This window comes from Terriglobus albidus (assembly GCF_025685425.1).
Lineage (GTDB): Bacteria > Acidobacteriota > Terriglobia > Terriglobales > Acidobacteriaceae > Terriglobus > Terriglobus albidus.
This window is the reverse complement of sequence record NZ_JAGTAS010000018.1, coordinates 1-110,547: the sequence shown is the minus strand read 5'-3', so window position 1 is coordinate 110,547 and position 110,547 is coordinate 1. Positions and strand designations below refer to the sequence as shown.

Sequence of the window (110,547 nt, the reverse complement as noted above, 5' to 3'; positions counted from 1 at the left end):
TCAGCAGCGTGTTGCCGGAGACAATGTGGTTCCACGTCGCGGCATAGATCCCGCGATTCCCTGTGTACGTCGTGCTGACGTAACCGGGATCCTGGTTGTCCAACAGATTCGGGTGCAGGGCGATCTTGTCGTTGCCACCGATATACAGACCGAAGACCGTGTCCTTTCCAGTCGGATGCGTATCGACACGTGCCAGTGCTCCGGAGTAGACCGGCGCACCGCCAATGCCGATGTCGTCCGTAAAGTAGTTGATCACGCTGCGGCGATACTGCGTGAGGAATGCAGCTTTCTTCCCCAGCGGATGGCTGAAGATCGCACCCATGCCGGCATAGCCCATATCCATCTGCAGATGCCGTTTCTGCGCAGCCGGCGCAGCGGTGTTCACACTGAGAACGGAGGACAGAGCGCCACTGTACTTTGTGCTGTAGAGCGCCTTATGCAGGCTGACCGACGAGACCGCGTCGGTATCCAGCATCGACACAAAGCCACCCGAGGAATTGCTCGTGCTGAGGTGGTTGATGTTCGCAATTTCAACGCCGTCGACAACATACAGATTCTCGATCGGGTTACCACCATTCACCATGTAGGTGTTTCTGGAGTCAGTATCGAAGGTGACGCCAGGTTCCGTCATCAGGAAGCGAGGGATGTCGTTATAGGTGCCAGGTGCTGCCTGCATCTCGGCGCTTGTTGCCTGCAATGTGATAGCGGTGTCGGTCTGCAGAATCTCGTCTGCGGAGTGGCCTTCCACCGTGATGGAAGCAATCGCTGTGGGGATGATGGCGGCTGCGGGTGCAGCTTTCGTTCCGCTCGATGCGCTTGCGGCAGTTGATGCGATTGCGGAGGTTGATGCAGATGTGGCAGAAGATGCGGTTGCAGCGATTGCTGCTGTTTTGGTTTTCATCGCCAGCGAGGCTGTCTCACCGGTAGGGCGCGGTGGCATTGCGTTCTTCGCGATCTCCAGCGGAGAGGGCGTCTTGTGTTTAGAAGTCTGTCCGACAAAAGACAACGGAAGCATTACAACCAGCACAGCTACAGCATGATTTTTTAATTTGTACGTAGTCATCTCGTCCTCTCCTTCAAAGAAGCGGGCAGACAATGCACAAAGCTGCTATGGCCGTAACAAAGCAATCGCTATGCCACGAAACTGCACTCTGAAGAGGCGCAGGAACCGAAATTCCTCACGCAACCGGAGGTAACGTGCAATCCTTTGCAGACTTTCCCCTACTTGGCGGCACCGTCGGGCTCGCAACGAAATAGCCGGTAAGGGGGGATTCTTTGCAGCATCTTCTTCCCGTCACTTAACTCTTCGGCGCGGGGCAAAGAGACTTTAGAGGTGACTCGTTTCGCTCAACTTTTCCGCAATCAAATCTCCTATCTCATAAGAATCACAGAGACTTCCGGTACAGCGAGCAAAAGAAAATGCGCCCTGTTACAGGCGCATCTCGTTATATCTTCCTAATTCGACTGAAGCGCGGCAATGAGCTACGAGCCCGTTATTTCTAATAATTCTTATAAAGATCCATGTCGCTGTATAAGCCCGAAACTTCAGTTCCGTAACCATTGGAGCGCATGGCTGGTGGATGCGTCTCTGGCCGTTCTTGCGGCGAGCTAACGCCTTATTTCGAGATCCACCTTAGGTCAAATGATGGCCGTTTGCACTATGACTATCGGCCCTCGGAGAGACAATGCTAACCGCTTTTGCCGTAAATAAAATTCCAAATCAAAGGAATAGGAATCGGCGTGATGTCGCTCATTTCCTGTTATAGAGAAGCTGCCTTCGCCTCAGAGCCTGTTGATGCATTTCTGTTATTTTATCTAGTTTCCGAATCGCAGACATAGATCCACCGGGCGGGCTTACCTTAACAAAGGCTTTCGTCGATGCGATTAGATCATTGATCTTCTCGCGTTCAATTCGTTCTTTCTCCTCCTTTGGAGGTGGAACACTCCATGGCTCCAGTTCAGAAGCAATGTCACCGGCCTCACGATTGGCAAACGTTACGAAACTCTCAGCCCAAATCTTTCGCCATTCCTCATTGACCTCTGCACCACGCCCTTCGTATTCCATCTGTTCCAGATAGCCGGCGAAGATCGGATATACCGCGAGACCCAGGCGTCTAAATTTGTACCTCTTAAAAAATGGGGTCTTTGGATCGGCGAGATGATATTCACACATCAATAACAGCATCCGGAGCTCAGCCACCGATCGTGGCGCCCGATCAGGCTTTTTGAATGAGGGAAACGCCACACTGTAAATCCACGCACCCACGAAAATGCACGGCAGAATCGAGACTTCTACCTTCACGTCAATAGGAATTTCCATAGAGCTTTCCAATAATTCTAATCGGTTCCACCATCGCGCGCAGATGGTGTATTCCAGGATTCTTTCGCTCCGCTGCACGGAGAGAGCCCTCATAATTGGATCTGCATATCTTACGACGCAGCCTCAAAGACATCCATTTGCTTGGTCTGACCTTCGAGATTTTTCGGCTCAACGCTAAAGGCTAACCACTTCCCGCCGAAACCGTAAGTACAACCAAAGTGCTCCTTCAAAGCACATGGCGCATCCGGGCTGCCTCCCGTGCGTGCCATTTTCTCCCGCTCAGGGGCTCTCACATTGACCCAAAGCCGCCTCCTACATAAGAGACAGCAGCTCCCTTCAGGTATCCATCGCCGCATAGATAGTAACGTTACCTACTTTTAAATTGCTATCAAGTTCCCCGGATCGTAGCCGATGAGCAGATCAAGGACGCTACCATGATCACCTTTACTGCCATCTATTTTGCTCTGAACGCGGTACTTGCTCTCGGCACACACGTCTCGAGGTCCACCTTTGAACGCCGCAGCGCTCCGGAGCTGCTTGGGTACTTTGTACTGTTTCTGCTCTTTGGTCTGCCCATCACATTTGGTGTAGTGATCTTCTGCCTCGCGCGCCTGAAGCGTACCGAAGCTCGTCCGATTCGGCACACCGCAGTTCCGCAACTGCGGATCGCGCGATAGGGAGACTCGCAAGTCGAATCTGGAAACAACATTGGTAGAAAGCGGCGGATTCTAGCTGCGACGAACCTCTGCCTTTTGCCTATTCTCTCATCTATGCTGTCGCAGATATGTGTGACGCTTACGTGAGTCTCAACGCCACGGAAGGTACCCGAGCCATTTCAACGCACGCTGCCAGAAGTGCTGGCGGCTTGACCAATGGAACGCGGCCCGACAGCCTGACCAAGTGGGGTGTAAGGTTGTCATCTTGAGCCGCAAGACGGTCCGAATCGTTGTCGGATTACATCTCGTCTGTGAATTTCGGAAGAATTCCCGTATGTCCCGATCCAGAGCGGCCTTACAGGAGAGGGTTTCGTCCCGCGGGCACTTTTACAGTGATTGCCTTGGAGAACTAGGAGAACATCGTAGGGCACCGGATGCTCCACGAAGAGCTTCAACGACACATTCTCGTTGGATACCGTAGGCCTTACCAGCCTTTTTTCTGCCAATACTCTTGATCGCAAATCCCGCATCGAGGGTTATACCCAAAGGGCTTCTGACAAGCTGGGCATATGGGCGCCACAAAGACCTGGTAAAACCAAATCAGCATCCGCTCCAATTTTCTTCTGTACTTTCCGAACACCAGGCTCTCCATAATTGAGGTCATCTCATTTTCGCAGATTCGAGCAATCTTAGCGTTTAGGTCCCACCGACATGCGATACATCATCCTTGCCCCCGTGGAGGCCCCCTCGAAAGCTCAGTTCTATCCCAGCCATAACTGGCCGGTATCGGGAATCCCTGCGGAGCCTTGTTGTACACTTTCCGTATCGATTAAGTGCATCACGTGCTGGGGATGGTCGGAAATCTCCGCTCAAGTACACGCAGGATTGACGTAGCCGCCATTGAAACAATAGCGACTACGTCAGTTTTCAGATCCTATAAGGAGGTTGAACACCACTACCCGCCCGATCCGGCATAATTGGCCTCGTCTACTAAATCCTCGAGATAGAAGTTGCCGGATCATGAGCGCAAATAAAGCTATGCCGTTGCACTCAGGATGGACGTCTGATCTCGTGTTTCCTACACAAAGGATCAACTACCACCTTCGCTGCACCTAGTTTCCGGAGGGTCTCTGCTCGCGGAGACCAGAATTGTCTCGATGATTTTATCTCATGTATTAACCGGCCATCTGCAAGCCCTACGAGACCGAGTTGACCATTGCTTGCTATCGAGCGAACACAAAATATTTCCGGGACACATTTACCTTCGGGATGATCACAGGAGCGGTGGATCTCGAGGGCATCCCGATTCATGAGAGAGAATTTGAAAATCCACTGCTCTCCCCCCGTATGTTTTGTCTCAACAACCGGCATCCCGTTCCGGCAACGCTGCATCGCTTCATACAGCGACACCGTAATTCCTTCCCAACGAACTTCACAATCATTTTCGATCTGAGCAAAGATAGCGCAGTGATGGTTATTGGAGAGCGCTACGTTCCTCTGCCGTTCGTCTGTGCCTATTGTGGTCACGTCCAAGGCTTTGCGGATTCGCACGCGCTTGATTGGAATCTCTCGACCACCCCGAGCAATTAGCACAGGCCAGTCTGACGCTCCTTCACACTTGGACAGGTCACCGACGGAATGAGCCTTGTCCGTAACAGCAGAGCGAACAGCCGGATCGACAATAGAATCAATTTCTTTGAGCGTGAGACTCGATATCGGCTTTCGAACATGAACATATTTTTTGTTATCTGACAGATATGGCGGACTATATATGGTGCTCTCATGTAAAGCACCTGACATCTTGTGCTCAGGACGATGAGACACAAAAATGTGGGTGATGTGAGGCCGCACGGAATTCAAGAAATCATTCCACGGCAAATCGGTTCCTGTTAGTCCCTTGTTGGGCGGATGCCCCAAGCCGCTGGAGGTGGTGTGAGTAATCTTCCCAACTACGCCTTGCCACGTCAGCGCAACAACAATGGCATCAATAGCATGGTGCCGATGATCATAGCGGGATTTAGCTTTTTCATTATCCTTTATAGGATTGGCTATTTTGCTAAACATCTCATCCAAGCCCCATGATCGACGAAGCGTTGCCGTTACAGCTCCGCTGGAGACAAACACTTTTTGCTGGCTTCGATCATTGTTTCCATGGATATCGGTGCCATACAAAGTGTTTAAAAGCCTACCGGCGAGCACGCTGGAATGGTGGGTATCGGTTAACCGTTTTTCGGCGAATTTAGCTACATCATCTACCGTCTGGAGCAGAAACCTCTCTAACTTCCGAAAGTTGCCGAAACTACGGACCCGTTCTAATATTGACGCCCACCCTAGCTCATCCGAGCCATAGGCCTCGAAAGGCGTCTTATTTCGCTTATTATGAGTAGGGATATAACAAAGGGTCCTATTTTGGAAGGAATCATCAGGATATAAACATCGCGGGATGATATGCACTGCATCAAATTGACAATCCCTGAAAAGGCTTGAAAAAGGAATCACGCGGCCAGTGTAAGGACAGATTCCATTGCATTCGACGTATAACAGTGCCTTTTCGATATCTTCACGTGTCTGCTTTTCTATCGGGATACCACATTCAGAGAGGATACGAGCTTTAATTCTGTATCGTTCATTCCGGCGTTTGCGGCTGAGTGCCGCCATTCTCATTCTCTCTTGCCGTGGCTGTTTGAGTTCGCGTGCGAGCTCAATGTGAACAGCATCAGGCCTGCCATATTCACGTATTATGGCGTTTACAACTTTACGCATCTCCGTCAAGGCTCTCTCGAGAGCTGGATTTCGCAATGCGGGTAGGTACTGACTAACAATCGGTAGTCGATCTTGCTGGCGTTCTCCCACTAAACGACTGCCATATGCTTCCCCCACTGCGTCGCTGAAAGTTTTACCCTCGAACATGAGGGGCAACAATTTGAGGAGAGCTTTGCGCGAAAAGGAGCAGTATCCTCGTTCAGGATGGCTTGAGCTCCACCTAGAAGCAGCTTCTGAACTCAATCCCCACCGATCTATGCCGCGTTTTAGCAGCCATTCGTCCGACACCCTATTGCGCCACTCTTCAACGATCCCTAGGCGTTCTTTATCCTGAAAAGCCATCCACCGCTCGCCAAAGGCAGCCCACATCGCAGATGCCGTATGATTGCCAGGTAGCGTTCGCCGTCCTTCTTGCTCCAAATTGAAGAAGCAGCCTTTGGCAAGTCGAAGCTGCTTTCTCAAATTGGCAAAGGTCTGATCTCCCCCACGCTCTAGGAGATCGAATACTATCTGATGCTCCCACATAGCCAATTTCCTATTCGACATGCCGGGAGAGACAACCTCGAGACCATTAAGTTCCTGTAGAACTCTGAACCTCTGGGCATCGAGGGTTGCCCAAGCCACGCGACGCTCCTGGGGTTCCAATTCGCATCGGCCAATCAGATGCTTCTGTGCTGCAGTGGGTCGTTGGAAAAATAGTAATGCGCGGACTTCGTCGTGAAGTTCCTCCGCCAAAAGATCTGGATGGTAACCTGCCTGCGTTCGCCAGATCAGTGCGAACTCGTCTTCATACATTCTGCGACTTGTCCACCGGCGGCGTACATTTTGACCCGGTTCATGTGGATTGAGGCGGGCAAAGTATTCTCCCAGAGTTCTCGCACCACTCTTCTCGATTGCAGCCTCAAGCCGGGCAATATCTGCCCTCGCTTTACTTTGCAGTTTTTCTTGCTCTGCATTTTGAGCCACTTCACGGCGGCTTGATCGAAAGCCCCGCCGCTGGCCAAGATGATAGATCACTCGGCCTACCTCAAAAGGTCTGAGCTTTTGATCGAGTGCGACTTGACGTAGATGGTAAAGAGGAAGCTCAAGGAATTCCGGATCATCGGATTCGGTTGACCATCTCTCTTCTATTTCCTTATCAAGGAGATTGAAGAGTTTATGACGTATCTCTGAAGGTGAGAGACCTCGATTCTCGCCTTCGAGCACTGGAAGCAATCCATGACGCTGAAGGAGTCTAAAAAGATCACGTTGACGTGCAGTTCGGCGACGATATTGCCGCCGACGAAGGCGCGCTAAACGGCGGGGAACAGCTTTCGGCAGATCCTTGCCAACAGCAATATCGGATAAGGTCCCTTCGATACCAGGCTGAAATATCCGTACTCCCGTGCGGATCAAATGCGTGGGCTGGCTAGTCTCATTCATCCCTGTCAAAGCCCAACCGAGGGATGCGCAACCTAGGTCTAAACCGAGGACGTATTTCTGCGTCGGGACGCAAGATGCAGTCATACGAATTATCCTTGACGCAAACTTTCCTGAAAAAGTAGTCTATTGGAAGTGTACTTGAGCGGCGATTGCCCGGCTATTCCCAGTAAGCTTTCGTCGTAAGGCTCCGCTCATTGAGCGACCTTTGAGCGCCCCCTGGACGGGGCGCTCACCTATATCGGGGCAGTATTCGCTTTCCTAGGCATTACTCGGGAGCGGTAAACAAAAATATCGTCACCTGGTCCGGTACTTCGAACACAGATTTGCGATTATTCACTTCTCTGATATCACGCTGCATCGTAGCATGAACGATACTGGCGATGCTTCTACTACAGGAGCAAATTTTGGCTACTTGTGATAGGCACTTCCCTACCGCAGGTATCAACGAATCTTATTCTGCACTGAATGCATAGGGAAAGCAATGTCTTCTAATATTGCGAATTTTATTCCGGTAATTCTCGCGGGCGGCAGCGGTACTCGATTTTGGCCTCGGAGCAGAAAGTCGAGAGCCAAACAGGTCTTAGCACTCGATGGCGAACGAACGATGATTCAACAGACCGTGGATAGGCTCGCACTCATCACGGAGCGCAAAAACATCCATGTCATTACTAACCCGATGCTTGCAGAACAGATCCGCACGCAACTACCGGATGTCCCGACACAGCATATTATCTCTGAGCCGGCGGCTCGCAATACGGCGCCAGCTTGTGGCCTTGCCGCGTTCCTAATTGAGCGCGAGGACCCCGAAACGGTAATAGGGATCTTCCCAGCTGATCACGTCGTAAGAGATGCGGATCGTTTTGCTGCTGCCTTGCAAGCAGGTATCGCCGTCGCTTGGGCAGGAGACAACATTGTTGTTATGGGCGTCCCGCCTACTCGGCCGGAGACTGGGTATGGCTACATCGAGCAAGGCGATGTTGCCCTGCCGACTTATGGTCTGCCTTTGCCAGTGCGGCAGGTACAACGTTTCACCGAAAAGCCGGACAAGCGAACAGCTTCCGAATTTGTAGCTACCGGACGCTATGCCTGGAATAGTGGGATCTTTCTTTGGACTGCACGGACGCTGGTGAATTCACTCCGCGAGCATGCACCACAGATCGCGGCGAAACTTACTGAAATCGCAAGCGCTTTCGGATCTCCTCATTTCGAGGAAGTATTTGCGCGGCTGTACCCGGAATGTGAAAACATCTCTATCGACTATGCAGTGCTCGAGCCTCGTTCCGGCAAAGGCGAACGAGCTTCCGGCATCTTCTGCATCCCCGCGGAGTTCGGATGGAATGATCTTGGCTCTTGGGCGGCACTACACGAACACAGACGATCTATTGCAGCACCTGGCTGCGACCTCCATGGCAACGTGGTTGACGGGTCAGGCCTGGTTTCGCTAAACGCTAGAGGAAACTATGTATACGCCAAGGATCTCACTGTCGCACTTGTCGGAGTCGACGGATTGGTCATTGTGCAGACTGATGACGCTCTCCTGGTCACCACACTGGAATGCTCACAGGATGTCGGCAAAGTAGTAAAGGCGCTGCAAGAGCGAGGAAGAAGAGAAATGATCTGAAGCAATCGGTATCAGTTCCCGTGTTCGCCGAATCAGGTAGATAGATGCCTCGGGTCCAGATTCTGAGGCTGGGTCCTATGTATTTTGTAGCTAATACGGTCTCATTATTTATTATGGAGACGAATCATGGATACTACGTCGGAAATACTTCACGCTCTTCGATCAATCATCATTTGCCTTATCGAGGATAAGAATCAGTTGGTAATCGATGCGATTCCTCAGCCCAATAGGCACACTCTTATCGAAGTGCGTGCGACGAAGCGAGACGCTGGGGCAATCATTGGCAAAGATGGGAGAAATGCACGTGCGCTCCGAACGCTCGTTGGCAGCATAGGTCTGAAGGCAGGGCGTGTTTTTACCCTCGATATCACTCCCCTCTAGCGAAATGAGTCTTAGTTACCTGTTACTCGCTCCTTAGGTCAAGATTTTTATCCCAAGCAATCCTTTTGCGGTGGTATTGCTCGTATTCGAACATTGCCATAGTACCGATATGGTAATTTCTGCCATTGAGGCGGGCTATTAATAAACCTTGGATATCGTAAACCAGCAAGGCATTCGAACAGTGATGCTTGCAGGTGGGATCAATATGCGCCCTCCTACCGGGAACCCCGCACATTGTCCCACTCAATTTAGCTATAGAAGGCGAAACTTAGACACCTGCAGAAGCGCTTCGTTTAAAAATGCCAACGCCCTGCAACGCAATCTTGAGAATCTCCTGGGCGCGGTTAGGAGTATCGGCCACTGCATAGACGCGAAATTCATCTGCATTTCCAGATGGTCGCAAATGCAAGATCTCTCCCTTGCCGGACGTCAGGCGTACACCATCTGTCAGATCGGTTCCTATGAGGCTTTCAAATATATCGGGCACGACAAATAGTAGGGAGCCACATTCGTCTACGCCCACCTGCTTTGATTCTAGTTCCATCGAGATCTCGCGGAGCAAGGAAGCTCCGACGGAACGAGGAATCTCTTTAACTAATCCCGCACAGCCAAAGCGGGGAGGTAACCGGTCGGCCAAAGTCCCAACTGAGGCGTTTTCTCTTTTCGCCAGCAGCAGGGTCGCAACGATAGGCAGAAGTGCATCCCGCGTCGGCAGGGGAGCTAAAGTACCAGAATCAAGCGGGAATTCCGTGCCAACAATGAATCCTCCGTTGGGCTCCCAGCCGCAGACCCGGCTACGGCCGGCAGCTTTCGCTCGTTCAATTGCACTGATTACGTATGGAGATCCAATCTTGGTTTTAGGCAAGAGAGCTCCAGCGAGACTACTTTGATCGATAGCATCGTTACAACTGATCGGTACGGCAATCGCGTCAGGATCCAGGTAGCTCGCGGCAAGGACGCCAAGAATGTCTCCCGGGATGAAACGCAGTCGACCATTTTCACAGCTCAGCAGAACTGGTCTATCCGCATCTCCGTCGGCCGAGACGACGACATCTGCATAAAACCCATTCTTTGCAGCTTCGTCTGCGAGATTCTGCAATGACGACAGCATTTCCTGTTGAAGATTCTCTGTATCAACCGGCAAAAACTCTTCGGTCCTCCCGGTCCTGAGTACATGCGCTCCAAGTTCTTCCAGTATCGCCGGATAGAGATCCCGACCGGCTGAAGAGTGTTCGTAAAAGAGGATCTTGGTCCCCTTCAAAAGCAAGCCTCCAAAGGCATCAACAAAACGATCACGATAGAGATTCGGAAATCCCCGCGTTTCCGAATCAATCTGCCTGAGGGAGCGCAGCATACCGCGATCGTCAAAGATGCTTGAGTTCAGAGAACTCTCATAACAAGCTGAGCGGATCCGGTTCACGTGCTCAGAGATCGGCGCCTCATGCTCCTTCAACAACTCGCCCGTTGACGTATTGAGCTTGTAGCCATTCCAATCGAAAGGAATATGACTTCCAGTCACCATGATGCTTGCTGATCGGTTTTTCCAGCCCGTTAGAGCCAAAGCGGGCGTCGGAAGCACGCCGAGATTCGTAGGATGCAAGCCGGAATCCTCTATAGCAGCAACGACAGCCTGTACGATCCCTCCGCGGCCATCATATTTAGGCATCACGAAACATGAGCTAGGGCGAAGGTCGTACCCCACGAAGACATGATCTCCGGAGCGTATGCCACCATCGACTAAGCCGAGTGTCTTAAGGAATTCTAGCTCACCTCGCACATTGACATAGATCTCAAGCTGAGTGAGGTCTAAAACTTTTCCCCTTCGTCCGCTTGTGCCGAATTTCAGTTCTATTGGAGAGTAGTTGAGCGCGTCGCGTAGCTTGATCATCATCCCTTGCCTGTATGAGAACCTTAAATAATTGAAGTCAGCATCATAGATTATTGCGCTACTCGGTGGAATAGTGCATTAGCTAAGTGCGTATCACCAACTTAGAAGACGTGCACTGCATGCACATGCCCGCATCTCACGTCCGCTTGATGCTGTTTCAATAGCACCCCATGTCATGGTAGGTAAACAAACTCAATGCCTTTGTCAAATTTTCACGAACGATCAGCACGTTGCATTGATTTCTTTTAGACTCACCATAGTCGAAAATCCATTTGGGGGAATTTGGTTTGATGTGGACCTGCACGGAGTGTGGCTATCCTGCAAACTTCTACGATCGATTTTGCGGCTATTGCGAAGCAGAAGAGGCATCTCGTATCCCTTGGTGGTACTCATTCCTTGCTGGAATGCTCGGGCTGCTTGTTTTCTGTTATTTTCGATAGGCCCTACGGTGCTGAATTGGTCTCTTGCTCACGGTCGTAAAGCGTGCTAGCATCTCTTGACATAAACGCTTGGCCGCAAGTACGACAACCTTCTCACACTTGCAATCGTGAGCCAATCATGACATCACACCAGCTCGCTGAGATGTTTTCTGTTCAGTTTCGCGATATTACCGATCCACCAGGATACATCGATCTCGACGGCGAATTGTACCTGTACCGTATCGATGCTCTTCCTCGGGCAGGATGTCTTTGGCGGCTACCTCCATCAAAAAGACAAGTTCGGATTTTACATGTCTCGCATTGCGTAGGCGTCGTCAGAGACCCAAGCGAACCAGACGTTATCGTCTTGTACGAGCGGATTGCAGATCATTCATTTGTTTCGAGAATGCTGTGACATAAGGGCCCTTGCAAGCTAAATAATCACTTTAGAGGGAGTCAAAGAGTTGAGCCTATCCCCAGAGACAAAACTTTTCACGCATGAAGCTCCTGTCGGCGCACATTTGAATTGGAGCAAAGCGCAAAAGGGTTATTTCCACGCAAATCTGATATATCCGGACGGGAGAGAGTCGAACCGTGTCTGGTGCGACGAAGCTCACCTCGCGGCGATTGTTGCGTCCCTGAGTCGAACAACGCCCTCCGTCCCTCGCGGCTCGTGTCCTGTTTCCGTCCCGGAACTTCCCGCTATCATCGGAGCTCTCGGGCTATCTTGAGCGGCATCACCTGTCGTTACGGAAGCAAGCAATCAACAAATCGAGCGAGCTCGACGCCCATTGCTCTTATTCCTATTGCGCTATCGCGGTGTCACTGCGATAGAGAGATGGGCGTCGGAACAGCTTTAGTCCTTACAGGTAATGGGCCGTTGGAGCATTGCGATTTAGAGGTTTTCACCGGCATTTCACTTGAACTTGCCATCCATATCGTTGTAGGATGAAAATGGCAAATTTAGCCGCACGACAAGATTGAAATGCAGGTTTCTGTATTCGCTCGCTTGCGCGTGCTTATTTGACTTGCCATTATTCCTACTAGCCTATGGTTACCTCGTTGGAGAACAACTTGAGTTCGAGGAAGAGTGCGCCGGAAAAAGTGGACGTATTGGATGTTCCAATCGCCGTTCTATCGATGCAGGACGCGATCGACTTCGCCAATACTTGGGATGTGCGTCCCGGAAACGCGCATATGGCCGCTTTCACGACAGTGCACATGGTGGTCGAGGCGCGAAAAGATGAACATCTTCGGGCGATTCTTGCTGAAACAGACATGAACTGCCCGGATGGTGCCCCAGTTGCCTGGATTGGTAACCGCCAAGCAAAAGGCGGGCTGTCACGCACGAGCGGCCCTGACTTTATGCCCGCATTTTGTGCTCAGGGTGTCCAACTCGGCTACCGTCACTTCATTTATGGAGGAGGACCAGGAATAGCGGAGCAAGCTGCGCAAAACCTGCAGACTCATTTTCCGGGTCTTCAAATTTCCGGCTATTATTCTCCCCCGTTCCGTCCTCTGACCGAAGAAGAAGATCGTGAAGTGTGCGAAATGATCAACGACAGCAGCACAGATTTTGTGTGGGTTTGCCTCGGATGTCCGAAGCAAGAAAAATGGATGTTTGATCACAAGAGCAAATTGAACGTGAGAGGTATTTTTGCTGTCGGTTTAGCGGTGGATGTGATGGCCGGCGCCCGTACTCGCGCCCCCCGCGCTCTCGGCTTAATGGGTTTCGAATGGTTATTCCGGCTGATGCAGGAACCGGGGCGACTCTGGAAACGCTATACCTTCACCAATGCTCTTTTCCTAGCCTGGGTTCTTAGGGACATGCTGCGGAATCCATTTGCCGATCTTGGTTCAAATTGAATTACGGGCGCGTTCGATTTGAGCGCGCCGGGAAATCATTTTCGGCGAACCGTACGTCTTTTCCCCACTCTCCCCAAAGAGTAGAACCTCATTTGGCAGTCTCTACAGCGAAATGCATATAGCCCAATCAAGCGCGGGATGACGTCGTATGCTCGAAAGGTTGATTTACGAATATCCGCACCGCGACCACATCGCGGACAACGCAATACAAAGAACCACATGAAGGAATCCCCCATACCAGAGCGGTCTAAGTTGCAGCATTCTGCTGTAGCTGCAGAAAAAATTCTGTATTTTTCTCGACGGTATCACAAGCAACCACAATACGAAAGCAGCGCTAGCATGAAATGCAAAAGACTTCGGGTACCTTCTGGTTGAGTTCGAATTCATTCATCACGATGCAATAGTTTTCAATTGAAATTATCGGGTAGCAACATCTAGGATCAAGCTAGAACATTTTGGAGGATTCAGGTTGGAAGCGCACGCACCCCAAAAGCACTATCTTGCGGAACCCTGTAATGACCTTCTTAGGTAAGATCAGCTATTGCACTTATCTCGTTCATCTTGCTTTGATATATAATTTTCATTCCCAATAGCTGTCTCGCTCACACTGCTTATTGCAACTATCTCATGGTATACCTTCGAGAAGCCGATTCTCAGATTGAATGGTTATTTCGGCTCGTGCAGGAACGGGCCGGTTATGGAAACGTTATACCTTCACCAATGCTCTTTTCCTAGCCTGGGTTCTTAGGGACACACTGCGGAATCCATTTGGTGATCTTGGTTCAAATTGAGCCAGAGCACGCTCTAGGCGTATTAGTTTCATTTCGGTGAGTATTACGCTTTCTCGTATCAAACCTCATTTGACAGTCTCTGCAATGAGATGCCCATAACCCAACTACACGACTATCCGGCTCGATCTTCCCTTCATATACTGCACCAGTTTGGCGCAGGGAGCAGTGAACGCAGACCACATGCACATGCTGGTGAGCGTGCCACCGCAGTTAGCGCCCGCACTATCACATCACGACCTTGGCAGATCTGACGCCGAAGATCTCGAATGCGCTCCACCACCACCCGCGGAGTACTTTGTAGGAATACTTCGTCACCCAAAATCAAGTGGTACTTCACATCCCACACCGCGTGGGGACTTTTGACGGTACTTCCGATTCAACCCCCATCGAACTTCCCGGCCGAGCGATCGCGCGCAAGGCAGATGTGATGGCTACGCGCGAGAACGACGATCTGGATCGTGGGTGAGCGTGACCGATATGAGGGTCTCAGCTTCAAGGTTGAGGACGTGCTCGACCGGCAACCACTCGGGGCACAGTCGCGGGCCATCCTCAGCGCAAGATGGATACGGCCGAGATCCAAGGGGATTGTGCTTGAGCGGTACTTGTGGACTTTTTATAGCGCAGTACTATTGGGCCGCAAGGCTTGTGTTTTGAGTGTCGAGCTGATCGTGCGGTTTCCGCATCGCTAGCCTTTCCAAAAGGCGCCTCTCGACAAAAACGTGAAAGAGGCACCCAACTATGCCGACCAGAACTATTTGCGCCACAAACCATACCGGGATGGGTAGGTGAACGTGCTTATCCAGCGAGAAGCATGCTCGCATGGTGATCGAAAGCAAAGGAAAATGTAGGAGGTAGATCGAATAGGAAGCGTCTCCTAAGAATCTTAGCCATGGTGCCACTTTGATCTTGCCGTCTTGCTCAAGGGTTGCCAGACCATAAATCAACAATGCAAAGCCGACGCCGGAAATGCAACTCGCCAAAGGCCCGTGAACATCGTGAAAAAAACTATAGAGTGTAGAACTTATCCCGATGATGCAAGCTGCAAGATAGCCATATCGGATCCCGTGCTTAAGGGCAAATGCGGCGACCATTCCCATTGCAAAGAGAAGGTGCAGGTAGGAGAGATTTGCCTGTGCAATTGCTCCACCGAACGGTTGAATCGCTTGGACTAAGGAGAGTAATAACCAAGCACCCATGACGAGGGACCCAAGCCGGCGACTCAGTAGCAGAAACGAGAACACCGCGTAGAAAAGAACTTCATGGAAGAGCGTCCAACCAACATTCAGAACTGTTTCGGGACTGCATATATGGACAAGCAAGAAGGACGAAACGATCGTCCAGGGGTCACCGTGGCTCGTCCTCGTAGGGTGTGTCAATACGCCGGGAAGAATTCCCAGCAATACGATCCAGTAGATGGGATAGATGCGGTTGAAGCGCTTGCGCACATAAGTCAAGGCCGTTCTTGGCTTCCCGATATCTTTCCAGTGAGCCAAAAGGATCACTGCCCCTGAAAGAACGAAAAAGAACTGAACCCCAAGCGCACCGAAAAAAAAGAGATCCTTATAGATTGGGATGTGCCAAAATCGAGCATCGGCCCCGACATAGTCTCCAGCGTGATGAATTACTACGAGCACTGCCGCAATTCCGCGACCTGCTTGCAGAGTTTCGAACCGTGGTTTTCCGAGTGTGCTCGCCATAATTCTGATGTTTTGCAGAAGAGTATACATAATTAGGTCCACCGGACATAACGAAGAATGTGTTTCGCAGGGCGATCGCATTTGAAACGCACGGAGTGAGCCCGGTTGCTCAATGCAACCCTCACCACGCTGTCGCTTGGCTCGAAGGTCTGCTCAACTATCCCGACGCTTCTCGCTATCCAACGCCGCCTTACCTCACAACCCATGAGGTATAAGGGTGAACGGAGGAGCTATCCCATGGAACTGCAGACGCTCGGCATCGAGCTTGGCAAGACGAGTTTTCACGTGGTCGGACTTGATCTTCATGGCTGCGTAGCGGTGCGGAAAAAAATGTCGCACACCCCAACTCTTGCGCTTCACCGCGAACCTGCGTGTCGAAGTGATAGGCATGGTGGCCTGCGCGGAGGGGCATTTCTGGGTCGGACACTTCAACAGGAAGGCACTCCATTATGTGGAGCCGTTCGCCAAGACGAACAAGAACGACTTCATGGATGCCGAGGCGATCACCGAAGCTGTTACGCGCGATCGACAATGCGTTTCGTTCCGATCAACACAGATGATCAAGAATGTCTGAATCTAGTTGTTTCTTGTTGAGATCACAGTCAGATGCCGGTGGAGAGCGCGCCGCTACCTCTATTCCCTCACCGGTTCGGTCAAAATGAACAGCATCGATCTGGAACTCTATCGCCGCGACGCCCGCCGAAAGACATCCGTCAAATTGAGCAGGAACGCATTCTAGACGCATTTTCAGTGAGTATTAAGGCCTTTTTCGATTCTCCCAAAAGCGTAAAACCTTATTCGACAGCCCGGGCGGCGAAATGCACATAATCCAATTAAGCGAGGAATGGCATCGTACATCGATGCCCTCAAAACTGTGACTCGCAAGTATCGACACCACTGCTACACCGCGGACAACGCAATGCAAAGAACCTCATGGAAGGAATCCCCCCATACCAGAGCGGTCTGAGTTGGCAGAATGCTTGTAGTAATTCGCAAGCTAAATTTTTTAAAATGGCTATTTTATCTACAGAATAACATTCTGGAAATCCATTGGCTATCCGTATCCAGAATGCTAACGGAGCTTCCTTCGAAGAAGGGAATTAGCAGGTGTCCAAAAATGTTGTTGAATTCATATATATAATGCATGGCGCAACAATTCTGACGTGCCTACAGGCTCGTCTTCAATTTAAGGATCTGCAATCCAAAATTCAGCGATGACAGATGCTTGACATAGTAGTGACTGCTATCGTTCTCTGTCCCCAGCAATCCACCTAAGGAAATATCTCACTAGAGTCAACAAAAGCATGGGCAACCCTATGAACAGACCCGCAAAAAAATAAACCAAAACTTCGCCCAATTTAGGCCGATATCGAGATTCCCGCATCGCGCTAAAATGAAGCCAAAGAGCTGAGACGAGATTGATGACAGCCAAGAGAGCTACGCGTACTCCAAACGATAGATGCATCACGTCCCTTTACCAGTTAACTGAATAGTTAAGCCCCACTTCCCATCAAGAATTCGCGAAATCCTTTTCTGCGGCCCTCCGATTGCAATTTATACGAGATAAGCGCGTCGTGGTTTAACCAGTATGGAACGTTCTAGGTAGTACTGCACTCCGATCAGGGATTGCTGGCGAAGGCGGGATCTCTAGAAAATTTTGCACATTTTTCGTTGCCCTGACGTAATCACGGCGTCCTATTGAACGAGCCACCAGGCTCCCATCGCCTGGCGGCTTCAAGGTCTAGGCACTTATAGGAGTCCGGCCCGGTACGAAGAGTGTTTTTGCTGGGTGCTGTAGGTGACGATGATGATTCAAAACGATACACTTATTGTGGTTTTCGTAGGACACTGAGAATGCACGTATCGAGCTCAGGACACAAACCTAGAGATCTTAATGGAGGAATAAATGTTCGAATGCGAAGTTCGCAGGATCGGTAGACTTCTGCTCGCTGCCTGCGCTGTCAGCCTTGGGGTCACCGGGCTGCAAGCGCAGACGGCTCCGGCGGCTCCGTCGGAACCCAACCCGTCGCGCGCTGATATTTTCCTGGGATACTCGTACTTCGGTACGCATAGCCCGATCAAGCCTGCCAACATCCAGTACAGCTCCATCGACCTTGGTGCGATTGGTAGCGGCGCCTACTACTTCAATAAGTATGTTGGCGGCGAGGTCGTTTTCGCCGCCCATCCAGATGGCAAAAATGACGGCCTGTATACCATTTCTGCGGGTCCGATCTTCCGTTATCCCGCGCAGAACTTTACGGTGTTCGCGCATGGCCTGGTTGGTGGAGCGAAGCTCGGTGGTCCCAACAGCCATTCGCCACTGTATTGGAATGACTACAAGTGGGGTACGGCTCTGACAGCGGGCGGCGGCATGGATTACGACACCCCTCTGTTCAACCACAAACTGGGAATTCGCCTCTTCCAGGCGGATTATCAGTACATCCATGACAACTTTGGTCCTGGAGGTAACGGTACCAACGGAGCCCCAGTGGGTGGGCGCGCTAATATCAGCGCTGCCCAGTTGAGCAGCGGTCTCCTCTGGCACATTGGCAGCATCGTTCCTCCGCCGCCGGTGACCTACTCCTGCGTTGCGTCGCCTGCGACCGTTTTCCCGGGGGATCCCGTTACGGTGACTGGTACCGCCGCAAACCTGAACCCCAAGAAGACCGCGACGTATAGCTGGACCTCTGATGCTGGCAATGTTTCCGGTACTTCCAGCACCGCGAACGTTGACACCAAGTCGCTGAACCCTGGCAGCTACACCGTCAAGGGGCACGTGGAAGAGGGCAAGAAGGTTGGCCAGTTTGCTGACTGCTCGGCTCCGTTCACGGTCAAGGCCTTCGAGCCGCCGACCATCAGCTGCTCGGCCAGCCCGTCCAGCGTTCGTCCGGGTGAGTCTGCGACGATCACTGCGAATGGCGTCAGCCCGCAGAACCGTCCTCTGACCTATAGCTACAGCTCGACCTCCGGTTCGGTTTCCGGCAACGGAACCTCCGCGACCCTGAGCACCGCCGGCGCTGCGCCTGGCACCCTTACCGTCACCTGCAACGTGGTTGACGATAAGGGCCAGACCGCTTCGGCTACGACCTCGGTCAGCGTTGTTGCTCCGCCGCCGCCGCCGGCTCCGAAGACCTCGAGCCTCTGCACGGTCAACTTCGAGCGCGATAAGAAGCGTCCGACCCGTGTTGATAACGAGGGCAAGGCTTGCCTCGATGACGTTGCTCTGAACCTGCAGCGCTCGTCCGATGCCAAGGTTGCTCTGGCCGGCTCCGCCGACGCAAAGGAGAAGCACGGTGACACGGTAGCTTCCGAGCGTGCTCTGAACGCCAAGGAGTACCTGGTGAAGGATAAGGGTATCGACGCTTCCCGCGTTGCCACCTACACCTCCACCACCGAGGGCAAGACCGTCACCACCACGCTGATCCCTGCTGGCGCTACCTTCAGCACCAGCGGCCTCACGGAAGTGACTGCGCCGGTCAAGCCTGCGAAGCCTGTTCGCAAGCACGCTGCCAAGAAGAAGTAAAACGAACCTATAAAGGCTAAGGGCCGACTGGCGATATGCCAGTCGGCCCTTTTTTATCGCATTCAGCTACCTAGGGCAGCCCACTACCTGTTTCAGGGCATCATTAAAGGCGTAGTGATTCATCTCCTTGATTAACGCCTGATTAAATGAGCTTTTTCTCAAAAATATATAGACAGCACCGCAGATGTACTTGAGAATGAAACTGGGTAGTACATTAGTTTCGAACTCCGCAACGCCTCTCATTTAAATTGAGAGGCGTCTTTTTGGATAAGGCGGTCAAACGGGAAATATCGACACTATACCAGCCGGATTTTCTATTTGAAGCGGCTCTATTTTGCGTATCTAGTGCCGATCTCCCAGAGAAACTCCGGCGTCAAGAACACGCTGCTGCCAAGCGTTACGTTCCACCGCTTCGGCGGATTGGCTTAGTGCTCCGTTAACCCAGCACGGGTGATCCAGAGAGTTACCACTCACGGAATTAGCTAGCTCGTCGGATACACTCGGGATGTTGAAGTCAGAATCTACTGGCGTCCCACCCTTCGCCACGATTAGGCCGCCGGTGTTCGCCGTTATTTTATTATTATAATATTGGTGCGTTTTATAGTAATTCCACATTCCATACGCTGCCCCCATAAAATTCAACCAGTTACCCTGCCCATCCTGGCCGCATGAAACCACTCTATTATTGTGCACGGTTATATCATGACCGGCCGCGACAGAGATACCGAAACCTGCGCTCCGTACGACGACATTCTTTGCGACATCGATGAATCCATTGGCTAGAGATGGATCATTGGTGTCCCCATCGAACTGGATGCCGCCCCCCGTGTACCAAGTGGAAAGCCCAGGAGCCAAGGCACCTTCGATATAGTTATCATGAACGGAAATCAAATGAGACGAATCCGCACCATGACTCTGGTAAAAGCTTATTACATCCTCGATTGATGAATTCCCAACAGAGTTTATGATCTGATTCCAGGATATCTCGCCACCATTTATGGCGGCATCGCCGTTTAGCATAATAAAATGTCCAAGAACGCGCTTGTCTTTTAGATATCCGCCTTTGCCATCGCTAACTCGATCATCCATGTCGATGGCGATGTTGCGCGAAATCGTAAGGTTTGTAAGCTTCGAGCCTGCGATATAGATCCCGAAGCTCGCGGAGCGCATAGTACAGTTCCTCACAACTACACTATTCATTGCTTCAGCATCGAGAAACTTACCTTTTGCCTTTCCACTTATGCCAGGCTCCAATGCCGTTCCGGTCGTGCTCGTGAGAGTCAAATTTGCTCCCTTTGTACCCCCAAAAACCTTGATTAAGGTACCGCGGCCAGTTACAGTCGAGTTGGTAATCGTTACCGCTTCGTCCGTAACAATCGTGACGGCAGGAGTATCTGGATCATTGCTACTCCAGTCACCTGAATACACACCGCCGTGAGTTATTCGGATGGCGCGTGGATTCTTGGGTGCGGTGACAGTAGCTGTCGCGATAGCTTCCATCTTTGCACAAACAGCAGTTACCGTTGCGGATCCTGGCGTCACACCGCTGAAACTACCCGAGCTTCCTCCCTTGAGGACTGAGTCATCGTTTGATGCCCAATCACATGAACTTGGGCTCAAGGAGTCGTTTGCACCAGTGCTCGGATTGACTTTGACGGGAATGAAACTAACGGTCGCATCTACCGAAGAGGTGGCTGTGACGGGTGACAGTTCGAGATAGCTTAGGCCACTTGAGCCAGCGCCACCGCCGCTCGTAGAACCGCCCCCACTCGAAGTGGATGTTGTTGTCGCAGAAGCGGCCGATGCCAAATATGCTGAAGTCACACCAGAGCCGCACCCAGATATACAAATGGAAGATGGGAGTCCCAGAAGGATCGTCAACAAGAGCATATGGAAAGAGTATCGCAGCGTCGCCATGGAAACTTCATCGGACGCCCATGAATCCGCCTTCTCCCTTGTCCGGAAATCGGACAAAGCCATCGGCGGAAAAGATTGCAATCGAGCAGAGGAGCGTGCTTTCATCACAGAGATCCTGGCCAGCGTGGATCACATAACGCTGGTGGCTCCTGACGGAAGCAATCCGAACACCAGATGTAGCCAGATCAAGATCGCAAGGCGGCCTTTCCACATTGGTAGGCATCTAAACGCAAGATCCTGGCAACAGACAGGAGACCGCTGCGGAATCTTCTGAGGTGCCGGCTTTGGCTAAGAAATCAGCCATTTCCGCACTCACACATTGATGTTCGCGAAGACCCTAAAAGGGTCTCAAAATAGGCGATCTGGACGTCAATAATGAAAAGATGTAATCGAACCGAACTATCGCTCCGCCTATTCATGGGTAAACATCCGTATACGGTTGTCCACTCACTGTTACAGTTGAATTGGTTATGTGTGTGCTACTTCCGTCACTTACTCTGGAGAAAGTATGTGCTTGATTGCACACTGCGGATCAGCCGACCATACGATCATGATTGATCGATTGCTGGAAGCACGGATATGACGTTTTACACCCGTTGCCCAACAGCCCACGAACTTCTAGAAACAGTCGAATGGCCCAACAAAGTGAAATTCAGTAAAGATGAACGCGGACCACAGATTGGCTGCATCTATCGAAAGAGCGGATGGCTTCTGAACGTCGGGAGGCGCAGACTTAGTTGAAACGTTTGGACTTGCCTTTGGAGCAAATTTGCTACCGTACTCATTGTTCTTTTTGCGGTCTCCGTTTCGAAGTCTGCCAAGCGGCTTCGCGTATTCCTTTGCCGCTCCTACAGATTGGGATGGGCGTCGCTCTAGCGGGCTTCCATGTGCACACGCCCCCGGAACTGGAGCTTTTCTGGTGCGTTTTGTCGCTCCCCCGGCTTAGATGGGCGAGTCTTTATCACGCTCGGAGGCGCGTGTATTGAGGACGCCGATCATGCAGAGGCATAGAGGAGTCGTTTCTTTGCCGTCCGATTCCTTCTATGCCACCCGGCGCATGCTTCGCTCTGGCTGGGGTTATCTCCGACCGATCCTGTCGCCATTTCCGGCCTTATGCTGCCGACCCGCCTGCTGCACCTTGTAGAAGGCGGAGGCCTTGATAATGATGCGACAGGACTCGTGTCTGCTCTTCGCGAGAATCGCTGGGTTGACCCGGCCATTTCTCGCCTCCTCATGCCAGGCTCAGCTTCCTAACTGTCGCACTGGAAAATTTGGCGGTTGGTTCGTTTCGCAGCTTCATTCTCACGTCTGCGGAGAGACGGGTTAAGAGAACGATCGGGCCCACTCCGCTGCGCGACCCTGCAAGAAACCTTGAGGTCATTGATTCGAGGCGAAGTCCATTTCTTTGATCGCCCGTCGATGACCTGCTCTCCGATCATAGAGAATCGCTTTCTATAAAGAACGGGCCAGCGAGATATTCATTTGTTGATTTTTTTGTGGAGGCATTTTCGCTTGACGAGGCGCAATGTGTCCGATAAAAAGCCAATGCTGCCTCGCCGAGCCGGGTTGGTAAGTCAACCCAGGAAGATAAACGTCGACGTGTGAACGGAGTTCTACAGGTGACTCGATTGGGGATGTGTCGGACGGTTCTTCCGGAACGGAATGGCAAGTACAAGGCGCCCACGAGCAGTACAAGACAAGACCGGACTTTACGGACAAGGCTGAGGGCTGACGACAAAAACCTCATCCGCTGACCGGCGAAGATGAGCTGCCGCTGGAATTCCCTCTCTGAGGCCAAGGCGGCGGACGCACGCAGTCACTTGTACTGCTGGAGCAACGAAAGCACAAATCGTCATCGCAGGTAAGGCTATGGCAGCCGTCCTCCTCAAAGCTATGGAACCACAGCCGTTATCCCCCTCCAACGGAGGGCTACAAAGAACTGCGATCAAGCCTTTACATGCTCGGAAACCTATCGAACGATGCGTGATAGGCTCAAGTTCAGACGATTCACTACAAGATACTGCAAAATACAAGTCTGTTCGCCGCTACCGCTCACGCCAGGTTGCACGTGGATACACCTTGAGCAATTTAACAGTCCACCCGGTTGGGCACCTCGAGCCCCGCACCGTTGTGCTTGCGCAGACGGACGGCCACCAAGTCGAGGAAGCAGCGCCATACGATACACTGGCTCTGTCCGCACTCATTCATATGAAAAAAGTTCTGCACATCCTCAGCAGCCTACAACGCTCCGGCATGGAGATGATGCTACTTTGCAGCTACCCAGAGTGGATTGAAAATGGCTACAAGTGCGATATTTTGGCAACCGCATCTGATCGCGGCATCTTGGCCGACGACCTTCAATCTGCCGGCTACTCCATTCATCATCTGCCGTTTCGAGGCAGATTGAGATATTTACCAAGTGTAAATTTTATGCTCGGATATTGGAGGCTCTGCCGTTCTGGATACGATATCGTGCACATCCATACGGAAGCCGCGACACCACTCTTCGCCCTCATCGCAAAGCTGGCAGGAGTTGGCCAACTCGCTATTACACCGCATAATACGTTTCGCTTTGCGGGCGTTCTTCGTCTTCGAAAGTATATGGAACGGGCGTTTCTTCGTCGGTTAGGTGCTCACTACGGCATGATCAGTGAAGATGTGTCCAAGTGTGAAGAAGAGCTCTATAACAACAGAGGAACGAGAACTGTAAACTGGTATAACTCGAATCACTTCATTCCAGGTGCTGAGATTGACAGGTCAAAGGCTCGAGAGCTTTTGCAAATCTCGGAGGAAACTGTCGTCATCGTTTCTGTCGGTAACTGCAATAACGCAAAAAATCACGAAGCGCTATTGCGGGCTATTCCTTTGCTGCCGGCAGATATCCCAATCGTCTATTTTCATCTCGGCAAAGAACCGGCCGAAAACCCTGAGCGCGGCTTGGCCGTATCGCTGGGGATAATAGACCGGGTTCAATTTATGGGGACGCAAAAGGACCCCCTGTTCTTCTTCAGAGCTGCAGATATCTTCGTAATGCCCTCACTATGGGAGGGGATGCCAATCTCGGCAATTGAAGCGATTGCAGCGGGAGTACCCTCGGTACTGGCCAATGTAGCAGGACTTAGGGAAGTTGCTTCTTATGCTAAAAATATCTTGCTTGTCACTCCGGAACCTGTTTTTCTCGCACAAGGTATACAAAAGATTGCCACAATGGCCAAAGCTGAGCGACTCTCGAAGGCGCTTGAGGATAGCAACCGTATTCGTACAACTTTTTCCATTCAGAACGGCGTGAAGAGCGTTGTTGTGGGACTCTACAATCGCATATAACAGTTTTAGCTTTCGCAATAGGACCACCGATCGAACTCTCCAGGACGAAACCGTTACCGCCTGGCCCGACGAAAACAGAAGTCGACGAATAGCGTTAGCATAATGATCAATACCTCTTCCAATGGACGGCTCCAGCAGCTAGATGGCATTCGCGGGATCGCGATCATTCTTGTTTTCGCGGTGCATACCTATTTTCTCAGTTGGGGATGGATTGGAGTACAAATCTTCTTCGTGCTTTCTGGTTTCCTCATTACGGGAATTCTGAGACGAGCACGTAATGACGAAGCATTTTGGGCGCCGTTTTATGTGAAGCGTGCTACCAGGATTCTTCCCCCTCTTCTCGTGGCAGTTGCCGCAGCGGCACTCTTTTACCATATTCCATGGCACAGCATTGGAATATATGATCTATTCTTTTTAGCAAATGTCGCTGAGACCCTGCACCGCGGTCAGTCAAAGGGGCTGAGTGTTCTTTGGTCTCTCGCGGTTGAAGAACACTTTTATTTTATCTGGCCATTCGCTGTTCGCTATCTAAAGCGAGGGCGGCTAATCGCAATCCTCGGAACTCTGATCATTTTTGAACCAATTATACGGGCTATCGCGACCCCCCTGGTTCACACTTTTTGGCCCATCTTCTTTCTTACTCCATTTCAACTAGATGGCCTCGCGGTGGGAGCCCTATTGGCGTTGCTTTTAGAGAGCGACCGCATCTCCCATATTCTGCGCCGTTGGTGTAACTTATCACTGCTCTTAAGCATCGCCATTTATATAGCGCTCTCCGCATTTTTACCAAGCTTTCAGCGCGCGGCAAACTCGATTTTGTTCAACTCGCTGGGGTACTCGATCATCTTGTGGATGGCGACGAGTCTGATAGCATATGTTATTTTGCGGCCTACCTCCCAGCTTACGCACATCTTGGCCACCCGCCCTCTCGCGTTCATTGGCCTCATTAGTTATGGGATTTATCTTTACCATCCACTTATAATTGACGGTCTTGTGTGGATCGGCGTTCGTCACGGGGTGAAGCATCTAAGACTTCTAATGCCATTGCAGGCAATACTTGTCATGATTGCGAGTTGGCTGTCGTACACATATTATGAGGCCTCATTTATCGCATGGGGAAGAAACGCAGCGCGAGCAGGAAAGAACCATGCATCTCGAGGACTCAAAGGGGAAGATGCATCAGAAGTAGAGCCCCTGCGGACGGCAAAATCGTCTTAACGCTTCCCTCTCACGTTCTGCTGAGCATACCCCCAAACTGGGCCCGAAAGATAATTCTCTGAAATCTTTTGGGAATGAGGGCCATCAGTTGCGGCGATTTTCTCAAACTAGGCCCGAGAAAGAACGAGCCGAAAAGCATTAAGGCCGTCATCATGACGACGCCAACGCCCAATAGAACCAGCACTAATTTCACAAATTGATTTTCAATATTTAATACAAGCAGGAGCAACTTTGCGGTTCCTGCCGTAACGACCGACATCACAACCGCGGAATACGAACACTCTAGCAAGTCTCTCCAGCGACTTCCGATCTCTCGGTTTACCGCTGAGACTAACAGGAATAGCCTTATTGCATAAACCAGAAGCACCGTCCAACTAAGCGCAAGCACGGAAATCCGAGCGCTCGACACATAGGCGATCACCGCTATGACTACCGCAACGAATTGTGAGCGAAATTCCCTCCCCGGGCGTCCTCGTGCGGCGAGGAGCGGTCCTGAAATGGCCATAACGGCGTTGAGGGCCATGGCAAGAGCGATGGGGCGGACATAACCGATGGCAGGTGCCCATTTCTTTCCGTAAAGACCTATTACGACAACGTCGGCGGATACCGATACCGCGGCTAGTATCGGCAAGAGAGCAAATAAGAGAAGGCCAAATATTGAGGCATACAATGATCGGAGCTTCGTTTCTTCCTGTTGCACACGCGAAAACGCGGGTAACAACACCTGCAATAACCCAAACGTTATATTGTCGGCCATGCTTGCCAAGGTAAAGGCTCTACTATAGAAACCCAGTAGAACAGGACCCGAGGTTCTGCCAACGACTGTGTTATCCAGGTTGACGATTCCCCAACTGCATAGATTTGCCGCTAACACACGAAAGCCAAAGGTCAAGAGGTGCAGTCGCGAAAACTCGAAAAGTGGGCGTAACGAATGACGAGACCTGACATAAGTAAGAATGCTGTTTATAAGTGCCTGAGACAGCCACGCTACTACAAGGCTCCAAATGTCACAATGCAATAGCGCCATGGGAATGCCGATTCCGACATAAGCGATAACATATGAAATGATCGTGTTCGCTTGGATTACGTGCGCGTCTTGCTTCCGATTTAGTAATGCTGTCGACGTTGCGCCAAACGCCTGCAGCACGAATAGAATAGAAAATACTCTGAGAAGGAGGGTGATCTTGGGGTCGTGAAAAAAAACAGCCCATAATGGTGCAGATGCTATCAGTCCGAGCATAAGCAAACTTCCGACGATCATCTGACACGTGAAGCAGAATCTAACATCCGCTTCCTCCAGGTTATCTTTCTGGATCAAAGCAGATGCAAGACCTATACTTGACAGGAGATTACCGAGACCAAAGACAATCATGGCAACAGCCAGCTCTCCAAATGGCCGTGGTCCCAAAAGGCGAACCAACAGAGTGTTAACGCCGAAGGATAAGCCAATCTTGGTAATAATGCCCACGTAATTCCATTTCAATGCTCGGGCAGTCTTCTTTGTGAGATTCTCTTGGCCTGACATATCAAAAATCCGCTAATTACCTATTGACACGGTGAACTTTTTGGGAACAACGCCATAGGACAACAAGTTGAAGGCTTGGTTGGCAGACGCCAGCTTATGCTCCAAAGCATGTACCAATCCTGGCGGCAATTTTCCCGCGAGGCTGATTGGCCAACCCTGGATTATTCCAGAGCCTTCCTTCTCCCAAATGGCTCTACACGCTTCTTGATAGGCAAGCCGTGTCGGCGAGTTATCCATTTGCTGTGAAGTCTCGTGTCCCCATAATGTATATGCTTCGTGTAGAAGCGACAGCTGTGGTTCATACCACGCATAAAGCCCCCCTGAAAGAAAACTCGCTACCAAGCTATAAGACGAAACCGAACATATTCGAAAATCAGCCATCGCCATGAGAGCCAGATCGCTGGTCTCAGATAGCTCAGGTCGCCCCTCCTGGCCGGGGTTGAATCTGGCGACTGCTTCCTGAAACTCGGGGCCTTGTCGGTCCGTGAAGAAATGAAATTGAACTTTATCCTTAAATGTATGACTAAGTGATTCGCAGATGTTTAGATACCACTCCAAGGGAAGCTTCATATTGAAACGTCCTCGGAATTCTGATGTCGCTCCTGGGTCCTGAAAGTCATTCCCCACTCGCATATGCACGGCGACAAATAACTTGCCTGGATCTAACCGAGACGTCACCCTATAGATATTAGATAGGGCATTCTTGCTGCCTAATAGCTTCTGCCAAATGAAAGGACGTGCATCCCGGATCGCCAAATACCCGCCATACATCCCCCCAACGGAGACGATGAAGGAACTACGATGGTCGAGGTGTTTTTCTTGAGACCACTTTTCTATCGCTGCTCCAAAATTTAGTTCGCCACTGGCTCTATAATCAGCCTCCTCAAACCGATACGTGGCGAGTCGATATAAGAGGTCTTCTAGTACAAAGTCGAACCGGGATGTCTGAAAGTTCCGGTAGTAGCGTCGAGCATTGATGCCCCAACCGGGTCCAATCAACTTCGCACCTAGCACTTGACTCGCTATATAGCCTTTACTCCACGCCATGATCTCATTGCCAAGTCCTTCACCACGCCGCCCAGTCCGTCGAGCAACGACAAATCTCATATTTTCCTCCTCGATCTTAGATTAGAACTGGTGACAACTATGGCAACGACGACTAAGCCTAACGTCTGATGAAGAATTCATGGAACAGTTCGGTCGGTTTGCATGGGCCGCCTCGCGATACCCCTTGGGGCGAGACCGCCTAAATCAAATCCTATTTGGAGCAACAACTATTGCCCCACTTAACGCAATCCAAGGAGGGTCTTCACATAAGGCGATATCGCGTATAGCGGGAAACGCCAGCCGAAATGACGCGCCGTGTACAAAACCCATTCTTTGGGAGGCGCACCTTTAGGCGACATCAGTTGACGCCACCGGGCGCGGAGTGGTAGGCGTGGATCCCGCCAAGTATTCGCGCTGCTATTCCCCTCGCACTCTCCTGCAAAACCTGGCATCGCAACAATGTCGAAGCCGAGTTTCTTTGCGCGAAGACCATAGTCAAAATCACCAAGTTGATGCTTGAAGCGGGCATCCAAGTTTCCGACGGTTTGCGCAACACTGCGAGAAATCAAAGTGAAGTTCCCATTCATCGTATCGCAAGGTAATGAATGGTGTGGGTGAGGTTCGACCGAATAGAAATCAAGCCGAAGCCCCTTTGCCCGCTTTATCAAGCCACCATAGGTTAGCTCAACGCTACCGGGTCGCCTCATGCTACCGGCTACAATGACGCCGGGCCGATTGACAATTACTTCTTCCGCGCATTCGATGATTTTCTGAAGGGCACCGGGAAGCAGACGAGAATCGTCGTTAAACCAAATGTACGCATCGTAATCACCATCCATTGCCGCCCGAAAAGCCTTCCGCATGCCGCCATTCCAGTAGAGCGTTCCATCGCCTGAAAGGACGCGGACGCTTGGAAATCTCAGGCCCACAGCCTCGGCTGTGCCATCCGAGCTTCCGTCATCAACCAAATAGACATCTAAGGTTACAGCGCGCGCGACTTGTTGGCTGAGAAGCGACTGAAGCGATTCCAGGGTCAACTCTCTCCGGTTATAGCAGGTGGCGAGTGCGGCGATACGCTGGATCACATCTCCTCCCGAGACGGTTTTAGCTTTCACTAAGGATGGAGCTAGGAGCTCAAAACTAGCTGCCCATGCTCTTCTAAAAATGAGTAATCTGCGTGACGCCAGCCTACTGCAACTGCATTCCCGATTGCCAGTAGGGCATATAGATCGGGTCCAATAGCGTAGGTAATACCATATGCGAATATCGCGACCACAATTACGCACCATATCGCCGGGGAAGAGTCGCCATCATTGCGGATCCTTCTTGAGTAGTTCCAAAGATGAAAGAGAGGGCGCAAGAACATTAAAAGCAAAAACATCGAACCGATGGCACCCACTCTAAGATATTCCTGTACGTATTCACTGTGAGGTGGAAGGGTTGTATAGGTCCCGGTCTCTGGAGAAAATCTCCAGTATCCGCTGCCGACCGGCTTACCGATCAGAATTGGCACGATGCCCTCACTATCATCAGAGACGAGTTCCTCCCAGCTTCTTAGCCGCCACAAGAATGTACCTTCGTCCTGTGTCGCATCCGTAATCCGTTCCGACTGCTCTTGAGATACGTCAGATGGGGCAAAATAGCTAGCAAGTCCACCTAGAAAGCCCAGAACAATCAGCGAAGGTATCACCCTTCGGATCATCTTCCTGTCCACTACAACCATGGTAACTAAAGCTGCGATCAGCATTACCCATACGGTGCGGTGTCGGAGAAAAATCGCAAGACCAAACATGATCGCAGGTGCGAATTTGGAGACCGTTCCTTTATTCCATCTCGAGGGTGCGACACCGAAAATAAATCCGCATGCCACACCGCCGGCGGCGCCTGACGGCAGCAAGCGTCCGTTGATCGCTTCTTCACTCTGTCCGTGCGCCCAAGCCACCGACCCAACCGGCAGACCTGCGAAGGCGGCTACAGATGTCACAAATAGGCCAGCAACGTAGACCAGAAAAAAGCGAACAAACTTTTTTAGCGTTTCTCCATCAGTCGGAATTGTCAAGAAATAGAGAAATCCCGCGAGTGAAGCCACATAGCCACGGGCCTCGTTTGAAGCAGCGGGAAAACCATAGATCATTACCCCTCGGAAATAGTTGAAGAAGAAGATCGACAAGTATCCAAATGCGATTAGTCTTGCTCCGTTATTTTCCTTAAGTCGCGGTAACGTACGCACTGCGCCCGCAAGCAAGAGGCACATTGATACGACATCGGGAAGAGATAGATTGAGACCTCCAACGGCGGATTGACTCGTTCCGAATGTAAAGTCTATCCATTCGGTCAGGAGGAGACTCGCCCATCCAAAGGCGACATTATTGACAAGCTGATTTATATAAAATATGGCGATGGCAATACCGACAATCGCCAGCAAAGCATTTAACATTGCTCCCCCCTCGCTGGCGGGAGACTTCTATGCCGAATGCTATTTGAATACCATTGCTCATACTTGGGAACGACCTGCTCGGCGGTGAATTCCGTAAGGGCTCTTCGGTGCGCGCTTGCAGAAATCTGTTGGAACAATTCCTTGTCAGTTTGAAGCCTCACCATTGCGGAGAAAATTGCATCAGGGCTCCTAACGTTAACAATGAGACCAGCTTGGCCGTCGGCGAGTTGCTCACGAATCCCGGGTGTAGTGTTTCCTGCGATAATTGGATTAGCGAGTGCCATGTTCTCTAGCACGGTCATCGAGAACGCCTCATCTAGCGAGGGCATCAGCAGTACATCGACATCCGCTACAACGCGATCTAGCATCGCTGGGTATTCCAGAGGTCCTACAAAATTCACCCCGCGGGTGAGATTTTGTTTTTGAGCCCAAAGACACGCGCCCCCTCCCTCTTGGTAATCGTGACCGATCATTAATAGGCGACTTTCGGGGTAGGCACGATTAAACTTTGCAAAAGCTCGAAGTGCAGCTCCGGCGTTCTTCCGCGCGGTCCACCCCTGTATCACACAAGCAAATACGAGTGCCCTGTCCGGGTGAAGTCGCGGTCCTTTACTTTTGCCAACAACCAAGTCTGACAAGAAGTTTGGAATAACCTCGACTTCTGCACCAGGACGCAGGTAACGAGAGAAATGACGAGCGGCATCCCGTGAGACCGCAGAGTAGCTTCTCCCCTTCAAACTCACGGCGTACGCCATTAGTAGCCGCACAGTCCGACACCGATCCCGAAAGTACCGAAGTACATTCCAGGGAAGATCATGAATCGTGATGAAAGTGGGCACCCCCGAAAGCAGCGCCCCTAATGCGAACTCATATGTCCAGTGTGCGTGCACAAACGCAGGAGAATCCGCAGAAATGGCTTTTTGAAGAAATTTGATCTCAGGCCAGTAAAAACTCCGGGCCGCGCCAAATTGACGAGAGGATCCGACTACGAGACGAAGATTGCCCCAAGAGACATCGATCGGCTTCTCTAGGGCATAGCTGAGGGTGTATATCACAACCTCATGTCCTCGACGAAGGAATTCAATGACAAGCGGCGTCGTAGCGGTGCTGCCCATTCCCCTTGGGATATCGGTGAAATCAACCCCTTTGAAACGAGCAAGCGCATGAATATCCACAGGGGCACAGATAGCAATAATCATACGTATACTCCACGCCCCCAAGAGGAAGAAGGCGGAGCCTCATCAAGAGACTGCGGGATGTTTAAATCTGTGTATAACCGAAAACTTTAGGTGGAATGCCCTTAGCGAAACTACATGCTTCGATTTTAGCACGTGCGATTGCTTGATTACACTTGGTGGCAGCCCATCGGAAGCAACTCTTCCACCTCTAAGGTTGGGGCACTAGATGCTGATTTTCTCAACCGGACCGACTCTACGAACATGGAGGAATCCGTCGTCAACAGCGCTGCCTGCATAGCTATTTTACATAAGCTATACAGTCCTGGCTTTAATCGCGACGCTATACTACAGAGCGAAACCTCCCGCAAATGACGGCATCCCCGCCACACCTACAGATACGGCCTGCCAGGATTTCAAAATTCTCTCTTTAGGATCAGAGGATACCGCCCCGAGACCGCTGCCACTAATTAGTGATGGCGGCCTCCCGACCGAATTGCTCCAACCCTTATTTGGAATCACGGCTGTAGTAATAGTAGTTAGATGCCTTATATCCCTCATATCCGTAGGCAAAACTCTGTAAACGGCGGTTGAAATCGTTCACAACGAAACCGAGCACCTTGATCGTGGGATTGTCGAGTGAGCTCCACAAGCGACGCAGCGCCGGCTTGGTAGTCTTTCCTGCTCGGACCACAATTACAACAGCGTCTACGATTGTGGATGTCACGACCGGATCGGTGACGAGGAGGACTGGCGGGACATCGACCATGATGTAATCGTACTGCCCCTTGAGGTCTTCAATGAGGCTAGCAAAACGCTTGGAACCGAGCAGCTCAGCAGGATCAGGTGGCGTGGCACCGGCCAAAAGAATGTGAAGGGAAGGAAGATGTGGATGCTGTTGAACTACTTGCGCAAAGGTGCTCGCCCCTGAAAGTACCTCGCTCAATCCGCGTGGCTCCTCGATCTGACTGATCTTCCGAATGCTGGGACGGCGCATATCTGCGTCGATAATAAGGACTCTCGATGATTGCGCCGCAAAAGCAACCGAAAGGTTGTATGCTGTCGTGGATTTTCCATCGCCACTCAGCGGGCTCGTAAACTGAATCACCTTCGGAGGGCTATCGATCGACGCCAAAAGGAGGGAGGTCCGAATTTGGCGATAGGCTTCCGATACCTGCGATTTCGGTAAGCGAAGGATCCAAGCCTTATCATCAATGATAGGTTTATCAGATTCTTTCCCATCGTCATACGGGGTACTACCACCCGATTCAAAACCAGGTATAACTCCCAACATTGGAAAAGGAGAGCGCTCTTCAAAGTCCTCAGGGATATTAAGCGTATTGTCCCTGACTTGCCGGAAGGCTGCAATGAATATTCCACACATAAGGCCAGCAGCCAAGCCAGCCCCGATATCGCTCTTTAAGATCGGAGATGACTTCCGACTTGACGGCCTTGCCGGATCAACGACCGCCATGCCTGACGATCTAACTCCGGCAGCAATATTAGCTTCTTCTAGACGAGTGTAGAGGTCTTGATAGAGACGACGGCTAGTTAATTCTTCTTCCCGCAGGAAGGCCAAGGCCGCCATTTGATTTCCGATTGCCGATACATGCTGACGCTGCTTATCAACTTCCTGCTGAAGCGCATGTTCATTACGGAGGGCTAATTCATAGCTACGTTTAGCACTTTCTTTCACCCGCCCTATCTCTGCTGCTAGTTGCTCTTTGATCGACTGCAGCTGCTTTTGCAATTCGATGATGACTGGATTTCGAGCGCCATACCTAACCTGTTCGGCTGAAATCTTTGTCTCCAGCGAAAGCTGCTGCGCCCGCAAAGAACGTATAAGCTGCATATTTTCGCTATCGAGCGCGAGAGGGTTCTCTTTGCCCAAAATACCGCGAGCTCCAGTATCCTCCAACAGCGCATCCGCTTCGCTCGTTTGAGCTAAACGATAGGCCGTTTCTTGCTGAATGCGTAACAACTCGGCCTGGCTCAGTTCCTGACTTAGCACAAGTAATTGCTGATAGTCAGGATTGAGTGCGACGGATTCTCCTTGACCACCTTGGCTGTTGCCGGAGGTTGGCGAAGAAAGCGTCAGTATGCCGCTCTCCTGCTCGAGCTTTGCTACTTGCTCGTGGGACTTCTCCGCTTGAATCTTTAGATCTTCAAGCTGCTTTGTAAGCCATTCAGACGCCTTTGAGGTGGCTTCGTATCGGGTGCGGGTGTGGTTAGCGAGATACGCCTCCACAACCGTATTAGCAACCTTGGCCGCCCTATCTGGGTCTGTGTCTGTATAGAATACTCGTATCAATCTTGTATTTTTTACCGGCACAGCCTGCAATCTCGTTTTAAAGATGGAAACCATCTTTTCACGGATGCTTGCGTTCTCAACGTAGTTTTTGTTCGATCCCTTATCGGCGATCTTAACAGTACGGAAAGGCTCGGTCTCGTCCAAATGTAAGCGGTCGATGACCGATAAAGCGGTATTGTCACTCATTAAAACCGCCTGCTGTGTAAGCATATCGGTCATGAAGTCTTGGCCGATGCCTAAGGCAGACCCCGCGCCTGAGAGATCCTGCAGACCCAACCCTGAAGTCGCATCGCGATTCATCTCAACGGTTGCAGATGAAGTGTATTGCCGGGGTGCGCGGACATACGCGATACACCCGGCAACCACTCCAAGCAGGGCACATATCGCAATGACGGTGCGCTGGCGGACAAGAAATTTCCATACATCCAATAACTGCAAATCGTGAGTCTGCTGTTGACGAAGTACATGGGGGCTGCTCTTCGAGCCGCTCGTTTCACTTGTAAGCATTTAGAGACTTTCCTGCAGGAATTGGGGTTGTCAGCATGTGCCGCTGGAAACTGATCGTAGTATACCCGAAGCGACTCTTCAGCCACGTCAGAATACCCCTACAGTACCAATATCTCGCGATTACCTTCGGCACCTTTTCATCAAAGCTGATGCCACGACCGTGGATTGATGGTTCCGTGTAACGACCTCAACCTGAAATGCCAGAATCTAAACAAGCGTCCCGGAGGCGGCCCTATCGTACGGTATAAATCGTCGCTGAAACCGCAGAACTCAATATGGTTGAAGAGTTCACAAGAGCGGATTTGATCTTACTGCTGGGAATGAAGACCATATCCCCCTCAGCCAACGCAAACGGCGCTTCGCGTCCGCGCTCCATATCCTTCAGGGGTACGTCGATACGACGGATACTTTCTCCTTCTTTCCGCACCACGATAGCGTGCTTCGTTGAAGCTACCACGGTAGTCCCGCCAGCAAGACTAACTACTTCAGAAAGAGCTAGTTTGCCTCCGTTCACCATGAGATACCCGCCGGGCTTTGCAACCGCTCCCAAGACATAGATAACGCCGGCACGCCTCACAAATACAGTGTCCCCGGGATACACCAAGGCCGTACGAGCCTCATCTGGATCCCTTCCGTTTGCATATGGCAGCCGGCGGACCTCGGCGGGGAAACCATCTTTTAGATGGTGTATCTCAATTTCTCCGCCAGCCGCCGTCGTCACGCCTCCCGCCGATGCAATTAAATCCAAAACCGGGCGGGGCGCCAAAATCTGCACCTTGCCAGGCGTTTGGACCTCACCTGCGACCAAAACAGGTTGCTGCGGAAACGCACTGATCACGAGAGAAACATGTGGCTTGACGAGCATTTGCTGGGAATCGAGCTCAGCTTCTATCTTTTTCTCAGCTTGGTGAAGGGTGAGACCCACCACACGGACATCCCCGATTAAGGGAATTGAAACCGCCCCCCCGTCATCGACGCTAAGGTCTTGGGACATTTCTGGCACAGAAAAAACCGACATTTGCAATTTGAAACCCGGCCCAAGGCGCAACTGCGAGAAGTCCTCCGGCAGAGCCACTGGCCCGGCTGCAGGCCCTCTGGAGCCGAAAGAACCGCGAGAGGTAATCGACGATGTCTGGTCTACGCTCGCAGGCACGTTGATGCTTGCTTGAGCATGGCCTCGCTCACAAAAAAATAGCGAACACGCCAATGTCACGATCCCTGCAGAGATCTTCATACCGCGCCGCTTTGCAACAAATGGAGGAATCGGAGCCGCTTTCAATCCGCAGGACATTTGATAAACTACGCCTCCTGAAATGGGGGACCAACTTAAACTCGACGCTCAGGATATGTAAGCGAAGGTTCTCGTCCCATGCTATCACCGTCCCAGCCAAAAGCTGCTCTCTAACCGCGTCAGAAAACATCGGGTCAAGACACTGGGTCATATCATTGGCCCGCCTCCATCGCCTCTGAAACATTTCGTAAAAATGCACCACAGCCCCTGAAACATTTCGTAAAAATGCACCACCGAATTCACCGCAGGCTTTGGGACCTCACCTCCCTACGCTCTCGCAGCTCGGCGCGATTCAAGAGTCTAGCGAGCAGATATTGCAGTAGCGACACCTACAACCTCATAGCCAATAGCTCCTTCTGCGACCCACGAACACCCGATAACGAGCGCGCAGCTTCCGTGAATGAATCCCAATGATTCAAAGCGCGAACGCGCCCTTCCGCCGACTGAAGAATTTAGCGATAGCACTGAAGCAGTAATCGGCACAGATGGAGCTCTAGCGAGGACCGACAACGAAGCGAGCAACGATGAACTTGAAATCCCTTGAGGGTACACTGCAATGAATTTGCTATAATGCCGACATAGGCGCTCCATACCATCCCCAAAATTGACACGAGGTTTTCGTGAAGAAGGCATTGATCACTGGCATCACTGGTCAGGACGGCGCGTATTTGGCCGAACTGCTTCTGTCCAAAGGCTATGAAGTACATGGAATTAAGCGAAGGTCATCACTATTCAATACGGCTCGAATCGATCACCTCTATGAAGATCCGCACAGTAATCATCCCCGTTTAATTCTTCATTACGGAGATATGACGGATTCCTCAAGTCTAATACATATCGTGGAAAAGGTTCAGCCGGATGAGATTTACAACCTTGCGGCCCAATCGCATGTGCAAGTAAGTTTCGAAGAGCCGGAGTACACCGCTAACGCCGATGCAATTGGCGTTTTACGCCTGCTCGAGGCAATTCGCACACTCCGCCTTGAGAACAAGACGCGCTTTTATCAAGCTTCAACATCAGAACTCTATGGTCTCGTCCAAGAGATACCTCAACGGGAAACAACTCCTTTCTATCCGCGCTCCCCGTATGCAGTAGCGAAGATGTATGGTTACTGGATTGTGGTGAACTACCGTGAAGCTTATGGCATTTACGCCTGCAATGGCATCTTGTTCAACCACGAGAGTCCTCTGAGGGGCGAAACGTTCGTCACTCGTAAGATCTCTCGCGGTTTGGCCCGGATCAAAATGGGCCTACAGGACAAACTCTTTATGGGTAATCTTAGCGCTCAGCGCGACTGGGGCCATGCACGTGACTACGTAGAAATGCAGTGGCGGATGCTCCAGCAAGATCGTCCGCAGGATTTCGTGATAGCCACAGGCGTTCAGTATTCGGTACGCGAATTTATCAAGCGTTGCGCTGAAAGACTTGGAATGGACCTTACGTTTCAGGGCGAGGGTGTTGATGAAGTCGGAATCAACGAAAAGGGGGACATCGTCGTAGCTGTCGACCCGCGGTATTTCCGTCCTACTGAAGTTGAGACGCTCCTCGGCGATGCAACGAAGGCTAAACAAGTGTTGGGCTGGGTGCCGACCACTAGCTTCGACCAGCTGGTTGCTGAAATGGTTGACGCTGATCTTGAGGCTGCCGAACGCGATGCATTGGTCAGCAAGCATGGCTATACCCCTTACAGTGTCCGGGAGAGCTGACCCCATGAACACTGACGCTCGGATCTACGTCGCTGGCCACCGAGGTTTGGTTGGTTCAGCCATTTGTCGTGAACTTGCGAAATCGGGTTTCCGTAACGTCCTTACGAAAACACATGCCGAATTAGATCTCACAGATGGCGATGCCGTCCGTGATTTTTTTGAGAAATCTAACCCCGAGTATGTCTTCCTAGCTGCCGCCAAAGTCGGCGGCATCCTGGCAAACAACAGCTACCCCGCCGACTTCATTCGTGACAATCTTGCGATTCAAAGCAACGTCATTGGCGCCGCGCATGCAAGCAAGGTAAAACGTCTTCTCTTTCTTGGGAGCTCGTGCATCTACCCAAAGTTCGCCCCACAACCTATCCGTGAAGAATCACTGCTTACGGGGCCACTTGAACCGACCAACAGACCGTATGCACTAGCCAAAATAGCCGGTATAGAGATGTGCTGGTCTTATAATCGGCAGTTTGGTACTCGGTTCTTGGCAGCTATGCCAACAAATATGTATGGTCCAGGGGACAACTACGACCTACAGAATTCACATGTACTGCCTGCTTTGCTTCGAAAGGCCGCACACGCCAAGAAGAACGGGGATGCGGAAATGGAAGTTTGGGGGTCAGGCACACCTCGCCGCGAACTGCTTCACTCCGATGATCTCGCTAAAGGTTGCTTATTCCTCATGAATCTTCCAGATGAGATATTTAGCACTTTGTTCACGGAGGACGTTGCACCACTGATCAATATCGGGACAGGGGTCGACGTCACGATAAAGGAACTCGCCGAAATGGTCGCTCGCACCGTAGGCTTTGAGGGCAGGTTAGTTTTTGACACCTCTAAACCTGATGGTACTCCGCGCAAGTTGATGGACTCCAGCAAAATCCACCAACTAGGGTGGCACCATGAAATAGAACTCGAGGACGGTATCCGACGTACGTGGAATGAAGTTCGCTCGCTCTTCTGACGGTATCTTGGGCATCTGTAATGTTGCCGATTCCATGAGTTGAGACAAACCTCCTGAATCCATTGCTCCTCACTCGCCTATCTAAATGTATCTGGATAGGCGATTAATTCTCTGGCGGCACATATGAAGATCCTGTTAGCACATAACCGGTATCAGGAAAGAGGCGGCGAAGACCGCGTCGTCGAAGAAGAGGGCGCCATGCTTTCGAGGCATGGGCATCAGGTCGAATTTTTCCTTCAAGATAACGATAATATTCAGAGCCCCGTTGATCAGTTGTTTGCGGGCCTCAGATCGTTCTATTCCTCACGCTCGGCCCGCCAACTTGACAAGATAGTCCGATCCTTTCGCCCCGACGTTCTGCACGTACACAATTTCATGCCCAATCTCTCTCCGTCAGTGTTCTTCCTTGCTGAACGGAGACAGCTCCCAGTGGTGCAAACATTGCACAATTACCGGATGATCTGCGCGAATGCTCTTCTCTTTCGCGACGGTAAGCTTTGTGAAGAGTGTAGCGAGACGGGGTCATTCTTGCCGGCGGTGCAGCATGCTTGCTATCGCGACAGCCATCTTGGTAGTGCAGTGATTGGCGGAAACGTCGCGCTACACCGTTTCCTGGGGACTTGGGATTCCCGTGTCGATCGATATATCGCGCTAACCCGATTCACTGCTGATAAGATGGCTTCTTCCTGCATCCCCAAAGATCGGATTCGCATTAAGCCGAATTTTGTTGCGGACACCCCAATCGGGGATGGACGCGGCGACTTTGCCTTATTTGCTGGACGCCTCTCTCCTGAAAAAGGGATCGCCACCCTACTCGAAGCTGATAACGCGGGACTCCTCCCTCTGACGGTGAAGGTTGCTGGCGATGGTCCGCTACTATCGGATATGCGCCAAGCCTCCGCACGGCCTGGGAGTCGCTTGCAAGTACTAGGGCCCGTTCAGCGTGAGGCATTGCAACAGCTAATGCGCGATGCCCGAGTACTCATTGTTCCATCGTTGTGGTACGAGCCTTGTCCTATGGTCATAATTGAAGCCCTGGCTTCTGGATTACCAGTTATCTGTTCTCGACTGGGCGGTCTGCCAGAGCTCGTTGGCGAAGAGCACGGGGAACTCTTCTTCACTCCAGGAGATCCATCTGCACTGGCAATTGCACTGCATCGATTCACCGCTGCTGATACTGAACTTGCGCCGCTAAGGCGCGCAGCTCGACAGCGTTTCGAAACCCACTTCAGCGAGGCAGAGAATTACACGCAACTACTCGGCGTATACAGCGAGCTTCTCCCTCGCAACAACACTTCGCTGAACTCCTTCCCCCAGCAACAAACGAGCGATCGAATTGTTTAGCTCAGCGTAGCCCGACTTCCTTCGCATTACGCCCGACGAGAAGAACCGCGCGATCCTATATGTCATTGGCCTAGCTTAGAACCGGAGTTTGCTATGGCCCAACAATCAACTGCTCGTCTCCATAATCGAGTCGTAGATGCGCTTTGCCACATTCTCTGGAGTAAGCTCTTGTACGCTTCTCTGACAAAATTCTGCCATCGCCTTGATGTCTGCGGGGGACTTGGTCAGCGCCCGATCGAGCGCATCCAAAACGCTCTCTCTCTCAGTTGGGTCGAAAGTCCATCCGTTTTTTCCTTCGTCTATCAGCTCCATGACGGCCTGGCTGTATTTGCTCCCCATCACAGGTACTCCGGCACTAAGTGCCTCGTTCACTACGACGCCCCACTCATCTGCATAGGTCGGGAAAACAAGGATCGAAGCCTGACAATACTCCTGCACTAAGCTGTCTAACGTCAGATGACCAAGAAAATCAATTGGCACCAAGCTCGACCGTCCAAGTTCTTGCAACCTAGAAAGTAGCGGTCCGGATCCAGCCAATCGTACTCGCAGTCGCATGCCAGGGTGGGCTGCACACCAAACCTGCAAAATCTCACAGAATTCTAAGATCCCTTTTCGCTCGATGAGTTGACCGACATGAAACAGCGCAATGACATCGGAATCCGCTTTTAATTCTCTAACCGACGAAAAGGCTCTAGTATCGACTACATATGGGATATGGTCGACCGTCCCCAAAAATCCCATACTGCGGATATATTCTTCGCCGTCTCTTCCATTAACAAAGACTCGATCAACATTTTGCAATATAAAACGTCGAACAAACCTCCGTACGAAATTACGAGCCGCTTCGGTACGCTGAGAAAGCGTCGCCCAAAGAATTACCTTGCTCTCTGGATGAAATAGACGATAAAGCACCGCCGATATACTGCGAAGGCCGAACTCGCTAGTAATAATCACCTGCGGCCGATATAGCGACAATTGCCAATATGCCCCGAGCGGAAGATGAATATAACTCTCATCTTTATATCCATGAATAGTCGAGCGCGATCTCCATGAGATCGAACGATGCACGTAGACATCCAGCCCCCCCCAATCGATTGGCCCTTTTCTATTGGATTCGTTTCGGGCCGAAAGGAAGATGCGGAGCTCAGGTACTAGCTTATTAAGGTGCTTCAGCAAGGCGACGCGATAGTTCGGAAGTATATTCGTCATCAACGCTACCCGCGGGATCGGCTTAGAATTGATCTTTGTATATTTGAACTTTGGGAGCATAGGTGATCAAAGATTTCTGGATCTTTAGATGCGATCTTACCCCGTCATGGCACGCGGTGATTCACTATGCAGCGACCGCAATGGGGAATTTATAGGTACCTTAAACAAGCATCGTATACACGATACCGTGGCAACCAGTACCTGCATATGTTTTTTTGGAAAGAGAGGGCGACGGTGACCGAAAGATAGGAATTTATGAAAGATATTTCCGCCACAACGAAGATGTTTCTGTCGCCCAAGAAACATAACCCGGATTGCTCGACACATCGGTAACCACCCGGACAGGCGAAAGTGTTACCAATGGATCGAGGAGGGTTCGCGTAAACCGACAAGACTTGGATCAAAACGCGAAGCTGGCGCATCGCTTCTTCGAAGCTGGATAGTCTAGGCACCCATGAGTACGTCGAATTGACCTCTATCGTGCCTAACCTTGTCTCTCTAGATCGGTTTTAGCGGAACAGGTCTTCCAGCCTCTAGAGAAGCCACAATAGCAGCACCAACCTCATCACAGGTTCGAAGCCTACGTGGATCAGAGGGCGTCACCTGTCCAAGGACAGCGCGGCGGACCGCATTATCAATGCTCAGAGGATCGAGTGGATCAAAAACATTCTCCGGATCGATCAATTCAGTTGCGCAACCTGCATTCGCTGAACAAACAACAGGAAGGCGGCATAAAATTGCCTCATTGACCACAAGTCCCCAAATGTCTTCTAACGTCGGAAAAACAAAAACATCGGCAGCATAATAGATCATTCTCAATGTCGCTTGCGACTTATTTGGGATGATCTCAAAGTTCTTCAGCGAGTGCCGCAGTGCTAGCTGCTCAAGCTCCGCTTTTTGGGGGCCGTCCCCTACAATTACGAGGCTAAACTCATAACCTTCCTTTTGAACTCGCGCGGCCGACTCGATAAGGTTATTTAGGCCCTTTCGGGTAGTGAGCTGGCCAACCGTAAGTAATACAGGTCCAGCTTTATCTTTAAACCATTCATTCTCGATCGGTTCGAACTTGAAACTTCCTTCTGGGACGCAGTTTTGAATCTGCAAAACTTTCTCGCGACTTACACCAAGGTGTCGCAGATATTCCGTAGCCTCCGTTCCATACGAAATCCACCGCGGAGCAAGCTTAGCCAATAACTTTCGTGTAACACGTTTCAGTGGGCCGATATTTCGTTCTGAATGCATCGTAGCTCCGGACCATATCCATACCGGACGATTCATCGCCAAGCCAAAGAGAATGGCAATCCAACTGCGCATGCCCATTTCGTTAGAAATGATGATGTCTGGCTTAAGTTTCGGGATCCAGAACAACAGACCTAAATTCAAGTGCACATAGCTGCCATCTTGAATGCCCTTAACCCCGAGCTTCCTTTTCTTCTCGAGTTGCCATGTCATTACTTTTTGAACTTTCATGCTTGCCGGCAACGACATTTGCCATGATCGATTGCGTTCGGTCCCGCCATGCAGGATCGTCAAGTTAAAAGCGGACGATATCGACTCGTAGACGGGAAGTCGATACGGTGCAATGACGTTCACAAGAAGAGCCACGCTCTGGCGCTCATATGATTCCGGAGTTCTCATAGTTCACTCAAGGCTTCGATCGGGGGGATCGGGCGGTACTCGATCTTCCGTTAGTTGAACAGACAAATATCTTCAATAATTTACGTTCAGGACGTGCCAAATATAGAGACGCGTAATTGAACATCTCAGTTTCGCCTAAAACCATATCGAAGATGGACGGGCAAAGGCGTATAGAGGTTGACAATCGTAAACGTCTAGTTGAGCGAGCCCTGCCAGTAGAGTGACCAAGCCAATACCGCGATTTGTTGGCGCTACGAATATGGCCCTCTATGTCTTCAACCCGACTTTACCGCACTCTGGTGCCCATAATACCCCATCGTGGCCTCTTTTTTTCAACACTTTCGAAAGGGGAAATGTCACGGCAGATATGGCGCTACACTTCGTTGCCAGATGGCTTACGGAGAGGGGACTTCAGATCCCGATCAGATGGTCAGGTCGCATACTGCTCAACCTACCGGAGACTGCGGGAGTGCTATGACAGGTTATTGCGTTGCCGTCCTTTGCTTCAAGTATCGCGGACTGACACGCACACCATTCCCGGCGTCGTTACCCACCCGTAATTCGTTCAATTGTTCGAGGTATCTCATTGGCTCCGCTAGAACGTCGAGAAACCAAATGTACACAGTTCGTATTGCGGGCTACGTAGACAATCAAGCGTGCCAGCCGTTGCACCGTCACTGCATTGCGCCCGAGCCACGCACAGTCCCATTTAGATGGGACTGTGCGTATTGATCATTCAGGAAGGCAGAAATATTATTGCCCACCAATATTCTTTTGTGTCCACTGGAGAGAGAGCGCCACATTTCTTTTCGTATCCGCTGTAATCGCCGGAATCTTATACTGCTCGACCTGAAGACGCACATCCAATACGCCATGAGAGGCGTTCGAGACTTTCGCCAAGGACATTCCCCACGTATGCTGAGTCCCACCTCCCGGGAAATAGGCAGTATCTAACTTTGACATGCGCCAGTCCAAGGTCACCTTGTCCCGTGGGTTTTTCCAAAATCCCAACCATGCTTGATAACCAGTGCTATCTGGACCGATCCAATCTCCCAGAAGGCGCTGCTTGTTTGTATATCCATCTCTATAGTTGAGGTTGCGATAGTTCATGCCAGGTGTAGGGTACGTTTGGTTCTCTGCCATGTTCGTATACGGTGCTTCGAACCTAAAATCAAACTGTTTGGCATAAGGCAATACTGGGACATATAGCCCGGGCCGCCAAGCCGATCTTTTCAGATTCGCGAGAGGCAGCGGATCATCATCCGAAAAACCGTCGGCGTAAGCCGTAATATGAGGAAACGCGTAGCGAAAATCGAAAGCGGCCCGACGATCTCCCGGATCAAACTGTGTTTTTCCAGAACGGATCTGGTCGTCAATGCTAGCGAAAGCTTTCCAGAAAGAATGAAATGTCAATCCGCCGTTCCCTTTTCCGCCGAATACGACCGTACGGGCGAAACCAACCTCCAAGCGCTTTGTCGGATGAAAAGTGAACTTTTGTCCTTGGACCCATGGCTTGTTAGGCGTTGTGTGCCCTTTCAAGTCTCCCAGGAATAGATCCCATTGAACCGGTCCCAATACGGATGACAGGATCGGTATCCTGAGAGGGCTGTCCCGCTTGATCCTGAATTCGTAAATGGGCTCTGCATTGTTCGACCAGAGCATTGCGCCACCTGTTCCAGGCCCCCACCACCGATCAAACTTTCCGACACCAATGTGCGAATTTTTTAGAATTACTGATACTGAAGCATTCAGGATTACAAATCTATCGTCTGAAGAATTTCTTATTTTTGGCAATGTCGGCAGCATGTTTATGGTGCGCTCGTAATTTGCCACGGAATCCGATAAACTCCCCTGGCCCGGCAAATGCTGGTATTCTCCTCTGAAATTGATAAACAAAATACCGAGCTGTCCGTGTGTGCTTGCACCTAGAATCCCTTGAAATCCGCGACCGATCGGACGCCCGTAGTCGTTTACTATGGTTTCGCCGTAATAGAAATCTTGGACCAATGGCGGCCCTGCGATCTGCTGGCCGCGTACATATAAGGAATCTATCGAGCCCGCCGCTGTTTGGGAGATTTTCTTGTCATAGGTGGCCCCCACTTGTACGCCATCCATGACTGCCGTGTAGAGGCTCACTACCTCATCATCTGAAGCGTTCTTTATGGCATCCGTGTCTTCCTCTAGAGAGGTCTTCACTACATCGTAGGTCCAAGGGCGTTGGTCCCAAGCAAGACCATGCACATATCCTAGAGACGATAGGCGCTGAATGGCCGGATAGAGCCAACTGTCTAGCGGAATGTAATTGTCTCGCGCGGATTGCGAAAAAGCCTTTTCGGCACAGAGGCCGGCCACTCCTAGAAACAGAAGCGTAGTGATCAGAGGCCGGCGCCATTTTCGAAATCTGGAAAAGATAGATAGGGGCCTCGATGCTTTTTTCCCAGCCGGGCTCGCGGTTGAGTTCGCAGGCCGACATAATAAACATCCGCGTGCCTCTGAGTATGGCTCCTGAAAAGGAGATCGCGTTTCAATCATGATGTTGGGTCCAGAATTTGATACTTAAAGGTTATCGGATCGTGTATACAAGTCCGATGCTTCCAGATACCGGTGAATACGATAGCTGGGGAGATCCGGAAAAAGCGATCCACTGCTGCATAAACTCCCCGCGCAGTGCAAATTTTGGCCTAACGGTCACATCGATTCCTCCACCAATCATTGAGCCTGGGCCGGAATCGCTGTAGGACTTAATTGTCATTTTCCCCAACCCGTATCCCGCCGTGACGTATGGCCGAATGCGGCGAAATGGAAACCGCCATTCCACTCCGCCGCCAAAAAAACTCTGGTTGACAACTGGCCCGGCCCCATACGCATAACGAGCTGAAAGCCCTGGGCTTCCCAGCCGTCGGAAGTTCAGGAAGTATCCTCCCCCTGCGGTGAAACCATTTAATTTGGGCTCACCATAGTCCGGCGCTGTGACCGTATACGCCCCAAAGACATCTACTTGAGCTTTTTTCTCTACTGTTGAAAGAGCTTGCGACTGGCAGAAAACACTGCCTAGCCAAAAAATAGCTGCGACAGCCAAAAATCGCGTCATTGATTGGGACATGTCAACCCCTATTCAACCATTGAATTGAAATAGCGCACAGGATAAGCTAGAGGCGACGGACACCCGCTGCAGATGGGGGAAGGTATCGAAAGCGCCACTTTATGCATCCTACCATACTGCCCGCAAGCAGGATTATGCGCTGAGGTGCCACGGACTCTCGGAAGGTTTACCTCCGATTTATTCACAAGTCTTTATTCTACAAGACATAGCGAGGGGTATGAGCACGAACGTTCAAGACATGCACGTCGCCGTAGAGATCATCTCGGACGATACTTTGCGAAGTGCGTGGTCAACCTATCATCGGACAGACTGTATTGTTCACTATAAAGACGGCACTCGACTCGAGCATGGACGGGAGTTTATTCGACGTGACGATGCCGCCGCGGTATTGGCTTACACTGCAGCGCCCACGAAAGTTCTGCTCACGAAACAGTTTAGGCTCCCAGTCTTCATGAATCGACCGACAGATGCGTCGATGATTGAGGTCTGCGGTGGAATGCTCGCTTCACATGAACCCGAGATAGCGGCACAAAGAGAAGCAGAAGAAGAATTAGGGTACAGACTTTCTAATCTGGAATTTGTTTTCAGTGGCTATCCAAGCCCTGGAAGCGTAACGGAGAAGATCTACTGCTATATTGCCGAGTACGATACTACTGGAAAGATTTCGAGAGGCGGAGGAGTCGCCGAAGAAGGCGAAAAAGTTGAGATCTTAGAGTATCCCCTAAACGACGCCATCGGGTTAATTCAAGCCGGCGCTATCCGTGATCTTCGGACGATCGCATTACTCTACTTCCTCAAGAGCCAGGTTCGAGAATAGATATAGGTCCCCAATCGTTCGTCCGCAGAGCCCGATAAGATATTATTTACAAAGATCTGTTTTGACGCATACGAATCCATGCAGAAAGAATTCCGCTCTCGACATTCTTAGCAACTTGAGTCCCGTATCATAACTCCCTAATTAAACTATCCGAAGGAGTAGCGTATGCCACTTGTGAAGCTCAGTGATGGAAGCGGCCTCAATAGCGACGTAATTTTTAGGATTCTCCCCCATGGAAATCATTCCAAAATCGAGTTCGCCAATGGATTGGTTGTCGAATACAAAACGGACAGCAAATCTCTGACGGAAGAGTTCATTAAAGCTCAAACTGATCCGAATCATCAAGTCCAGATCGAGCCTTAATCGGACTAACTTTCGTAAAGAGACACCGAGGTCAACGACATCGCAGGCTCCTTCGAGTCCCAAAAGAAAATGGGAGTATTCCGTTGATTGGAGTGGGACTGAGATGAATGAACGATCAATAGGAACAAGGTGTCAAAGCAGAGCGGCGTCGCACTCGGATTCGAATACAAGATCCTTAGTGGCTAGGAGCTAACGTTGATGCCAGAAACGCACCGATGCATTGGCGCCAAGCATCTGTCCAGAGCAAGCCATCTTGTTCTCCATCAAGCGGCTTGCATTCTGGCCTCACCAAGCCTTCCCGAGATTTGCGACTACAGCTAGCAAATTCTCTTTCCCAGGCACCACTTCCATATACCCGCTACATAAAACTGCTCCGGTCGCCATGGCCAATTCCAGGTAAAGGTCACCGCTTGGTCTCCGCAAGCCTCGGCAGTGTTTCTATCGAGGAACGCGCATCGCACGCCATTCCGATTTGTTCGGTAGGCGACAATTGTTCCACGCAAGCCAAATCCATTCTTATATCTTGAGGTTTGGAACATCTCCGTTCATCGAAGAGCGGTCCAATGTTCGCGTTTGCACATTGTGTGCAACCAAGAACCAAAAAACGTCTGAGCTTACAACCATATCCCCGAGAATTCGTGTCTAACGTTAATCAGAGCCATCACCATGCATCATTCACTTGAAAAGGAGAATGGGGTGAATGTCGCTTTGAACATCCACCGAGCCAGCCAGAACGATAATGCACCCATTTGGCATATGGAAGAGGAATTGCATGGTTGAGTGGTAGAGCTCACATCGGCTCAAGCTCTCTGCATCTGTCTCGCACGGATTCCCTCGGGCGGGTGCCACTGCTGCTTGTGCCCGAAAAAGTACAAGATGGAGCAAAAAAGTGAACGACAGCATGACTTCTCTCAGGGAACTTCATCAAATTGTGGCTGGCTGGCAAGCAAAGGTCGAGGCTCTAAATCAAGAGATCGCTCGGCTCGAAGAAATCTGCCACAAATTGGGATTGAACGAACAAAATACAGAGCTACTCATCGGTCTCCACGAAGCCGACCGCGACGTGTGGAGGTCCGTTATCAGGGATGTCGAACCACTGCTAGCTCGTAAGCTACCTGCGGCTTAGGTAGATGGAGCGACTAGCGGCTGCATACGCCGTGGTGACACGGGCAGCGAGTGCTGCACAAAAGTAACGGTACAGGCCGAAGTAGTAATCGCAATACCAACAGACATTTGATTGAATAGCTTCAGCTTTCAAAGAATGAGGCGTTCCCATTCTTATGCTAGTGCTTCTAGGTGAAAAAGTGCTAACAGAAAGCTATCTTTGGTTTGAAATGGCGAGTCCGCATGAGCGATAAATTGAAATTTTGCGCAAGTATTGCAGTTGCAATTTTGGGAGCCGGTTTAGGAATTGCCAGTGTATCTCTATTCCAGTGATCTATGGGAACAACCGGAGAAATCCCGGAGGTCACTTCGGTTTTTTATTTTGCAGATCTCTTAATATTAGTTGGATCCTTGTTGTTCTCAATAAGGGCGAAGCGAATCCTACTAGCACCTCCTCAATAAAAGGTAGGCAAGCCGGTTAGACGCTCTCCAATCACCGGGTACACTTAACGGTTTGTAGACTGCGGTATCCCTTAAAAAACTCTATCGATTCACTTGGCTTGTTGGAATATACCGCCACAATTCATTTAGAACCCCACCCGTTATCGATGTTTTCGCCGGTTGCAAGCAGCGACAACATCCGGCTTAGCTGCCGGCATGCGGTAGCACTACGATACCAACATGCAAGTACTTATCAAAGTCCATGTTTCAATCCACGCTATCTAAGGGGTAGCGAACCTTTCCTATCTATCTCGCGTAGACAGGTTTCACCCACACTGGCTGGCCAAGCTGGGCAACATAATCGCGCACATCTTGAACCACCAAGTGGGCCATTTCATACTCAACACCTTGTGTGCTGGAGCATTGTCCAGTTAGTTTTTGGTTCTCAAAGAGCTAAATCCAATACTCAAAGAGCCGCTGAACGAACATTGTTTCAATCCACGCTCGCGAAGAGCGAAAGCACGCGAGAAGACAAATCTCATATGCCATCTCCGAAGTATATCGGAAACTCCAAGACGAGAATCCTTGACACTCGCTCAAATCCGCTATACATAACGCCAAGCGGTCACACCTGGAAAAACTTCTGTTCCGTCTTGAGGCTCCACGATACCTGTTTCGTACTCAGCAAAGCTCCGTGCTCCAGGAACGGAAGGGACTCGGACAGTTTCTAGCACCCTGTGCGCTGGAGCATTTCCCAATTCGTCTTTATGCTCAAAGAGCCATAGCCGTTGAACAGACATTTCTCCACGGTTCGCGGAGCGGTCGTGGTCAAACAAATTAGTCAACGCGTTCAGTAGAGTCGCCATGTCCCGCCGCGTAAATAAGGTCTCTTTGGCCAAAAAGGGAGACACGAAACCATGCATGCGGTATAGAGCATAGGCAACGCCGAATTTCCGTCCCATCTGTCCGCTTGCAGCCTTCTCTTCTCCATGCTCGTCTACGACAATCTCGCCTCCTGCATCACCAGGGTTTGTCAATGCTACACGAGTTATCGTATGTGCGATGCTGGTGATGGGATCGATTGAGGTGGCGAAACCGAACTGGACTGGACCACGGACTTGTCCACAGTTCCAAAGCTTTGTCTGGCCTCTAGTCTTTTTCCCACTGTTGATCGCGGCATCGCTTTCCATCTCTGCCTTGCCGGTGGTCATTACGGCGCCAAAAGTGCGGATATCGAAATAATGTTTGCACATCCAAGCCCGGGCAATATCCACGGATTTCCCATCCGGTTCAATGCCAAGAGCCCTATACGCGGATCGTTGTTCATTGGCAAGGATGCCACGTTCTTTCACATAGATGTTGTTCGGCGGTTCAAACCCTCGCGTCAAGCCCACATAATTGCGGATCTTGCGTTTGATGGCAACGTCAGTTACGAGTCCAACTCCTGTTTCCGGATCGATTCTTGGAGCATTCTCGGCATCTGGATCTCCATTCGGATTACCGTGATGAACATCGAAGAGCAGAAGCATCTCATAACGTTTATCGAGAACTGTGGGCTTCGAAAAATTAGGGCGGCTCATGCCATAGTCTCCCCGGAGGAATCATTTGCAGTTTCTATAGAAGCTTTTCCCATATCTCCGTTCCGGTCAAAAAACACTTGTCGTTGGTGATAGTACCCAAGGGCAAAACGGCCCTGTTGTTCAAGGTTGAAGACAGGCGAAAGCCCATTTGCAGGGATTCCATTGAGCACTTCCCCTATCAACCTATTCAGGTTCGCAGCACGGGCTGGTACCTTGCGGCTTGCTCTAGCTAGCTGCTGCTGGGACGCCTGAAGCAAACTGGGGAAAACTTGTCCAGGCCGTGTAGAAGCTAGTCGAAATGTACGGGCCACAAGAATGCGCCCGAGATTTGTACCCTGTGCAGCACTCTGCAGGTTTTCCATGATCGCCAGAAGGCGGCCGAATAGATATGGCAGATCCGTCGATTCGCAATCGAGACTCATGGAATGCTTCTCCGTGCAGGAATGTAGATCAGAAATTCCGACATCTGTTGATTTAGCATCACCACTGGCAAAGTACAAATGAAGCAAAGCCGCGCGCTCCTCTGGAACTGTATGTTCCGCCTGATTGCGCGCCACCAGCGCATTCAAGAACCCATAAGGCAACTTATCTCCAAAGACGGTATGGACCCAAAGTTCGATGCCGATCTCCGACGGGAGGCGATCGCGTTCTCCATTCGGTGCCATTCTTGTCAAGAGCCGGAAGAAGGTGAGAGGAACGTTTCGGTCCCTCCGGTCAATATCGATCGTACAAAAATACCGACGCAGGTTCGCTATAACTTCTCCTACTGTGCCAATGCGGAAGTAGCGGATAGATGCCCTACCTTGCGCGCCGGAGAGGATTAGACAGTAGAAACGTGACGAACTCTCATCAAAGGAGCCATTAACCGCATCCTTCACACTTTTGGGGTCACTATCCATTGCGGTCAAAAGTTGAGGCAAAGCGCTTTGGCATTCACACCAATAAACTACTGTAGTGTTTCCGTTCAGTAGAATCCTTTGCGCCTGCAGCTTCTTCCCGGACGCAGTTTCATATTGCGGGCGTGTCAGACGGCGCAATGCCTCTGTGTAGGCAGTCATGCAAACCCTACAAACAGGAGCATTTTCGTTGCCTCTCAAACCATACTTCTCAAAAGAGGCGACATTGAAGCTTATAAGTGGCGCACCACTAGCGGATGCCCCTCGAATCTGAATGCTATTGTGCAGACGCGCGGGCTGCCGATATTTGCCACAAACAAGGCACTGTATCGGTTCGAGTTCCTCTTTTGCTTGATCGGCATGCGATCCCCACCAGTTCCTCAATCTATCCAGATCGGATAAAGCAATACCATCTACTTCGAAACCAAAAAGATCCTTATTCGCAAAGGAGCCCTTGCTCGCCAAGCAGACGGCACACGCATTGAGTTCCTCCTCGTTCGCAAGAAAGGCTAATAATGACTGTAGTTGAGGAACGTCCTGTGGCGCTTCGCGCAACAGACTAACAAAAGCGGCGTGACACAGTCGGTGGCGTGGATCGTCCTTCTCTTCCGGGGTGGCAGAAAAGCCCAAGGCATATTTCCCATTATCGACGAGAAAATTGGCCCGTATCCCCGATGATCTTTCTTGCCGCCGAGGGATAAGCGTGAGCTCAGGATGCCAGCGCCACTTCGTTCTATTCGTAGATGGCAAGCTCTCTGGCGCGCTGGTATCGCGCACGTCTACAAACCTACCAGAGGCATCCAGCACCACAATCCAACGCACGGCTTTTTTTTCGAAGGCCGGATCACCCACCAATTGTTCTCGTTCGGCCAATTCACAAAGCGACTGAAGGATCACTGATGGCTGGTCTCCGGGATCGTCGGTTTAACTTCTTCCCACGCCGGAACTTCCAGGACTCCGCAGCGCAGTTCGGCAACAAAAAAGCGTGGTTGATTTACAGGTTCCGTTTTGCCGTCCACACCAAAAACGAGATCGTGCAACATCCAACCAAGCATGCGAGACTCGCTTTCGAGTACGCCACCGCCGTCCCATGGCTCTACGCTGGCAGGAAACTCACGGCAACCAAGATAGGGTTGATAGCATTGTTGCCCCTTTTGCAATCTCCTCTCAAACATCTCTTCGAACTTTCGAATGTTGTCGCGAGGCCCAGCTCTCCGAGTCATCCGAAAACGCGCCGCTATGCCATATGCCACATCTCGCAACGCTACCGTATTTCGTTGAGTACGGTCTTCATCTGCATAAAAATCAGGCATTGCTTTATCGCCAACAGCGGCAGAGAGCGCTTTCGCAGTGGAAAGACGTGAACTCACCTCATTCCGACAGATACGAATATATCGGATAGGCCGCAACAGAGAAATTCGCTGTATCTCCCAACAAATGGCGGGCTTCCAAAGCACAGCCTCGAGAATTCCCCGAGCCGCCGAGGGCGTAATAAGATCGTAGGTGACCCTTTCGGCAGAGAACTCTGGACGAGTGAAACATGCGAATGGACCTTGGATTCGTATAAAGAAATTCCTTGAAAACATACATCCGCCCTGACTGTTTTATACATGAGTGGAGCATTGGCGAGCGCTCTCAATTAAGAGCCCGTAAGCGATAAAAGTGCGTTACCAGGCAGATCTCGATCGTGGACATCGCAAGTTTATCCAAAGGATGTCTATCTTTGTTGAAGATCAGTCACCATTCAGGATCTTCCACTTTGAACCGATCGAGGGCCCCGAATCGATATACCTGCACTTTGAGATAGCAAGAAGCGGTGGGCTGCATGGCCCCCTAGCTTAGGGTAGGGCGTCCATCATTCAGATACAGCCATAATAAAACCTTCACCTAAGGAGCTACTTTCGAGTACGCTTTTGAAATGAATCTCGAACTAATTCTTTCTGCCATTGATGACCAGATCCGTAAACTTCAACAGGCACGTGCCATGCTTACCGAAGTGGAGACGTCGGCTGGCAAACGCAGTGTAGGACGGCCCAAAGGGACACTCCGAAAAACGAAGAAAGGTCGCGTGCTGAGCGCAGAGGCGCGTGCGAGGATTGCAGAGGCTCAGAAGAAGCGGTGGGCCGCTGCGAAAAAGGCCAAATAGCCGTTATAGGCCGGCGAACGGCGACAATCCGCATAGTAGCGTACGCGGATTGCTCGCCATAACATTAGTCTAAAAAGTGTTTTCACTTTTACTGTCCAAGATCCTGCTTCTAATGGCCAGCTCGTGTCGAACGTCAGTTGCTCGGGCCTCGCTAAAAGCGATTGCTCCCCGGTCCGCGGTCCGATTGGCAATCTCAATCTACGGCACGATCTGAATTCCATTAATCGGTGCTCGCGGAGTGGTATCGGGAGACGGTAAAGCTACTTGCGGTCTGGTTCGGAAAGATGATGTAGTTCCCCGCCGAGTTGTTTGCCTGGACAAACGTCCCAGAGAAATTTGTATTCGCAGAATCGGTTGCCGTAACCGTGGTGCCGCCAAGTGTATACCTTCCAGTTCTCTTCGCGGTATTGCTGTCGTCATCGCAATACACGTAAACCGTATAGGAGGATGGAAGGCCAGAGACCGTAACGCTTCTTATGGAAGTGTTGCTGGTATCGAGATACCCTTTCATCATCCTATTATTGCCAGCGGCATCGGTAATTGGCATGGCCTAGGTATTGTTGGCCGATTCCGGAGATAGTCACCCAGCTATGGAGCAGCCAAAATACTAAGTTATTGGTCGGAAAAGGAGTTACAAGTCGGCAAAACCGGCAAAATCGGCCAAATTGGCGATATTTGCGACAAGAATGCGACAAGCTTTTTTGCTACAAACTTTCACCAAGCGCGTTGTCTTCTAAACAACGCTGAACCATGGCCAAATTCACGTAGACGTTGTGGCCACATTCTTAACTCCAATGAGATGAACAGGCTCGGCGCGATTGAGCCGGTTGTAAACGCATTTCCGCGCCCAATGAATATCTGACGGTCTTCTCAACTGGGCGATTCGGTTGTACTCTCGCATCAAGAACGTACGTTGATGAACCTGTTTCAAGCCAATTGCACATACGCCGAGCATCTCTGAGAAGCTCTAAGCACCTCAGCGATGCGACAAGGTCAGTTGCGCTCGTTTGCTGCTCCTATATTGAGAATATTCGAGGAGAGGGCTCTGCCGTGTACCATCCAGTGCCTCGTCATCAGATTGCTGATGCGGTCCACCATCTCAGAAACCTATTCCGGCAGCAGCGTCCGGAGGATGAGAGAGCCGTACGCGCACAAGAACGGCGAGAGCTCTTAGTACGAAATTTCCTCTCGAATCTATCACGCACGCAGAAGCATCCGACCCTCAATACGCTGCTTGAGCTTTCGGATGCATTCTCTCTGACTCTTGACGGGGTACATCAACTCTTCGGATATAGAACCACTCAGATCCGGGACCTCGACTACGAACTCAACGGCTCCTATACTCGCATCATCGAATCTTATCCGTTCGAACGTAACAGCCAGGTCGAGATTCCCGCTCGAATCCGAACCGACGAACTCAAGCAGGATGCCTTCGTGAAGGACCTCATTGAGGACTGGAGAAGTGCGGTTCCGATCGCCTCTCTTGAAGGCCCCGCGTGGAAGCAGAAGGGTGCTTTCTATATTCAGGTCGGAACCGAAGATAGTCTTGGCTCAAGTCTGCCTCCCGGCGCGATTGCACTCGTTGAGCCGATTCCCGATGGCGAGCGCAAGCGGCCTAATCCAGGCGTGATCTACTTCCTGCAGTTTGGGAACGGGTATCGCTGCAGCCGGTGCGTTGTTACGAACAACAGACTCATTCTGCTTAGCGCCGGAAAAAGATCCGACGGCCCTAAAGACTTTGCCTTTCCCACCCAAGCGCGCGTCGTTGGACGCGTACGGATGTTCGCCGTGGGCCTCCCGCTCGCGGGCCGCCCTTTCATCCGCGACCTTCGGCGTCCCAATCGGCACGCGCCGCTGATCCTGCCTTGGGAACATGGCTCTTTAAACACTCTATTTGCAGCGGAGCATGCACGTTTCCAGCGTAATTACGAGGAGCGCTCTCGTACTCGCGAGTTTCTTCGTGCAATCTTCGGAAATGATTTCTCGTCACGAACAGAACGCCGGTATCGGTATCCATCAGGCTCCCTGCCCCACGTGGACACTCTCATACAGCTCTCTCTAACCCATGTGGCTCGCTACACCGACGCACTTCGGGCGAACGGAACGCTTCGATCGGACCGCAATCGATATTCTCTCCAGACTCTCCTGGAAGCCGAGCATCTTTCAGACCTCAAAGGCCAGGAAGCTTACGCTCCTCCTCCGGACCCGGCAGAACAATGGGAGGAACATCGGCGTGAGTACGGAGAGTGGCCGTCCCTTTTATCACTCAAATTCCCAAATCTGAGTTCCATTGGCGGCAAGGTAGTGCGTCTGGCTCGAGGAGTCTCGATAGCCGGTCTTGAGCCTTCCATCCGCCCAGGTTCGTTTGTAGCTGTCGAGAAGGTGGAAAGACTGCCGAACCCCGAGGACAATAGCGCTAAGCACGGTTGGTGGCGCCCCCTTTATCTCCTTCAGAGAGGCGCTGAGTTTGCCTGCGGCCCACTTGAAGGAAGCGGCGACGAACGTACCTTGGCAGCAGCAGCGCCGGAGAGAACCGAGACAATCCGCATCTCTGGCACTGACACGCAATATCTACACCGCGTGATCGGAGTGGCAGTCCCTGTATGACGGCATGCCAATAACTTTGGCCGCACAGAGCCTTTTTTCATCCGCGGGATCAATTGCACGTTACGCTCACTTTGCGATTGGCTGCATTCGCAGAGTCATTGATCATGCAGAACCATAGACCCTATCCAACAGTGGCGAATTCAGATGGAGCAGTGATCCTCGATGCCCATGGGGGACATCTCATCACGCTCAATCAAACGGCGGCCCGTATCTGGCAGGCGATTCAGCGGGGACAACCCACAGAAGAGATCGCCTCGCAACTGGCCGAAGAGACGGGAATGCCCGTACACGCAATTGAAGACGACATGCGGCAACTTCTGGCAGATCTAAAAGCACTTGGATTGTCGATACAAACGGAGCACAAAGAGCAATGATCCGGAACGCACAAGTTGAGACTCGGACTTACCGCATCGTCTTGATCGATCCGGGGAGCCAAAGGCTGGTGAGCCGAGCAGGACAATCCGACATCGTGCTATTGAACATCGATGTTCGGCTTTATAGCCGCCATGCTGCCGAAATCCAATCGGAGACTTACCGAAAGACCTCCTTGTCAGTCTTAGCTCTCGATCTCTACCGGGATTCATCGGGCATTTGGTTTGCAATCTGTGAGCTCCTTACGGTGTCCGTCGGCTATAGCTATCAACTCGTATCGCCCAGTGCTGCCGTGGATGGCTCATATTCGGCCTCATTTGCGGCACGTCTACGGCTGATCATTAACGGATGGACCCGTTCGCCCTTCTCGCGTTTGGGATGGATCAACGACGCCATCAATTGGGCCGAAACTTCAATCAAGGAGCTTCTCGCGCAGAAGGCTGAAATACGGCAACTAAATGTGAGCGACCACTTCGTATTGCTGAGCTTTAGAACCATTAGAGGGAAGAAGTATTGGCTGAAGGCAACGGGCGCTCCGAATGCGCATGAGTGCTCGATCACGCGACGACTCTATGAACTAGCGCGAGGTTCTTGCCCGGGCGCCTGTCCCATCCCGACGGTGACGGCAGTTCGAGAAGATTGGAATGCGTGGCTGCAATCGGGAGACGGATCGCCCGCGTGTGAAGACGGGGCCTCTGGCTCTGGGACCTGGCTCATCCATGCGGCAACCGCACTCGCGCGTCTGCAAGTTGCAACCATGGGATATGAACAAGAATTGCTGGCTGGAGGTGGTGTCGATCAGCGGCCGGAATCGACCAGGCGGGCACTCCCCGAGATCCTGGAGATGCTTTGCGAGGCGATGGATCGCCAAAGATCAACCAAAGTGCCACGCATATCCCAAACGCGTTTGACGGTTCTTTCCGAAACAATCGCAAGAGTACTGGAGCAAATCAGTCAACTTGGGGTACCGACAACCATCCTCCACGGTGACCTGAATGCAGGGAACATACTGTCAGAAGGCGACCGAATTATCAGATTCATTGATTGGAGTGAAGCTTACATTGGCCCTTGCATCGTTTCGTTGCGTCATCTCCTGTTGTTGAACAAGCTTCAGGATGAGCCTTTGAGAGCAAGCATTGAGCGAGAGACCACCGAGGCGTACCTCGATGTCTGGCGTGGCGTATGCGATATCGACAACCTGAGGAAGAGTCTTGCTTACGCAGATCTCGTTGCCGCCTTTTCTACGATCTATGGACGAGGTGTTCCCGCTAAGGAAGCAGGAGGCACGATTGATTCCTTCTACTCTTTCGTTCGCCCGATAGCGCGGCACATGGATCGCGCGGCACAGCAACTCAAGAGGGCTGGTAGATGAGTCCATCGATCCCAAAAGAGGCGCAGAAACCGGAAGAAGGCAAGGACTCCCCCACAGTTTGGCCTGTGCTGCAAGCTTTCTTCCTCTTGCTGTCTTTAGAACCCGCGATGGAGCGCAGCGCGTTCTTCGAAATTTATACGAGGGTTCGCAGAAAGACTCCTTCGAAGCAAAAGGAGCCGCGACTCGGTCACCGAGTTCTCAGCGATGCGGTGGATTTGGCCTGCGCACTCTACTTCAAACCCGTGCTTTGCCTCCAGCGCTCTGCTGCGGCGACTCTCTTGATGCGCCGCTACGGCTTGCCAGCCGAGATGGTGATCGGAGTTCAGATCCAACCGTCTAAGTCGCACGCTTGGGTTGAGCTTTCCGGCGAAGTGGTCAACGACAAACCGTATATGCATGAGATCTATCAAGAGCTCGAACGTTGCTAAACCTGAGACCTGCGATGAACATCTTCTTCGGAATTGTCGATTTCGCGAGACGCCCGGTTGACCGGATTGAATTCTCGCGCTTCGCCGAGGCTACACGGCGATGGAGTAAAGGTCCCGAATGCCTCAGCGTATCGGGACACCTCGCCATGGGATTCCAGGCGGAAGACAGAAACGCACATCCAGAAAGGCAAAAGCCGCCGCTTGCGAGCAGCCGAGGCAATCTAATAGTGTTCGATGGCCGACTGGACAACCGCACGGAACTGCTCTCCGAACTCCATATCGCCGAACCGGAATGCCCAGATGAACGAATCATCCTTGCTGCCTTTGAGTTGTGGGGTAGCACCATGTTTTCTCGTCTGGTCGGCGATTGGGCGTTAGCACTGTGGGTACCAGGTGACGACGCCATCTACCTTGCGCGCGATCACGCGGGTACGCGGACGCTCTACTTCGAATTCGTAAATGATTGCGCACGCTGGTCAACCTACCTAGAGAGCTGGGGCGTTGCCGCCGGCACTAGTCGGAGTTTGGACTGCGACTATGCCGTGTCTTATTTGATAGGTAGCTTGGACTTCCATCGCACACCGATTGAAGGCATCAATGCCGTCGCACCGGGAGAGTTTGTCTGTATCAAGAAAAACGGATTCGAGAGAACTCGCCATTGGGAACCGTTTGTCCGGCAGAAACTCAATTATCGGTCACATGACGAATTTGACGAGCACTTTCTGCATGTGTTCGAACACTCCATCGCCCGCCGCACACCGCTGAAGGACAGAATCCTAGCCCACCTGAGCGGTGGAGTCGACTCCAGCTCGATAGTTTGCGTCTCTGATCGCATCCGGCGGAGGACCAATAGGCCCCCGGCCCTGCTCGATACCGTCTCGTTCTTCGATGATGCCGAACCAAATTGGAATGAGAGACCTTATTTCCAGGAAGTCGCTGAGGCTCGGGGAAAACCCACGCTTAGCTTTGACGTATCGCAATCCGGTCACACCTTCCTGCCTGCGTCAATTCCCGCCGGGACCTTCGTTTTGCCGGGTTATGACTCGGGCTCGCTAGAGCACGAGTTGAGATTTCAGCAGGCGATCTCTACGCACGGCTACGACGTCATCCTCTCCGGCCTCGGGGGAGATGAGTTGCTAGGTGGTGTACCCTCCCCGATGCCGGAGCTAGCTGATTTGCTGGTTACAGGTCAGCCAGTGCACCTCTTGAGAAGAGCATTTGCCTGGAGTACGACACTGCATACACCGATCTGGCACCTTCTCCGTCAGGCATTCCAGGTCGCGAGCAATGTTCACCAGACGAAGATGGAGGTCCCGCCATGGATTACAAAGAATCTGTTGCGACGGCACACACCCTCTTTTGGAGGCGCTTCACCTTTTGTGTGTCGAGACCGTGCTCCAAGCAGTGTCCTATCCGCGAGAAGCTGGTTAACCCTGCTTGCGACCCTACCTAATCCCCATAACTTTGCGCTGCAACGAATGGAGCATCGCTTCCCTTTCCTGGATCGCCAAGTGGTCGAGTTTGCTCTTTCCCTGCCGAATGAGCAATTGGTTCAGCCGGGCCGACGGCGTTATATGATGCGCCGGGCATTGAAAAGCATCGTTCCGTCCAAAGTGCTTGAACGTCGTCGGAAAGCCTACATCGAGCGAGCACCCGCTGCTTTGCTGATGGATTCTTACGAACGGATGCGCAGTCTCATCCGCTCTTCCCTTCTTCTTGAAATCGGATTTGTAAATCGAGAGGAGTTCGAGCTCGCCTTGGAAAACGCCGCAGTTCGAGGCAGATCCGAATGGCGAACGGCTCTGATGAAGACTTGCCTCTTCGAGCTTTGGCTCCGTTCGGGCGTCGTCTCACCTATCTCTGCATGACCAAAGATCGCCTTGCAGTACCGGGCAATAAGTTCCGTGTGGCCCACCATCCGGAAAATCCAACAAGGAGCACCACTATGCGTTACATCAAACCAGCAATTCTCTCCGTTGTTACCGCCAGCGAAGCCATCATGGGGATGGACAAATCCATTGCTCGTCCCGACAGCAGCGGTGGCGATCCTTCTTTCCTCTCGACCGCCGCAGCCTATGAGGCGGACGAGTAGCCCATCCCTCCAACAGAACGAATCGGGGCCGGAAGACCGCGCCCCCGATTCGAGTCTTACCGCGCCGTTACATTTGTTCCCACCCCATGAGTGGCGGGGTCTTCGCCAGCTTGCATCGCGCGCCAGCGAGAATAACGATCCGGATCAGTCGGGTCAGTTCGCTCCTCCCCTTTCAGCCAAAAGAGATACCAAGCAAGATTGCGTTCGAGAGAGCCCAGACGCGCCAACGGATGATCCGGCTGATGCATCTCGAGGGGGTAATAGTAGAGCTCGGTTGGCTTATGCAAACGGCTCAGTCCAGAGAATACCTCCCATTTCAATGCCAAACTGAGAGGCGGCGCACTTCCGTCCGTGTAACGTGTCCCATATCCCATCACCTCCATAAGAAGCGGCGTATGAATCTTCGGGAGGTTGAACGAGATTGAATGCCCTCGCCAATTGTTGGCGGCCTCACTGTATGGAGATCCTCCATACATCGCATCCCAGCCGCGCTGCAACTGCGGGGTATGACTCAGCCAGTACTCGCCCATGCTGTATTCGACGTTGTCCACGACCGTCGCTGCAGCATAGCGGGTGCGACCATGCGTGAGTGCGAATTCCGTATACCAGCCCGAACGGCTGAATCCTATGATCCCGACTTTTGCCGGATCAACGAGACCTCTCGCCGTGAGGGCTTCCACAGCTTTGTCCCATATATCCGTCTGGAACGCCGCCTCCCCAAGATTCCCAGGAAAACCAGGAGGATAGTGCGACTGCTCGGCATCGGTCTTTCGGCTTCCGCTGTGAATACGTATCAGATAGAGCATCCCAGCATTCGCAATAGGTTGAGGTGCAAAGGCGGGATAGTGACTTGCGCCGCTATCGCAGAAGAACCCCGGTGTTGCGGCATAGGTATGAATCACCAGGGGGTATCGCCGGCTTGGGTCATAATTCGGTGGAAAGAATAAGAGACCTTTGGCTTCAAATCCCTGGGCGGTTGTCCACGAGACCTCCCGAGTGGGCGCCAGGGTCAGATGGTCAAATTGAGGATCGAGATTTGCAAGGAGACGAGGTCCTCTCCAACCGATACGAAAGAGAAAGAGGCTAGGGGGAACATCGGGCGACTCAGCGTCGGCGATCATCGCGTCTTGAGAAGCTGCCAACTGATTCACCGAGCCTCGCAACGGTACCCGTCGCGACGACACCTCTTTCCAAACGTCGCTGTCTTCCCGCATGGAAACAATGGAATCTGGCTGATCCTGGACCAGCAGCTCTCCGGATGATTCCCACTTAAGCGGACCTCGTAACATCCCATGGAGATCCTCTCGAATGAGGCGTACTTTCCCTGTTGGAACATGCACCTCAAAGAGATGGAAGTTATCCGGCAGAGGCCCGTGCTTTTGCACGTCATCTCGTTCCCATGAGCTATTGACCGGTGATTCTGCTACTGCGGCAAAAGACTGGCTGTCAGGAGACCAAAGCGGAATGCTCTGGGACCATGGAGACGGAAATGGCAGAAGCGTAGCTTCATCCTGCAGCCGTAGTACAGCTGTCACCATCCCGACGCCAATACCGTTGTTCATCATTCCCCCCACGACAGGGCTATGAAGCCAATCCGGTGGAAGCATAGCGGCAGAAGCAAGATAGTTGAACGCCAGGTATTTGCCATCCGGCGAAACACTCAGCATCAGGCTTAGGTTGTACGGAAACGAATCGGTCGCGCTTCGCACTCCCGGAAGCCGTACCGCAAGCCTCTTTGGCTTCGTCCAGCCTGAACCGCGTTTTCGGACGAAGAACAGATCCCGCGTGTAGAAGTTTGGCTTCGTCGGCTCCTGAAACGGAATCCGGTATCCTGCAGCAGTCTCGGCATCACTCGCCTGGCTACCCGGACGGTGGTACGTATGTCGTTCAATTGCGTACACCAACGTCTTTCCTAGCCCGTCCATGCTGTATTCGGCAATATTCTGCGCCAGCCCAAAGAGAGTGCTAACGCGACTGGTTCGGAGATCGATTTCAAGCAACTCGACACGTCCCTGCCGGTCTGCCAGCATGGAAAGAGTTTGACCGTTTGCAAGCCAGTGAAGACCGGACATCCTCCGCGCTACGAGGAGACGCTTGGGCGCATGTGTTCCGTCCATGGCAGCAACGTAGAGCTCGACGTCGTTATTGTTGGTAGCGAGATTGGGCGAGTTCACAAGATAAGCGACACGCTGACCGCTTGGGTCAATCTGCAAACCTGAACGAAAACTGTCGCTTACTAAGCGGCGGACGGTAACACAGTCGGAAGGACTGATTGCACGTTTGGCCTCAGCGCGGAGGCAATCGCCACTCCAGAGAGGGGCTAAGATGACAAGGTACAGAATGATGCAGACGCAATAATCCCAACGAATCTTCATCTTCGCCCCCTAAAACTGCAACTTGAGTGCGAATTGAAGCGACCTAGGACCACCCTGCTGATACTGGCTACTCATGGTAGCCAAGCTTTGATTGAGCGTTTGCGTCGCCTGGCCAAAGAGAGCATCGCTCAGGGTGGGATCCACGAGACCGAACACCGGATGGTTCAAGAGATTGAAGGCTTCCGCTCGAAAGACCAATCTCATCTCCTGACGAAGATCAAAGGATCTTCGGACTGCAAGATTTATCTGATTCGCATCGAAGCCACGGATGAAATTACGGGGAGCGTTCCCAGGATCCCCCGCAACAGGTAACCGGAAGGCAGCTCGGTTAACCAGACGGCCTCCCGGATACTGGCTTCCATAGAGGTAGAACGGCTGACCAGAAACGATACTGACGTTTCCGTAGTAGGTCTCACCGGTCGACTTGTTGCTCTGAAGACTGCCGCGGAGGGTAATGGGAAACGCCGTTCGGGCAACGAGACGCCCATCGAGCGCCCATCCACTCCGCATATAGTTGAGAATCCCCGTACGCCCTCCGCCAGGAAGGTCCCAAGAAACGCCGGCCTGCAGGTTGTTTCTCACGTCAAAGTCGGCATTGCCTCGGATCGCCGGCAGCGCCGAATTGTTGGAACCGAGGTCGAGAGCATGGGACCAGGTGTAGGAAGCGAGCGCCTGCAGGCCATGGGAGACAGACCGCTGGAACTGCAGTTGCAATGCCTGGTAGTTCGAGGTGGTTCCGGTGGTGACCACATTCACATTCGCGAAGTTCGGATTCACTGACCCCAGCGAGAATTGCTGCATACGCAATAACCGCCGCCCCTCCGAACCGATATACGACATCGTGATGGTCTGCATCTTCCCCAATGCCTGCTGAACACTGACGTTCCACTGCAACGTGTACGGAAGTTGCAGATGAGACGGAAAAGCAATCACTGTCGTAGAGGTATATGGAGCCGCGGTCGAGGGAGCAAAGGCTAACTGTGCCGGGGTGATCGGAAAAGCCAGCTTAGACTTCACCTGGATGGCCGAAAAGCCAAGATATTGATATCCGGTGGCTGCAACCTGGTTGCCTGTGTCGAAGAAAACTCCGCCTCCGGTACGCAAGACCGTCTCCCAGTTTGAACGGCTATTGAGCGTCCACGCGACGCCAAGGCGAGGCGCAAAGTTGTACCAGCTTGTCCTCCAGAGAGGCGTCCCTCGCGGAGCGACAGAAAGTGAGCTGGGATCCGCAAGACTTCCGGCCAGTGTAAACGCATCGTTCCCATGCTGCTCTCTAGGTGGTGGATTCACCTCCCAACGAAGCCCGGCGGACAAAGACAGCTTCGATGAAAGCCGCCACTCGTCTTGTGCGAAGAGCGCCGTCTCCTGGAAGATCGGTGTCGCCGGAAGCACCTTCGAGAGGATTGCCGTATCGGCCGTGTTGTTGAGAACGGATGCCTGGTTGGAGTAAATGCCCGACACATAAGGTGATTGGGGATGTAACGGAGACTTGATGCGACGATAGTCGGCTCCGAATTTCCACTGGTGCCTTCCTCGACTCACACTCAGGGTGTCCACAAGATTCCATTGCCTACCTTGATTGATATTGGCGCTCTGCTGCAAATCAGCTTCGCCTGTTCCCGTAAATGGCAGTTGGAAGGCAGTGCCGGAAGTTGTCGAGAGATCGTTGCCCATTGCCTGGGCAAGGTCGATGGGAGCTGCGCCCCCAAATGAATCGAGCGAAATCCGCGTAGATGCGTTGCTACGCGCATAGCCGAGTCGCAGCTCATTGGTTAGGCTGGTCGAAATCTGGCTTGTCGCCCCAAATGTATAGGTCTGAGTGGAAAATTTCCGAGCTGTTCGTACAGAAAGGTTTCGAGCATTTGTGGCGCTGGGACTATCACTCACTCGGAAAAACAGAGCAAGATGAGACGAGACGATCTGATCGATACGAACACTCGTCGCGTCGACGCTACTCGGCAACGAGTAGGGCTCGATGAATTGCGATAATCCGGAAGCATACGTACTGCCGTTCGGGACTGGGAAGGCATTCAAAATAGGTCGTAGGGAGACCGGCGCCGATTGCCGCAGCGCCAAGCTCGGGACAAACTGAATGGACGCGGCTTGAGGTTGTGTCAGACGGAGCCCTTCATACGACACGAAGAAATACCCGGGATGGGAGCCACTGAGAGGAACCGGTCCGCCAACTGTGCCACCGAAGTCGTTCTGCCGCAGGGGCGTAATGGCGCGGCCGTAGTGGTTGTTGAACCAGTTGTTGGCGTCGAAGAAGTCGTTTCGGAGATAGTCGAAGACGCTTCCGTGAATCACCTTAGTTCCGGAGCGGGTAACAAGCGAGAATTGGCCACCTGGACTACGACCATACTCCGCGGAATAGCTGGAGCTGGAAACACGGAACTCCTGCAACGCATCGACGGAAACCAGGCTCTGCGTGGTACCCAAAGCCGTACTCGCCCCAAGCGATCCGCTCGTAGCGGCCTGCGGACCACCGTTTGGGGCTCCTGCCCCAACGTTTCCACTCACACCATCGACGGTGTAGTAGTTGCTCTCGGTACGCTGGCCGTTGACGCTCACATCTCCGTTGAAACCCGGGGTTTGCGAGGTCTGTGGACTCTGGCTAACCACACCGGGAGTCATGGAGATGAGATCCTGGAAACTCCTGCCGTTCAGAGGTATGGATTCCACAAATTTTCTGTCCACGACCGTGCTAACAGAGCCGTTGGTCGTATTCATCAGAGAGGATGTGCCCTCTACCGTGACACTCTCGGCCGTTGAACCAAGCGGCAAAGCGAAATTCAAAGCAAGTGCACTCTGCACGTTCAGAATGACATCAGGCTTGATGATCGTCTTGAATCCTTGTTTGGCAACTTGAACGCGATATCTGCCAGGCGGGAGAGGCGGGGCGAAATAAATTCCCGATTCGTTTGTCCGCGTTGCATACAGAACGCCTGTAGCGTCATTTGCGATCGTGACCTCTGCCCCTGCGATGTACCGTCCCGACGAGTCCGTCACGCCACCGCTCAGGGATGCGTTCATGGATTGCGACAAGAGGGGCAACGACCCAAGACACAGCAGAACAGCCAGGATGCAAAAGATACACTTCATACGACGGTGCTCCGGGAACAGTAGGATGATTTGGCTTCATCCTGTCTACGGTTGAGCGCCGATTTTTGTATCAGCTCCGCAAAAACTTTACGGGTGGTTGGGTTGCATCTGCAGATAAGCCATCAGAAGGGGCTTGCCTGTCGGCCTCGGACTTCCCCCCTGAGGCTCCGCCGTCACAAACACTTTGTTCAGATGGGCCAAGGTCTTTGTGTCATTGAACCGTAACACCCACCGTTTTTTGGAATCATCCTGGTAAAACAGACCGAGGCTGATGTTCCGCTGATCACCGTCGCTACCCCACGCCTGAAAGGCGACGGATTGTTTGAGGCCAGGTTGTTTGTCCAAGTCATATCCATAAAAAACCAATGACTTGTCCTTGGTATAGAAGATGCGCCCGAAAGATTTTGACGTCTTGCCGTTCTGTGCAACGTCCTGGATATCCGCGATGTAAAGATCACGCGCGGCAATCAGCTCCCGTATATCGCGATCGTGTGCGAGCAGTTCCTTATCGAGCGTTAAGGATCGATCCTTATCTTCGACTGTTCCCGAGAGATCCCGAACGCGAGACTCAAGCGCGGCAATGCGGACGAGGTACTGCTTGGAAGTGTCTGCCGTTAAAGCTGTTTTCTCTTGCAAGTATTGCAGTTCCCCACGAGTGAGGGCGAGTTGGCTGGTCAGGATGTCTTTCTCTTTGGCGACATCTTCACGTTCCTTCTGCTCCTTTGCAAATTGCTCGCGAAGCGCAATCAGGCGGACATCCGCTTGATTCCGTTCTTCCCTAACGCGGTCGAGTTGGGTCCGCAGATCGATGATCTCTCCGCGAGCCGATCGCAACTCACTTTCAAGATTCGCTTCGTTCTTCGCCGCCGGCGTGGATGGGAGGTTCCGAGGCTGCAGAGCAATAGTTTGTGCGGACCATGCTGGCTCCTTCGGAGTCCGTAAATGGAGTCCAAACCATCCAATGCCAATCAGACCTGCGGCAACAGCCAGAACTGCTAATACCTTATTCGAACGCGGGAGGGTGTTCTCATTCGTAGAGGAGGAAGCCCGGTCCAGGGCTGCCATTAGCCTTTCTTCCGCTAGATCGAGGGATTCAGAGGGAGGTTCATCCTCTTCTGCATTCGCAGCCGCCATGCCCGGAATAATCTCATTAGCAATCTGCTGGTATTCAGCAAACAATCTCTGGCAGGATTCGCAATAGACGAGGTGCACCTGCAAGAGAGCCCACTCTTCCTCGGTCAGTTCACCGGATGGATAGAGGGCGCAGAGTGTAACAAACTCGTCATGCCAATGAGCATTCACCAGCTCAGCTCTCCGATGGGGCTATTGTGCATCATTCTCTCACTTTGCAGGTGGGTTTCCTTGAAATACGTGATTCCTAAACCGCTGAATTCCGCGGTAGTAATGATTCCTCACGTTGCCGTAATTTTGGCCAGTCTTCTCCGCAATTTCTTGCAACGAATAGCCTTCGAAGAAATGCAGTTCGATCACGCGTACCTGTTCGGCAGTCAATTCATCGCGAAGTCTGCCCAACAAACTACGGCCATCAATGGCTTCGCCAAGGTTCGTGCCGTGTATGGCAGCGGAGCGGTCTTCGATGAATGCCTGGTGATCGTAGTGTTGGCGCGATTGCAAGTAACGGCGCCTGTCGATGGCACGATGGTATGCCATCTGAATGATCCAAGACGCCGCAGTTCCCTTGCTAGGGTCGAACCGTGAGGCTTTCTGAAAGATGTAAAGAAATAGATCCTGACGCAAGTCCTCGGCCTCGGACTCGTCTTTTAGAATACGAAACGCGACGTTATAGACAGCTCGACCGTGTCGACGCAGCAATGTCGCAAGCGCATCTCTGCTTCCATCTGCAACGTCCTTGAGCAAGCTCTCTTCCGTGGATGTAGCAGATTCTTCTTCTAGTTGATTAGATAACCAGCTCTGTGTGCTTTCTTGCTCATGACTTCGGGTTCCCTTTGCCGAAGCGATGGGATGGGCATCATCAAGATATGCTGTGAATTCAGAGCTCACATGCTTCCTCTTCGGTTGTCATCTGATGCCGAGATGCATGCACTATAGTGCCATATACAAAGGCACTATAGTGCCTTCATAAATGCTCGTCAATCTCAACCATTGAGATGTGACCTCGTCTCCCAAACGTGATCGGCTCACGCTTGAAAAGGCGTTTGGTCGCGTGCTCGCGGATCTTCGAGAAAACAAGGGCTTGAAACAAATCGACGTATCCGTCGGAACAGGATATGTCGAGCGCACGGTCGGCATTATTGAACGTGGCGAAAAGAGCCCAACGTTGAGAACGATGGAAAACTTCGCGTCGTTTTACGGGGTCCCGCTGGAAGACCTTATTGCACGTGCAAAGCAGCTTCTGCGGTACGAACGTGAAGGTGACGACAACCCGTGAAGGAATGAGGCACTTTAGTGCCTTTCACGGATTTCTAGCTCCGACACCATTGCCTAGGTGAAGAGCTCGGAACACAGTACGCAATCGCTTGCTTCTGCATTCGGCGCTATCCTCGCGGCGCGACGCAAGAAACGGGGATTCTCGCAAATGGATCTGGCTGTCACTTCCGGATACAGTCTCCGATATATTGGCGATATTGAGCGCGGCACTAAGAGCCCCACCTTACGTACGATGCAAGATCTCGCAACCCTGCTCGGCGTTCGACTGAGTCAGATTGTTCTCGAAGCTGAACGAATGAGCGAGGATAACTCCCGACCCAATAGACGGTAATTTGTGACTAGGCTACGCGGCCCAGGCATTCAGCGGCATATAGGCGTCGATCGATGAAGGCTCTAGAGACCGGGCAACCCTCTCTCCCCAGATGGCCCCTCTCTTGCCGAAGATGGTCACAATGTTGCGCGCTGCACTGGCTCGAGTCGAGGACCATGCAGGTTTAGCATCTGACGATCCTGCCCTGCTTCAACTCAGACGCTCGGTCGTGCGGACGGTCGCCTTACTCGAAGTCGCGCAATCAAAGGATCTCGTCCTCCCCTAGGGGCCAGCAAAGGCTGAGTCGGGCAATTCTCAGTCCGATAGTGCCGCGTAAGCTCCAGTATTTGGCGCTATGCGACGAGCAGGAGGCTGAGGATCACTACAGATTGACGAGCCCCCATAGAAGAAGAGGGTCTGAGGAGAGACTTCGGTCATCGTCCGTGACCGGGGAGAAAACTCTGGCTCAAGCGCGGTACTGTTTCCAATCGGTAGTAATCTGACGAGCCATGCGACGACCGGCCTCTGGAAGCCACTTCGCTTTTCTTTTCTTGAGATCTTTCAACAGGATATCGGGCTGACGTTTTTTCCCGAGGTGAACATTCGCCACCTCGTTGCCCATAGCGTGAAGAAGAATGGTTTCATCGCGCATGCAGGACAACTCCTCCATACTGATCGGATTCGAATCCGGAGAAAGCCGTCGAATCAGCCAACCATTTCGGACTTTTTGAAATGGATCGGGCGAACGCACGGCTGTGCGAATCGCATCCTCATAGTGGGGCTGATGATTGCCGGTACGACCGGTCAGCCAAACGCTGGCTGACGGCACGACTCGTTTGGCTTCCCGTGCGATATAGCCGCCGCTGCAGTATGCAATCGCCACAAAGCGTTGCTGGCCGAGACTTCCCAAGCCAGCTTCTCTCCGAACGATCCGGAAGGCCAGATCTTTCGCCGGCAAGGCTCTTGCCAAGCATTGGCGAACACCATCAGGAAGTGATCGACCGACGGATGGATGCTCATTGAGTTTTCTCCAGAAATCTTTTGGCGTCTTGAGTGCCTCAATTCCCAGTTTTTCGAGCGCCGTTTCCGATTCTGCCAGGACCAGCGGACAACCGCCGTTCCTGAGAGTTTGGATATAAGCATCGAGGACGATCTCGCAAGCATCCTTCGTTTTTATGTTGAGCAAACCTAATGAACGGGCGACTTTGACACTCGCAGCCAAACGGACGAGATCGTTCGTATACGGCAATGGGAAAGCCTCATCAAAGTCGTCGACGCCCCAGCATAATCGCCCCTCGGTATCGCGCCAAGTTCCGAAACTGTCGACGTGAAGATCACCAACGCTGAGGACTCGCGGCGCATTGGCGCACTCCGCACATACCTCGAACCAGATTTGCGCCCACCGGTAATACGAGCCTCTGAAAAACTGAAACGGATCCTGCCTCATCTTCTCGTGTTTATGTTGAAGATGGCTTTCTATAACCGGACCACAACGGCGCATCCAGCCTTCATAGCTCCGAGTTGCGGCATGAATGTCCACTTCTTTCTGTGACATCCGATGCGTTTGCAGCCTTTGATGGATGCTCGCGCGGAGGTGAAGGCGCTATGGAGAATGACGCGGGCTTGAGACGAATTCGGTCGAAGGCGCCGAGTGATATTCGATGGGCCGAACCGCACATTCTCGAAAGACCATCGGCCAAATGCACACTGGCCTCTCACAACTTTCGACTGCTTCCATGCACGCCATGGCCGATGGCGGCAGGGCGTATGGAATCACGGCCACCGCGATTACACCCATACGTTCCCAGTGTTCTGGGGCCTGCCGCATCACGCTCGCGAAACTATCATTTCGCTGGGGTGAGACGTTCCGTCGGGAAGTGGAACCAGGTAAGGTTAGTGTCTTCCATCGAAAGGTTTGCGAAGCGACCATCTTCGGAGATCCAATCGATGCAATATACGCCCTTGGTGCCGTCTCTATGAACGCGATCGCCGCGCTGAAACTTGGGCTGTGGTTTGGGTTCCGGATTCTTCTGAGATTTCGCCATGGCCACGTTACCTACCGGGCGGCCAGAGTGTCTGTGTGTACTTTGAGCAGCGCGATCTTTATGCAGTCGCCGCTTAGGTAAGAGAGACTGGATTCCGTATCAAGATGTCGAAACGACTATAGCCCCTCGATCCCATCCCAGAAAATCGGCTTGAGTTGATCTTTAGTCACTCGAACAAGTGAGCTTAGAACGTTACCGTAGTTCTCCGCGAATATTGGGTCACGTCTTTTAGAGTGTTTGGAATCCAGGGCGCCCGAGAGTGTCGCGCCGGGGCGCTTATTTTCTAATGGAGCTTCTAGTCCAACGTCTGAGCAGACCGAACATCGCCGGAACTGCGCCGTAACAGGTAGTCTGCTGATTGTGGAGGACATATCCGTCGCGTGGACAATTCTCACGCAACCTTTTTCCCGAGCGCCCTCCGGATAGAGTCCGCAGACACACCATGCTGCTTGACGAGTTCCCGCAGACGTTGCTCGGAAACGCCAAGTTCCTTGGTCCAATAGCGGAGTTCCCACTCCTCATTAACATTGATGCGAGTACGGTCCTGGGGGCCACGGTCTTTCAGATTGTCAGGCATAAAGCACCTCTATCTTGTGGGATGGATGGCTCGCTTCGAGAGTTGGCCACAGACCATCTTTGGCAAATGTTAGGGGAAGTGCTAAATGGCTTTGATGCAGCATTCTGACTGAAGCTGCTGCTTTGTTTTGCCGATCTCCACCATTCTGGCAGCTCGCGAGTCCTGATCTTGCAGGAGAGGTGAGAAGGATCGCCACGTCAATTCACCTTGGACAACGCAGATCCGGAGGGGAAACCTCCTGGCGATGTGCGGATGGATTCGCTAAGAGCTCGAGTTGGAGAGCATGTCTCTCAATTGATCAAGCAACTTTCCCAGTGATCGATCGACCCGAAAGTTCGGCCGCGATTTTCTGACAAAGGATGCATGACCGCTTATGCTCTCGAATCGCCTCTTTCAGAGCGACCACGGCAGGATTAAGCGCTGCAGCTACGCCCTCGATCGACATGAAATCGCCGCCGCTCGATAGTCGATACGTGTCGATTAGCCGATTTGAAAGAAGGTCCAATTGTGGACAACGAGGATATGGCATAACCCGAAGTATCTAGATCACCTTGGTAGAAGAAACGGCTGCGCCGAACCGACTGAGAACAACCTCCGTCAGTTCCCCTGTCGGGGCTAAGTGAGATGCGGAGGGTCGGCAAAGGTTGCTTCGACTGGGATATAACTGCAGAGTCGGGCAGATCGGAGAATCCGATGGACTTCCCTGCGGCATTCAATGCCACAAACGCAGCCGGTATCGAGTTCCTAAAAACCGAGATGGGCCTGGCAAACACGTTTTTGAATGTCGCGGAGACGACCAGGCGGCCCGAGCAACGAATCCAGAGCCATCACGATGCGCAAATGGCATACCGCGAAGTCGCGCATTACCTGCCAAGGCTCCAGCTCACGGCTATCGAAAAACTCGATTTCGATCAACGACTCGCGGCCCTCAAAGGACGACTCATGCTGGCAGGCATCGAGCCATAGTTTTGTATGCCTTAGCGCATCCTATGCTCATGGCGAATCGGACAGATGACCATGTTCAGATGTTTATCGGGACCTCCGGCTATTCGTATCCGGACTGGAAAGGCGTGGTTTATCCGAAATCGGTGAAACGGGAGGTGGGCGCTTCGCGGACACCAGAACTGACCTACGTCTCGCGTTATTTCAACACCTGCGAGATCAACGCGACGTTCTACCGGAATTTTGAGCCGGCGATAGCAACGAAATGGTGCGACGCAATTGAAAGTCCCGACTTCGAGTTCGCCATCAAAGCGAACCAGGTCTTCACCCATGCTGCCGGGACAAAGCCGAGCGAGCGCAAAGCGCCTACCTCGGTGGAGAGTTTGAAGTACACGCAGACCGATCTGGATGAGACGCGTCGTTTCCTTGATGTCATGGCCCAACGGAACCGTCTGCTGGTTGTCCTGTTCCAGTTTCCGGTCTCCTTCAAGTTCACGACGAAGGACAAGCAGGGTGAACCCGTACGCCTGGAGGGCAACTGGGATCATGTGGCTGATGTTCTCAATGCTCTGAAGGAATATCCGAAGGCAATCGAATTTCGGCATGAAAGCTGGGACGATCCGTGGGTCCTGAGCGCGCTGCGGGAGCATGAGACAGCCTGGGTCAACATCGACGAGCCGAGGCTCGGCGCCTCATTGCACGGGACGGATTATGTGACCGCGCCGATCGCATACCTCAGGCTCCACGGTCGGAACTACAAGAAGTGGTTCAACTCGGAAAGCCGGGACGAGCGGTATGACTATCTCTATACGCCGGAAGAACTGGAACCGATTGCCAAGTCACTGAAGAGTATGGCTAGGAAGGTTGAAAAAGAGCCAAGCCGCAGGCAGAGAAAGAAAATCCTGGCGGCGACCAACAACCACTACAAAGGCCAAGCAGCCGTAAACGCGATTGATCTCAAAAGGCTTTTGGGAATCAAGAATAATCCGGTTCCACCGCCTCTGGCGGACGCCTATCCGGAACTCGCCGAGTAGTCCGGCTGTTACCGGTCAGTATCGCCAATATGAACGGAAAGGAAGCCACTCCTTCGCCAGATAAAAATTTGGACCGCCGGAGTCGAAGAGACGGTTGGTAGAGGTGGGATATCAAACATTCCAAAGGAGCTAGATCTAGAGAGACAGCACAAGCTCTCCAGTGGCTAGGGTGGCGTTCTGTACTGTTCCAAACGGTAACCAAAGAACTTGGAGGTGTGGATTAAATTCGCCTTTTATTCGCCTATACTCTCCTCATGAAGGTGGGCGGCCACAACCGGCAAGTCGATTTCGAGCGACTCGGCCCTTCTCTGGTTATTGCTGCCAGTTTGGTGCTCGCCATCCGAACAGCCAAGAAGGCCGTTCCCGACGCACAATGCTCAAGTTCCAATTGGGATAAGGACGTTGAGAGTTCGGTCCAAATCGCCCACATGATCCTCACCCAGGCTATTCAGAGGTATCCGGGTTTGTTTCAGCACAAGAATGTGCCCTGGTACATACCGAACGATGAGGATGTGCCTGAATGACGGAGGTCGAATATCCAGCGGCTGGCGTGGGCAGATGAGGTAGACGGGTTCACTTCGGCAGATTCTTTTTGGATCGCCTACACCCGCCATGTCAACGAGTGTCCCCACCTGGAACGAACTATAGGTGCAGGGATAGTTAGCTGCGAGCAGATCACGTGGACCGCCGGGTCACGCTTTTGTGGTCGAGAACATAAGGAAATATTGATCGCTGGAGCTATGTCACATTTCGATCTTCTATTCCGTCCCACTTTTGAAGACAAGGGGTGGGGAAATTTATGAAACGGACCTTAGCTATTATCATTGGGAGCCTGGTTGCAGTGGCACTGTTCGCAGTGCTTGTGCATGCCGTGCTGATCGTCGCGCATATTCCCAATACAGCTACTACCACTGTCTCAGGTATAACTCCCCGGCGTCTCTGGGCCACCACGCCGGTTGCACTGGGACTTGCAGGGGTCATCATAGGTTCGATGGCCCTGGTTCGCTCAGCTCGCCAAATTGGAAATCGTGGGAGAAACGGTGCAACCTTGGCTTTGATGGCCGGGGTCATTGCCATGGTCAATGGCGTCCTAAATTTGGCTATTGCGACTGGCGGACCTGGAACTGGCAATGGAGTAGTTGGTGGCGCGGCTGCATTCGTACTTGGACTGACTGGCACGACCTTGGGCGCGTTGGTCCTGTCCCGTAGCCGCCGTACTGTTCTACCGTCAGGACAAACGACGTGAGTTCCACGACCGCGATGCCGAATCCATCCGACGACTTCGAGCTTTACCGCCGGCGCCTGCTCGGTCTTGCGTACCGCATGCTCGGCTCGATGGCTGACGCTGAGGATGCGGTGCAAGAGACGTACTTGCGATGGCATTCGACCGAACGCGACAGAGTATTAGAGCCGAGGGCATTTCTCATGACTACGACGACGCGGATTTGTCTCGATATGTTGACCTCGGCACGTGCTCGGCGTGAAGAATACGTCGGATCGTGGCTGCCCGAACCAATTCTCGACACAGCAGCACTGGCACCCGATACCCGCACGGAACTGGCTGAGGATCTCTCCATCGCGCTGCTCTTAACGCTCGATCGGTTGTCGCCGCTTGAGCGCGCGGCCTTTCTGCTGCACGACATCTTCGATTTCTCGTTCAGCGAAGTGGCTACAGCGTTGGGGCGGAGCGAGGTGGCATGTCGCAAGCTCGCCGCCCGGGCACGGGCAAATGTATGCGCAGCCCGCCCACGCGGTGTGACCGCGTCACCAAATTCTTCGGGCGGAGTCGATGCGAAACATGCGCAACTCTTGTCCGCATTCTCAGCGGCGACCGAGTCGGGAGACCTCAATGCGATAACACAACTACTCGCGAGCGACGTGCGGGTTGTAACCGATGGTGGCGGAAAAGTACGCTCCGCATTGAACGCAGTTGAGGGTGCAGATCGCGTGGCTCAGTTCTTGGTGGACGTCACCCGTAAACGCCCAGACGCATGGTGGCGTGAAGATTTCACGATTCGCTTTGCGCTGATTAACGGCCTGCCTGGCATCGTCGTGGATTCACGCGAGGGACCAGTGCAGACGGCAGCGTTCGAGATTGAGGAGGGCGTCATACGAGCGCTGTACGTGGTGCGCAATCCAAACAAATTACTCCATTTAGCACCCGCGCGGCACAGGAGGAATTTCGGGAGCGAGCCCTGATCTACCCTTCGGAATATACGCACGAACAACCTCGCCATCGCCTGAGACCAAGCATGCGCATTTTTGTGGCTACATGGGCACCTCTGCGCACCGAGAATCCATCCAACGGTGTCTGGAGATGAATATGGCGGACCGCATGCAATACAGCGAAGATGATCCTCGGCATCACACGGAAAAATTGAAAAGCATGTTGACCGAAATTGCCCAGCATGCTCGGTCAGATATCGGGAAGGTCCAAGACCCGAAAGCTCAGGCCCTATTCGAGGTTGTCGCGGAGGTGCTTCTCGGACTTCGAAAGGCGTGCGAGGACTTCGAGAACAGAAACGAACCTGCATGGCAAAAAGCGAGTTAGCGCTGGAACGATCTAAGGACGAGGTCAGGTATTCGCAATCATATTGACCGGAGTCACAGGCAGAACCATTGAGAACAGGGATCCGCCGTTCGCGGGCGAACTTACGCTCACAATACCTCCATGCGCCTCCACCGCCCAGTTTGTGATTGCGAGTCCCAAACCGACCCCCTGAACTTCGCTATTGCGCGACTCGTCGAGTCGATAAAAGCGATTGAAGACACGCTCCCTAGCGTCTTCCGGGATGCCCGGTCCCTGATCGGCAACTGAAATCCTTACCATGGAGCTATCACCGACAGCACTGGCTTGCACAATCTCTACCAGAATCCGGATCTCGCTTTTCTCCGGGGAATATTTCACTGCGTTGTCGATCAGATTAACGAGCGCCATGCGCATGAACGGGCGGTCGGCGCTTAGGTCAACCTCATCTTTGACCGAAAGCAAGATGGCTTGACCTTTGTCTTCGGCAAGCACGCGCACAATGGAGACCGCCTCCTGCACCAATTCGTTAACGGAAAACTCAGATCGATTGAGTGCGAGTACGCCTGATTCGGCGTGGGCGATCGTGAGAAGGGTATCGATCATACCGGTGAGTCGGGACACCTCTTCCAGCATGCTTCCAATGATGTCGCGATACTTTTTTGCTTCATAGTCGGCCTGCGCGCCCACTTCGCCGATGCTGCGAATCGATGCAAGCGGCGTTCGAAGCTCGTGGGATACGTCCGACGTGAAATCCCGTAGTTGCTGAAAAGATTTTTCAAGCCGTTCCAAAAGATCGTTGAGAACGAGCGCCATGTGCCCCAGTTCGTCATCTGCATTGCTGACAGGGATGCGTTCGTTCAGCCTGTGAGCAGTGATGTGCTGTGTTAGTTGTGCCATCTGGCTCAAAGGGTCGAGTGCTTTGTTCGCCACCTTTGAGCCAGCAAAGCCGGCGGCGAGCAAGGCAAATGGCATTACGAGTATGAGAAGCCCGAAGAGCTGGATCGATTGCTTTCGAATGGGTTCGGTGCTGTAGCCGACCCGAATGAGGACTGTTCTGCCTTCAACAGGTCGAATATGAGAGAGCACGAGAACATGTGTGCCGCTGGCCAGCCGGAGACTGTGGCGAAAGAAGTCGGCGCTTCCTTCGCTAGCCGTGCGCGCCCCTCCCAGGCTGTCATTCCCCAGCTTGGAATTTCGAAAAAGGACATTCCCATCCATGCTCAGGACCTCTAATAGCCGGTCCAGGAGCAACCTGTGTTCCTCCCTGATGAAATAGTCTTGCCGCAAGGACAGACGACCATCGGGTTCAAAATAAAGAAGACCTTCGACCGTTTCCATGTCTTGGATTTCTGCATGGTAAAGCTGGTCCTGAAGATGCAGGTAGTGCAACGCAGAGGCAACACAGACGAAGCCAAACAGAATCAGGCCGAAGATGCCAACGTACCATAGCGTGAGCCGGTTCCGTATCTTTGAGATCCACGCAGACACGCTATTCCTCTCCTGATCGCATGACAAATCCAACACCGCGTACGGTGTGGAGGAGCTTTCTCTCGAACGAATCATCTAGCTTACGGCGAATCCGAGCAATGTGTACGTCGAAGACATTATCCAAGGATGTATAGCGAACCTCACTCTTCCACACATCTCTCGCGACCATCTCTCGGGAGACAACCGTCCCCTTATTGAGCATCAGGTACTCCAGCAGGTCGAACTCGCGTTCTGTTAACTCGAGAATTCGCCCGCCTCGCTCGACCATGCGGCCGCTCAGATCAACGCTTAAGTCATCGAGTGAAATGCGGGTCGGAGCGGAAGGTATAACTCGACGATGTAGTGCGCGGATACGTGCGAGAAGTTCCGGAAACGCAAACGGCTTGACGAGATAATCGTCGGCTCCGGCATCAAGTCCTCTCACGCGGTCGTCAACGAGTCCCTTCGACGTCAACATGAGCACAGGCATTTTGAAGCCCCTCTTCCGCATCTCCCTAAGGGTTTCGAGGCCACTCATTTTCGGCAGCATAACGTCAAGGAGAACGACATCCACGTGCTTTTCTGAAAGAACCTTGAGAGCGCCCTCTCCCGTAAAAGCGACGGTGACTCGATAGCCTCCCTGGCAGAGCCCCTCGGAGATTGCACTCGCAAGCTTTCGCTCGTCCTCGATCACGAGAATGTGGATCGACTCGGTAGAACGGGATGAACTTTCGGATTCCACTGCTTAAACTCTAGCGTGCCGGGTATATAGCGAGCCATCGATTGGCGCTGATCCTCGGAAAAACTTCAGAATCCCTTAAGGCAGAAGGATGTTTTCATAGCTTTTGGGAAGAATCGCCCTAAAAACGAAATTTGAATGGGGAGTTACTCGGCGATGGCTACATCTCGGCGAAGCTTCTTGCACAAATCGGGAATACTGGCGGCAGCCTCGTTTGTTGGGCAGCCTTCATTGCTTGCCCAAATCAAGGGTGAGCACGCCGCGCTTTCTGCTTCATTCGACAGTCCAAAGGCTGATTACACCCTGCGAATCGGTGTGGCGCCTATAGAAGTTGCTCATGGCAAATTTCTCTCCCTCACGACTTATAACGGGCAGTTTCCCGGACCACTTCTGCGATTCAAAGAGGGCGAGCGCACAGTGGTCGATGTGCACAACGAGACCGACGTTCCCGAGGTAGTTCACTGGCACGGGCAGATGATCCCTTCTGAAGTGGATGGTGCTGCGGAAGAGGGAACCCCCTTCATCCCGCCCCACTCGAGTCGTAGGATTGAGTTCATACCTGGTCCTAGTGGCTTGCGCTTCTATCACACGCATGTACGTGCCGGAGCAAATCTGGCGCTTGGTCAATATAGCGGCCTGGTTGGACCTGTCTACATCGAGCCCCGTCATAATCCAGGCGCGTACGACCGCGAGGTCTTCCTCACGCTGAAGGAATTCGCGCCGACATTCAGCCAAGGTGGGGATATGGATATGCATTTCCTCGCTCCATCCGCTCCTGTGGCATCGCTAAAGCAGCAAGGTGAGGCAGCGATGAAGGCTTCCATCGCAAAAGGAAGTCCTAAGGGTTTTGAAGTGGGATATGACGCCTTCACGATTAATGGAAAGCAGCTCGGACACGGAGAACCCATTCGAGTGAAGCGCGGGGAGCGTGTGCTGTTCCATGTCATCAATGGCAGTGCTGGTGAGATTCGCAGCCTTGCTTTGCCGGGGCACCAGTTCACTATTATCGCGATGGACGGCAATCCGCTGCCGTCCCCTGTGACGGTGCCGGTTCTGTGGCTTGGTACGGCTGAGCGAATTTCGGCTCTGGTCGAGATGGTTCACCCTGGTGTGTGGGTCATGGGCGACCTGATGGACGATGACCGCCGTCACGGTATGGGTATCGTTATCGAATATGCGGGCATGAAGGGTAAGCCGCAGTGGATTGCCCCCAAGCCGTACCGCTGGAACTATGCCCATTTTGGCCGTTTAACCGGCCAAGTCCCGGAACCTGACGAGATTTTCGATCTTCTTTTTGAAAAAGACAACGCCGCGCTTCAGGGATTCAATCGCTGGAAGATCAATGGCACCTCTTATCCGGAAGAGCAGATGATGGCGTCTCCCATGTTCCACCTGAAGCGAGGCAAACGCTATCGGCTTCGCATGAGAAACGCCAGCGACGATATTCACCCGATTCACCTTCATCGCCACAGCTTTGAATTGACTCGCGTTGCCGGCCAGACGACATCCGGAGTGATGAAGGATGTGGTGATGGTCGGCGGCTATCAGGAAATGGAAGTCGACTTCGTGGCCAACAATCCGGGCCTCACTCTCTTTCATTGCCACCAGCAACTCCACATGGATTTCGGTTTCATGGCTCTCTTCGATTACATCGCTTGAGGCGCACAACCTCCGCACACAAAGGGTTCTAAGGACGCTCGCTTGCACCATCGACGCCGCTTACTCACTCTCTCCTGCACGCCTCTGATTCTTTACGCGGCGATTGCAACAGCACAGAACTCCGCGAATGGCGGCACAACACTTTCGATAGTCGTAAGCGAGGCTGAGAAAAACTATCCCTCCATACGGGTAAGCCAGGAAGACCTCAATGCCTCCGCCGCGCGTCTGAGTCTTGCGCGGACAGCCTATCTGCCTCGACTGGATGGTCTGGCACAGTTCAATCGTGGAACCCGGAACAACGTATTTGGGCAGCTGCTGCCGCAAGCGGTGCTGCCCTCAATGTCAGGCCCGGTGATCGGCACTAATAATGGTGGCTCTGTTTGGGGCAGTGCTACCGGACTGCTCGTAAACTGGCAGCCCTTCGATTTCGGCCTGCGGCACGCGAACGTGACCGCTGCGACCGCAGCGCGGGATAAAGCGCGCGCCACAGGACAGCGAACGGTGCTGGAGGTTGCAGCGGGTTCGGCAGACGCGTACCTGACTGAGCTCGCATCCATGAGCACCAAAACCGCCGCGTCAGCGGCAGTTCAAAACTGGGAGACCCTGAAAACCAGCATTCACGCTCTCGTGGCTGCGCAGCTTCGCCCAGGAGCTGATGAGTCACGTGTTGATGCCGAACGTGCAGCTGCGGTCACTCAACTGGCGCTCGCGGAAGAAGCCATCGAAACGAGCCGGGCAACGATGCTCAAGTTCGCTCCTCAGTCGGGCATTAACACCCCAACCCCGGGACGATTGCAGGCAGAGCTGCCAGACCTTTCCGCTGCGGATGCTTCCTTTGCTCCTTCGCAGAACCCTGTAGTTGCCGAGCAGGAAGCGACGGTGAAACAGAATGCCGCACAGTTCCATGCCATCGAGCGCAGTTGGGTTCCACAGTTCAATCTGGAAGCCGCCGGATATGCTCGCGGCACCGGAGCGGAGACGAATGGTCAACGGCTCACAGGAACGAATGGCCTCGCCCCTAATGTCGGCAACTATGTAGCGGGCGTAAATATCAGCTTTCCTTTTCTCGATTTCGTCAGTATTCATGCTCGCGAGTCGGAACAGGCTGCGAACCTTCGCGCAGCGAAGGCCACAGAGGACCTGGCCGTTCGGACATTGCAGGAGCAGTTCTCACAGGCGCTTGCGGGAGTGAAGGCAGCGAAGACCATCGCAGAAAACACTCCCATCGAAGTGAAGTCTGCTCAAACCGCTCTCGACCAGGCGACCGCCCGTTACAAGGCTGGTTTGGCGCCGATTGACGATGTGGCGCAAGCCCAGAGGTTGCTCGTGCAGGCCCAGATTGACGATTCGGTTGCTCGTCTTAACGTCTGGCGGGCTTTTCTGCGCCTTCAATTTGTTCGTGGTGATCTGCAGCCTTTCCTGGATCAGGCTGGACGTTAGCAAAGGATTCGATCAGAATGCGTCTCGTACTCGCAGCTCTCAGCCGCCCTCTCACCGTGATCGTAGCTTTGATCGCGATCATGGCTGGCTTCTTCATGGCGATCAACCGGATGAGGATGGATATCTTCCCTCAAGTTGGCAATCCCGTGATCTATGTCGCCCAACCGTATGGCGGCATGAATCCGGCGCAGATGGAAGGTTTCCTTACCTACTACTACGAGTACCACTTCCTCTACATCACGGGCATTCAGTCTGTTGACAGCAAGAGCGTGCAAGGTGCCGCTCTGATGAAGCTGACATTCCGTGAAGGAACGGATATGCAGCAGGCGATGGGCGAAACAGTAGGATATGTGAACCGCGCTCGCGCATTCATGCCTCCCGGTACAGTGCCGCCATTCATTACGCGATTCGACCCTGGCAGCGTTGCTGTCGGTCTTCTGCTCTTCAGCAGTGAGAACCACACTCAGGGCGAGCTTCAGAACATTGCACTGAATCAAGTGCGCCCCTTGTTCGCCACCTTGCCGGGCGTGTCCGCGCCACCGCCGTTCGGCGGCAATCAGAGGACGATCGTGGTCAATCTCGATCCCGACAAGCTGAAACAGTATGGCGTCTCGCCGGAGCAGGCGATCTCGGCCGTCAGTACCGGTAGTGTCGTAGCCCCGGCAGGCAATCTCTATGATGGCAATCTCAATCGCCTCGTTCGTACCAACGCAACACTCGGGCCCGATCTTGCGGAGCTGATGGACACCCCGATTCATCCGAAGTCCGGATCTAATATCTACCTCCGCGACATCGGTAGCATTGAGAACGGTACGGACATCGTTACAGCCTACGCACATGTGGATGGCCGCCGTACTGTTTACATTCCAGTCACTAAGCGATCTGATGCGTCAACGCTTGCAGTCATCAAAGCCGTGAAAGAAGCCATACCCGGCTTCAAAAAGGTCATCCCCGATGACGTTGCTGTACAGCTTGCGTTCGATCAGTCTGGTTATGTCTCAAATGCAATCAGTGGGCTTGTTCGCGAAGCAGCCCTCGGAGCTGTACTCACCGGACTTGTCGTTCTTCTCTTCCTGCGCGACTGGCGCGGCGCGTTGATCGTTGTTGCCAATATCCCTTTCGCCCTGTTCACGGCAGTTCTTTTCCTGTGGGCGACCGGGCAGACGATCAATGTTATGACGCTTGGGGGTCTGGCACTAGCCGTGGGTGTTCTGGTGGACGAGGCAACCGTCGAAATCGAGAACATTCACACACAAATGCTGCCGGGCGTCTCTCGCGCCAAAGCGGTTCTCGAGGCTTGCAAGCGCACCGTCATCGCCCGTCTCCTCTCTATGCTGTGCGTTCTGGCCGTGTTTGTTCCGTCATTCTTTATGAATGGTGTCGGTCGACAACTCTTCGTGCCGCTCTCGCTCGCCGTGGGCTTTGCGATGATCGCCTCCTACTTCTTGTCGAGCAGTCTCGTGCCCGTCTTCTCAACATGGTTTATGAAAGAGACTCACCGCGGGGAGGAGAGCGAAGGACGATTTGGGCGATTGCATAAGTGGTACGAGGGGTATGTGGATCGCGTACTCCAGAGACGAAAAGCGGTCATCATCGGCTACTTCGCTGTCACCATCCTGGCCCTTATGATCCTAGCTCCACGCCTGGGGACTGAAATCTTCCCAGACGTGAACGGTCCAGTTTTACGGCTTCGGGTAAAGGCCCCCGTCGGAACACGTATTGAAGAGTCGGAACCCAAGGTGCTACAAGCACTCGACCTGATCAAAAAGACAATCGGGGCCGATAAAGTTGAGATCACCTCCGACTACATGGGCGTCCAGCCCTCCAGCTACCCGGTGAACCTGATCCATCTGTTCACTAGCGGCCCGGAAGAAGCAATCGTTCAGGTGCAACTCAAGCCGGGCCATCCAAACGACGAATCACTCCGTGAGTCACTGCGAGCGGCGTTCCAGAAGCAGATGCCCGATCTGAGGGTCTCCTTTGAAGCCGGCGATATTGTCTCGCAGGTGATGAGCTTCGGCGCCCCCACCCCAGTACAGGTGGACGTACAGGGTGTCGATCTCGATCAAGACTATGCCTACATTGCAAAGGTGGAGAGCGAGTTACGTAAACTCGACTTCCTGAGAGATGTATCGATCGCGCAGACACAGCAGTATCCGACGGCCGAAATCAACATCAATCGCGACTACGCCGGACAGTTTGGCCTGACGATGGCGGATGTCACAAACTCACTCGTCCCAGCTACAGGGTCTTCCCGCTTCATCGCACCGAACTACTGGCGCGATCCGAGGACGGGAAATGCCTTTCAAATACAGGTGCAGATCCCTTCCAATCGGGCACAGGGCTTTGGCGCGTTGTCATCGCTGCCTCTTGGCAACAATGGCCAGACGCAACCGCAACTCGACCAGGTAGCCACCCTCCGTAGCGGGACTATGCCAGAGACAATTGAACGCTTTAGTGGTCAGCGCATCGTCAGTGTCACGGCGAACATTCATGGCATGGCACTTGGGGATGCCCAATCGAAGATCAACGAAGTCCTCAAGAAAATCGGGGCGCCACCGAAAGGAAGCACCGTCGTTGTTCGAGGACAGATACCGGCACTCCAGGAAACGATCTCCGGCCTGCGGATTGGTCTTCTGCTGGCGATAGCGGCGATCTTCTTACTGCTCATGGCCAACTTCCAGTCGGTGAGATTGCCACTGGCAATTCTCTCAACCATTCCTGGTGTGCTCGTCGGTGTGGTCCTGATGCTTCTGCTGACAGGGACAACGCTCAATATCCAGTCGTTTATGGGCGCCATTATGGCTGTGGGCATCTCGGTCGCAAACTCAATCCTGCTGGTCAGCTTTGCGGAGCATGCGCGCCACGAATCGAACGATGTGCTCCGTGCCTCGCATTACGGTGCGACAAGCCGCTTACGGGCCATCTTGATGACTGCCAGCGCGATGATCTGCGGAATGATTCCGATGGCCATCGGCTTCGGTGAAAGCGGCGCGCAGGCTGCACCGCTCGGTCGAGCGGTCGTCGGTGGTCTCATCTTCTCCACACTCACGACGCTCAGTGTTCTGCCTAGCATCTACACCAGCCTGCAGGGCGGTGCCTCCACCAAGTCCAATTCTTTGAATCCGGAAGATCCTTCGAGCCGATACTATGCAAATTCCTAAGTATTGTGTTGTTCTCCTGTCTCTATCCATCGTTCCGTTTGTCCACGGACAGGCCGCATTGCATGTCGAAATGGCCAAGGTGGAAAGCCGCGCCATGGCCCGCACCGTGCCGCTCACCGCAGAATTGGCCCCGTTTCTTCAAACGGATATAGAAGCCCGTGTTCCGGGTTACGTGGAGCGGGTGCTGGTGGACCGTGGCAGCGTCGTCCGCCGTGGACAACTGCTGGTGCAGCTCAGCGCTCCTGAAATGGGGTCACAGACGAGCGCGGCCGAAGCCACCCTTCATCAGGCAGAAGGTGATTTGAGCCAGGCGCAGGCTCAGGCTGCAGCGACTGCGAGCACATACGACAAACTGGTCGAAGCCGCAAAGACTCCGGGAGCCGTGGCAGGTAACGAGCTAATCCAGGCGCAGAAACAGAAGGAAGCCGCAGACGCGCTTGTCGCAAGCCGCAAGGCTGCGGTAAAGACTGCGGAAGACCGCCTGAAAGCAACCGGCGAAATGCAGGGCTATTTGCGCGTCGTAGCACCCTTTGACGGCATCGTCACGGATCGACTGGTTCACCCCGGAACAATGGTGAGTGCCGGTGGTCAATCGCCGCTGTTGAAGCTCCAGCAGGTTTCTCATCTTCGCCTTGTCGTACCTGTTCCAGAAAGCTATGTTGGGTCAGTCTCTCGCGGAAAGCCTGTGACTTTTCACGTCCCGGCCCGCCCCGGTAAGAGCTTTACGGGTATCATCGCGCGCATTCCCCAAGCACTCGATCCGCAAAGTCGCAGCATGATGGTGGAGCTGGACGTATCAAATCCTGACGGAGCTCTTGCTCCGGGCATGTATCCAACCGTGGATTGGCCGGTCGCCTCTGGAGGCGATCTTCTCTTCGTTCCGACGACCAGCGTTGTCACGACGACAGAGCGAACTTTTGTCATTACGTCTCTGAACGGCCACGCCCATTGGGTCGACGTAAAGAAGGGCCCTACCTCTGGAGAGCAGATTTCTGTGCGAGGAGAGCTCCACGCGGGACAGTTGGTCGTGAAGAGAGCCACGGACGAGGTGCACGAAGGTCAACCTCTCCGCTAATATCGGCAGTTGAAGGTCCACGTGTGAGGAGCATATATGAGACGAGAAGCAACCGGTATCTTACTTCTACGATGCATGGTCGGCTGGGTCTTCCTTTCAGAAGGTATCCAGAAGTTCCTATATCCTGCCACGCTGGGCGCCGGACGCTTCGTGAAGATTGGCATCCCCTTGCCCGGATTCTTTGGACCATTTGTTGGCGTAGTGGAGATCGTGTGCGGAACGCTGCTGATTGTTGGCCTTCTGACCCGCTTGTCGGTAGTGCCGCTATTGATTGACATCGGCGTTGCGATTGCGACGACCAAAATTCCCACGCTAAGCAAGCAGGGATTCTGGGCGACCATGCACGACGGCCGGACTGATTTCTGTATGCTGCTTGGGTTGCTCGCCATTCTCGCCCTGGGAGCAGGGGATATTTCTCTGGATGCCCGTGTTCTCAAATCCAAGGACTGAATGGACGAGAAACCAGCTGCCCTGACCGTTCACTCTGTAGCTGAAGTATTCCTCGTCTTTCTGCGGCTTGGCTGCACGTCTTTCGGCGGGCCCATCGCGCATCTCGGATATTTTCAGGAAGAGTTTGTGCAGCGAAGGCGCTGGCTCAGCGCTGATAGCTTCAGTGAACTGGTAGCGATCGCACAGATGCTACCGGGACCGGCCAGCAGCCAGATCGGGTACAGTATCGGCTTACTGCGCGCTGGAATTCCCGGCGGCATTGCCGCGTGGCTCGGCTTCACGCTTCCTTCGATGCTTCTGATGTTCCTGTTTGCTTTCGGACATTCAATCTTCACCGGCAAGATAGGTTCAGGCTTCTTACACGGCCTGCAACTCGTCGCTGTTGCAGTCGTTGCACAGGCTGTCCTCACAATGCAACGCAACCTCGCACCGGATCGCGCGAGATTTGGGATTGCCCTGGTCGCCGTAGCGATTCTTTTCTTCCTTCCGTCGGGAGGAGCCACGTTGCTCGCAATCGTCTTCGGGGCTGTCGCGGGACAACTGCTTCATCGCAAGAGACTCGATGAATTCCTGGACGGGGGCCTGCTATCTCATTCGGTTTCGAAGTCTGCCGGATACCTGTCCCTTGCTCTTGTTGTGCTGCTCCTTACTGGCAGCCTCCTGATCAATTCGCCACTCCTCACAGCCCGCTCACTGTTCGTAGGCTTCTTTCGTTCTGGCTCATTGGTGTTCGGGGGCGGGCACGTCGTGTTGCCCTTACTGGAAAACGTGACCGTAGCTCGTGGTTGGATTTCACAGGAACGCTTCTTGGCCGGATACGGGGCGGCCCAAGCGCTGCCAGGGCCGCTCTTCGCGTACAGCGCCTATCTCGGAGCTTCCGTCCAGCCAACAGCGCACCCTATTTTGTTTGGCTGCATAGCTGTCCTGGCGATTTTTCTGCCCGGACTATTGTTGATGACGGGTGTCCTGCCATTCTGGAGGTCACTGCGTGCAGATGATCGATTTCGCAAATCTCTGCAGGGCGTGAATGCGGCGGTGGTCGGAATTCTGATCGCAGCGCTCTACAGCCCAATCTGGACAAGTGGGATTCACTCCTCCTACGATTTCTTTTTGGCTTTGTGTGCGTGTGCGCTACTGGTGCAGTGGCGCACTCCACCGTGGATCGTTGTCCTCATCGCAGGTGGCATCACAGCCATGAGATAGTGGGTTAGAGCTCGAAGGAACGGAACCGTGATCTTCCCATTGTTCGGGGAACATTGCACCAGCGCTGACTGCGATCATGCCAAACGGCACCGATGAGATTGCAGTTCGGTGGCGGCCACCGATTTCAGCTTGGCGACAGGAGAACCAGCTCGTGCCTGGAATGTGATCGAAGAGTGGTGACGCCGAAAGGCGGCTCTTAACGGATTCCCGCCTGTCCGCTCAACCTGCGGTCAGAACTCAATGCCCCGCTGGAACAGAATTGATTCGGCCGCATGAACATATTCTGTCCAAGGTTCGGAGCAGGATTCAGCCGATCGAACAGCATATTCCCGAAGCACCAACGCGGTGTGCACGTTGGCCTCCCAGAGCATCTCCTTCCATTTGGCTACGCCCGGAGGAATGGAGATACTTCCAAAATAGAGTTGAGAGCTGACGACTGCCTCCATGGGACTTCGCGGTGCCATTTCTCGTGATGGGTCTCAAGCGTTCGAGATGATGTCTTGCTCACGACGCTGGCTCGACGAACAACTTGCACGGCTCCAATTCGGGTTTATCGCGTCCATCATCCCCGAATTGGTTCGAACAGTTCAATTGGATTGCCATCCGGATCTTCAATTTGAATCTGCCTCCCACCCGGCCCAGCTTCCAATTCATTTCTGAAATGCAGGCCTGCCTGTTTCAGTTCAGCAATTCGCGCAGGCAAGTCCTGCACCTGAAGAAGGACACGGTTCCATCCGCCCGGCTCTTGTTGACGCCCATCGGGCATTGCTCGGGACCCAGAGGCCCCGGGACCGCTTAGGATCAACTTGAGTCCGTCAATGGAAACCTGGCCGAATGCAGGCAGGTGCTGCATATCTAAGTTAAAGCCAAGCGTCTGCGTGTAAAACGTGAGAGCCCGTTGAACGTCCTTGACCTGATAGCGCACTCCCCAAAACCCGACTACCAATTGTTCTTTAGGATTAGATGATTCCGATTGTTGCTTTTCTTCATGATGTATTGAAGTCATAGTTGAGCTCCAGATTTGGTTTGTTCGGCTTCATAGTCCTACCTATCCGACATCGCTTCCACGTCGGGCAGCGGGAACTGGAATAACTAGAATTCGTTCAGCCGGAGTTCCTCCCATGTCGGGCCACGGCCAAGCGCCGTAAGTTGTCCGGATTGTGCGAACTACATTCAATGCCCGAACGACCTCTCCCTCAATCTCGAAGGCCGTAATCTGCACGGGGCCGCCCCTCGGATGATTCAGGTGCAGGTGGCAAAACGGATGCGAAAAACGCGGGACCAGTTGCAGAATCCAATGAAATCTCGAAAAGTGCGTAAAATTCCCGAACAAAGTGGCACCGAAAGCGGCACCAACCTAAACAGGCCCCTACTTCCCGTGATCGTAGCGTAGACCCTCCTAGAAAACGAACGCACTTGCCTCACGAGCAGTGGTGTATCGCATTTCCGCCTGTCCGCTGCACCCCTCGTCTTGCCAGGGCTCAATCAGCCTGATATCGGGCAGGCTGCAGTTGTAGATTGAACGGTTTGTGACCTTCTAGCGATATAGAAAGACGCATCCTTGAGCTGCGTTTCACCGAAGGTGATCCGAACTCCATTGCCGTCCGATAACAATGAACTGGCATTATTGAGCCTCAGTCGTAGGTCTATCTCTTCTCCTGCGCCGATTTCGGTTGCCGAGTTGAGCTCTTCGGCCGACGAATAGAGTGCAATAATCCCCCTAGAGCTTCTGATTTCTCCCTTTGGGTCAACGAATCGCGCCTCAACGTCCATCATTCTGCGGTTGTGAGTTCCAACTCGATGAGTCGTTCTCTGGTCTACTGAGATCGGAAAGCCATAGGCTCTATCGCTATGGTTGACCAATGACAACTCGACAATTGCATCGCCTCCGGCTTGCACCCTGCACGACTTGTTGATGACTTCGAATGGCAGTTTGTAGTCGGTGGACGGAGTAGACGATCCCATGGTCCCCCCCGGAACGCCAAGACTGCTGTGCCCGACAACGGGCTTGGTGAGGTCTATCTCTCTCCTCTCCTTTGCTTGGCCTGCCAACAGAAGCGCCACACTCACAGCAAAAAGAAATTTCATAACAACGTTTGACCCCAGCGAAAGCATAGATTCTGCGAAGAGATGTGTCGACCCGTATCCGATGCCGAAGGCAGCACTCTCAGGGATGACGGACACATAGTGCACGCAAGCTGCCTCTATAACCGATGGGATCTAAGCGCCAGCGCTCCCCGTGGGCAAAGTCGTATTGCCAAGCGATCCCTGTACGGTGGCCGCGATCATCGAGCACCCGAGAGTTGCTCCACTCCCGAGCGCCTGTCAGAAGCAGGCCTCCCTTTGCCTTCCCCGCAAGTGCCAGCGTTGAGCCCTTCGAGTGCGGCGCGGTAAAACCGCTGCCATCGTAAATTTTCTCCAACTCTTCAATCGTCGGTAGCCTCCAGTCGGAGTACCCGGCCAATCTCAGGTCCTGGCAGTATTTCACTGCATTGCCCCACGTTATGTCGTTGCCGTTGTCCTTTGCGGTCCACGTGAGCCCGGTAGCAGGATCAATCCAATACCCGCGTGCCAACGTCTCCTCTGCTGAGTTTTTTCCCTGCATCGAAGAGTGAGCTTTAGCGACAACAGTAATGACGAAAAACAGAATAAGGACAGTTCGTTTCATGATGTACTCCAAAACGATAAGGGCATTTAAAGGAGACTGTGCTGCAACAACTACTATGACAACCTCACCAAAGGCACGGGACATGCCCTGGTGTTGAACACAGAATCTGGGAACGTCTCAATTATCAACCTGCAGTATGGTCTTGTTTCGGCAACGATTCAAGTTGGATCGCAGCCTACTGCTGCTGATCTTTCCGCAGATCAGGCTTTCGCTTACGCAGTCGCTTCTGAAGCGGGTTCTGGGAACGAAGTTGACCGCCCTCGCCGTAACGGCCGGTAACATTACCAAAATTTTTTGTGTTTTATAACGACCAAGCGAGGTTCTGCGCCATTCAGCGGCGTTCCGTCTTTGGTGAATTTTACTTCGACCACATATTTCTTCCCGGCTTCACCCGCAAAGCTGCCAACTAACTTCCATATCCGATCTTTCGCGATTGAGCTGCCACCGGAAGGCGCGTTCGATCCGTGAGCAACCACACGTCCTTCATTCGATACAGTCCACTCCGTTTGAAGCAAGGGGTCAGCGCTCGTGCAATTCTTTGATTCGAACGGATTTGAGGTAGCGCCCATCATGCATATCATCTGACCAATCGGAAGAGTCCTTTGCACCTGGATGAGGATGTCATAGGCTTCAACGACGACAGGAAACTCCGGTGTTCGAACCGTACCGGCAGCGAGTGATACAGGTATATAGACGTCGGCGTATTTCTCAGGAAAATCCTTATGGGTCCGAGCTGAAACAGGCGGCGCCATGAGAAACATTCCGAGAGTCCAGGCGATGGTCCCAAACCGCTTCCTTCTAAACATCCTATCCATGCGTCACCTTCGCCTTCTTGCTTCGCCCACAGTCATAGTTTAGGGTCATCGGATCATCGCCAACTGTTCGCGTACCACAGCGCGCCGAACAAGATCGGAGGGCCAAAAATCTCACCGTGAGGTATACCCCTCACTCCTCCGGCGTGGAGAACGCTTTCGACGAATTGAGCGCAGTTATTGAAAAACAGATTGTAATGGCCCGGATCGGCTGTTCTTGCAGCCATAGCCGCTTGCATTGCCGCGGCCTGGTCTGCCGAAATTGGGATGTGGAGATAGGAATGCGGTGCGACATCGCCATTCTTGGTATGTTGGGCAATATCGTCCTCTGTTCTCGCCGCCGGAGCTCCAAACAAGCGCTGCCACCAGTGAAGTGTCGGGTCCTGGGTTGAGAAGCCTTGCGTGTCATCGCTATCTACTTGTATTCCGATGTGCCCGAAACCTCCGGCTCCCGTTGGCCAGAATGAAACGCTAGCAAAGTGAGTTAGATCCCGCCCGCTCGTTCCACTCGTTGTCGTGACTTGCTGCTGGGCGGTATAGATTCCATTCTCGTAGCTTACCGTGACACTGCCGAACCCGCTCGCGGCCCAAGCACCGGATGAGACTTCGTGTTGAATGTTCCACTGAGCCATCATCTGGCATCCAATTCCATTCACATTGTCGCCAGTGCAATCCAACGGCGTATGACCGTCAGGATCGACCCCCGTAAGTGGGTTATTTCCGAGGTAAGCATAAAGATTTAGGGTCTGCGGGTTGGCCAGTGAGGAGTACGGCACCGCTTCCGGACGGCTAGCCCAATCCGGGGATATAAAGCGGCCCATGGTACTCCCAAAATAGCGAGCGCCAAAGTAGTCGAGTCCTGATTCCGGGTCCCGTTCCTTGCCGGTGAAGTGGTAGCCGGCGGAACTCGCGGAGCAGGTTAGTCCATCCCCGAAGGGGAAGTTGGAGCAACTCTCGGTTTGAGTGCCGTTGGAACTGCTCTGCGCTCTGACAGAGCCCAAGTGATCAACATGAATGAAATATGTGTCGTTCCCCTTGTACTCCGCGAGGAATTGCCCATTGACCCGTACATTCATTTGCAGCCAGTTGCCCGACCCGTCCATTTCGGAGACGGGGTTGCCATCGATGTCGTACAGGTAAATGCGTTGGAGTTGGCCTCCGTAATACTTGGCGACACGGCGTCCATAGGCGTCGACCGTATAGCTCGTCGAATTGGTGGAATTATAGTTTCCGGACAGGAGGTTGCCGTACCCATCGTAGATAAATTGATGGTGAGATCCGGCCGGCGGGCATCCCATCGTGTCCAGCAACCGACCGGCGCCGTCGTAACAATATCCGTCGATTTGGTTGTTGCCAGCAGAGAAGCTAAAGGTGGGCGAGAAGCAACTCCCTTGATAGGGCGCTTCTTGTTTTCGATTGCCGAAAGAGTCATATCCGAACTGACACCCGACGCCAATGTTCGACGCTACCGCAGTAGAAAGGCGGTTCAGATTGTCGTACTGATAGGTCCAATTACCGTTGATGGAGTCACTCGCCGTCTGAGGATTTCCGTTGTGATAATAGCTCAGCCCTTCGCTGTAGAGAGACTGGTTTGACTGATTTGCTGCCGTGTTTGATTGAAGCCATGTTCGATTTGTATACTGCCGGGACGTGACGATGCCATTGCCGAGCGTAGCTTGCGTGATTCCGATGGGGCTGTAACTGTTAGCCGTCCACAGAGTGGATGGATGAGTCGCATTGACTAGACTGCTCGTGACAGAAGATATCCGTCCTCCACTGTCGTAATTTTGCGTGATGGTGGTTCCGAAGCCATCACTGTAACTAGTGAGGTCACCTGCGAGGTCATAGGAGTAGGTCTGATCGTACCACCCACTGCTCGCATTGTTCGTACTGCTGCAGGTCAGGGGGGTGCATGTTTTTGTCGCGAGCACTCTTCCAAGAGCATCGTGATTCCAGTAAAAGACTCCGTAGCTGTTGATCAAGGGAGGTCCCTGCCAGAACGTTCCGACGTAGACCAAGCGCCCCTTTGGGTTGATCGAGGTTGCGACACCCGGGATTGACGCCAGATCATAGACAAACGAGTGAGCATAAGAATGCGTCGTGAACGGGTCGTTGACGGATTCGAATGTCTTGCGATTGAGCGCATCGTATTGATAGTTAACCGTGAAGCCTGTTCCGTCGGTCAAGGCAAGCAGGTTCCCGTTTCCGTCATATCCGTTGACGCAGTTACCTCCAGACCACGTGCCGTAACAAGTAGTTCCTGTCTCTGCATTCGTACCAGTAATCAAGCGCGATAGCGAATCGTATACGAACGATCGAGTCCGTGCTGCTTCGCCAGTCACACCATATTGCGTCACATTGGTAAGATCCCCCAGGCCACTGTAGGAATAGCTGGTCTGAAGATTTCCGGGCTCGACAACGCCCGCGACATGCCCGAAGGCATCCATCGTGCGCTGCCAAGAATTATTTTGTTCGTCCCGCTCGGTCACCGTGTTGCTTGAATATGACCACTGCTTATAGGAATTGCCTGCCACGCACGGAACAATGGTTCCACTTCCGTTGTCAGGCTGACATTGCATGGTCATTCGGTTCAATGCGTCATACGAATAGCCGGTGACGCCATAGCTGGGATCGCTTAGGCTGAAATACGGATTCGTTACCGAGCTGACCCGACCGAGGGAGTCATAGGTCGTCAGAACCGTGGCACCGTCTTTGCTTACGGCGGAAGACGTTCGGCCATACGGATCAAGGGTAGTGATCGATATCTGATCAGGGTTCGGGGTTGCTTTCACCGTTGTTGTGATTGTCTCCGGCAACGTACCACCACTTAGATCTACGGTCGTGCTCGCAACCGTGTTCCCACCACTCTTAGCGGTGGTAGATCTAAGACGCAACATTGAATCATACCCATACGTTGTGATAGTCCCGTTGGGATCGGTGCTCGATGTAACAAGGTTTGTATTGGCATCACATCCTTGAGTAAAGGATTGGGGAACCCCGCTTGAGGGCGTTGGCAGAGTGGTGCTGTTCAGGCAACTATCTGTGCCGGGATCATAGGAAAAATTCGTGGTATTGCCACGTCCGTCCGTGGATGAAACGACCTGACCGGCATCATCGTAGTGGTAGTACGTATCAATCGTAGTGCCTGTTGTATTCACCCAACGATGTACCGTGGTCCGGTTTCCTCGATCTCCGCTGACAGCTTGACGGCCTAGCAGTCCAGGGCTTGTCGAAGCTAAGGAATAGCGGTCATATTCATAAGTTGTTTGACTGATCTGACTACCAGCGCCGTCCTGCACCGTCACGCTTGATTGCCTGTCCAGAATATTGTTGCCAAGGGCGGCGTAATTGATGATCGTATGCCTTGTCGGATTTGATGCACCGTAATCATATTCAACTAAATCTGTAGGCAAACCATTTGCGTTGTATGTCTGTATAGTGCGCGACGGGCTTCCTCCATTGAGGGATGTCTGCAAGTCGATGCTCGTGATGGGCATGCTTATTGTCGATACTGCGGTACAGTCACCGGTTGTGCCGTTATAGCATCGGTTAATTGTCGAGAGCGGAGTTCCAGTGGCTGCCCCTGAATATACTCGTCGCCTTGTTTCGTAATACTGGGTGAAACCAAAGTTGGAGTCAACGATCGTTTCATTTCCTTGCTGGTCGTGTATCAAGGTGCTCGCGACAGTATAGGGATTCGGTGCCTGCCACGGGCTGCCGCTAAACGCCGTACGTGTATAAGTAGTTGCCCCATCGCTCGTGGTTCTAATCAATCCAGCCGTCGTCTGTGTGCCAAGCGCATCGTCGATGTAGCCATAGTTCCCCGCGCCACCAAAGTAGGTATATGAGATCAGCCCGCCAGTGGGAAGTCTGACCGATGCTAGCCGGCCTGTCACATATCCTGGGTGATTGGGAGTAGGCTCATACGTGAATGCGTAGTAGGTCCCGTCCGGATATGTAATCTTAACCGGAACACTCGTTGCCCAAGGCCCGGCGATTGGATTGCCGCCATTATGAGTAGTCGGATTGTATGCCAGGATCGTGACCTGCTGGTACGTGGTCTGGACCGACTGCGAGTTCCCATTTGAATCTGTGTAGCCGAATGTTTCAGATGAAGTGGAAGCATTCGGAAAGTAGCTGGCCTGGTAGGTCAGGACTGCTCCCGTGTTATCGGTACTGGAGGATGGGGCGACCGGAGCAAACGATAGGATGTTTCCGTTTGTATCGATAGGAGGACCTCCGTTCAAAGTGGTCATCCCCGATGGGTCAACTGACGATACGAGAAGACCTTGCGCAACTGTTATCGTGTAGGCCCCATCCGGCGAGCTTCCCGTCGCCGAAGTGGCGGTACCACCGCAGTCACGAGAGTCCGTCGTCGTAAGGTTATTGAAGGAATGATATGTGTTGTTGGTATCGATAAGAATATAATCCGAGTAGGTGAAGGAGTATCCCTCATAGGGATACGGACAAGGATCGGCGCTCGATGAGTACAGAAGAGTACCTGGGCTTCTCTGATTTTGCTGCTGTAGATGCCACCCGGGTTGGTTCCAGGACCCTAGGCCAGGAGTGGGATACGCATTGCTGTCATACGTCAAATGCCAGCCTACCTCAGCCACCGTCCCGCGCTGATTTTTGCGAAAGATCGGAAGATCAAGGTGAATATTTAGAGTGGCGAGATCAACGTTATCAATTTGTTGCTGCTGGATAGGCGCAAACTTCGGAAGACCAACACCGGGCTGCGCGACACAATGAGTGGTCAATAACGCGTTGAAGAGACCTAACAACAGCAAATTTGCGCAGATCCGCGAATGCAGTCTCAACGTTTTCAAGACATTCATGGTTTCGCCCTCTCACATTAGCGAACAGATACGTTTTCAACTGTGAAGCTGCTCTGGACTTGATCCTGTAGCAGTTTGTCGATCCGGAAAGGAATGTTGTAACCGGAGACATTACGATAGTCGCTATATCTGATCTCGACGCTCGGTGGCGAATAGGTAGCCGCGACAGGGCCGACGGGCGCTAGCTCATAACGAAGCGATGACGGCAACTGGGAGACTCGATCTATCGTTAGCTGACGTGCCGTGTAGCGCTTCAGTGGGTCATTCGATATTGATTTGTCCGATGAATTGCCAATCCAAAGAGTGATCATCAACGATGGTTTCTTGTCGTCTGTGCCTATTTGCCTAGCGGACTTGAGGTGCACGGTCCGATCGCTCGACTGCAGAGTTGCTTCTGGTAGGACCCATGAGACCGGCGATGAGCATCGAAATGCTGATCGTGTCGATTGATCCTGTCTATCCATGGAACTTGAACAGCTGCCCAACGATCCGACAGTCGAATATCGCTCCCAATAGTCTCCCGCGTTGGTCTTTATTCGCATCTCTGTCGTCCCGTCGCTTTGGACAGTGATGACAAAGGGTGCTGGACTTGTGTCCAGGTTGAACGGCCGGCTGACTTCTCCAGACAATTCAATGACCTTGAAGGATGTATTCAACGAAAATGCCGCGCCAAGCGCGCGCAGATCAGCTGGTGGACCTGCGAATTTGCTGTCGTCTGAAAGATGCGACGCGGAGGAGGAGGTCGATGTCGCCTGACCAGCCACGCTCGAGACCGGGGTGCAAATTAATATAGCCAGGATCCAGCTCGTAATCTTTCGAGAACAGAAGAGAAAAGGCAGGGGAGGGCAAATAAACAACGGTGTCGCACGCTTCATGAAACTCTCCAAGGCACGAACTAATACGACATTTGTGAAATGCGATCTGCAGAACGAACGAGAGCTATTTTCCGCTCGACTAAGTCGATGTGGGTTTAGGGGAGGTTGCTCAGTTCAATGGCGTTCGAATCGAACCGTTCTCAATGGCGATAAAACAGTTGCCTCTATCAAGGGCTTGCGCCAAGAAATTCAATCGGTAGTTCTTGTGAAGCTATCTCCGTTAGGTCTGCAATCGTGCCGGTTGGCCCCTCGCGCCGTCAAGGCCAGACTTGTCACCAAAATGTAAATTGTTCGTTGTTCGATCGCGCTCTTCCCGACAGTGAATGCGTTCATAAGGGGCATCGGGCGCCAAAGAGATGAGACCAATTATTCATTTGAGCTCAACAGGATCGATCTCCCCGGCCGACCGGGCAGCGCGGAGAGAACGCCCCGACTGCGGATAGTGACGACTGAACCGCCCAATGTCCCCAACCCTGGCGGGTTTGCGACAACCCAAATGCTCCTCTGTTAGGGAAAGGTGCAGGAGGAGGAACTTGACTCCTGCGGCCCGGGCGGCGACCGCCGACTGTCAGCCGGATGAGGGTTGCAGGGAGAAACCAGCAGGGGTTCTCCCTGCGCCATGGACATGAAAGAAGAAGGGCGGCAGGTTCGCCGCCCTTCTTCCTCATGCCGCTTTGACAACTTTTGAATTGGCCTTAGCTTCCTTCTTCGCTTTCATCTTGGCAGCGAACTCAGCTTTCACCTTCTGCGTGATGGCATCGGTATCCACCTTATAGAGAGTTGCGGCATCGCGAAGGACGGTCGCCGGATTGGTGCGAGAAGCGGCGATCAGGATGGTGCTCGCCACAAGCAGTTTGGACAACGTGCTTTCATCTGCACGACGAATGAAGGCGACAAAGGTCTTGCCAATGCCCCCATTGTCCCGCTTCTGGCGGAGGCCATGTTGCCGCGCCAGCATCTCCAGACGCCGTTCATCCGTAAGGCTAACTAGCCGCTCAAGGATGAACAGGAGGTCGCGCTTCATTAGCCGTACCGGAACCGCAGCACCAATAGCCGCAAGAATGCGCAAGCCGGTGGCATTGGCGATGGCTTGCTCCCGCCGCTGCTTCTCCTGTTCGGCTTTCCACTTCTCATCCTCGCGGCTGGCTTGCTGCTTCGGATGATGTACCGGGCAGGAAGGATTGGAACACACCTTGTGGACGGTGCCGACATCGTTGCCTTCCGTGATGATGGCATCGGTGGCGAACTTGCAGACCTTGAACTCGGGACGTTTCGCCTCTTCCTTGGACTTCGGCTTCTCATCCCGAATTGCCGTGTACTGGTTGCGCGGTAGTACTTTACTTCCTTCCGGCTGCTTGCCGTAGGCGGTGCTGATCTGCACCAACTGCGGCTTGGCTTCAATCTGCTTGGCAATATGCGCTGAGACTTTGGCTTGGAAGCAGTTTGGGTCGGTGCAGGCGTCCTGTTTGCCGAGGTCGGAGAAGAGGAGTTTGTTGTGGCCTGTCCGCTTCGGGCAATCAACGCAGCTTCCGGCAATGGCGACGAGATGAGCCTCGCGCTTGTCGAAGGGAGCGTCTTTGAGGAAGAGCAGGACGTTCGTCTCAATCCAGAACTGAAGATTGCGGACGGGCAGAAGAATGCGTCGAGACTTCTGCCCGCCCGCGCTCCAATCTTCTTTGAAACAAGCCGAGAGCGCCTGCTCCTGCTGGTCGGCAGGAAGTTCCTATCCATCCGGCTCCCCAACCGAGAACTCCGGCGCCAAACAACGCGCCGAAAAGGCCAGGAATAGCGTCCTGAAACCTTCCCGACATCATGCGGATGCCGGCGAAGATCAGGCCGCCGAAACAGATGACAGCACCTGCATAGATCGCGAAAGTTTTGAAGGTTGACATCAGTGTCGTTGCCCCGGAGAAATCCATCGTTCCCTGAGCATGGGCAACAGCCGCTGGGAGAAGCGCGATGACTGCAGGTAAAAGCGAGCGGGTTAGGAAGGTCAGCGTTCTTATGACTCCGAGTCGAGATGATCGCTTGGTGCATTCGATCTCAGTCGGCAGGACGATACGGCTTCTGCAATACATCGGCACCTCCATCGGCGGGTCTCAGCCGCGAATATGCGTCATGATTGAGCGAAACTTCGGTCCCGTCTAATACGTTCTATTTATCGGGTGATAATTCCGGAGTATCACGCGCATTGGTCTCACCTGGAATCACGGGAATTTTCCTGAAGCAACACCAACTGCATTGGTCGATTCGTCGCACTCTGGGGCGGACGCTTCGAGATAGGCCTCAAGCTGCACGATGCAACAGAAACATGATTCGTTCGGAGGTCGTGGCCGTCGCCATTCATCTGTCTTCTTAGCTTTTTTATGAGGAGGGGGACGGTCTTCGGATAGTGCCGCTTGTGGTAGATAATCGCGGTGTCGACCGTCCAATTCACTCCCATGATGGGACGTGTTGTGAGGTCTTCATCCAGCAACGTTCCTTCCCGGATGAGGGCCAGGCCATGCCCCTCCTTCACCAGCATCTGCATTTCTGTCGGATGGGAAGCGTGGGAATACTCCTCCACTCTGACGCCAGCTTCGGCTAAGAGTTCGAGCAGCCTCACGTGAGCATGGGGATGCCTTTGCGGGTGATAAAGAACGGCGAGATTGTGCTGCAGATCACTCGGCAGCAAGGCCAGTTTTATCGCTAATGGATTGTCTTTTCTGAGGCAGACTACGAGCCGATCTTTACGTATCTCTTCGATGCATAGATCCGGATGCTCCAGTGGCAACGTAACGATCGCGCTATCGACACTGCCTGCCAGCACCTCTTCGGCAAGCTGAGCGGTATCACCGTGGGTAGGACGAATCGAACAAGTCGGCAATAGCTCTTTGTGAGCAGAGCAGAAATTGCGGAACAGCGCTTGATCCACCAGCGGTGTGCATCCGAAACGTACGGAGGCGATCTCGCCCTTCTCGATCGCCATCAGAGCATTGATGACTTCATCGCGGGTCTCCAGCAATAGCCGTGCCAGCGCAATGAATGCGATGCCCGTCTCTGTGGGCCGGATACGACCGTTCTTCATTCGGCGAAAGAGGCGGACGGAAGCGTTCTCTTGAAACTGCCGGGCCTGCACGCTCAGATTAGGCTGCGACGTATGCAGTTCGTCGGCTGCCGCCCGTAATCCCTGCTTTTCCAGGATGACGAGGAGATACCGGAAGTGGCGAAGTTCAGCCCAATCGTACATAGCTCCCTACTCGACGAAGAAAGAGCGTTCGATGCGATAGGCGGAGCCGAACGGGGTGCTATTCCGCGCCGCTCCCTGTGGATATCCTGCCTAGTAAGACACCGATGAGCAACAGAAAGGGTGCAGTTGGCCAAATTTACTCTCAGCACCGAATCTCGCTCTGAATCAACGATTCAGTGCGTGGCCGATAGCTACGATTTATCACCCGATAAATGAAACGTATTGGACAGAGGCTCCATCGCGCGACAGCCTGAAGACGTGTCGTAGCTTGCGACGCGGAAGCATCCCGCTTTGGAGATAACCGTATGTCCTTGGCCGCTATCGTTCCGCAGATGCCTGCAATGGAGCCCCTTCTCACTGCAGAAGATGTCGCCGGGCTTCTCAACGTGAGCCTCGATTGGGTGTGGGATCACTCGTCGCGCAAGAAGCCCTACCTTCCTGTCATTCGTCTGAGCGACGGCGCCCTGCGCTATCGCCCGCGTGAGATCGAAGAGTTCGTCAACGAGCGCGAACGCGCCTCCGTTTTACGCAGAAAACAACGTTAAAATGGAGAGGCCCGCTTGTCTTCCCCCACAGAACTGAGGAACACATGGGCAAGTCGCACCAGAGGGGTTGGGTTTCGGAGCGAGGCAAGAAATGGTACGGCTACTTCCGCCGCACCATTCTCGATCCGGAGACCGACCAACCCAGGATGGCCTCGACTCCGATCCTGCTCGGTCTGAAGTCAGAGATGACTAAGAGAGAAGCGCGGGAGAAGTTGGAGCGCGAGATCGTCCGGCTTACTGGGCAGACCATCGAAGATGGAACGGTCAAAAACGGAACCGTCACCTTCGGCTGGTTTGTCCGCAACCGTTATCTGCCACTGAAAGAGGCGGACTGGCGAGAAGAGACGGCCAAGACCAAGAAGTATTTGATTCAGGCCTTTCTCTTGGACGAGTTCGAAGAGATCCGGCTGGAGAACTTCGACAAGTTCGTTCTTCAGAACCACCTTAATCAGCTGGCCAAAACCCGCTCCAAGGACACGGTCTTGCAGATCCGTTCTTACGTGCGAGCTATCTTTGCCGAGGCAGTCGATCAGGACTTCCTTCAAAAAGATCCTGCGCGCATGGTTAAGGTGCCGGCGAACCTACGTGAAGTTGATCGAACGACCTTGACGTGGGATCAGCTTCGCGCAGCTCTGGCGAAGCTCGGTGAACTCGGATTGCGTGACTGGATTCTGATGAAGCTCGACATGTCCAACGCACTTCGTCCGAGCGAGCTGTTTCCTCTGCGGTGGCGCTGCTTCCTTGAAGAGACCAACGTCCTGGACATCCAAGAGACTCTCTACAAGGGGAAGATCCGGCCTTACGGCAAAACCAAAGGAAGCATCACGCGGGTTCCGATCGCCGACGTACTCGGGGATGAGATCACGCAGTATCGGGAGGAGTGCCGCAAGAGCGGCGAGGATGTTTCTCCAGGCGCCTTCATGTTTCCCGGGCGCTTCGGAGGACCGATGGACCCAAGCAATTACCGCAAGCGGGTGCTGCACAAACTCGCACGGGAGTTGGAGCTGCCGAAGCTGAACTTTCAAGTAATTCGGCGGACCATCGCAACCTTGGGCAAGTCCAAGGGCCACGTCAAAGACATTCAGGGCATCATGCGCCACTCGAAGGCCTCGACGACGACCGATATCTATATGCAGTCTTTGGAGCCGGAGGTACGCATGGCGGTCAACCTGATCTTCGACGAGCTTCAGGGCAATCGCCCCTCGGGTCCCGAAGCGGCGAGGCCATCCGGCGTACAGCCGGAGCCGAACCGGCCATCGGGGCAGACGGAAAAAGAGACGCCGCAATTCAGTGCGGCGGACGATATTCTTCTTCGCGGTCTGGGGGTGCGCTGGGACTCCGAAGCCGACGAGGGAAACCAATGAGCTGGCGGAAATATGGAAGCAGTCGTCGCTTTATGGAAGAGGTCGTGGAGTTTGCGACAAACTTGCGACAAAGTCGCGGAAGGGAGAAGCGCTCAGCTTCCGGCATCTATTTGATTTGTAAAGGGTTATTTGGTGGACCTGATCGGGATCGAACCGATGACCTCTTCCATGCCATGGAAGCGCGCTCCCAGCTGCGCCACAGGCCCACTCTCGGGAAGGACTTCTTTATTTTCTCCTGCTTTGCGGGGCAAGTCAAACCCGGGCACGGTAAGGCAAACGAGCTGAAGGGCGAGGAACGCCCTTCAGCTCGCGGTGACCTTATCTCCAGTGACCGTCGATCCAAAACCAGCCGTCACGGCGACGGACCCAATGGCCTGGAACCCAGCGTGCATAAGGCCGTGGCGGAGCGACATACGCTCCTGGAACCCAGACGTAGCGGGCTCCGTCCCAGCGATGATAGCCAGGCTGCCAGACCCAGTTCGGATGGCCGACGGGCCGGACGGGAACGACCTCACGCACAGGAGGGGGAGGTCCAATGCGGACATAGACCTGCGCCTCTGCCGCGGCCGCCGACACGGCGAGAGCGGCACCAAGGATTGCGAGGATAAGTTTTTTGTTCATCGATATCTCCTCCGGGCTCTTGTATGGCCCGATAAGGGTTTAAATGGCGGTTTCGGGGAAAAGTCGTGGGCATCGACTCACCCAAATTCGCTGATACGCCTAATAAGTGGCACGGCAAGCACAAAAATAGTTGCAGTTACGGGAACATTTCAGGCAACCTCTGGTGTCTATCTCTCTAGAGTGAGCGAGCACTCGGCCGCCGGCGGCGCAGTTTTTGCTCATTCTCCGGGATGGGGCGATTTGCTTTGGAAATCCCGGACGTCGTACCTTAGAGGACACCCCCGATGCAGGCTGGAACGGCTATGGGAAACCTGGTAAGTGCGATCGGAATTCGTGCGGAGGATGCCGCTTTGGTGGCTGAGCTGAAGGCTGGCTCGGAAGAAGCCTTCGCGCAGCTGATTGGGCAGTATTCACAGCCCATCTATTCTCTGATTGCCCGCAGCCTGCAGGATCCGGCTGACGCCGCCGACATCACCCAGGACGTCTTTATTAAAGTCTTCCGCAATATTGGAAGCTTTCATGGAGACTCTTCGCTGAGAACCTGGATCTACCGGATTGCGCTGCATGAAGCAAGCAATCAGCGCCGCTGGTGGAAGCGACATAAGAAGCAGGAGATCACCATCGACGGGGAGTTCGAATCGGACGAGCCCGGAGAGAGTTTTTACCTGCGGGACACGCTGGCATCGCAGGATGGGTCGCCCTTCGATATGGCCATCCGCAGCGAGATGCGCGCCCGGGTGGAGGCAGCACTGCATGAGGTGCCGGAGTCGTTCCGGACGGTGCTGATCCTGCGCGAGATTGAAGGATTCGCCTATGACGAGATCGCAGAGATTCTCGATATCAACATGGGCACGGTAAAGAGCCGTTTGATGCGCGGACGCGCAGCAATGCGGCAGGCACTGGAAGTGCGCGAAGCTCTCGAATCCGAACAGAGAGCCGCCGCATCCAAACGAGCAACGGAGAAGTGGCTGGAGGCTGCACGATGAATACAAACTGTGAACATGTGCGCGCCCTCTTCTCGGACTATCTCGACGGGGCTCTTACCGGCCACGAGATGATGGACGTAAGCTCGCATCTGGAAAGCTGCAAAGCCTGCAAGGCGGAGTTCGCCGGCTGGCGCACCATGCAGCACAGCCTGGCAATGATCGGCACGGCAAAAGCGCCGGAGAATCTTGGCTTGAAGCTGCGGCTGGCCATCTCGCACGAAAAAGTTAAGAGCAATACGACCTGGAAGGATCGTCTGGAGCTGGCCTGGGCCAATACCCTGCGCCCGTTTGCGCTGCGCACGGCTGCCGGGCTCGCCTCTGCCACCATCATCGTGGGCGGCATGCTGGGCATGCTGACTGCGGTGACACCGACGGCTCAGTCGGTCATGGCCGATGACGATCTGGGCGCCTACAGCCAGCCGCATTACAAATATTCGGCGGCAAATATGGATGGCGTTGTGGTCGATGCAGACAATCCTGTCGTGGTCGAGGCCCTGTTGAACGCCCGTGGGCAGATCTACGACTACAACATCGTCTCCGGAACGCTTTCGGCCGACGCCCGCCATAACCTGGAGCAGCGGCTGCTGGTGAGCGTCTACGAACCGGCCAAGGTCTTCGGAACCCCGGTACGGAGCCGCATCATCCTTACCTTCTCAGGTATTTCGGTTCGGGGCTAGGCCTCTCCTACCCCCTCTCTTCAGTGCATGGTCGGCTGACGTAGACTATTCCGGTACGTCAGACTGATCAGCCGTGTATTTAAACCGCATCATTTCGCTTGGATTGCTCTTCGCCCTGCCCCTGACGGCAGCCGCACAACAGTCGTCTTCCAGCTCGTCTTCGTCTCAGGCTCCGCCGGATTCCACCTCGCAACCGGCCCAGCCCGGCCCTTTGCGGCTGGGCGGCGTGGAAAGAGCCGGCTCCGGCATCCAACTGGAACCGAGCGAGTCGCTCTTCGATATTGGAGCGGCGATGAACGCCTGCGGCTATGACGCGGACCTCGCGAACTCTTCCCCAGTACGCCAGAAGGTCCGCGACGACCTTAATTCCGTCCTGCAGGACAGCGCCGAAGCGCGCGATGCCCGAGACAAAGTCTGCGCCTACATCGCTGCCCACGACCTGGGCGATTCGACGCGAAATCTCTCGCAGTTTGTGTCACTTGGCATCTACCTCAATCCGCCGCCGGCTTTGACACCGATCACTGATCTGACCGAGCTGCCGCCGGACGCCGCGCAGGTGGTCGAAATCCTGCCCCTGCTGCGCACCTTTGCCGAGACGACGCAACTCCACTTGATCTGGGTGCGCCACCGTCCGGAGTACGAAGAACTGATTGCCCGCATCCACGATCCGCTGACCAAAGCTATCTTGGATTCAAACATCTATCTGCACCAACCGGTCTCGAGCTACGACGGCCGTCGCTTCCTGGTCTTCATGGAGCCGATGTTCGCTCCGGCAGCAGTGAATGCGCGCGTCTATGGCCTCGATTATGTTGTGGCGTTCTCTCCCACGCAGGGCGCGGAGGTACGGCTGGATGATGTCCGCCACATGTACCTGCACTACCTGGTAGAGCCGATGATCTATGCCCGGCCGCAGTCAATCGATCGGCTGACTCCGCTGCTGAAGACGGTGCAGGACGCTCCCCTGGAGTTCATCTATAAGAACGACATGGTGGCGCTCACCACCGAGTGCATGATCAAGGCCATTGAGGCGCGTGTGATGGATGTCGGCTTCCCGAAGCCGAAGAAGCCATCGCAGGTCAAGCAGCGCAGCGAGATGGAAAAGTACGAAGCAGACCTTGCCGACTATGAGCGCCGCGCAGAGATCGTGCGCCAACGCCTGGTAGATCGCGATATGCGTCTCGGCTACGTGTTGACCGATTATCTATACGGCAAGCTGGCTCAACTGGAGCACACGAACGAAGCTCTGAAGGACAGCATTGGCGAGATCGTCTACGGCATGGACGTGCAGCACCAGGTGAGTGTGGCCAAGAACATTCAGTTCTTTCCCGAAGGCACGCGTGAGTTTGTAGGCCGTACTCCGGTGCGTCAGCCGAAGGGTCTCGATCTCGCAGAGATCAAGCTCATGAAAGGTGATCGCGCAGGCGCCGACGAGATGGCGCAGAAAGCGCTGGCAGTGAATCCGAACGACCCGCAGGCGCACTATCTGAAGGCACGCATCGCAGTGCTTGACGGCAATCCGGATGATGCCCTCGACGAGTTCAACCAGGTGCTGAAACTCTCGAAGGATCCACGTACGCTTGCATGGACCCATATCTACCTGGGACGGATGTATGACACGCAGCGCGAACCGGATCGCGCTCGCGCTATCAATGAATACAAGGCCGCACTTGCGGTGCGTGATGCTCGCCCGGACACGAAGCTTGCTGCCGAAGCTGGACTAAAGAAACCATTCACGGCGCCGAAGCGGGAGCACGCCACCAGCGACGATGAAGATAACGAACCGATTGATCCTACCGGCAGGAAGGAAAAAGAGGCCTACCGGCCCAAGCAATAGCGGCGGATACCACTAGCGAACGAGACTGGCGGCGAACGAGATTAGGTCCTTGAATGCGAGCGAAAAAACAAAACGGCCCGATGGAGCTCGATTCCCTGCTATTGGCGCTTGGCTATAAGTTCCATCGTCCGGACCTGCTGGAGACTGCGCTGACACACAGCTCTCTTGCCGCCGAAAGCGCCAACGGTGCAACCGTCGGTAAGGACAATGAGCAGCTTGAGTTTGTGGGAGACGCTGTACTGGGTCTGCTGGTCGCCGAAGCTCTCTATACGCGTTTTCCCAAGCTGACAGAAGGCGAGCTGACGCGCATGCGTGCTCTGCTGGTAAGCCGTTCGCATCTAGGGGAAGTGGCCGAAGCCTTGACTCTCGGCAATTATCTTCGCCTGGGACGAGGAGAAGAGCAGAGCGGCGGCCGCCAGAAACGTGCGCTGCTCTCAAATGCGCTTGAAGCAGTGATTGCCGCGATGTATCTGGATGGTGGATTGTCACCGGCGCGAACATTCGTCGAGCAACATGTCATTGCTCCGAAGATCGAAGAGCTGAGTCTCGCCGTCACCGAGGGTGCGCGGTTCGGCGGAGCGATTGGAGATTACAAGAGCGCCTTACAGGAGTTTCTGCAGGCGCGAGGTAAGGGCCAGCCAAAGTACACGGTTGTAGAAGAGAGCGGCCCCGATCATAAAAAGCGTTTCCGTGTACAGGTGCAGCTGCGGGAACAGGTCGAAGCCGCTGCCGAGGCTGAAGGACGCACGAAAAAGGAAGCACAGCAGGCTGCCGCACGCGTAGCCTATGAAAGATTACTAGCCGCTGATGTCTGACCAGAAGGATGAGATCGTCGAAGCCGCTGCCGAAGTCGTCGTCGTACAGACGCCGGGCGAGACAGTTGTGCGGAAGACGTTCGTCGTCACCCGGCGAGAGCTGCCGGCGAATGGTCCACTTGAGGTCTTCACCAGCCTGCTGCCGATTATTACGGTAGCGATCTTTATCATCACCTTTCTAGCGCAGCCATATCGTATTCCTTCCGGCTCGATGGAAAACACGCTGCTGGTCGGCGACTTTCTGTTGGTCAATAAGCAGATCTACGCGCCCGGTGGTGCCTGGCGTTGGCTGATGCCCTATCGCGATCCTCGGCGGGGCGACATCATTGTCTTCCATAATCCGCTGGATGCGAACGATCACCTGGTGAAACGAACCATTGCGCAACCAGGAGAACGCATTCGTTTGCGGGGCGGACGTGTGTTGATCAACAGCCAACCGATCGAAGAGCCATACGCGATCTACATCCCGTCACGGCCTGACCACTTCCGCGATAACTTCCCGACGCTGCACGATGCCGACCCGGAGATCGATGCACAGTGGTGGATGCAGATGCGCACGCTGATCGACAACGGCGATCTTATTCTTCCCGCAGGCAATTACTTCATGATGGGCGACAACCGTAACAACAGCCGCGACAGCCGTTACTGGGGATTCATGCCGCGGGAGTTCGCCGAGGGCATGCCGATGCTGGTGTATTTCTCAGTGCCAGCACCGGAGGAACAGCAGCGGGGTATCCATGGACTGGCCCGCTGGAGCCGCATGTTTACCATCCCACGTTAACTGAGCGATAACACCCAAACGGTTGACTAGCCGGTAAAGTCACGCTTTACTTGGAATTGCACGATTCTCTTTTTCTCAGGACAATTTATGAACCGCTTCGCTGCCGTTGGTTGCACCGCAGTATGCCTTGCGTTTTCTGTAGGTCTCTCGGCCCAGACCGCCGGGCGATACACGCTCAAACTTACCGAAACTCCGGAGTCACAGGACGCGCATACACTAACTGCAAAATTTACCTCTGCGGTTCTTGCCGCCGCTCCGACGGGCAATGTCTCATTCGTCAATCTCACAGCGAATAACAACACTCTCGCAACCGCCACATTCGGTTCTCCTGTTCCCGTCTTGAATTATGATCAGACAGCCATTGCGGAGGCCTACAACACGACCTCCCTCTATGCCGCTGACTTCGACAATGACGGAAAGGCTGACCTTATCTATCCGGAAAGTGGGCCCGGGATAGCCTTTCTCCACGGAAACGGCGACGGAACATTCTCGGGAACTGAGACTACCAGCGGAGGCGGACCGGCTGCCGTCGCAGACTTCAATAATGACGGTAAGCTGGATGTTGTCCAGCCCCACTCTTCTTCCGGCGGCATGTATCTGCAACGAGGCAATGGAGATGGTACCTTCACGTCTCTGGCCACTATCCCCGACGGCACCCTGGCGGCCGTTCCTCTCGCGGGTGATTTCAATGGCGATGGGAAACAGGACATCTACAACATCACCACGAAGAACATCTTCTTCGGGAATGGCGATGGCACCTTCCAGAGCGCGACTGCCACCACGATCACTGCACAACTGGCTGGTGACTTTAACCAGGATGGACGAACAGATCTGTTCACTACGGGTGGCGTATATCTGGGGCAGGCGAATGGAACGTTCGTCGCTGTTCCTGCCGCATCCGCCTATTCCAAGGGGGTCCTCGTCTCCGACTTCAATCACGACGGAAAGCTGGATGTCTTTACGGCAGACAAGACGCTCCTGCTGGGCAATGGAGATGGTAGCTTCCAAACAGCGATAACGGTTGACATGACGTTGGGATTTGAGAACGGGACACTGTCCGACGTCAAGTACTTTACCGGAGACTTCAATGGAGATGGAAAAGCCGACGTCGGCCTGTTAGCGACGTATTCAAGCTCTCCCACCTATAATGGGAGCTCCTTCGAGGTTGCGGTTGCCTTCGGCGACGGTACAGGCGCGTTCCCCACCAAGACTGGTTACATCACGATTACACCCATACTGGAGACTATTCCGTCATATCTGCCAGACTTCAACGGAGATGCTGCCTCTGATATCGCCGTGTACAGTCAACGATTCGATGCAAGCAACTGGCTTTCAGTATTTACTACGCCAACGGTGTATACCGCCGAAGTGACGGGCGTTACGCTGCTTGCACCACCAACAAATAATTCCATTCAAGCGCAGTATCCGGGAGATGTTAATTACCCGGACGCGACTTCGAATACTGTCAGCGTGCTTGCGCGAACTCCAACCACATTGACACTTGCCGTCAACCCTAGTTCGGCAAACGCTGGTCAATCGGTAATGTTTACAGCGACATTGTCTCCGTCCAGCGACAGTAATCACAACACGCATGGTGAGAACATCGACCTCTATGAGGGATCAACTTTCTTGGCCTCCGCCCCTTTGGGCGTTGGATCAGTGGACATCCCGAGCTTATTGTTCTTTCTCTCTGCCGGGTCGCATAGCATCACGGCGAAGTTCGCCGGAGACTCAGAGTTCACACCTGCCACCAGCGCACCGATCTCCGTGCATATCAACTATCTCCCTGTAAACATTAGCTGGACCACACCTGCGGCGATTACGTACGGCACGGCTCTTTCTTCAGCACAGTTGAATGCAAGCACGACAGTTGCAGGCAGCCTTGCCTACTCACCCGCAGCGGGAACTGTACTGAACGCTGGGTCGCAGACGTTATCGACAACCTTCACGCCAACCAATAGGTTGTGGTACGACAATGCGACCGTAACCACGACACTGGTTGTCGATAAGGCAACGCCTTTCATCTCCATCGCGCAAACCTCACCTGCGACAACAGGCACACATGTTGGAACGGCCACAACACTACGTATTACCCTCTCGGCCATCTATGGAACGCCCACTGGAACTGTGACCTTCTACGATGGCTCGACTGCGATTGGATCAGCACCGGTTAGTGGTATAGCGGCAACCCTGACTACAACCTTCTCGTCTGAAGGCTCGCACGTCATTACCGCAATTTATAGCGGAGACAACAACTTCAACACTGTCACATTGGCTCCCTACAATGAAGTAGTGTCAAAGACTACCCCTTTGATTACCTGGACGACGCCCGCGGCTATCACCTACGGGGTGGCGCTGTCGGCAACCCAGTTGAATGCAACGAGCTCGGTGGCAGGAACCTTTGTCTATTCGCCCGCCGCAGGTACCGTCCTGGGGGTTGGCTCCCAGACGCTCTCTGCAACCTTTACTCCTACCGACACGACGACGTACAACAGCACCACAGCCACAACGACTTTGGTGGTGAACAAAGCAACGCCTTCGGTCACCTGGGCGGCTCCGGCAGCCATCACCTATGGAACAGCACTGTCGACAACGCAGTTGAATGCAACCAGCTCAGTGGCCGGCGCCTTTGCCTACTCACCTGCAGCAGGTGCAGTCCTGGGAGTTGGGTCACAGACGCTCTCGACCACTTTCACTCCGACCGACGCCGTAGACTACAACAGCGCCACAGCCTCGACAACGCTGGTCGTCAACAAGGCGACACCCTCGATCACCGTGACCCAGACTTCACCGATTACGATCGGTGTTGGAACCGGAGTAGCAACGACCTTCCGTGCCGCCCTTGCCGCATCCTACGGAACGCCAACGGGCACCGTGGGCTTCTATGAAGGCACCACTCTACTGGGCAGTGCGCCTCTAATCAGCGGAATGGGCAGCGTCACAACCACCTTCTCCACCACCGGAGTTCATACCATCGCCGCACTTTACACCGGCGACGCGAACTTCAACACTGTCATCTCCGCTGCGTTCAATGAGACCGTCGTGCTCTTCGGAATCGGCCTTGCAGCCAATCCGACCACGTTGACTATCAAACAGGGACAGAGTGGTACAGCGACGATCACCGCGACACCGACCGGCAACTACACCGGCACGTTAACCTTCTCCTGCGGCAACCTGCCCGCCAGCGTCTCCTGCAGCTTCGCGCCGGCAACACTGACCTTCAACGGCGACAACCAACCGCAAACCACAACCATTACGGTGAGTACACGCACGAGCTCCGCCGCTCTTACGAGCGCTTCGAACGTGCCCCTGGCTGCGATCCTCGCGTTGCCGTTGCTCGCCTTCGGCTTACGTCGACGCCGCATGCTACAGCGCGGATTGCTGGTGCTGTTCGCCGCAATGCTCTTATTGCCAACAAGCGGATGTGGTGGTAGCCCAAAGACTACCTCGAACTCAGCAGCGACAGGGCAGCAGACCGTTACGATCAATGCTCAGACAACCGCTAATGGAGGATCGACGCAGTCCTTCAACTTCTCCATCGTCATTGAGCCATAGATAAGCGCTTACATTTCAAGTGGCTATTGATTCCTGCTTAAATAATGTCCTATACTATTATCCGAGCAGTCGAGGAGGCATGATGCGTCCAGTCGGCAGTGCGGAGGAGCTGGAGCGGAAACGTCAACGCGCGATCACACTCATCGAA

Annotated in this window: 80 protein-coding genes, 1 tRNA gene and 1 pseudogene; 40 read left to right on the top strand and 42 right to left on the bottom strand. The window is 53.2% G+C overall.

All coding sequences use genetic code 11. The features are described from left to right. Positions 1-1,063: TonB-dependent receptor plug domain-containing protein (locus OHL21_RS00510; RefSeq protein ID WP_263415292.1), on the bottom strand; the 1,063-nt coding region annotated here is incomplete at its 3' end. 687 nt (positions 1,064-1,750) lie between these two features. Next, entirely contained in the window at positions 1,751-2,320 is a 570-nt protein-coding gene (locus tag OHL21_RS00505; protein ID WP_263415291.1) for a hypothetical protein, read from the bottom strand. A gap of 434 nt (positions 2,321-2,754) precedes the next feature. Between OHL21_RS00505 and OHL21_RS00500 the strand changes: the two genes are divergently transcribed. Further along, a complete protein-coding gene (locus OHL21_RS00500; protein ID WP_263415290.1) occupies positions 2,755-2,997 on the top strand; it encodes a hypothetical protein in 243 nt (80 codons plus the stop codon). 1,029 nt (positions 2,998-4,026) lie between these two features. Here the strand turns inward: OHL21_RS00500 and cas9 are convergent. Then, positions 4,027-7,245: a type II CRISPR RNA-guided endonuclease Cas9 gene (gene cas9, locus OHL21_RS00495; RefSeq protein WP_263415289.1), complete on the bottom strand. Its 3,219-nt coding sequence runs from the start codon at positions 7,243-7,245 to the stop codon at positions 4,027-4,029. Between the two features lie 397 nt (positions 7,246-7,642). Between cas9 and OHL21_RS00490 the strand changes: the two genes are divergently transcribed. Beyond that, positions 7,643-8,782 carry a mannose-1-phosphate guanylyltransferase gene (locus OHL21_RS00490; RefSeq protein WP_263415288.1) on the top strand — a complete coding sequence of 380 codons (1,140 nt, stop codon included), beginning with the start codon at positions 7,643-7,645 and terminating at the stop codon, positions 8,780-8,782. A gap of 126 nt (positions 8,783-8,908) precedes the next feature. After that, on the top strand, positions 8,909-9,163 hold the full coding sequence (locus OHL21_RS24420) for a KH domain-containing protein (RefSeq protein WP_399256793.1): 255 nt from the start codon (positions 8,909-8,911) through the stop codon (positions 9,161-9,163). Between the two features lie 268 nt (positions 9,164-9,431). Here OHL21_RS24420 and OHL21_RS00485 read toward each other — a convergent pair whose 3' ends face one another. After that, positions 9,432-11,054: a phosphohexomutase domain-containing protein gene (locus tag OHL21_RS00485; RefSeq protein ID WP_263415287.1), complete on the bottom strand. Its 1,623-nt coding sequence runs from the start codon at positions 11,052-11,054 to the stop codon at positions 9,432-9,434. A gap of 1,490 nt (positions 11,055-12,544) precedes the next feature. Between OHL21_RS00485 and OHL21_RS00480 the strand changes: the two genes are divergently transcribed. Beyond that, positions 12,545-13,336, top strand: a complete 792-nt coding sequence (locus OHL21_RS00480) for a WecB/TagA/CpsF family glycosyltransferase (protein ID WP_263415286.1) — start codon at positions 12,545-12,547, stop codon at positions 13,334-13,336. A gap of 1,417 nt (positions 13,337-14,753) precedes the next feature. Here OHL21_RS00480 and OHL21_RS00475 read toward each other — a convergent pair. Beyond that, positions 14,754-15,854: an acyltransferase family protein gene (locus OHL21_RS00475; RefSeq protein WP_263415285.1), complete on the bottom strand. Its 1,101-nt coding sequence runs from the start codon at positions 15,852-15,854 to the stop codon at positions 14,754-14,756. Positions 15,855-16,019: 165 nt separating this feature from the next. Beyond that, positions 16,020-16,163, bottom strand: a complete 144-nt coding sequence (locus tag OHL21_RS00470; protein ID WP_263415284.1) for a hypothetical protein — start codon at positions 16,161-16,163, stop codon at positions 16,020-16,022. Between the two features lie 10 nt (positions 16,164-16,173). Between OHL21_RS00470 and OHL21_RS00465 the strand changes: the two genes are divergently transcribed. Then, positions 16,174-16,398 carry a hypothetical protein gene (locus OHL21_RS00465; protein WP_263415283.1) on the top strand — a complete coding sequence of 75 codons (225 nt, stop codon included), beginning with the start codon at positions 16,174-16,176 and terminating at the stop codon, positions 16,396-16,398. A 1,332-nt stretch (positions 16,399-17,730) separates the two neighbouring features. Then, positions 17,731-19,347, top strand: coding sequence for a hypothetical protein (locus tag OHL21_RS00460; protein ID WP_263415282.1), 1,617 nt, complete (start codon positions 17,731-17,733; stop codon positions 19,345-19,347). A 342-nt stretch (positions 19,348-19,689) separates the two neighbouring features. Here the strand turns inward: OHL21_RS00460 and OHL21_RS00455 are convergent, their stop codons facing one another. Beyond that, positions 19,690-21,369, bottom strand: coding sequence for a right-handed parallel beta-helix repeat-containing protein (locus tag OHL21_RS00455; RefSeq protein ID WP_263415281.1), 1,680 nt, complete (start codon positions 21,367-21,369; stop codon positions 19,690-19,692). A gap of 1,764 nt (positions 21,370-23,133) precedes the next feature. Here OHL21_RS00455 and OHL21_RS00450 point away from each other — a divergent pair. Together OHL21_RS00450 and OHL21_RS00445 are read left to right on the top strand one after the other, a co-directional pair. Beyond that, positions 23,134-24,588, top strand: a complete 1,455-nt coding sequence (locus OHL21_RS00450; RefSeq protein ID WP_263415280.1) for a glycosyltransferase — start codon at positions 23,134-23,136, stop codon at positions 24,586-24,588. Between the two features lie 102 nt (positions 24,589-24,690). After that, positions 24,691-25,806 (top strand): acyltransferase family protein, encoded by a 1,116-nt coding sequence (locus OHL21_RS00445; RefSeq protein ID WP_263415279.1) that lies wholly within the window; start codon positions 24,691-24,693, stop codon positions 25,804-25,806. A 10-nt stretch (positions 25,807-25,816) separates the two neighbouring features. On the opposite strand, the gene OHL21_RS00440 is transcribed toward OHL21_RS00445, so the two are convergent. The 7 genes from OHL21_RS00440 to OHL21_RS00410 form a co-directional block, all read right to left on the bottom strand. Further along, on the bottom strand, positions 25,817-27,331 hold the full coding sequence (locus tag OHL21_RS00440) for a lipopolysaccharide biosynthesis protein (protein ID WP_263415278.1): 1,515 nt from the start codon (positions 27,329-27,331) through the stop codon (positions 25,817-25,819). 12 nt (positions 27,332-27,343) lie between these two features. Further along, complete coding sequence (locus tag OHL21_RS00435) at positions 27,344-28,438, bottom strand: O-fucosyltransferase family protein (RefSeq protein ID WP_263415277.1); 1,095 nt, start codon at positions 28,436-28,438, stop codon at positions 27,344-27,346. A gap of 179 nt (positions 28,439-28,617) precedes the next feature. Further along, positions 28,618-29,463 (bottom strand): glycosyltransferase family 2 protein, encoded by an 846-nt coding sequence (locus OHL21_RS00430; protein WP_263415276.1) that lies wholly within the window; start codon positions 29,461-29,463, stop codon positions 28,618-28,620. A gap of 41 nt (positions 29,464-29,504) precedes the next feature. Then, positions 29,505-30,815: an O-antigen ligase family protein gene (locus OHL21_RS00425; RefSeq protein WP_263415275.1), complete on the bottom strand. Its 1,311-nt coding sequence runs from the start codon at positions 30,813-30,815 to the stop codon at positions 29,505-29,507. Further along, positions 30,809-32,014, bottom strand: coding sequence for a glycosyltransferase family 4 protein (locus tag OHL21_RS00420; protein ID WP_263415274.1), 1,206 nt, complete (start codon positions 32,012-32,014; stop codon positions 30,809-30,811). Before OHL21_RS00420 ends, OHL21_RS00425 begins: the two co-directional genes overlap by 7 nt. Positions 32,015-32,498: 484 nt before the next feature. Then, positions 32,499-34,808 (bottom strand): GumC family protein, encoded by a 2,310-nt coding sequence (locus OHL21_RS00415; protein WP_263415273.1) that lies wholly within the window; start codon positions 34,806-34,808, stop codon positions 32,499-32,501. Between the two features lie 232 nt (positions 34,809-35,040). Further along, the gene (locus OHL21_RS00410; RefSeq protein ID WP_263415272.1) at positions 35,041-35,883 is read right to left on the bottom strand and encodes a polysaccharide biosynthesis/export family protein; all 843 of its coding nucleotides are present in this window, start codon (positions 35,881-35,883) and stop codon (positions 35,041-35,043) included. Positions 35,884-36,719: 836 nt separating this feature from the next. Between OHL21_RS00410 and gmd the strand changes: the two genes are divergently transcribed. The 3 genes from gmd to OHL21_RS00395 all read left to right on the top strand — a co-directional run bounded on the left by gmd (position 36,720) and on the right by OHL21_RS00395 (position 40,110). After that, the gene (gene gmd / locus OHL21_RS00405; protein WP_263415271.1) at positions 36,720-37,805 is read left to right on the top strand and encodes a GDP-mannose 4,6-dehydratase; all 1,086 of its coding nucleotides are present in this window, start codon (positions 36,720-36,722) and stop codon (positions 37,803-37,805) included. A gap of 4 nt (positions 37,806-37,809) precedes the next feature. Further along, positions 37,810-38,766 carry a GDP-L-fucose synthase family protein gene (locus OHL21_RS00400; RefSeq protein WP_263415270.1) on the top strand — a complete coding sequence of 319 codons (957 nt, stop codon included), beginning with the start codon at positions 37,810-37,812 and terminating at the stop codon, positions 38,764-38,766. 123 nt (positions 38,767-38,889) lie between these two features. Further along, a complete protein-coding gene (locus OHL21_RS00395; protein WP_263415269.1) occupies positions 38,890-40,110 on the top strand; it encodes a glycosyltransferase family 4 protein in 1,221 nt (406 codons plus the stop codon). A gap of 105 nt (positions 40,111-40,215) precedes the next feature. On the opposite strand, the gene OHL21_RS00390 is transcribed toward OHL21_RS00395, so the two are convergent. The 4 genes from OHL21_RS00390 to OHL21_RS00375 all read right to left on the bottom strand — a co-directional run bounded on the left by OHL21_RS00390 (position 40,216) and on the right by OHL21_RS00375 (position 46,060). Continuing rightward, on the bottom strand, positions 40,216-41,178 hold the full coding sequence (locus OHL21_RS00390; RefSeq protein ID WP_263415268.1) for a glycosyltransferase family 4 protein: 963 nt from the start codon (positions 41,176-41,178) through the stop codon (positions 40,216-40,218). 639 nt (positions 41,179-41,817) lie between these two features. After that, the gene (locus OHL21_RS00385) at positions 41,818-42,924 is read right to left on the bottom strand and encodes a glycosyltransferase family 4 protein (protein ID WP_263415267.1); all 1,107 of its coding nucleotides are present in this window, start codon (positions 42,922-42,924) and stop codon (positions 41,818-41,820) included. Between the two features lie 786 nt (positions 42,925-43,710). After that, on the bottom strand, positions 43,711-45,153 hold the full coding sequence (locus OHL21_RS00380) for a capsule assembly Wzi family protein (RefSeq protein WP_263415266.1): 1,443 nt from the start codon (positions 45,151-45,153) through the stop codon (positions 43,711-43,713). A gap of 367 nt (positions 45,154-45,520) precedes the next feature. Further along, positions 45,521-46,060, bottom strand: coding sequence for a porin family protein (locus OHL21_RS00375; protein ID WP_263415265.1), 540 nt, complete (start codon positions 46,058-46,060; stop codon positions 45,521-45,523). 217 nt (positions 46,061-46,277) lie between these two features. Between OHL21_RS00375 and OHL21_RS00370 the strand changes: the two genes are divergently transcribed. Both OHL21_RS00370 and OHL21_RS00365 read left to right on the top strand, forming a co-directional pair. Beyond that, a complete protein-coding gene (locus OHL21_RS00370) occupies positions 46,278-46,877 on the top strand; it encodes an NUDIX domain-containing protein (RefSeq protein ID WP_263415264.1) in 600 nt (199 codons plus the stop codon). Positions 46,878-47,042: 165 nt separating this feature from the next. Beyond that, complete coding sequence (locus OHL21_RS00365; RefSeq protein WP_263415263.1) at positions 47,043-47,240, top strand: hypothetical protein; 198 nt, start codon at positions 47,043-47,045, stop codon at positions 47,238-47,240. Positions 47,241-49,390: 2,150 nt separating this feature from the next. On the opposite strand, the gene cas7c is transcribed toward OHL21_RS00365, so the two are convergent. The 4 genes from cas7c to OHL21_RS00345 form a co-directional block, all read right to left on the bottom strand. Continuing rightward, positions 49,391-50,365, bottom strand: coding sequence for a type I-C CRISPR-associated protein Cas7/Csd2 (gene cas7c, locus OHL21_RS00360; protein ID WP_263415262.1), 975 nt, complete (start codon positions 50,363-50,365; stop codon positions 49,391-49,393). Beyond that, positions 50,362-52,158 (bottom strand): type I-C CRISPR-associated protein Cas8c/Csd1, encoded by a 1,797-nt coding sequence (cas8c, locus tag OHL21_RS00355; protein WP_263415261.1) that lies wholly within the window; start codon positions 52,156-52,158, stop codon positions 50,362-50,364. Before cas8c ends, cas7c begins: the two co-directional genes overlap by 4 nt. Then, positions 52,155-52,847: a type I-C CRISPR-associated protein Cas5c gene (gene cas5c / locus OHL21_RS00350; protein ID WP_263415260.1), complete on the bottom strand. Its 693-nt coding sequence runs from the start codon at positions 52,845-52,847 to the stop codon at positions 52,155-52,157. The genes cas8c and cas5c overlap by 4 nt, the downstream gene beginning before the upstream one ends. Before the next feature lie 780 nt (positions 52,848-53,627). Then, a complete protein-coding gene (locus OHL21_RS00345; RefSeq protein ID WP_263415259.1) occupies positions 53,628-53,921 on the bottom strand; it encodes a hypothetical protein in 294 nt (97 codons plus the stop codon). Positions 53,922-54,457: 536 nt separating this feature from the next. Here OHL21_RS00345 and OHL21_RS00340 point away from each other — a divergent pair. The 6 genes from OHL21_RS00340 (at position 54,458) to OHL21_RS00315 (ending at position 60,278) form a co-directional block, all read left to right on the top strand. Then, the gene (locus OHL21_RS00340; RefSeq protein ID WP_263415258.1) at positions 54,458-56,014 is read left to right on the top strand and encodes a hypothetical protein; all 1,557 of its coding nucleotides are present in this window, start codon (positions 54,458-54,460) and stop codon (positions 56,012-56,014) included. Positions 56,015-56,118: 104 nt separating this feature from the next. Beyond that, entirely contained in the window at positions 56,119-56,388 is a 270-nt protein-coding gene (locus OHL21_RS00335; protein ID WP_263415257.1) for a PqqD family protein, read from the top strand. Then, positions 56,385-57,758, top strand: a complete 1,374-nt coding sequence (locus OHL21_RS00330) for a phosphotransferase family protein (RefSeq protein WP_263415256.1) — start codon at positions 56,385-56,387, stop codon at positions 57,756-57,758. The genes OHL21_RS00335 and OHL21_RS00330 overlap by 4 nt, the downstream gene beginning before the upstream one ends. Beyond that, entirely contained in the window at positions 57,755-58,186 is a 432-nt protein-coding gene (locus tag OHL21_RS00325) for a lasso peptide biosynthesis B2 protein (RefSeq protein WP_263415255.1), read from the top strand. The genes OHL21_RS00330 and OHL21_RS00325 overlap by 4 nt, the downstream gene beginning before the upstream one ends. A gap of 14 nt (positions 58,187-58,200) precedes the next feature. Continuing rightward, positions 58,201-60,054, top strand: coding sequence for an asparagine synthase-related protein (locus OHL21_RS00320; protein WP_263415254.1), 1,854 nt, complete (start codon positions 58,201-58,203; stop codon positions 60,052-60,054). A 77-nt stretch (positions 60,055-60,131) separates the two neighbouring features. Beyond that, positions 60,132-60,278 (top strand): hypothetical protein, encoded by a 147-nt coding sequence (locus tag OHL21_RS00315; RefSeq protein ID WP_263415253.1) that lies wholly within the window; start codon positions 60,132-60,134, stop codon positions 60,276-60,278. A gap of 56 nt (positions 60,279-60,334) precedes the next feature. Here the strand turns inward: OHL21_RS00315 and OHL21_RS00310 are convergent, their stop codons facing one another. The 4 genes from OHL21_RS00310 to OHL21_RS00295 form a co-directional block, all read right to left on the bottom strand. Next, the gene (locus tag OHL21_RS00310) at positions 60,335-62,653 is read right to left on the bottom strand and encodes an alpha/beta hydrolase family protein (RefSeq protein WP_263415252.1); all 2,319 of its coding nucleotides are present in this window, start codon (positions 62,651-62,653) and stop codon (positions 60,335-60,337) included. A gap of 9 nt (positions 62,654-62,662) precedes the next feature. Then, positions 62,663-65,755 (bottom strand): TonB-dependent receptor, encoded by a 3,093-nt coding sequence (locus OHL21_RS00305; RefSeq protein WP_263415251.1) that lies wholly within the window; start codon positions 65,753-65,755, stop codon positions 62,663-62,665. Positions 65,756-65,842: 87 nt separating this feature from the next. Next, positions 65,843-67,057 carry an anti-sigma factor domain-containing protein gene (locus OHL21_RS00300; RefSeq protein ID WP_263415250.1) on the bottom strand — a complete coding sequence of 405 codons (1,215 nt, stop codon included), beginning with the start codon at positions 67,055-67,057 and terminating at the stop codon, positions 65,843-65,845. Between the two features lie 39 nt (positions 67,058-67,096). Continuing rightward, complete coding sequence (locus OHL21_RS00295) at positions 67,097-67,777, bottom strand: RNA polymerase sigma factor (protein WP_263415249.1); 681 nt, start codon at positions 67,775-67,777, stop codon at positions 67,097-67,099. Between the two features lie 109 nt (positions 67,778-67,886). On the opposite strand from OHL21_RS00295, the gene OHL21_RS00290 reads away from it, so the two are divergent. Next, complete coding sequence (locus tag OHL21_RS00290) at positions 67,887-68,165, top strand: helix-turn-helix domain-containing protein (RefSeq protein WP_263415248.1); 279 nt, start codon at positions 67,887-67,889, stop codon at positions 68,163-68,165. 57 nt (positions 68,166-68,222) lie between these two features. Continuing rightward, positions 68,223-68,495, top strand: a complete 273-nt coding sequence (locus OHL21_RS24415; RefSeq protein WP_399256765.1) for a helix-turn-helix domain-containing protein — start codon at positions 68,223-68,225, stop codon at positions 68,493-68,495. Positions 68,496-68,940: 445 nt separating this feature from the next. Here OHL21_RS24415 and OHL21_RS00285 read toward each other — a convergent pair whose 3' ends face one another. From OHL21_RS00285 to OHL21_RS00275, 3 genes are all read right to left on the bottom strand, one after another. After that, positions 68,941-70,029: a DUF2252 domain-containing protein gene (locus OHL21_RS00285; protein WP_263415247.1), complete on the bottom strand. Its 1,089-nt coding sequence runs from the start codon at positions 70,027-70,029 to the stop codon at positions 68,941-68,943. A gap of 289 nt (positions 70,030-70,318) precedes the next feature. Further along, entirely contained in the window at positions 70,319-70,519 is a 201-nt protein-coding gene (locus OHL21_RS00280; RefSeq protein WP_263415246.1) for a hypothetical protein, read from the bottom strand. A gap of 391 nt (positions 70,520-70,910) precedes the next feature. Beyond that, positions 70,911-71,096, bottom strand: coding sequence for a DUF3606 domain-containing protein (locus OHL21_RS00275; RefSeq protein ID WP_263415245.1), 186 nt, complete (start codon positions 71,094-71,096; stop codon positions 70,911-70,913). 693 nt (positions 71,097-71,789) lie between these two features. On the opposite strand from OHL21_RS00275, the gene OHL21_RS00270 reads away from it, so the two are divergent. The 4 genes from OHL21_RS00270 (at position 71,790) to OHL21_RS00255 (ending at position 75,271) form a co-directional block, all read left to right on the top strand. Continuing rightward, positions 71,790-72,062, top strand: a complete 273-nt coding sequence (locus tag OHL21_RS00270) for a hypothetical protein (RefSeq protein WP_263415244.1) — start codon at positions 71,790-71,792, stop codon at positions 72,060-72,062. Between the two features lie 29 nt (positions 72,063-72,091). Further along, positions 72,092-73,072 (top strand): DUF72 domain-containing protein, encoded by a 981-nt coding sequence (locus OHL21_RS00265; protein WP_263415243.1) that lies wholly within the window; start codon positions 72,092-72,094, stop codon positions 73,070-73,072. Between the two features lie 841 nt (positions 73,073-73,913). Continuing rightward, positions 73,914-74,318, top strand: coding sequence for a DUF6223 family protein (locus tag OHL21_RS00260; RefSeq protein ID WP_263415242.1), 405 nt, complete (start codon positions 73,914-73,916; stop codon positions 74,316-74,318). A 14-nt stretch (positions 74,319-74,332) separates the two neighbouring features. Beyond that, the gene (locus tag OHL21_RS00255; RefSeq protein ID WP_263415241.1) at positions 74,333-75,271 is read left to right on the top strand and encodes a sigma-70 family RNA polymerase sigma factor; all 939 of its coding nucleotides are present in this window, start codon (positions 74,333-74,335) and stop codon (positions 75,269-75,271) included. 376 nt (positions 75,272-75,647) lie between these two features. Here the strand turns inward: OHL21_RS00255 and OHL21_RS00250 are convergent, their stop codons facing one another. Both OHL21_RS00250 and OHL21_RS00245 read right to left on the bottom strand, forming a co-directional pair. After that, positions 75,648-77,090 (bottom strand): sensor histidine kinase, encoded by a 1,443-nt coding sequence (locus OHL21_RS00250; protein WP_263415240.1) that lies wholly within the window; start codon positions 77,088-77,090, stop codon positions 75,648-75,650. Between the two features lies 1 nt (position 77,091). Continuing rightward, positions 77,092-77,763 (bottom strand): response regulator transcription factor, encoded by a 672-nt coding sequence (locus OHL21_RS00245; protein WP_263415239.1) that lies wholly within the window; start codon positions 77,761-77,763, stop codon positions 77,092-77,094. A 201-nt stretch (positions 77,764-77,964) separates the two neighbouring features. Between OHL21_RS00245 and OHL21_RS00240 the strand changes: the two genes are divergently transcribed. Genes OHL21_RS00240 through chrA form a run of 6 tightly spaced genes read left to right on the top strand, consistent with a single transcriptional unit; the run spans position 77,965 to position 86,799 of the window. Further along, positions 77,965-79,467 (top strand): multicopper oxidase family protein, encoded by a 1,503-nt coding sequence (locus OHL21_RS00240; protein ID WP_263415238.1) that lies wholly within the window; start codon positions 77,965-77,967, stop codon positions 79,465-79,467. Positions 79,468-79,509: 42 nt separating this feature from the next. Beyond that, positions 79,510-80,907 (top strand): TolC family protein, encoded by a 1,398-nt coding sequence (locus OHL21_RS00235; protein WP_263415237.1) that lies wholly within the window; start codon positions 79,510-79,512, stop codon positions 80,905-80,907. 17 nt (positions 80,908-80,924) lie between these two features. Next, entirely contained in the window at positions 80,925-84,071 is a 3,147-nt protein-coding gene (locus OHL21_RS00230) for an efflux RND transporter permease subunit (RefSeq protein WP_263415236.1), read from the top strand. Next, the gene (locus tag OHL21_RS00225) at positions 84,058-85,146 is read left to right on the top strand and encodes an efflux RND transporter periplasmic adaptor subunit (protein WP_263415235.1); all 1,089 of its coding nucleotides are present in this window, start codon (positions 84,058-84,060) and stop codon (positions 85,144-85,146) included. The genes OHL21_RS00230 and OHL21_RS00225 overlap by 14 nt, the downstream gene beginning before the upstream one ends. Positions 85,147-85,182: 36 nt before the next feature. Beyond that, complete coding sequence (locus OHL21_RS00220) at positions 85,183-85,596, top strand: DoxX family protein (RefSeq protein WP_263415234.1); 414 nt, start codon at positions 85,183-85,185, stop codon at positions 85,594-85,596. Further along, positions 85,597-86,799: a chromate efflux transporter gene (gene chrA, locus OHL21_RS00215; protein WP_263415233.1), complete on the top strand. Its 1,203-nt coding sequence runs from the start codon at positions 85,597-85,599 to the stop codon at positions 86,797-86,799. It abuts the gene before it with no gap. A gap of 562 nt (positions 86,800-87,361) precedes the next feature. On the opposite strand, the gene OHL21_RS00210 is transcribed toward chrA, so the two are convergent. From OHL21_RS00210 to OHL21_RS00180, 7 genes are all read right to left on the bottom strand, one after another. Further along, entirely contained in the window at positions 87,362-87,805 is a 444-nt protein-coding gene (locus OHL21_RS00210) for a VOC family protein (RefSeq protein WP_263415232.1), read from the bottom strand. Positions 87,806-88,284: 479 nt separating this feature from the next. Further along, positions 88,285-88,887 (bottom strand): hypothetical protein, encoded by a 603-nt coding sequence (locus OHL21_RS00205; RefSeq protein ID WP_263415231.1) that lies wholly within the window; start codon positions 88,885-88,887, stop codon positions 88,285-88,287. A 79-nt stretch (positions 88,888-88,966) separates the two neighbouring features. Beyond that, positions 88,967-89,467 (bottom strand): Lcl C-terminal domain-containing protein, encoded by a 501-nt coding sequence (locus OHL21_RS00200; protein WP_263415230.1) that lies wholly within the window; start codon positions 89,465-89,467, stop codon positions 88,967-88,969. 281 nt (positions 89,468-89,748) lie between these two features. Continuing rightward, a complete protein-coding gene (locus OHL21_RS00195) occupies positions 89,749-90,219 on the bottom strand; it encodes a hypothetical protein (protein ID WP_263415229.1) in 471 nt (156 codons plus the stop codon). Between the two features lie 116 nt (positions 90,220-90,335). Beyond that, entirely contained in the window at positions 90,336-95,117 is a 4,782-nt protein-coding gene (locus OHL21_RS00190) for an RHS repeat domain-containing protein (RefSeq protein ID WP_263415228.1), read from the bottom strand. Positions 95,118-95,134: 17 nt separating this feature from the next. After that, positions 95,135-95,428, bottom strand: a complete 294-nt coding sequence (locus OHL21_RS00185; RefSeq protein WP_263415227.1) for a hypothetical protein — start codon at positions 95,426-95,428, stop codon at positions 95,135-95,137. 1,228 nt (positions 95,429-96,656) lie between these two features. After that, on the bottom strand, positions 96,657-97,373 hold the full coding sequence (locus tag OHL21_RS00180; protein ID WP_263415226.1) for a hypothetical protein: 717 nt from the start codon (positions 97,371-97,373) through the stop codon (positions 96,657-96,659). 51 nt (positions 97,374-97,424) lie between these two features. Here OHL21_RS00180 and OHL21_RS00175 point away from each other — a divergent pair, with 51 nt between their 5' ends. Beyond that, positions 97,425-97,781, top strand: a complete 357-nt coding sequence (locus OHL21_RS00175) for a hypothetical protein (protein WP_263415293.1) — start codon at positions 97,425-97,427, stop codon at positions 97,779-97,781. On the opposite strand, the pseudogene OHL21_RS00170 reads toward OHL21_RS00175, so the two are convergent. Both OHL21_RS00170 and OHL21_RS00165 read right to left on the bottom strand, forming a co-directional pair. Continuing rightward, a pseudogene (locus OHL21_RS00170) lies at positions 97,711-98,070 on the bottom strand (hypothetical protein); the annotation flags it as partial. The gene OHL21_RS00175 and the pseudogene OHL21_RS00170 overlap by 71 nt on opposite strands. 119 nt (positions 98,071-98,189) lie before the next feature. Further along, positions 98,190-99,221 (bottom strand): LysR family transcriptional regulator, encoded by a 1,032-nt coding sequence (locus OHL21_RS00165; RefSeq protein ID WP_263415225.1) that lies wholly within the window; start codon positions 99,219-99,221, stop codon positions 98,190-98,192. 305 nt (positions 99,222-99,526) lie between these two features. Here OHL21_RS00165 and OHL21_RS00160 point away from each other — a divergent pair, with 305 nt between their 5' ends. Beyond that, positions 99,527-99,766: a helix-turn-helix transcriptional regulator gene (locus OHL21_RS00160; protein ID WP_263415224.1), complete on the top strand. Its 240-nt coding sequence runs from the start codon at positions 99,527-99,529 to the stop codon at positions 99,764-99,766. A 44-nt stretch (positions 99,767-99,810) separates the two neighbouring features. Continuing rightward, the gene (locus tag OHL21_RS00155; protein WP_263415223.1) at positions 99,811-101,130 is read left to right on the top strand and encodes a site-specific integrase; all 1,320 of its coding nucleotides are present in this window, start codon (positions 99,811-99,813) and stop codon (positions 101,128-101,130) included. A gap of 130 nt (positions 101,131-101,260) precedes the next feature. Here the strand turns inward: OHL21_RS00155 and OHL21_RS00150 are convergent. Together OHL21_RS00150 and OHL21_RS00145 are read right to left on the bottom strand one after the other, a co-directional pair. Beyond that, a tRNA-Ala gene (locus OHL21_RS00150) sits at positions 101,261-101,336 on the bottom strand. Between the two features lie 112 nt (positions 101,337-101,448). Next, entirely contained in the window at positions 101,449-101,751 is a 303-nt protein-coding gene (locus OHL21_RS00145; protein WP_263415222.1) for a hypothetical protein, read from the bottom strand. A gap of 284 nt (positions 101,752-102,035) precedes the next feature. Here OHL21_RS00145 and OHL21_RS00140 point away from each other — a divergent pair, with 284 nt between their 5' ends. The 6 genes from OHL21_RS00140 (at position 102,036) to OHL21_RS00115 (ending at position 110,399) form a co-directional block, all read left to right on the top strand. Continuing rightward, positions 102,036-102,737 (top strand): RNA polymerase sigma factor, encoded by a 702-nt coding sequence (locus tag OHL21_RS00140; RefSeq protein ID WP_263415221.1) that lies wholly within the window; start codon positions 102,036-102,038, stop codon positions 102,735-102,737. Continuing rightward, positions 102,734-103,414 carry an anti-sigma factor gene (locus tag OHL21_RS00135; protein WP_263415220.1) on the top strand — a complete coding sequence of 227 codons (681 nt, stop codon included), beginning with the start codon at positions 102,734-102,736 and terminating at the stop codon, positions 103,412-103,414. The genes OHL21_RS00140 and OHL21_RS00135 overlap by 4 nt, the downstream gene beginning before the upstream one ends. Positions 103,415-103,487: 73 nt before the next feature. After that, complete coding sequence (locus tag OHL21_RS00130) at positions 103,488-105,248, top strand: tetratricopeptide repeat protein (RefSeq protein WP_263415219.1); 1,761 nt, start codon at positions 103,488-103,490, stop codon at positions 105,246-105,248. 53 nt (positions 105,249-105,301) lie between these two features. Further along, complete coding sequence (rnc, locus tag OHL21_RS00125) at positions 105,302-106,063, top strand: ribonuclease III (protein WP_263415218.1); 762 nt, start codon at positions 105,302-105,304, stop codon at positions 106,061-106,063. Continuing rightward, the gene (gene lepB, locus OHL21_RS00120) at positions 106,056-106,844 is read left to right on the top strand and encodes a signal peptidase I (protein ID WP_263415217.1); all 789 of its coding nucleotides are present in this window, start codon (positions 106,056-106,058) and stop codon (positions 106,842-106,844) included. Before rnc ends, lepB begins: the two co-directional genes overlap by 8 nt. An 87-nt stretch (positions 106,845-106,931) precedes the next feature. Then, on the top strand, positions 106,932-110,399 hold the full coding sequence (locus tag OHL21_RS00115; protein WP_263415216.1) for an Ig-like domain repeat protein: 3,468 nt from the start codon (positions 106,932-106,934) through the stop codon (positions 110,397-110,399). The last annotated feature ends 148 nt before the right edge of the window (positions 110,400-110,547 follow it).

Excerpts from the sequence above, each read along its gene's own strand:
- OHL21_RS00505 (WP_263415291.1), bottom strand. The coding sequence starts at position 2,320 with ATGGAAATTCCTATTGACGTGAAGGTAGAAGTCTCGATTCTGCCGTGC.
- OHL21_RS00500 (WP_263415290.1), top strand. The coding sequence starts at position 2,755 with ATGATCACCTTTACTGCCATCTATTTTGCTCTGAACGCGGTACTTGCT.
- cas9 (WP_263415289.1), bottom strand. The coding sequence starts at position 7,245 with ATGACTGCATCTTGCGTCCCGACGCAGAAATACGTCCTCGGTTTAGAC.
- OHL21_RS00490 (WP_263415288.1), top strand. The coding sequence starts at position 7,643 with ATGTCTTCTAATATTGCGAATTTTATTCCGGTAATTCTCGCGGGCGGC.
- OHL21_RS24420 (WP_399256793.1), top strand. The coding sequence starts at position 8,909 with ATGGATACTACGTCGGAAATACTTCACGCTCTTCGATCAATCATCATT.
- OHL21_RS00485 (WP_263415287.1), bottom strand. The coding sequence starts at position 11,054 with ATGATGATCAAGCTACGCGACGCGCTCAACTACTCTCCAATAGAACTG.
- OHL21_RS00475 (WP_263415285.1), bottom strand. The coding sequence starts at position 15,854 with ATGTATACTCTTCTGCAAAACATCAGAATTATGGCGAGCACACTCGGA.
- OHL21_RS00460 (WP_263415282.1), top strand. The coding sequence starts at position 17,731 with ATGTTCGAATGCGAAGTTCGCAGGATCGGTAGACTTCTGCTCGCTGCC.
- OHL21_RS00455 (WP_263415281.1), bottom strand. The coding sequence starts at position 21,369 with ATGAAAGCACGCTCCTCTGCTCGATTGCAATCTTTTCCGCCGATGGCT.
- OHL21_RS00450 (WP_263415280.1), top strand. The coding sequence starts at position 23,134 with ATGGCAGCCGTCCTCCTCAAAGCTATGGAACCACAGCCGTTATCCCCC.
- OHL21_RS00445 (WP_263415279.1), top strand. The coding sequence starts at position 24,691 with ATGATCAATACCTCTTCCAATGGACGGCTCCAGCAGCTAGATGGCATT.
- OHL21_RS00440 (WP_263415278.1), bottom strand. The coding sequence starts at position 27,331 with ATGTCAGGCCAAGAGAATCTCACAAAGAAGACTGCCCGAGCATTGAAA.
- OHL21_RS00435 (WP_263415277.1), bottom strand. The coding sequence starts at position 28,438 with ATGAGATTTGTCGTTGCTCGACGGACTGGGCGGCGTGGTGAAGGACTT.
- OHL21_RS00425 (WP_263415275.1), bottom strand. The coding sequence starts at position 30,815 with ATGTTAAATGCTTTGCTGGCGATTGTCGGTATTGCCATCGCCATATTT.
- OHL21_RS00420 (WP_263415274.1), bottom strand. The coding sequence starts at position 32,014 with ATGATTATTGCTATCTGTGCCCCTGTGGATATTCATGCGCTTGCTCGT.
- OHL21_RS00415 (WP_263415273.1), bottom strand. The coding sequence starts at position 34,808 with ATGCTTACAAGTGAAACGAGCGGCTCGAAGAGCAGCCCCCATGTACTT.
- OHL21_RS00400 (WP_263415270.1), top strand. The coding sequence starts at position 37,810 with ATGAACACTGACGCTCGGATCTACGTCGCTGGCCACCGAGGTTTGGTT.
- OHL21_RS00395 (WP_263415269.1), top strand. The coding sequence starts at position 38,890 with ATGAAGATCCTGTTAGCACATAACCGGTATCAGGAAAGAGGCGGCGAA.
- OHL21_RS00375 (WP_263415265.1), bottom strand. The coding sequence starts at position 46,060 with ATGTCCCAATCAATGACGCGATTTTTGGCTGTCGCAGCTATTTTTTGG.
- OHL21_RS00370 (WP_263415264.1), top strand. The coding sequence starts at position 46,278 with ATGAGCACGAACGTTCAAGACATGCACGTCGCCGTAGAGATCATCTCG.
- OHL21_RS00365 (WP_263415263.1), top strand. The coding sequence starts at position 47,043 with ATGCCACTTGTGAAGCTCAGTGATGGAAGCGGCCTCAATAGCGACGTA.
- cas7c (WP_263415262.1), bottom strand. The coding sequence starts at position 50,365 with ATGAGCCGCCCTAATTTTTCGAAGCCCACAGTTCTCGATAAACGTTAT.
- cas5c (WP_263415260.1), bottom strand. The coding sequence starts at position 52,847 with ATGTTTTCAAGGAATTTCTTTATACGAATCCAAGGTCCATTCGCATGT.
- OHL21_RS00345 (WP_263415259.1), bottom strand. The coding sequence starts at position 53,921 with ATGATGAAAGGGTATCTCGATACCAGCAACACTTCCATAAGAAGCGTT.
- OHL21_RS00335 (WP_263415257.1), top strand. The coding sequence starts at position 56,119 with ATGCAGAACCATAGACCCTATCCAACAGTGGCGAATTCAGATGGAGCA.
- OHL21_RS00330 (WP_263415256.1), top strand. The coding sequence starts at position 56,385 with ATGATCCGGAACGCACAAGTTGAGACTCGGACTTACCGCATCGTCTTG.
- OHL21_RS00325 (WP_263415255.1), top strand. The coding sequence starts at position 57,755 with ATGAGTCCATCGATCCCAAAAGAGGCGCAGAAACCGGAAGAAGGCAAG.
- OHL21_RS00320 (WP_263415254.1), top strand. The coding sequence starts at position 58,201 with ATGAACATCTTCTTCGGAATTGTCGATTTCGCGAGACGCCCGGTTGAC.
- OHL21_RS00315 (WP_263415253.1), top strand. The coding sequence starts at position 60,132 with ATGCGTTACATCAAACCAGCAATTCTCTCCGTTGTTACCGCCAGCGAA.
- OHL21_RS00310 (WP_263415252.1), bottom strand. The coding sequence starts at position 62,653 with ATGAAGATTCGTTGGGATTATTGCGTCTGCATCATTCTGTACCTTGTC.
- OHL21_RS00305 (WP_263415251.1), bottom strand. The coding sequence starts at position 65,755 with ATGAAGTGTATCTTTTGCATCCTGGCTGTTCTGCTGTGTCTTGGGTCG.
- OHL21_RS00285 (WP_263415247.1), bottom strand. The coding sequence starts at position 70,029 with ATGTCACAGAAAGAAGTGGACATTCATGCCGCAACTCGGAGCTATGAA.
- OHL21_RS00280 (WP_263415246.1), bottom strand. The coding sequence starts at position 70,519 with ATGGCGAAATCTCAGAAGAATCCGGAACCCAAACCACAGCCCAAGTTT.
- OHL21_RS00275 (WP_263415245.1), bottom strand. The coding sequence starts at position 71,096 with ATGCCTGACAATCTGAAAGACCGTGGCCCCCAGGACCGTACTCGCATC.
- OHL21_RS00270 (WP_263415244.1), top strand. The coding sequence starts at position 71,790 with ATGGACTTCCCTGCGGCATTCAATGCCACAAACGCAGCCGGTATCGAG.
- OHL21_RS00265 (WP_263415243.1), top strand. The coding sequence starts at position 72,092 with ATGGCGAATCGGACAGATGACCATGTTCAGATGTTTATCGGGACCTCC.
- OHL21_RS00255 (WP_263415241.1), top strand. The coding sequence starts at position 74,333 with ATGCCGAATCCATCCGACGACTTCGAGCTTTACCGCCGGCGCCTGCTC.
- OHL21_RS00240 (WP_263415238.1), top strand. The coding sequence starts at position 77,965 with ATGGCTACATCTCGGCGAAGCTTCTTGCACAAATCGGGAATACTGGCG.
- OHL21_RS00230 (WP_263415236.1), top strand. The coding sequence starts at position 80,925 with ATGCGTCTCGTACTCGCAGCTCTCAGCCGCCCTCTCACCGTGATCGTA.
- OHL21_RS00225 (WP_263415235.1), top strand. The coding sequence starts at position 84,058 with ATGCAAATTCCTAAGTATTGTGTTGTTCTCCTGTCTCTATCCATCGTT.
- OHL21_RS00220 (WP_263415234.1), top strand. The coding sequence starts at position 85,183 with ATGAGACGAGAAGCAACCGGTATCTTACTTCTACGATGCATGGTCGGC.
- chrA (WP_263415233.1), top strand. The coding sequence starts at position 85,597 with ATGGACGAGAAACCAGCTGCCCTGACCGTTCACTCTGTAGCTGAAGTA.
- OHL21_RS00210 (WP_263415232.1), bottom strand. The coding sequence starts at position 87,805 with ATGACTTCAATACATCATGAAGAAAAGCAACAATCGGAATCATCTAAT.
- OHL21_RS00205 (WP_263415231.1), bottom strand. The coding sequence starts at position 88,887 with ATGAAATTTCTTTTTGCTGTGAGTGTGGCGCTTCTGTTGGCAGGCCAA.
- OHL21_RS00200 (WP_263415230.1), bottom strand. The coding sequence starts at position 89,467 with ATGAAACGAACTGTCCTTATTCTGTTTTTCGTCATTACTGTTGTCGCT.
- OHL21_RS00195 (WP_263415229.1), bottom strand. The coding sequence starts at position 90,219 with ATGGCGCCGCCTGTTTCAGCTCGGACCCATAAGGATTTTCCTGAGAAA.
- OHL21_RS00190 (WP_263415228.1), bottom strand. The coding sequence starts at position 95,117 with ATGAATGTCTTGAAAACGTTGAGACTGCATTCGCGGATCTGCGCAAAT.
- OHL21_RS00185 (WP_263415227.1), bottom strand. The coding sequence starts at position 95,428 with ATGATCACTCTTTGGATTGGCAATTCATCGGACAAATCAATATCGAAT.
- OHL21_RS00165 (WP_263415225.1), bottom strand. The coding sequence starts at position 99,221 with ATGTACGATTGGGCTGAACTTCGCCACTTCCGGTATCTCCTCGTCATC.
- OHL21_RS00160 (WP_263415224.1), top strand. The coding sequence starts at position 99,527 with ATGTCCTTGGCCGCTATCGTTCCGCAGATGCCTGCAATGGAGCCCCTT.
- OHL21_RS00155 (WP_263415223.1), top strand. The coding sequence starts at position 99,811 with ATGGGCAAGTCGCACCAGAGGGGTTGGGTTTCGGAGCGAGGCAAGAAA.
- OHL21_RS00145 (WP_263415222.1), bottom strand. The coding sequence starts at position 101,751 with ATGAACAAAAAACTTATCCTCGCAATCCTTGGTGCCGCTCTCGCCGTG.
- OHL21_RS00140 (WP_263415221.1), top strand. The coding sequence starts at position 102,036 with ATGCAGGCTGGAACGGCTATGGGAAACCTGGTAAGTGCGATCGGAATT.
- OHL21_RS00135 (WP_263415220.1), top strand. The coding sequence starts at position 102,734 with ATGAATACAAACTGTGAACATGTGCGCGCCCTCTTCTCGGACTATCTC.
- rnc (WP_263415218.1), top strand. The coding sequence starts at position 105,302 with ATGCGAGCGAAAAAACAAAACGGCCCGATGGAGCTCGATTCCCTGCTA.
- lepB (WP_263415217.1), top strand. The coding sequence starts at position 106,056 with ATGTCTGACCAGAAGGATGAGATCGTCGAAGCCGCTGCCGAAGTCGTC.
- OHL21_RS00115 (WP_263415216.1), top strand. The coding sequence starts at position 106,932 with ATGAACCGCTTCGCTGCCGTTGGTTGCACCGCAGTATGCCTTGCGTTT.